General features: G+C 43.7%; 82 protein-coding genes, 6 tRNA genes, 1 other RNA gene and 1 riboswitch (1 of these 90 running past the window's edge). Of the genes, 44 read left to right on the plus strand and 45 right to left on the minus strand.

Going from position 1 to position 88,681, the window contains the following annotated elements:
- Both Aso01_RS11450 and Aso01_RS11455 read right to left on the minus strand, forming a co-directional pair.
- Window positions 1-607: the 5' portion of a patatin-like phospholipase family protein gene (locus Aso01_RS11450; RefSeq protein ID WP_004941135.1), read on the minus strand. Its footprint begins 311 nt before the window's first position; 607 of the gene's 918 nt are visible here — the first part of the coding sequence; the start codon lies at window positions 605-607; its stop codon lies off the left edge, out of view.
- A 65-nt stretch (window positions 608-672) separates the two neighbouring features.
- Window positions 673-1,299, minus strand: coding sequence for a 1-acyl-sn-glycerol-3-phosphate acyltransferase (locus Aso01_RS11455; RefSeq protein WP_025094387.1), 627 nt, complete (start codon window positions 1,297-1,299; stop codon window positions 673-675).
- A gap of 134 nt (window positions 1,300-1,433) precedes the next feature.
- On the opposite strand from Aso01_RS11455, the gene Aso01_RS11460 reads away from it, so the two are divergent.
- The 3 genes from Aso01_RS11460 to Aso01_RS11470 all read left to right on the plus strand — a co-directional run bounded on the left by Aso01_RS11460 (window position 1,434) and on the right by Aso01_RS11470 (window position 5,110).
- Window positions 1,434-2,684, plus strand: coding sequence for an MFS transporter (locus tag Aso01_RS11460; protein ID WP_004941129.1), 1,251 nt, complete (start codon window positions 1,434-1,436; stop codon window positions 2,682-2,684).
- A gap of 409 nt (window positions 2,685-3,093) precedes the next feature.
- A complete protein-coding gene (locus Aso01_RS11465; RefSeq protein WP_004941126.1) occupies window positions 3,094-3,771 on the plus strand; it encodes a DNA-binding response regulator PmrA in 678 nt (225 codons plus the stop codon).
- 13 nt (window positions 3,772-3,784) lie between these two features.
- Window positions 3,785-5,110, plus strand: coding sequence for a sensor histidine kinase (locus Aso01_RS11470; RefSeq protein WP_004941123.1), 1,326 nt, complete (start codon window positions 3,785-3,787; stop codon window positions 5,108-5,110).
- Here Aso01_RS11470 and Aso01_RS11475 read toward each other — a convergent pair.
- From Aso01_RS11475 to Aso01_RS11485, 3 genes are all read right to left on the minus strand, one after another.
- Window positions 5,107-5,787, minus strand: a complete 681-nt coding sequence (locus Aso01_RS11475) for a phosphatase PAP2 family protein (protein WP_004941121.1) — start codon at window positions 5,785-5,787, stop codon at window positions 5,107-5,109. The genes Aso01_RS11470 and Aso01_RS11475 overlap by 4 nt on opposite strands.
- Before the next feature lie 136 nt (window positions 5,788-5,923).
- On the minus strand, window positions 5,924-7,111 hold the full coding sequence (locus tag Aso01_RS11480) for an ammonium transporter (RefSeq protein ID WP_004941118.1): 1,188 nt from the start codon (window positions 7,109-7,111) through the stop codon (window positions 5,924-5,926).
- A 206-nt stretch (window positions 7,112-7,317) separates the two neighbouring features.
- The gene (locus Aso01_RS11485) at window positions 7,318-7,800 is read right to left on the minus strand and encodes a hypothetical protein (protein WP_039910139.1); all 483 of its coding nucleotides are present in this window, start codon (window positions 7,798-7,800) and stop codon (window positions 7,318-7,320) included.
- 116 nt (window positions 7,801-7,916) lie between these two features.
- Here Aso01_RS11485 and Aso01_RS11490 point away from each other — a divergent pair, with 116 nt between their 5' ends.
- Complete coding sequence (locus Aso01_RS11490) at window positions 7,917-8,825, plus strand: AEC family transporter (protein WP_004941111.1); 909 nt, start codon at window positions 7,917-7,919, stop codon at window positions 8,823-8,825.
- Between the two features lie 36 nt (window positions 8,826-8,861).
- Here Aso01_RS11490 and Aso01_RS11495 read toward each other — a convergent pair whose 3' ends face one another.
- Entirely contained in the window at window positions 8,862-9,473 is a 612-nt protein-coding gene (locus tag Aso01_RS11495; RefSeq protein ID WP_004941109.1) for a hypothetical protein, read from the minus strand.
- A gap of 167 nt (window positions 9,474-9,640) precedes the next feature.
- On the opposite strand from Aso01_RS11495, the gene Aso01_RS11500 reads away from it, so the two are divergent.
- Complete coding sequence (locus Aso01_RS11500; protein ID WP_039910138.1) at window positions 9,641-10,666, plus strand: molecular chaperone DnaJ; 1,026 nt, start codon at window positions 9,641-9,643, stop codon at window positions 10,664-10,666.
- A gap of 248 nt (window positions 10,667-10,914) precedes the next feature.
- A complete protein-coding gene (locus Aso01_RS11505) occupies window positions 10,915-11,256 on the plus strand; it encodes a DHCW motif cupin fold protein (protein ID WP_004941104.1) in 342 nt (113 codons plus the stop codon).
- A 70-nt stretch (window positions 11,257-11,326) separates the two neighbouring features.
- Here the strand turns inward: Aso01_RS11505 and Aso01_RS11510 are convergent, their stop codons facing one another.
- Window positions 11,327-14,230, minus strand: coding sequence for a valine--tRNA ligase (locus tag Aso01_RS11510; protein WP_004941102.1), 2,904 nt, complete (start codon window positions 14,228-14,230; stop codon window positions 11,327-11,329).
- Window positions 14,231-14,408: 178 nt separating this feature from the next.
- Here Aso01_RS11510 and Aso01_RS11515 point away from each other — a divergent pair, with 178 nt between their 5' ends.
- Together Aso01_RS11515 and Aso01_RS11520 are read left to right on the plus strand one after the other, a co-directional pair.
- Window positions 14,409-15,089: a hypothetical protein gene (locus tag Aso01_RS11515; RefSeq protein WP_004941100.1), complete on the plus strand. Its 681-nt coding sequence runs from the start codon at window positions 14,409-14,411 to the stop codon at window positions 15,087-15,089.
- 26 nt (window positions 15,090-15,115) lie between these two features.
- The gene (locus tag Aso01_RS11520; protein ID WP_004941097.1) at window positions 15,116-15,922 is read left to right on the plus strand and encodes an SDR family NAD(P)-dependent oxidoreductase; all 807 of its coding nucleotides are present in this window, start codon (window positions 15,116-15,118) and stop codon (window positions 15,920-15,922) included.
- An 82-nt stretch (window positions 15,923-16,004) separates the two neighbouring features.
- Here Aso01_RS11520 and Aso01_RS11525 read toward each other — a convergent pair whose 3' ends face one another.
- The 8 genes from Aso01_RS11525 to sdsA all read right to left on the minus strand — a co-directional run bounded on the left by Aso01_RS11525 (window position 16,005) and on the right by sdsA (window position 26,691).
- Window positions 16,005-16,448, minus strand: a complete 444-nt coding sequence (locus Aso01_RS11525; protein ID WP_004941094.1) for a YbjQ family protein — start codon at window positions 16,446-16,448, stop codon at window positions 16,005-16,007.
- Window positions 16,449-16,462: 14 nt separating this feature from the next.
- Window positions 16,463-16,810: a YbjQ family protein gene (locus tag Aso01_RS11530; protein ID WP_004941091.1), complete on the minus strand. Its 348-nt coding sequence runs from the start codon at window positions 16,808-16,810 to the stop codon at window positions 16,463-16,465.
- A gap of 111 nt (window positions 16,811-16,921) precedes the next feature.
- Window positions 16,922-18,373 carry a multidrug efflux RND transporter AdeIJK outer membrane channel subunit AdeK gene (gene adeK, locus Aso01_RS11535; protein WP_004941090.1) on the minus strand — a complete coding sequence of 484 codons (1,452 nt, stop codon included), beginning with the start codon at window positions 18,371-18,373 and terminating at the stop codon, window positions 16,922-16,924.
- Complete coding sequence (gene adeJ, locus Aso01_RS11540; protein WP_004941086.1) at window positions 18,373-21,552, minus strand: multidrug efflux RND transporter permease subunit AdeJ; 3,180 nt, start codon at window positions 21,550-21,552, stop codon at window positions 18,373-18,375. The genes adeK and adeJ overlap by 1 nt, the downstream gene beginning before the upstream one ends.
- 12 nt (window positions 21,553-21,564) lie before the next feature.
- Window positions 21,565-22,839: an AdeA/AdeI family multidrug efflux RND transporter periplasmic adaptor subunit gene (locus Aso01_RS11545; protein WP_004941084.1), complete on the minus strand. Its 1,275-nt coding sequence runs from the start codon at window positions 22,837-22,839 to the stop codon at window positions 21,565-21,567.
- Window positions 22,836-23,477, minus strand: a complete 642-nt coding sequence (locus Aso01_RS11550) for a phosphatase PAP2 family protein (RefSeq protein WP_004941081.1) — start codon at window positions 23,475-23,477, stop codon at window positions 22,836-22,838. The genes Aso01_RS11545 and Aso01_RS11550 overlap by 4 nt, the downstream gene beginning before the upstream one ends.
- A 152-nt stretch (window positions 23,478-23,629) precedes the next feature.
- Window positions 23,630-25,684 (minus strand): site-specific recombinase, encoded by a 2,055-nt coding sequence (locus Aso01_RS11555; RefSeq protein ID WP_004941078.1) that lies wholly within the window; start codon window positions 25,682-25,684, stop codon window positions 23,630-23,632.
- A 29-nt stretch (window positions 25,685-25,713) separates the two neighbouring features.
- Window positions 25,714-26,691 carry an All-trans-nonaprenyl-diphosphate synthase gene (gene sdsA, locus Aso01_RS11560; protein WP_004941075.1) on the minus strand — a complete coding sequence of 326 codons (978 nt, stop codon included), beginning with the start codon at window positions 26,689-26,691 and terminating at the stop codon, window positions 25,714-25,716.
- A gap of 441 nt (window positions 26,692-27,132) precedes the next feature.
- Between sdsA and rplU the strand changes: the two genes are divergently transcribed.
- The 7 genes from rplU (at window position 27,133) to Aso01_RS11595 (ending at window position 32,943) form a co-directional block, all read left to right on the plus strand.
- Window positions 27,133-27,444 carry a 50S ribosomal protein L21 gene (gene rplU / locus Aso01_RS11565; RefSeq protein ID WP_004941071.1) on the plus strand — a complete coding sequence of 104 codons (312 nt, stop codon included), beginning with the start codon at window positions 27,133-27,135 and terminating at the stop codon, window positions 27,442-27,444.
- Window positions 27,445-27,462: 18 nt separating this feature from the next.
- Window positions 27,463-27,720, plus strand: a complete 258-nt coding sequence (gene rpmA / locus Aso01_RS11570; protein WP_004929519.1) for a 50S ribosomal protein L27 — start codon at window positions 27,463-27,465, stop codon at window positions 27,718-27,720.
- A gap of 202 nt (window positions 27,721-27,922) precedes the next feature.
- On the plus strand, window positions 27,923-28,615 hold the full coding sequence (gene lolA / locus Aso01_RS11575; protein WP_004941067.1) for an outer membrane lipoprotein periplasmic chaperone LolA: 693 nt from the start codon (window positions 27,923-27,925) through the stop codon (window positions 28,613-28,615).
- A 135-nt stretch (window positions 28,616-28,750) separates the two neighbouring features.
- Complete coding sequence (locus tag Aso01_RS11580; RefSeq protein ID WP_004941066.1) at window positions 28,751-29,536, plus strand: RsiV family protein; 786 nt, start codon at window positions 28,751-28,753, stop codon at window positions 29,534-29,536.
- Window positions 29,537-29,671: 135 nt separating this feature from the next.
- Window positions 29,672-30,943: a serine--tRNA ligase gene (gene serS, locus Aso01_RS11585; protein ID WP_004941063.1), complete on the plus strand. Its 1,272-nt coding sequence runs from the start codon at window positions 29,672-29,674 to the stop codon at window positions 30,941-30,943.
- 64 nt (window positions 30,944-31,007) lie between these two features.
- Window positions 31,008-32,402 (plus strand): siroheme synthase CysG, encoded by a 1,395-nt coding sequence (gene cysG, locus Aso01_RS11590; protein WP_004941062.1) that lies wholly within the window; start codon window positions 31,008-31,010, stop codon window positions 32,400-32,402.
- Window positions 32,403-32,463: 61 nt separating this feature from the next.
- Window positions 32,464-32,943, plus strand: coding sequence for a tRNA (cytidine(34)-2'-O)-methyltransferase (locus Aso01_RS11595; protein ID WP_004941059.1), 480 nt, complete (start codon window positions 32,464-32,466; stop codon window positions 32,941-32,943).
- Window positions 32,944-33,028: 85 nt separating this feature from the next.
- Here the strand turns inward: Aso01_RS11595 and Aso01_RS11600 are convergent, their stop codons facing one another.
- The 6 genes from Aso01_RS11600 to rpoD form a co-directional block, all read right to left on the minus strand.
- Window positions 33,029-34,426, minus strand: coding sequence for an APC family permease (locus Aso01_RS11600; RefSeq protein WP_004941057.1), 1,398 nt, complete (start codon window positions 34,424-34,426; stop codon window positions 33,029-33,031).
- Between the two features lie 262 nt (window positions 34,427-34,688).
- Window positions 34,689-35,873: an iron-containing alcohol dehydrogenase gene (locus Aso01_RS11605; protein WP_004941054.1), complete on the minus strand. Its 1,185-nt coding sequence runs from the start codon at window positions 35,871-35,873 to the stop codon at window positions 34,689-34,691.
- A gap of 1 nt (window position 35,874) precedes the next feature.
- Entirely contained in the window at window positions 35,875-36,408 is a 534-nt protein-coding gene (locus Aso01_RS11610; RefSeq protein WP_004941050.1) for a hypothetical protein, read from the minus strand.
- 76 nt (window positions 36,409-36,484) lie between these two features.
- Window positions 36,485-37,144 carry a lipoyl(octanoyl) transferase LipB gene (lipB, locus tag Aso01_RS11615; RefSeq protein ID WP_004941047.1) on the minus strand — a complete coding sequence of 220 codons (660 nt, stop codon included), beginning with the start codon at window positions 37,142-37,144 and terminating at the stop codon, window positions 36,485-36,487.
- 85 nt (window positions 37,145-37,229) lie between these two features.
- Window positions 37,230-37,517 carry a YbeD family protein gene (locus Aso01_RS11620; RefSeq protein ID WP_004941045.1) on the minus strand — a complete coding sequence of 96 codons (288 nt, stop codon included), beginning with the start codon at window positions 37,515-37,517 and terminating at the stop codon, window positions 37,230-37,232.
- Between the two features lie 104 nt (window positions 37,518-37,621).
- Entirely contained in the window at window positions 37,622-39,508 is a 1,887-nt protein-coding gene (gene rpoD / locus Aso01_RS11625; protein ID WP_004941043.1) for an RNA polymerase sigma factor RpoD, read from the minus strand.
- Window positions 39,509-39,872: 364 nt separating this feature from the next.
- On the opposite strand from rpoD, the gene Aso01_RS11630 reads away from it, so the two are divergent.
- Together Aso01_RS11630 and Aso01_RS11635 are read left to right on the plus strand one after the other, a co-directional pair.
- A complete protein-coding gene (locus tag Aso01_RS11630) occupies window positions 39,873-40,085 on the plus strand; it encodes a PA3496 family putative envelope integrity protein (RefSeq protein WP_004941040.1) in 213 nt (70 codons plus the stop codon).
- Between the two features lie 73 nt (window positions 40,086-40,158).
- Window positions 40,159-40,683 carry a YecA/YgfB family protein gene (locus Aso01_RS11635; RefSeq protein ID WP_004941036.1) on the plus strand — a complete coding sequence of 175 codons (525 nt, stop codon included), beginning with the start codon at window positions 40,159-40,161 and terminating at the stop codon, window positions 40,681-40,683.
- A 115-nt stretch (window positions 40,684-40,798) separates the two neighbouring features.
- Here the strand turns inward: Aso01_RS11635 and tmpT are convergent, their stop codons facing one another.
- Window positions 40,799-41,443, minus strand: coding sequence for a thiopurine S-methyltransferase (gene tmpT / locus Aso01_RS11640; protein WP_004941034.1), 645 nt, complete (start codon window positions 41,441-41,443; stop codon window positions 40,799-40,801).
- 37 nt (window positions 41,444-41,480) lie between these two features.
- Window positions 41,481-41,957: a DUF2938 family protein gene (locus Aso01_RS11645; protein WP_004941029.1), complete on the minus strand. Its 477-nt coding sequence runs from the start codon at window positions 41,955-41,957 to the stop codon at window positions 41,481-41,483.
- 64 nt (window positions 41,958-42,021) lie between these two features.
- Here Aso01_RS11645 and Aso01_RS11650 point away from each other — a divergent pair, with 64 nt between their 5' ends.
- Window positions 42,022-42,432 (plus strand): MerR family transcriptional regulator, encoded by a 411-nt coding sequence (locus tag Aso01_RS11650; RefSeq protein ID WP_004941025.1) that lies wholly within the window; start codon window positions 42,022-42,024, stop codon window positions 42,430-42,432.
- Window positions 42,433-42,457: 25 nt separating this feature from the next.
- On the opposite strand, the gene Aso01_RS11655 is transcribed toward Aso01_RS11650, so the two are convergent.
- On the minus strand, window positions 42,458-43,063 hold the full coding sequence (locus Aso01_RS11655; RefSeq protein ID WP_004941021.1) for a DedA family protein: 606 nt from the start codon (window positions 43,061-43,063) through the stop codon (window positions 42,458-42,460).
- A gap of 292 nt (window positions 43,064-43,355) precedes the next feature.
- Between Aso01_RS11655 and Aso01_RS11660 the strand changes: the two genes are divergently transcribed.
- On the plus strand, window positions 43,356-43,907 hold the full coding sequence (locus Aso01_RS11660) for a GNAT family N-acetyltransferase (RefSeq protein WP_004941017.1): 552 nt from the start codon (window positions 43,356-43,358) through the stop codon (window positions 43,905-43,907).
- Window positions 43,908-43,955: 48 nt separating this feature from the next.
- Here Aso01_RS11660 and trhO read toward each other — a convergent pair whose 3' ends face one another.
- The gene (gene trhO / locus Aso01_RS11665; protein ID WP_004941014.1) at window positions 43,956-44,888 is read right to left on the minus strand and encodes an oxygen-dependent tRNA uridine(34) hydroxylase TrhO; all 933 of its coding nucleotides are present in this window, start codon (window positions 44,886-44,888) and stop codon (window positions 43,956-43,958) included.
- 275 nt (window positions 44,889-45,163) lie between these two features.
- Here trhO and Aso01_RS11670 point away from each other — a divergent pair, with 275 nt between their 5' ends.
- Window positions 45,164-45,652 (plus strand): DUF1289 domain-containing protein, encoded by a 489-nt coding sequence (locus Aso01_RS11670; RefSeq protein WP_004941011.1) that lies wholly within the window; start codon window positions 45,164-45,166, stop codon window positions 45,650-45,652.
- 38 nt (window positions 45,653-45,690) lie between these two features.
- On the opposite strand, the gene ribB is transcribed toward Aso01_RS11670, so the two are convergent.
- The 12 genes from ribB to Aso01_RS11730 all read right to left on the minus strand — a co-directional run bounded on the left by ribB (window position 45,691) and on the right by Aso01_RS11730 (window position 52,808).
- Entirely contained in the window at window positions 45,691-46,350 is a 660-nt protein-coding gene (ribB, locus tag Aso01_RS11675; RefSeq protein ID WP_004941007.1) for a 3,4-dihydroxy-2-butanone-4-phosphate synthase, read from the minus strand.
- A 98-nt stretch (window positions 46,351-46,448) separates the two neighbouring features.
- A riboswitch (FMN riboswitch) is annotated at window positions 46,449-46,595 on the minus strand.
- A 143-nt stretch (window positions 46,596-46,738) separates the two neighbouring features.
- On the minus strand, window positions 46,739-47,119 hold the full coding sequence (gene panD, locus Aso01_RS11680; protein ID WP_004941003.1) for an aspartate 1-decarboxylase: 381 nt from the start codon (window positions 47,117-47,119) through the stop codon (window positions 46,739-46,741).
- Window positions 47,120-47,255: 136 nt separating this feature from the next.
- On the minus strand, window positions 47,256-47,837 hold the full coding sequence (gene pth / locus Aso01_RS11685) for an aminoacyl-tRNA hydrolase (protein WP_004941001.1): 582 nt from the start codon (window positions 47,835-47,837) through the stop codon (window positions 47,256-47,258).
- A 19-nt stretch (window positions 47,838-47,856) separates the two neighbouring features.
- Entirely contained in the window at window positions 47,857-48,153 is a 297-nt protein-coding gene (rplY, locus tag Aso01_RS11690; RefSeq protein WP_004941000.1) for a 50S ribosomal protein L25, read from the minus strand.
- A gap of 96 nt (window positions 48,154-48,249) precedes the next feature.
- Window positions 48,250-49,203: a ribose-phosphate pyrophosphokinase gene (locus Aso01_RS11695; protein WP_004929444.1), complete on the minus strand. Its 954-nt coding sequence runs from the start codon at window positions 49,201-49,203 to the stop codon at window positions 48,250-48,252.
- A gap of 37 nt (window positions 49,204-49,240) precedes the next feature.
- A tRNA-Gln gene (locus Aso01_RS11700) sits at window positions 49,241-49,315 on the minus strand.
- 91 nt (window positions 49,316-49,406) lie between these two features.
- Window positions 49,407-49,481 (minus strand) — tRNA-Gln (locus Aso01_RS11705).
- Between the two features lie 17 nt (window positions 49,482-49,498).
- Window positions 49,499-49,573, minus strand: a tRNA-Gln gene (locus Aso01_RS11710).
- A gap of 23 nt (window positions 49,574-49,596) precedes the next feature.
- Window positions 49,597-49,671 (minus strand) — tRNA-Gln (locus Aso01_RS11715).
- Window positions 49,672-49,684: 13 nt separating this feature from the next.
- A complete protein-coding gene (gene ispE / locus Aso01_RS11720) occupies window positions 49,685-50,506 on the minus strand; it encodes a 4-(cytidine 5'-diphospho)-2-C-methyl-D-erythritol kinase (RefSeq protein WP_004940998.1) in 822 nt (273 codons plus the stop codon).
- 13 nt (window positions 50,507-50,519) lie between these two features.
- Entirely contained in the window at window positions 50,520-51,101 is a 582-nt protein-coding gene (lolB, locus tag Aso01_RS11725; protein WP_004940995.1) for a lipoprotein insertase outer membrane protein LolB, read from the minus strand.
- 3 nt (window positions 51,102-51,104) lie between these two features.
- Entirely contained in the window at window positions 51,105-52,808 is a 1,704-nt protein-coding gene (locus Aso01_RS11730; protein WP_004940993.1) for a tetratricopeptide repeat protein, read from the minus strand.
- Between the two features lie 87 nt (window positions 52,809-52,895).
- On the opposite strand from Aso01_RS11730, the gene hemA reads away from it, so the two are divergent.
- The gene (gene hemA, locus Aso01_RS11735) at window positions 52,896-54,188 is read left to right on the plus strand and encodes a glutamyl-tRNA reductase (protein ID WP_004940989.1); all 1,293 of its coding nucleotides are present in this window, start codon (window positions 52,896-52,898) and stop codon (window positions 54,186-54,188) included.
- 6 nt (window positions 54,189-54,194) lie between these two features.
- Here hemA and Aso01_RS11740 read toward each other — a convergent pair whose 3' ends face one another.
- Both Aso01_RS11740 and Aso01_RS11745 read right to left on the minus strand, forming a co-directional pair.
- Complete coding sequence (locus tag Aso01_RS11740) at window positions 54,195-56,081, minus strand: DNA primase (RefSeq protein ID WP_004943191.1); 1,887 nt, start codon at window positions 56,079-56,081, stop codon at window positions 54,195-54,197.
- A gap of 147 nt (window positions 56,082-56,228) precedes the next feature.
- Complete coding sequence (locus Aso01_RS11745) at window positions 56,229-57,278, minus strand: outer membrane protein assembly factor BamD (protein ID WP_004940983.1); 1,050 nt, start codon at window positions 57,276-57,278, stop codon at window positions 56,229-56,231.
- Between the two features lie 72 nt (window positions 57,279-57,350).
- On the opposite strand from Aso01_RS11745, the gene rluD reads away from it, so the two are divergent.
- From rluD to Aso01_RS11760, 3 genes are read left to right on the plus strand one after another with little or no spacing between them, the layout of a single operon-like run.
- Complete coding sequence (gene rluD / locus Aso01_RS11750) at window positions 57,351-58,403, plus strand: 23S rRNA pseudouridine(1911/1915/1917) synthase RluD (RefSeq protein ID WP_004940981.1); 1,053 nt, start codon at window positions 57,351-57,353, stop codon at window positions 58,401-58,403.
- A gap of 22 nt (window positions 58,404-58,425) precedes the next feature.
- The gene (gene pgeF, locus Aso01_RS11755; protein WP_004940977.1) at window positions 58,426-59,166 is read left to right on the plus strand and encodes a peptidoglycan editing factor PgeF; all 741 of its coding nucleotides are present in this window, start codon (window positions 58,426-58,428) and stop codon (window positions 59,164-59,166) included.
- Between the two features lie 40 nt (window positions 59,167-59,206).
- The gene (locus tag Aso01_RS11760; protein ID WP_004940973.1) at window positions 59,207-59,758 is read left to right on the plus strand and encodes a flavodoxin family protein; all 552 of its coding nucleotides are present in this window, start codon (window positions 59,207-59,209) and stop codon (window positions 59,756-59,758) included.
- Window positions 59,759-59,794: 36 nt separating this feature from the next.
- Here Aso01_RS11760 and smpB read toward each other — a convergent pair whose 3' ends face one another.
- Entirely contained in the window at window positions 59,795-60,271 is a 477-nt protein-coding gene (gene smpB, locus Aso01_RS11765; protein ID WP_004940972.1) for an SsrA-binding protein SmpB, read from the minus strand.
- Between the two features lie 141 nt (window positions 60,272-60,412).
- On the opposite strand from smpB, the gene coaD reads away from it, so the two are divergent.
- The 6 genes from coaD (at window position 60,413) to Aso01_RS11795 (ending at window position 63,342) form a co-directional block, all read left to right on the plus strand.
- A complete protein-coding gene (gene coaD, locus Aso01_RS11770; RefSeq protein WP_004940969.1) occupies window positions 60,413-60,904 on the plus strand; it encodes a pantetheine-phosphate adenylyltransferase in 492 nt (163 codons plus the stop codon).
- A 1-nt stretch (window position 60,905) separates the two neighbouring features.
- On the plus strand, window positions 60,906-61,169 hold the full coding sequence (locus tag Aso01_RS11775; protein ID WP_025094358.1) for a YfhL family 4Fe-4S dicluster ferredoxin: 264 nt from the start codon (window positions 60,906-60,908) through the stop codon (window positions 61,167-61,169).
- A gap of 27 nt (window positions 61,170-61,196) precedes the next feature.
- Window positions 61,197-61,552: RNase P RNA component class A (gene rnpB, locus Aso01_RS11780), an RNA gene on the plus strand.
- A 63-nt stretch (window positions 61,553-61,615) separates the two neighbouring features.
- A tRNA-Met gene (locus tag Aso01_RS11785) sits at window positions 61,616-61,692 on the plus strand.
- A 249-nt stretch (window positions 61,693-61,941) separates the two neighbouring features.
- Window positions 61,942-62,018 (plus strand) — tRNA-Met (locus tag Aso01_RS11790).
- Window positions 62,019-62,163: 145 nt separating this feature from the next.
- On the plus strand, window positions 62,164-63,342 hold the full coding sequence (locus Aso01_RS11795; RefSeq protein WP_004940963.1) for a porin: 1,179 nt from the start codon (window positions 62,164-62,166) through the stop codon (window positions 63,340-63,342).
- Between the two features lie 41 nt (window positions 63,343-63,383).
- Here Aso01_RS11795 and Aso01_RS11800 read toward each other — a convergent pair whose 3' ends face one another.
- Both Aso01_RS11800 and Aso01_RS11805 read right to left on the minus strand, forming a co-directional pair.
- Window positions 63,384-64,418: a hypothetical protein gene (locus Aso01_RS11800; protein WP_004940960.1), complete on the minus strand. Its 1,035-nt coding sequence runs from the start codon at window positions 64,416-64,418 to the stop codon at window positions 63,384-63,386.
- Window positions 64,411-66,036 carry an NAD+ synthase gene (locus Aso01_RS11805; RefSeq protein ID WP_004940958.1) on the minus strand — a complete coding sequence of 542 codons (1,626 nt, stop codon included), beginning with the start codon at window positions 66,034-66,036 and terminating at the stop codon, window positions 64,411-64,413. The genes Aso01_RS11800 and Aso01_RS11805 overlap by 8 nt, the downstream gene beginning before the upstream one ends.
- 273 nt (window positions 66,037-66,309) lie before the next feature.
- Here Aso01_RS11805 and Aso01_RS11810 point away from each other — a divergent pair, with 273 nt between their 5' ends.
- On the plus strand, window positions 66,310-66,765 hold the full coding sequence (locus Aso01_RS11810; RefSeq protein ID WP_004940955.1) for a hypothetical protein: 456 nt from the start codon (window positions 66,310-66,312) through the stop codon (window positions 66,763-66,765).
- Between the two features lie 51 nt (window positions 66,766-66,816).
- On the opposite strand, the gene gltA is transcribed toward Aso01_RS11810, so the two are convergent.
- The gene (gltA, locus tag Aso01_RS11815) at window positions 66,817-68,091 is read right to left on the minus strand and encodes a citrate synthase (protein ID WP_004940950.1); all 1,275 of its coding nucleotides are present in this window, start codon (window positions 68,089-68,091) and stop codon (window positions 66,817-66,819) included.
- Between the two features lie 1,041 nt (window positions 68,092-69,132).
- Here gltA and sdhC point away from each other — a divergent pair.
- The 9 genes from sdhC (at window position 69,133) to sucD (ending at window position 80,883) form a co-directional block, all read left to right on the plus strand.
- A complete protein-coding gene (sdhC, locus tag Aso01_RS11820; RefSeq protein ID WP_088459624.1) occupies window positions 69,133-69,534 on the plus strand; it encodes a succinate dehydrogenase, cytochrome b556 subunit in 402 nt (133 codons plus the stop codon).
- Entirely contained in the window at window positions 69,534-69,899 is a 366-nt protein-coding gene (gene sdhD / locus Aso01_RS11825) for a succinate dehydrogenase, hydrophobic membrane anchor protein (protein ID WP_004940945.1), read from the plus strand. Before sdhC ends, sdhD begins: the two co-directional genes overlap by 1 nt.
- A gap of 12 nt (window positions 69,900-69,911) precedes the next feature.
- The gene (sdhA, locus tag Aso01_RS11830) at window positions 69,912-71,807 is read left to right on the plus strand and encodes a succinate dehydrogenase flavoprotein subunit (protein WP_004940941.1); all 1,896 of its coding nucleotides are present in this window, start codon (window positions 69,912-69,914) and stop codon (window positions 71,805-71,807) included.
- 14 nt (window positions 71,808-71,821) lie between these two features.
- On the plus strand, window positions 71,822-72,532 hold the full coding sequence (locus Aso01_RS11835; protein ID WP_004940938.1) for a succinate dehydrogenase iron-sulfur subunit: 711 nt from the start codon (window positions 71,822-71,824) through the stop codon (window positions 72,530-72,532).
- A gap of 558 nt (window positions 72,533-73,090) precedes the next feature.
- Window positions 73,091-75,931 (plus strand): 2-oxoglutarate dehydrogenase E1 component, encoded by a 2,841-nt coding sequence (locus Aso01_RS11840; protein WP_004940936.1) that lies wholly within the window; start codon window positions 73,091-73,093, stop codon window positions 75,929-75,931.
- Entirely contained in the window at window positions 75,931-77,148 is a 1,218-nt protein-coding gene (gene odhB, locus Aso01_RS11845) for a 2-oxoglutarate dehydrogenase complex dihydrolipoyllysine-residue succinyltransferase (protein ID WP_004940933.1), read from the plus strand. The genes Aso01_RS11840 and odhB overlap by 1 nt, the downstream gene beginning before the upstream one ends.
- A 57-nt stretch (window positions 77,149-77,205) precedes the next feature.
- Window positions 77,206-78,639, plus strand: coding sequence for a dihydrolipoyl dehydrogenase (gene lpdA / locus Aso01_RS11850; protein ID WP_004940928.1), 1,434 nt, complete (start codon window positions 77,206-77,208; stop codon window positions 78,637-78,639).
- Between the two features lie 174 nt (window positions 78,640-78,813).
- Window positions 78,814-79,980 carry an ADP-forming succinate--CoA ligase subunit beta gene (sucC, locus tag Aso01_RS11855; RefSeq protein ID WP_004940924.1) on the plus strand — a complete coding sequence of 389 codons (1,167 nt, stop codon included), beginning with the start codon at window positions 78,814-78,816 and terminating at the stop codon, window positions 79,978-79,980.
- A 12-nt stretch (window positions 79,981-79,992) separates the two neighbouring features.
- A complete protein-coding gene (gene sucD, locus Aso01_RS11860; RefSeq protein ID WP_004940921.1) occupies window positions 79,993-80,883 on the plus strand; it encodes a succinate--CoA ligase subunit alpha in 891 nt (296 codons plus the stop codon).
- 563 nt (window positions 80,884-81,446) lie between these two features.
- On the opposite strand, the gene trpS is transcribed toward sucD, so the two are convergent.
- Window positions 81,447-82,460 (minus strand): tryptophan--tRNA ligase, encoded by a 1,014-nt coding sequence (trpS, locus tag Aso01_RS11865; RefSeq protein ID WP_004940919.1) that lies wholly within the window; start codon window positions 82,458-82,460, stop codon window positions 81,447-81,449.
- Window positions 82,461-82,666: 206 nt separating this feature from the next.
- Between trpS and Aso01_RS11870 the strand changes: the two genes are divergently transcribed.
- A complete protein-coding gene (locus Aso01_RS11870) occupies window positions 82,667-83,587 on the plus strand; it encodes a DUF808 domain-containing protein (protein ID WP_004940916.1) in 921 nt (306 codons plus the stop codon).
- Window positions 83,588-83,604: 17 nt separating this feature from the next.
- On the plus strand, window positions 83,605-84,507 hold the full coding sequence (gene ypfJ / locus Aso01_RS11875) for a KPN_02809 family neutral zinc metallopeptidase (protein ID WP_004940913.1): 903 nt from the start codon (window positions 83,605-83,607) through the stop codon (window positions 84,505-84,507).
- Between the two features lie 27 nt (window positions 84,508-84,534).
- Here ypfJ and Aso01_RS11880 read toward each other — a convergent pair whose 3' ends face one another.
- Complete coding sequence (locus tag Aso01_RS11880) at window positions 84,535-85,092, minus strand: hypothetical protein (protein WP_004940909.1); 558 nt, start codon at window positions 85,090-85,092, stop codon at window positions 84,535-84,537.
- 198 nt (window positions 85,093-85,290) lie between these two features.
- Here Aso01_RS11880 and Aso01_RS11885 point away from each other — a divergent pair, with 198 nt between their 5' ends.
- Window positions 85,291-86,790 carry a cation:proton antiporter gene (locus Aso01_RS11885; protein ID WP_004940904.1) on the plus strand — a complete coding sequence of 500 codons (1,500 nt, stop codon included), beginning with the start codon at window positions 85,291-85,293 and terminating at the stop codon, window positions 86,788-86,790.
- Window positions 86,791-87,284: 494 nt separating this feature from the next.
- A partial coding sequence (locus Aso01_RS11890; protein ID WP_042065455.1) for an Ig-like domain-containing protein occupies window positions 87,285-88,681 on the plus strand: 1,397 nt, incomplete at its 3' end.

Below are 88,681 nucleotides of genomic sequence, written 5' to 3' on the forward strand. Positions count from 1 at the left end.
CGCCCATATCACGTGCTGTTTTGACCGGAATTGGGCTTACCAAACCGCCGTCGACATACTGTACCTTGCCAATGGTTGTTGGAACAAAAACATTCGGAATACTACATGAGGCACGAACCGCCTGACCGGCATTGCCTTTAATAAAATCGGCTTTTTTGCCGTTGTCTAAACGTGTTGCAACTGCGGCAAAGCGAATTGGAAATTGCTCAATTGGCTTGTTACTTACCTGAGTATTGACGTAATTTTGCAGTTTCTGACCCAGCACAAAGCCCTGACGATTCAGGGTTAAGTCACGGATATCAGATTCTTGTAACTTGAGCGCAATCGATTGCATCTGGTAGCCAGTTTTTCCGCTGGCATAAATACTCCCCACAAAACTGCCCGCACTGGTGCCCGTGACAATTTTCGGTTTGATACCATGCGATTCGAGTACTTTGATCACACCAATATGGGCAAAGCCTTTGGCACCACCACCGCCCAGTGCAAGCGCAATGACGGGTTCACGAGGCTGAATCGAGCTGGTTTGAGGAGGTGTTTTAGCAATTTTGTCACATCCAAAGAGCGTAAAGCTCAGTGCTGTAACCAAGGCGAAATGTGCAACTTTCATGAACAATTAAACGTGTTGGATGACCATCAGATTGCGCACATCAGACCAGATTCACTGCTTTATTTCTAGTCATTTTTTACAAGATTTTGTAAAGGACGCGACAGGCGATCTGGTCGCTTCGCTGATACCTTGCCCTCAAAACGTTGCATGATGGCGGTTAGGTCTTGCTGATAATCACCTGTTGGGGAAAAAGCACCTAAGCAATAAATGGTTTTATGATCAAAATCGAAAGAGAAAATTACAATAGGGATATGCGCTTTTAACGCAATATGATAAAACCCGCTTTTAAAGGTGCTGGCCTGTTTGCGCGTACCCTCGGGCGCCATGCCAATCCAGATGCGTTCATGCTGTTCGATGGCCTGAACCACCTGCTCGGTTAAACCCGTACGTTTGCTGCGTTGTACCGGAATAAGCCCTAACCAGTTCAGTACGGGCGTACTGACCGGAGTAAAAAGCGAATCTTTGCCGAGTACCGTGATTTTAATGCCCAGACCACCGATGGCCAAAAAGCCGTACCATGCATCTAGGTTAGATGTATGGGGTGCAATAATCGCGACGGCTTTAGGAACATTAGGAAACTCGCCCTCAATTCGCCAGCCTTGAGCCAGAAATAACTGCCTGCACATGCGGCGGCTTAAGGCAGTGCCACGTTGCGGCACACGATCGGGAAGATCAGGAAAAAACTGGGTCATATCCATCTGTGGTCATGTTGGTCATCCTATTGTCATCTTAAGCCTTTGAAAGGTACGCTACATTGGCAAAATAGTTAGATGCATTTTAAAACAGACTGATTTTTGCAATTTTTTTGATTCGAGCCCGATACGCTATGCATGCAAGCCGTCTTTATCTGTTGTTATTTAGCCTGTATTGGGCACAAGGGTTACCCGTAGGCTTTATGACCCATGCCTTACCCGTCATTTTACGGGCACAAGGCGTGTCTTTGGCACAGATTGGCGGCTTTGGCCTGCTGATGCTGCCGTGGTCGATCAAAATTTTATGGGCACCTTGGGTCGATCGGTTTGGCAGTTCACGCATTGGGCATTATCGTAGCTGGATCATTCCCATGCAGGTATGCAGCATTTGCGGGCTTGTTGTGCTGGCGTATTTTCCGATTGAGGCATTGAACCAGCCACAATTTTTGTTGATGTTTTTTGTGCTGATGCTCTGGATTAATTTTTCAGGGGCCACTCAGGATATTGCCACCGATGCATTGGCCGTGAATTTACTCAAAACTGATCAACAGCACTGGGGCAATACCTTTCAGGTGATTGGTTCACGTTTAGGATTTATTGTGGGTGGCGGCGTACTTCTGTGGGCTGTCGATGCTTTGGGTTGGCAGAATACCTTTTTGTGTTTGGCGGCTCTAGTGGCACTTAACACCTTGCCCATTGTGCTACAACCCGCGCGACAGGATCGTCAGGGCGTGCAGGGCAGTGCGGCAAAATTATTCTCAATACGCCATTATTTGCAGCACTTTTTACAGTCTAAGACAACACGAGCATGGCTTACCGTTTTACTTAGCTTTAAGGTGGCAGATGGCTTGGCCGGCCCTTTACTCAAGCCGTTGATGGTCGATATAGGCTTGAGTTTTACCCAAATTGGGCTTTACATTACCGTGCTAGGTGCTGTGGCTGCATTACTGGGTGCATTCATTGCCGGATATCTACTTCAAAGTTTCAGCCGTGCAGGTGTACTGCTGTTCTTTTCAATAGTTAAAATTTTAACTCTTATTGGCTTTGCAGGATTGGGCTGGGCATACGAAAGCGGGATGTCAGTATCTTTTACGCTCATTTATGCGCTCAATGCACTTGAAGATCTATGCTCGGCGATGCTACTGGTGGTAATGCTCACACTGGTCATGCACTATAGCCGAAGTGCGCTTGCAGGCACGGATTTTACCTTTCAGGTTGCTTTGATGGCCACGGTCAGCGGTGGTTTTTACCTGATCAGCGGTGTTATTGCCGACCAGATTGGCTATGCCTGGATGCTGAGTTTGGTCGTGGTCATGGCTATTTTATCTGTGTTCCCCATTTACTTTTGGTCTAAAACATTAGGGCAGTCTCAAGCATCACTCTAGATCATGATTGGGCTAAACTGCTGCGTCATTTTTCGGTGCTGTATGTAAAATTCTACTACTGAGGATACCGAGCAAACTCAAAAATATTGCTTTAATTGTTATTATGTATAAATATGCCTGTATCGGTTTGATATTGTTGCGATAAAATGAAGCAAATACGCAATTGATCAAATGGTATAAAAACGACAAAGCTTTTATTTAAGTGTGTTTTAAGCTTATATTTTTACAGTAGAAAAGTAAGTGTTGCCAAAACAATAGTCAACACGCGATTTCATTTGATATGCAAAACAGTTATGTTGAGCCAAAATGATAATTATTCTGTTGCATCGAGTCAGCGTAAAAACAGATTATTGCTCGTTTTCCTGATGCATCAGATTCATGTTATTCCACAGTTGTGCGAGTCTAACCCATGACCAAAATTTTGATTATTGAAGATGATTTCATGATCGCTGAATCCACGATTACCTTATTGAAATATCATCAATTCGAGGTAGAGTGGGTGAATAATGGATTAGATGGCCTAGCGCATCTGTCAAAGCAGAAGTTTGATCTGGTGTTGCTCGATCTGGGCCTCCCCATGATGGACGGCATGCAAGTGCTGAAGCAGATCCGCCATAAAACCGCGGTGCCAGTGCTGATTATTTCAGCGCGTGACCAGCTCGAAAACCGTGTGGAAGGCTTGAATCAGGGGGCAGATGACTACCTGATCAAACCGTACGAGTTTGATGAGTTGCTGGCACGAATCAATGCATTGCTGCGTAGAACCAACAGTAAAGACAACGCCGCTTTGCAGCAAGATCAGGTGTTAGTGAATGGCGATGTGGTGCTCAATGTTGAAAAACATGTGGCCACGTTTCAGGGTAAAGAAATTGAACTCTCAAACCGTGAGTGGGCGATTTTGATTCCGCTGATGTCACATCCGAACAAGATTTTTTCCAAAGCCAATCTAGAAGATAAGCTCTACGACTTTGATAGTGAAGTCACCAGCAATACCATTGAAGTGTATATTCACCATTTACGCTCTAAGCTGGGTAAAAACTTCATCCGTACCATCCGTGGATTAGGCTATCGAATGGGACAATCATAAGGAAACGCTGAGGATGGCCAAGCATTATTCATTAAGACGTCGATTAATCTGGGTCACCTCTGTTTTTAGTCTTTTACTGGGCTGTATTCTGGTTTTTACAGCCTATAAAGTTGCCTTGCACGAAACCAATCAGATTCTTGATGAGCAAATGCGCTATCTGGCCGATCGCACGGCACGTCAGCCGCTCTACAATCTCGACAGCCACTTTCAGGCCAATCACGAATATCACGAAGAAGATTTACTGGTCGATATCTGGGCCTACGACGATCAGCGCCATTTACAAGACGAAAATCAATTGTTGATGCCTCCGGTAAAAAAAGCCGGGTTTTATTCGCAAGAGACACGACAGGGCACCTTGCGCGCCTATGTCTTGCCTTTAGAAAATTACCAGATTCAGGTCAGTCAGCTCGAAAAAGTACGCAAAGTGGTAGCACTTGAGCTTGCGGCCAGCATGTTTTTACCTTATGGCTTTATTTTACCGTTTGCCTTGCTTGGCCTGATGGGCATTATTCGGCGTAACCTCAAGCCTTTTGATGATTTTAAACGTGAGCTGACGCAGCGCGATTCCAATGATCTGTCGCCTATTCACGATGAAACGTATCCTGAAGAACTGTTACCGACCATTGAAGAGATGAACCGCCTGTTTGAGCGAATTTCAGAATCTCAGCAAGAACAAAAACAGTTCGTGGCCGATGCTGCGCACGAGCTGCGCACGCCAATCACGGCACTGAATTTACAAACCAAAATTTTGTTGAGTCAGTTTCCTGACCACGCCGCACTGCAAAACCTCGGCAAAGGCTTGGCGCGAATCCAGCATTTGGTCACGCAGTTACTGGCACTGGCCAAACAAGATGTTTCCTTGAGTGCTATTGAACGACACAGCAGCTTTGAGCTTAATGATGTGACGCTCAACTGTGTCGAGCAACTCATGAATCTGGCGGTAGAAAAAGATATCGATTTAGGTTTTGTACGTAATGAATCGGTAAAAATGGTTAGTGTTGAACCGACCGTGCATTCCATTGTTTTCAATCTGATTGATAATGCCATCAAATATACGCCAGCCGCAGGCGTGATCAATATTTCTGTCTATGAAGATGGCGAATACGCCTGTGCACAGATTGAAGATAGCGGCCCCGGAATTGACCCCGAGCATTACGACAAGGTGCTGAAGCGTTTTTATCGTGTGCATCATCACCTTGAAGTGGGGAGTGGGCTGGGGTTATCAATTGTCGATAAGGCCACCAGTCGGTTAGGTGGAGAACTTCAACTGCTCAGAAGCGAAGAGTTAGGCGGCTTAAGTGTACTGGTGCGTATTCCCAAACAACCGCCGCATCATTAAGAATGCTGCTGGCGAGCATCCAGATGACGTGCCGCCCACAAGTAGATTAGGCAGTTAATTGACCACGCCCACCATCCTGTCCATAAATTATGACTTAAAAAGTGTGCGCCGCGCATCATCTGTGCCCAGCCCATTGCAAAGCCTAAAATGAGCCCGGCAAACAAATAAAACAGTGCACGTCGATGATGTGTCGTGCGGTACACAAAGTAGCCAGTCATCAAGGCGAATCCGGTGCTGGCATGTCCACCCGGAAAACAGTGCCCATGTGTGGCGCTAAAATCCCAGACAAAACCCTGTGCTGCTGGGTGGGTCATGTTCCAAGGGCAAGCATGAGACGACTGTGACTTAAGAATGCCAACGATACTGGTACACAGCATACTCACCCAAAACATATAGCCATATTGCCAGCGCTGCGCGGCCAGACGCGTAATTTTAAATGATGCCAGCCACAACACAAAAAATACTGCATAAACCACGATGATGATGTTTTTCACAATCACATGATTGAGTTTGGCCAAATACCAGTTATCGCGATGATGAAATTGCCCTGTTGCATCGACCCACGGTGCAATCAAATGCAGATCAATCGCACCGCCTACCGGAAAGAGCATCATCAGTACAACTGCACTGCATGCGATCAGTACAAGCTGTATGCGCATAAAAACAGAAAATTGCATAAGGAATTGAATAAATATAGAAATCTCTGGGCATGATTTAAACGTGCCAAACTTAGCGATCACTTAAGCGACTACATCAAATCGCAGCTAAAAAAAAGCGACTCAGAGAGTCGCAAAAGCACAAACGGGTGCGGGATTAAAACATTCCATCTTCAGAATTTGCAGAGATTTTATGAATAGACAAGTCTGCACCACGGAATTCATCTTCTTGGCTTAAACGAATGCCCATCACGGCCTTGAGTAGGCCATACACCACAAATCCACCCAGCACAGCAATTACAATTGCAAGACCCGTACCAATCAGTTGAGACATCATCGAGACACCGCCCAAGCCTCCAAACGCCTTTTGTCCAAATATCCCTACTGCAAGGCCTCCAAAGGCACCACAGACGCCATGTAAAGGCCACACACCGAGGACATCATCAACCTTGAGCTTGTTTTGTGTATAGGTAAACAGCTTCACAAAGATTACACCTGCCACAACACCGATCACCAATGCACTTACAGGATGCACAATATCTGACCCTGCACAGATGGCGACCAAGCCTGCCAGCGGGCCGTTGTGTAAAAAGCCGGGGTCATTTTTACCCATAAAGTTGGCGCTTAAGGTGCCGCCTACCATCGCCATCAGTGAATTGATGGCCACCAAGCCTGAAATCGCATCGACACGCTGGGCACTCATCACATTAAAACCAAACCAGCCCACAATTAAAATCCAAGACCCTAACGCTAAGAATGGAATGGACGAGGGCGGATGAGCACTGACACGTCCGTCTTTTTTATAACGACCATTTCGTGCGCCCAGTAAAATCACAGCTATGAGGGCAATCCAGCCGCCCATGGCATGAACCACCACTGATCCGGCAAAATCGTGAAAGCTGGCGCCAAATTGGCTTTCGAGCCATTTTTGCAGACCAAAGTTACCGTTCCATGCCATACCTTCAAACAGTGGATACACCAACGCCACCAGTGCAAACGTGGCAATGGCTTGTGGACGCATTTTGGCACGCTCGGCAATACCGCCCGAAATAATGGCCGGAATGGCAGCGGCAAAGGTCAGTAAAAAGAAACAGCGCATCAGGTTATAGCCATGATCCGCGGCGAGTACAGCACCAGTTTGAAAGAAGCTGTGCCCATAGGAGATGTAGTAGCCTACAAAAAAGTAAGCAATTGCAGAAATAGAAAAATCGGTCAGAATCTTACTGAGCGCATTGACCTGATTCTTATGCCGCACGGTGCCGAGCTCTAAAAAGGCAAACCCGGCATGCATGGCCAGCACCAGCACTGCGCCGAGCAATAAGAAAAATAAATCGACATTTTGCATAATTTGCTCAAAAAAAGTGCTTAAATCCAGCTTGGTTGCATATAAAAAATGATTTATGCACCAAAATGGTTAAGAAAATCTAAAGGGTGATTAACCACAACGCACGGTTGGGTTAATTTGCCTATTCAAAGCAAAAAACGCACCAATATTGGATTAAAATTTAAAGCTTCCGATAAGCGTGGTGCAGACTGAGCAAAAAGAGTGCTCTAAGGTGGGCCGATCTGACACGCTTTGCCTTCATATTCGTAACGATGAAAACGATAATTGCTGCCATCCCAGCGCAAAACCGGAAAGCAGAACCCCGGCCCACCTACCGAAACGTCGGGCATACGATTTTTTCCTGTCGATTTTAATAATTCGGGCACACCTGTACCATCATAGCGCACGCGCCACACACCTTGCGCCGTTTTGCTTAATAGCACAAACCCCATACCTGTCAGTCCATAACAGCCAGTATCTGCACTGCTGACAATGGCCTCGGGTAAACGGTCATGGTTGATGTCTTGATACAGCTCAAGCGTTGGCTCACCACATTCGGATTGCCATTTATTGTGATGAAACTGAAAACCGGCAGCTTTAAAAATTGCACGCTTTTCTGCTAATGGGGCGCGTACTGTTTTGGCAAAACTGGTAGTCGAGAACAAACAACTTAGAGTAAAGACGCAGGTGAGAAGTGATCGGATATTCATAGTTGCTTTATTTTTGTTCATTTGCTTAAGTTTAACGCAAATTTTAAGCCTGATCCGATTTTTGCGCATAGAATGAATCAGGATTTAAAAATAACGATAGTAGACACTGATCGAACATGGCTCATATCTTTCTTGCACTTTTTCCCCTGATTGCGCTCATTGCGACAGGGTATCTGTTTAAAACCTATCAATTTTTTAGTGCAGAATTTTGGGCAGGCGCAGAAAAACTCAATTATTACGTGCTCTTTCCAGCGCTACTGTTTCATACCCTTGTTACGGCCAAAATTGATTTTCAAAATCTAAAGTACGTGATTTTTGCCATGTTTGCAGTTATTGCTGTGGTCACTGCTGTGCTGTATGGCATTAAGTATCTTAAAAATATCCGACCGGCACGCTTTGGTGTGCATGTACAAAGTATTGTGCGTTTTAATACCTATATTGGCTTGGCTTTGGTGGCAGCGCTCTATCACAAAGAAGGCATGGCGATCTTGGCCATTTTACTGGCGGTGAGTATTCCGGTAGTCAATGTAATTTCGGTGCTTTCACTCACCTCAAGTGAAAATATGGCCCTTAAACCCGTACTGCTGGCATTACTGAAAAATCCGCTCATTGTCTCTTGTCTATTTGGTGGCGTATTCAATGCACTCCAGATTCCGCTGTGGGACGGTATTTTAAATTTACTCAAGCTGTTTTCATCGTCTAGCTTACCTTTGGGGTTACTTTGTGTAGGCGCGGCGTTACAGTTTATGGAAATGAAAAAAGATGTGCCCGCCTTGCTACTCGATACCGCTGCGCGTTTGCTTGTCATGCCTGCGCTGGCTTATGGGGTGTGTATGTGGATGGGTTTATCGGCGCTTGAAACCCAGATCATGGTGGTCTTTTTTGCATTGCCTACGGCATCTGCGGCTTATATTTTAACCAAAGTGCTGCGTGGTGATAGTCAGCTTATGGCAGCAGTGATTAGCTTTCAAACCCTGTGTGCAGCCGTGACCTTACCGCTGGTGATTTGGTGGGTGGGCCAATAAGTTAACGTCTTTCAATGCTGTATGGCGTATTGTCTGCTAGCATAAATACACCCGTTGAATGGTTTTCTCTTTTAAATAAAACAGAGATGCGGCACAGGTCGCATCTGCCGTACTGGCTTCAACACCTTCATTTTTTAAAATCAGACGAGCTTCTTTGGGCGCTTCTTCAAAAGGCACAATATCGGCACCATCCAGTTTCGACATATCTACAAAATTTTCTCCCCGTTCAGTTGGCTCAAACGTGGTGAATACATTTAAATCATAATCGTGACTGTCATTTTGGTAGTAATACACATCCTTGCTGTTGCCAAGGCGAAACTCAAACAAATATTGCAAGCCTTTGGCATTCGGATTTTTGAGTACCCGAAACGCATCAGGGTGGCCATCACCATTTGCATCGATTATAAGCGGTTGTTTTAAATAGGTGCGATCGACCACATAACCTTCTGGTAAAGGCGTAGGGTTATCTACCAAATAGTTTGGCTTTGAAGCAACTTGCGCCTTCATGTGAGCGGCGGGTTGAGCGGTATTTGTTTCTTGCTTTACTGCTGCGTATTGTGGTGCAGTATTTTGCGTTGTCGATGGGGCTTGCGGACTACAGGCACTGAATATACCCACCATCCACAATATGCCATATTGCTTTTTCATGTTGATCTTCTTGTATTGAAAATAGCCCATGCCGGGTGCTTTATGGTAACGCTTAAACTGAAAATCTTAAAGTTGATGTTATAAGCAGGGAAGCTGAGTATTTATGGTGAGATATCTTCCTGTGAATATTGTTGCTACACTTTTTCATTTTTAGGCGGTAGATGACTATGTCTTTTGATCTTAAGGTTACGATCAAGAAAAAGGGAGACGTATCTGGGCCGCAGAAAAAACTGAATGTGCTGATTGAAAAAATTGAACAACAAAAAAAGATGTTGGCGGCATGGCAAAATGCGCAAACCGAGATTCAGCATTACACCCGACAAAAGCTGTTGCCTTTGTATCACGAATTGCACGAAATCTGGTTTCAGCAGCTCACCCAGCTTTGGAACGTATTGCATGAACATGAATTTTCTAAAACAGAGATCGCCAAGCTTGACGAGAAAATTGCCCAGCTTGCAAAGCGCTTAAAGCACTCTCAGATGCTCAATGCCGAACAGCTTAAACAGGTAATTCAAATAGATACCTTTTATCGCCAGCACGCCGAGCACAATCAGCGCAAAGCTCCAAAAGAATTATCAGCGTATGTCGAACCTATACAAAATACAGCGCATGATTTCGACCCAGAAGGTATAGCCGAAGACGATTTTGAGCGCTATGCAGCCGAGCAACAGCAGGCACGTGAACAGGCCAAGCAGTTACGGCAGCAACAAAAACGCGAACAGGCTGAGCAGATGGCAGCACAATCACTCAAAACGGTGTATTTAAAAATAGCCGCCATAATTCACCCAGATCGTGAGCAGAATGAAACTAGAAAATTAGAAAAAACTGAGTTGTTTCAACAAGCTAGCCAAGCTTATGAACAGCAGGATTTATTTTATTTGCTCAAAATGCAGCTACAGCTTGAGCAAAATAAAGGAACTACCTCAAACGAGCTTAGCCCCGAGCAAGTGAAATTTTATAAATTGGCTTTAGATGCGCAAAGTCAGCAGCTTGAAAGTCAAATCGATGACATTCTAAACTCGTTTCAACTGGTTAAAAAACTTAAATCTGATCAGGTACATATCAGTGATGTGTATAAAGCCATTGATGCAGATGCTACTGAGTTAAAGCAGCATTTGAAGTGGGAAAAAGACTGTTTAAAGTATATGAAAAAGGTGAGTGGGGTGAAGATGTTGTTAGAAAATCTATATTGAAATGATGGTTATCTTTTATAAAAATCTATGAAATTTGGCAGTTATATAATGGCTGAGATAAATATTTTATAGAATTTGTATAAGGCCGTCATATTATGTTTAATCGTTTAGCAGAAAGACTTCTATTTTATAGAAAAACTCAAAATGTGGAGTGAGTGAAACTAAATTTGACTACTATGATAAAGAGTTATTTTTAAAAAATAAATTAAGTATATATTTTTAGATCAATCAATATTGTGGAATGACATATGAATATTTTCCCTTTTCCTTTTCAAGTGACTGATTGGGAAAAAATAGAAACAATAGAATATAGCGGTGAAACAGGAAAAGCGTACTGGAAAACACAGTATTTTGGTGAAGAGAATAATAAAATTAGAGTCAGAGTAGTAGAGTATTCAGCTAATTACTTAGCTGATCATTGGTGTGAAAAAGGTCATATTCTATTTTGTCTTGAGGGTTCGCTTGAAAGTAGATTAAAAGATGGCAGAACTTTTACTCTAAGCAAAGGAATGAGCTATCAAGTCGGCGATCATGCAGAACCACATCAATCATTTAGCCTAAATGGCGCCACATTACTGATTGTTGATTGATTAAATTATTAAAATAAAGGGCTGAATAATCAGCCCTTTATATTACAGATTAAATTATAAACTTTAAAGCTTAAAGCGCAGCAATCTGCTCCATGCTTTGCTTAATTTTCACAAGCTGATCAGCAAACTCAGCCAATTTCACTTTTTCACCTTCAACAACTGCTGCTGGTGCTTTGGCAACAAAACCTTCATTTGCAAGTTTGTTGGCAATCTGGTCATGCTGCTTTTGTACTTTATCCAAATCTTTCTGTAAACGCCCCAATTCTGCTTTCGGGTCGATCAAGCCTTTCATTGGAACAAATACAGAGGCATGGCCCACAACGCTAGAAGACGATAACGGTGGCTCTTCGCCTTGTGCCAAGAACGTAATACTTTCTACTTTGGCCAAAGCTTTAAAGAGCGGCTGAATACGTTCGATCTGCGTGCGTTCGCTGTCAGAGATGTTTTGAAGCAACACTGGCAACAAGCGGGCATTACCCAAGCCCATTTCACCACGGATATTACGTACAGCACCAATCAAGCCTTGAAGCCATTGCATATCGGCTTCGGCTTGTTCATTCATTTTTGCAGCTTCCGGCACTGGGTATTTCGCCGTCATGATGGTATCGCCACCTTTACCAATCATTGGCGCAAGCGTTTGCCAGATTTCTTCGGTCAAGTACGGCATCAGCGGGTGCGCCAAACGAAGTGAGGCTTCCATCACTGCAAGCAATACGCGGCGAACTTCTGCTTTACGTTCTTCCGAAACTTCTGCATCGTTTAAAACTGGCTTGGTCAGTTCGACATACCAGTCGCAGTATTCGTTCCAAATGAAGTCATAAATGGTTTGCGCAGCAAGATCTAGACGATACGTTGCAAATGCCTGATGTACCGCTTGCTCGGCTTTTTGTAGGCGACTCATGATCCATTGCTCTGGCAATTCCCATAGCTCTGGGCGCGCTTCCTGAGCAACGGTTTGACCTTCTACGTTCATGAGTACGAAGCGGGTCGCGTTCCAGATTTTGTTACAGAAATTACGGTAGCCTTCTACACGCTTCAAATCAAACTTAATGTCACGGCCAGTGTTGGCAAGGGCACAGAACGTGAAACGCACGGCATCTGTACCATACGAGTTAATTCCTTCTGGGAATTCTTTACGCGTGGCTTTTTCAATTTTCTCGGCTTGTTTCGGGTTCATCAAACCAAAAGTACGTTTTTGTACCAAGCTTTCAAGGTCAATCCCGTCAATCAAATCGAGCGGATCAAGTACGTTACCTTTCGATTTCGACATCTTCTGGCCTTCGCCATCACGTACCAGACCATGTACATATACGGTCTTAAACGGCACTTGTGGCGTACCATCCTCATTCTTCATGAAGTGCATGGTCATCATGATCATGCGCGCCACCCAGAAGAAGATAATGTCAAAACCAGTTACCAATACATCGGTCGGGTGGAAGGTATTGAGGAAATAGTTTTCCGCATCTTTCTTGGCATCGCCTGTCCAGCCCAAGGTCGAGAATGTCCAGAGGCCCGAAGAGAACCATGTGTCTAACACGTCTTCGTCTTGTTGAAGCGCAAGGTCGGCAGCAAGGTTGTTTTTCGCACGAACTTCTTCTTCGTTACGGCCAACATAAACATTGCCTTCAGCGTCGTACCATGCCGGAATACGGTGGCCCCACCACAACTGACGTGAAATACACCAGTCTTGAATGTTGTTCATCCATGCCATATACATGTTGGTGTATTGCTCTGGTACAAACTTGATGCGTCCGTCTTGAACTGCTTCAATTGCAGGCTGTGCCAATGGCGCAATTTTTACATACCACTGGTCGGTTAAAAGTGGCTCCACAATCACGCCTGAACGGTCACCGCGTGGCGCTTTGAGGTCATACGGCTGAATCTGGTCTAACCAGCCTTCTGCTTCGGCTTGTGCAACCAGTTTCTTACGTGCAGCAAAACGCTCCAAGCCAACATAATCTGCTGGCGCTGCAATTGCGTCAGAAATTTGTTCACCAGCTTTTGCAATATATTCAAACTCAGCCAGAACTTCGGCATTTTTATTGAAGATATTGATAATTGGCAAATCGTGGCGTTTACCCAAGTCGTAGTCATTAAAGTCGTGTGCAGGGGTGATTTTGACACAGCCTGTTCCGAAATCTTTTTCGACGTATTCATCCGCAACAATCGGAACCAAACGGCCCGTAATTGGCAACACAATATTTTTACCAATCAGGTGCGCATAGCGTTCGTCTTCCGGATGTACCGCAACCGCAGTATCGCCTAATAGCGTTTCAGGACGCGTCGTGGCCACCACAAGGAAATCATGGCCGTCTTGAGTTTTGAGTGACTTGTCTTCAAAGAAATATTTGAAATGCCACAACGAGCCTTTTTCTTCAACCGACTCAACTTCAAGGTCAGACAGTGCCGTTTGTAGTTTCGGGTCCCAGTTTACCAAGCGTTTACCGCGGTAGATCAAGCCTTGCTCGTGTAGTTGAACAAACACTTCTTTCACGGCATTAGACAAACCATCGTCCATGGTAAAGCGTTCACGCGACCAGTCGACCGAAGAACCCAAACGACGAATTTGTTTGGTGATGGTGCCGCCAGATTGCTCTTTCCATTCCCAGACTTTATCAATAAATTGCTCACGGCCCAAATCGTGACGGCTAACATTTTGTGCAGCCAACTGACGCTCTACGACCATTTGCGTGGCAATACCCGCATGGTCGGTTCCCGGCTGCCATAGGGTGTTTTTGCCCATCATGCGGTTGTAGCGGGTGAGGGCATCCATAATGGCATTGTTAAAGCCGTGCCCCATGTGCAAGCTACCGGTGACGTTTGGCGGCGGAATCATAATACAAAACGAGTCACCTTGACCGGATGGCTTAAAGTAGCCTTTCTCTTCCCAGATTTGATACCATTTTCTTTCAATATCAGTGGGATCATAGGTGGTTGCGATGTTTTGGGCAGATTGAGCGTTGGCGTCAGTCATAGTAAAAATCAAAAATGAATAAAAAATTGCGACTATTGTAGCAAAAAATACATCGGAATTAATGCTTAACTCATCGACAAAAAATTTACCTGCTCGGCAAAACACGCTAGATTAAACCCAAACGCAGACATTCATGTCTTTACATGGATATCACACAATAAAATGCGAGGGATGCTTCATGGGATATGCTGTATTTCTTAAAATCGATGAGGCCACGCATCATCATTTTGATCAGATTCATGCCCAGCTCAATCAGGGCACTACACAGCCGCAGTCCAAGCAATTGGGAATCGTACTTTCCGACATTTCCTGTCAAATCATTCAGCAAGTCTTTGGCGATATGCTGGCACAGCAAAAGCACAAGCCCGATCAGTCCTTCACCAAACAAATCGATGAGTCTGAAAAAGTCATTCAGCAGGTCATGGCCACCATGAAAAAATATTTGCCGTGGTCAGTTTCATTTTTTAGCAATGAACGTCTGCTGCCACTGGTCAATTATCTGGCAAGTACCTTTCGAACAGAAGCGCAGACCACCTATATGCGCTACAGCCTCGATTCGGTCTTGGTGCAGGATACCTTTTCTGCGGTCGATAAAGTCCGCGCAGGGCAAGCGGTATATGTACCCAAAGCTTTTCAGGCGCTCACACAAATTGTCGATCAGGGCGTTACACAGCTCATTCGGACACCGAAGCAGCTCCTTAAGTTTAATCTGGTGGTCGATAAAACCTTAAACGGCGTGATTCATATGACCACGCATTTGGGCTACAAGCGTCTGGAAAAGCTGGGCACGCAAATTGACCCCGATATGGCAAATGACTATATTGAACACTTTATGGCATTTTTAAAAAAAGAAGCCTAACGCATTTATTTATAGGGTAAATTCTAATGTCAAAACTCAACTCGCTCGAAAATAAAGTGGTCTGGATTACAGGGGCATCTTCAGGTTTGGGTAAAGCCTTGGCACGTGAGTGTGCCTTACAGGGGGCACAGGTAATCTTAACTGCACGTCGTTATGATGAACTCGAAGCGGTGCGAGTGGGGCTGTTTAAACCAGAACAACATCTGTCTGTGGCTGCCGACATTACTGACGAATCTCAAGTGCGTCATGCCTATGCAGAAGTGTTAGCACAAAAAGGACGTATCGATTGGCTCATCAATAATGCGGGCCTGAGTCAACGCGCACTCATTCAAGACACCACCATGCAAACCGAACGTGCGATTATGGAAATTGATTATTTCTCGCAAGTGTTTCTGACCAAAACTGTATTGCCGACTTTTTTACAGCAAAAATCCGGACGCATTGCCTATGTGTCGAGTGTCGCGGGTTTGCTCGGAACACAGTACCGTGCCAGTTATTCGGCAGCCAAAGCCGCTATTCATATGTGGGCCAACAGCTTGCGCGCCGAAGTGGCAGATCAGGGCGTTGGGGTTTCGGTGATCTTTCCCGGTTTTGTGAAAACCAATGTGTCACTCAATGCACTCAATGGAGAGGGAAAACCTCAAGGCCATCAAGATGAAGCCATTGAAAATGGTTTGGAGCCAGATGTATTTGCTCAAACCGTAGTTCGAGCACTGATCAATGATGAAGAATACATTGTAGTTGGTGGTGCCAAAGAAAAGTTAGGCGTACTGGTGTCTCGCTTATCGCCATCACTCTTGTACAAAATGATCCGTAAAACCAAAGTGAAATAATCAAGCAGTTCAATCTCGTTCAAGGACGCAAAATATCGCGTCCTTGTCGAGTGAGTTTTTAATCGATGACTTACTCAGCCACTCAGCGGACTGTTTGGTTAATCGCGGTACCATAGGCGAAGACTTCAACCATTCCACCTTGCATGCCCAGTTCGGTGGTACTTAAACGTAGCCCCATAATATGCGTGCATCCACATTGCTGCGCTTGAAGTTTAAGCCTAACAATCGCTTCGCGCCGTGCCCGCTCTACCACGGTTTCATAGCTGGTGAGTCTGCCACCAAAGAAATTTTGAATATTGGCAATGATGTATTTAAAGTAATCGTGGGAAATTACCACATTACTTGAAACGAATTGTCCCGGCTGAACAGGTTGTACAAAACGATTGGTATCGATTTGAATATGCGCCAGTAGTCGTTCTTTTTGTTCTAATTCTTTGAGGTGTTTACGCTCAAAGTATCTTCCAAATCCCCAGCCCACGACAAAGAGCACCACAAAAACGCCAAGCTGAAAAATAAGATTTTCCATGCAGTTGCCCTTGTTTACTGAAACGGATCGGGAAGCTTGGGCGTATTAGGCTGCACAATCACGGCTGTGCCGTATACAAACAGCTCCGAAGCACCTTGAGTAATATTGGAGGTCGAAAAGCGAATCCCCACAATGGCATTGGCACCGAGTTGTTGGGCTTTGGCAATCATACGTTGCATCGCCTCTTGACGCGATTCTTCTAACAGCTCGGTGTAGGCGGTCAACTCACCACCCACAATATTTTTAAGTCCTGCCAGCAAATCACGACCAACATGCTTGCTTCGAACAGTACTTCCATACACCACGTCGAGTTGCTGCGTAATGTGATGGCCTGGCATATTTTCTAAATTACTTAATAACATACAGTTTTCTTCTTGGCATAATAAATATCAAGATAAGAAAAAAGAAACCACGTTGCAATGAAAAACACATAAAAAAAAGCCCACCGAAGTGAGCTTTTCTAGAGTAATTCATTATTTCTTATGGCGTTCTGCACTCGATGCCGGATAGGTTACCGTCTGGGTTGAGGTTGCTTTTACACCGCCGCCCAAGGTTTTATACAGCTCGACCTGATTGTTTAAATTGGCTTGTTGAAGCAAAAGTAAACCCTGTTCCGCCGAGTACGAGGTACGCTGTGCATCGAGTACCGTCAAGTAACCGTCAATACCCGCACGGAAACGCGCAGTAGAGAGGGTATAGTTACGGTTCGTTGCTTCCACCAAACGACGCTGTGCCTGTAAACGATCGCCAATGTTATTGCGCGTTGCCAAAGCATCATTTACTTCACGAAATGCGGTTTGAATCGACTTTTCGTAGCTTGCTAAAGCCAACTGCTGGTCGGTTTTAGAGATGTTGACATTGGCACGGCGCGTACCCCAGTCAAAAATTGGTAAGTCGAGACTTGGACCAATCGACCAGATACCTGCACCCGATTTAAACAAATCGCTCAATTCAGTTGACGCATAACCCGCCGTTCCGGTGAGTGTAATCGTTGGAAATAATGCGGCTTTTGCTGCACCAATATTGGCACCTGCTGCACTGAGTTGATATTCCGAAGATTTCACATCTGGGCGGTTATTAAGTAAGTCACTTGGTAAACCCGTAGCAAAAATACTTTCACGCGTAATTGAATTGACCGGCTGATTCGGTAGCAAGTTTTGTGGCACTTGCTGACCCACCAATAGATCGAGCAGATTTTTGGCCTGAGCCATCTGAGTCTTGTAGTTGGCAACGTCATCACGTGCTGTTTCAACTGAAATTTGAGCCTGACGCAGCGGTACTTCACTATCAATACCCACATCAAAACGTTTTTTATTCAGGTTGTACGCATCGAGCTGTGATTTCAATGTTTGATCAGCCAGTTTTAAATTGGCAGTTGCAAACGAATAGCTCAACCATGCCTGAGCCACCTGACTCACCAGACTGATCTGGGTGGAGTCACGTGCTGCTTGTGTCGAGAGATAATTGTCGAGTGCTGCATCTTTTAAGCTACGAACACGTCCCCAAAAATCCAGCTCATAGGCAGTCACGCCTAAACCGACCTGATACGTCGAGTAAGGATTGTTTGGATCACGTGTAGACGACACTTGACGAATCGCACTACCACTGGCACCAATGGTAGGTAACTGATCGTTTTTGGTAATCTGATACTGTTGTTGCGCACGCTGAATATTCAGTGCAGCAGTACGTAGATCACGGTTATTGTTGAGCGCCAAATCAATCACTTGCAATAAGCGAGGATCAGAGAAAAAGTCTTTGTAGCCTTGCTCAGCAATAGACGGTCCTGAAGCATTTGAACTGTAGCTTGCAGGGATATCGGCTTTGGCAACTGGTTCTGGGCCACGCATGCTTTGACACGCGGTCAAAGCAAGCGCAAGTGCAGATACCGCAATGCTACGACCTGAAATAGACCATACTTTTTGCATCACGATCTGTGCTCCTGATTGTTGATGGTTTTAGGTTTGTACTTAAAGACACTTCGAATCCACACGAAGAACAATGGAATAAAGAAGATACCTAAAAGTGTTGAGCTGATCACACCGCCAAGAACACCATAGCCGACTGAATGCTGACTACCTGCACCTGCACCAGAGGCAAGCGCGAGAGGAAGTACACCAAAGCCGAAGGCGAGGGTGGTCATGATGATTGGACGTAGACGCATTTTAGCGGCATGTAAGGTCGCTTCAAGTAAGTCTTCACCTTTTTCTTGCAGTTCTTTGGCAAACTCGACAATCAAGATCGCATTTTTTGCCGACAAACCAATCACCGCAATCATGGCAACTTGGAAGTAAATGTTATTGGATAAGTTCGGATCGCCTTTAATCATCGAGCCAAAGAAGGTTAACAAAACGGCACCAAATACACCCAATGGCACCACCAGTAAGACCGAAAACGGAATCGACCAGCTTTCATACAGTGCAGCCAAGCACAAGAATACGATCAGCAACGACAATGCGTACAAGAATGGTGCCTGAGCGCCTGATTCGCGTTCTTCAAGCGATAAGCCAGTCCACTCATAGTCAAAGCCTTGTAATCCCATCGATGGTAGTTTGTTAACAATCTCTTCCATGGCCATCATGGCATCGCCCGAGCTGACACCCGTTGCTGGAGTACCTTGAAGGTTGACCGAAGACACACCGTTATAACGCTCAAGGCGTGGTGAACCATAGGTCCATTCGCCTGTCGCAAAGGCAGAGAACGGAACCATGGTGCCCGCACTATTACGAACATACCATTTGTCTAGATCGCCTGGCATCATGCGGCTGGCCGCATCACCTTGCAAGTAGACTTTTTTCACACGACCACGATCTACGAAGTCGTTAATGTAAGATCCGCCCCATGCAATACTCATGGTGGTGTTGATATCGGAGATACTTACACCCATCGACCCTGCTTTGGCCTGATCGATATTGATTTGATATTGCGGTGTATCTTCTTGTCCGTTAGGACGAACACCTGTTAAGCGCTTGTCTTGTGCGGCCATACCCAAAATGGCATTACGCGCAGCAATCAGCTTGTCATGGCCTTGTCCGCTTGAATCTTTCAACTGCAAGTTAAAGCCTGCTGTGACACCGAGTTCAGGCATCGACGGCAATTGCAACGGAATGATGTACGATGCGTCTTTGACGATCATATTCAGTGCCATACCGCGCTGGATGATATTCCCAATCTGGGTTTCAGGCGTGGTTCGCTCACTCCAGTCTTTTAGACGGATAAAGGCAAGACCTGCGTTTTGACCCACACCAGTAAACGAGAAGCCCGATACAGTAAAGATCGACTGAACCGAATCTTTTTCCTTATCGAGGAAATAGTTGGTCATGGTATCAATGACTTTACCAGTTCGGTCTAAGGTCGCATTTGGTGGTAACTGCACTAAGGTCAGTACGATACCTTGGTCTTCTTCTGGTAAGAAAGATGATGGCAGTTTGACAAAAACAAAGACCAAAATCCCGACCACAGCAGCATACAAAAGTCCAGAGAATAACTTGTGATGCAACATGCGCCCCACACCATTTTGATAGCCATTCGATAGACGATCAAAACTGTGGTTAAACCAGCGGAAAAAGCGGGCAAATACATTGTTACTTGGCTTTTTGTTTGGATCATGCTGTTTAAGCAAGGTCGCACACAGGGCAGGGGTGAAAGTCAGAGCTACGATTAGCGAGAGCACCATCGCGGTGACCAGCGTAATCGAAAACTGACGATAAATGACCCCGGTAGTGCCAGAGAAAAATGCCATCGGTACGAATACCGCAGAAAGTACACTGGTAATCCCGATCAGGGCGCCAGAAATTTGCTGCATCGAGTGTTCGGTCGCAGTGACGGGGTCACTGTGTTCTTCAGCCATTACCCGTTCGACGTTTTCGACCACCACAATTGCATCATCGACCAAGAGACCAATGGCCAGTACCATGGCAAACATGGTCAGGGTGTTGATGGAGAAGCCAAAAATATTGATGACGGCGAAGGTTCCGAGTACAACTACAGGCACTGCAAGCGTTGGAATAATCGTTGCACGCCAGTTTTGTAGGAACAAGAACATCACGATAAACACCAGTACCACAGCTTCAATCAGTGTATGTACAACACTTTCAATCGAGAGGCGGATAAACGGTGTTGTGTCATACGCAAGCTGATCTTTTAAACCGGCAGGGTAGTTCTTACGTAACTGTTCTAAACGGTTTTCAACAGCTTGTGCAGTGTCTAACGCATTGGCACCTGTTGCAAGCTTGATAGCAAGACCACCCGCAGCTTTGCCGTTGTATTTCGACTCAAACTGATAATTGTCTGAACCAAGTTCTACACGCGCAACATCTTGGAGTCGAACTTGAGCACCACCTGCGGTGTTTTTCAAGAAGATATTACGGAATTCTTCTGGCGTTTGAAGCAGACTTTGCGCAGTTACTGTCGCGTTCAGAACTTGCCCATTGACGGCAGGTGCACCACCTAACTGACCCACTGCAACTTGCGCATTTTGAGCTTTAAGTGCAGTTGCTACGTCACTTGGTGTAAGTTGATAGCTGGTAAGTTTGGCTGGATCGAGCCAGATTCGCATAGCATAAGAGCCACCAAATACCTGAATCTCACCTACGCCTTCTACACGGCTAAGGGGTTCAGAAATATTTGAGTTTACGTAATCTTTAATGTCTGCATCAGACAGGCTGCCATCAGGTGAATAAAATGCGATTACCTGTAAGAAGCTGCTGCCCGATTTGGTCACTTTCACGCCTTGGCGCTGTACATCTTCAGGTAAGAGTGCCGTCGCAGACTGCAACTTGTTTTGCACCTGTACCTGTGCGATATCTGGATCAATGCCTTGTTCAAAGTTTAATTGAATTGAGGCCTGACCGTTACCAGCACTGTTTGATGAAATATAACGTAAGCCATCCAGACCATTCATCTGTTGCTCAATAATCTGTGTCACTGTGTTTTCAACAGTTTGAGCAGATGCACCTGGATAAGTTGCAGCAATAGTAATGGTAGGCGGCGCAATCGTAGGATATTGTGCAATTGGCATTTTGGTCAGCGTAAGAATACCCGCCAACATAATGACCAATGCAATCACCCACGCAAAAATGGGGCGATGAATAAAAAACTTAGCCATTCTGTCTACCCCTTATGTATTTGAAGTAGTTTTTTGATCAGAAGGCGCCTTGTTCTGTTCAGTCATTTGTGGCTTGCCTGAGGTTGCTCCTTGAGCAGCTGCACCTTGTGGAGCGGCTGATTGCTCAGGTTTGGCCTGATATGGCTCAACCTTCACCTGCTGGCCTTCTTTAACTTTAGCTACGCCATCGACAATGACTTTATCGCCCTGTTTCAAGCCGCCAGTCACGATCCAGTTTTGACCTTGAACGCCAGAGGTCTGGATTTGACGTGTTTCAACCACACCTTTGGCATTGGCAATCATTGCAGTGGCTTGACCCGTTGGCGTACGGGTAACCGCAGCTTGTGGAATCAAATATGCATTTGGAATAACGGCCTGTGCAATCTGCGCCGTGGCGTACATGCCCGGTAACAACAAGTGATTCGGGTTTGGAAACACCGCGCGTACCGTAATGGTGCCGGTTTCGGTGCTCACAGACGCATCAGAGAACGCCAATCGCCCTTCAATTGGATACATTGAACCATCTTCAAGACGAAGTTTGACTTTGGTGTTATTACTGTTGTCTAGGCTACCTTTGCTCAGTTGCTGACGCAAACGAAGTAATTCGGCACTAGACTGCTGAATATCGACATAAATCGGGTCAAGCTGTTGAATGCTGACCAACGCTGTGGTCTGGTTTGCAGTCACCAAAGCACCCGCTGTAACCGACGATTTACCCGATTGACCCGAAATAGGTGAGCGAATGGTCGAATAGCCCAGATCGACTTCTGCATTTTTCACTTGTGCGCGTGCAGCCGCAACTTGTGCTTCGGCAACGTTGACCTGACCCACTAAATCGTCATAATCCTGTTTGGCCACGGCATTGCTCGAAACCAATTGCTTATAACGGTTGAGTTTGGTTCTTAATGAACTGAGGTTGGCCTGTTGTTGCAACAGCGCAGCTTTTGCATTGTCGAGTGTGGCACGGTTGGTTCGAGAGTCGAGCTCATAAAGCGCTTGACCTTCACGTACGTAGCTGCCTTCTGCAAACAGGCGTTTTAAAATAATACCGCTGGTCTGTGGACGAACCTCAGAAATCTGGTACGCCGATGTGCGTCCAGACAATTCCACAGATTGTTCTACGCTTTGTGGTTGAGCAACAATGACACCTACTTGAGGAGGTGGCATCTGCTGTGCAGCTGCCGCTTGCTCAGCATTCTTGGAATCTTTGCTACAACCAACAAGTGCAATACTTGTTGCCAATGCGCAAGCAGTAAGGGCAGGAACCCAAAGCTTAGCCGACGTCATTCTTTCACCTCATTTAGATTCTTATCTAAAAATAATTTGTTTTTGTCTAACTTGGTTGTTAATAGCCCCAGCCAAAGCAACGAGGTCCAAATTAAACCAATGCCCCAGCCTGCCAGTACATCGGTAGGATAGTGAACCCCGACGTAAACTCTTGAAACCCCCATCATGCCAAACCACAGCAAGGCCACAAATGCAATTGGGAAATACCGGGGATGGTGGCGGTAAATCAACAGCGCGAGGCCTGCAAGTGTGGCTGCATAAACACTGTGAGCACTTGGAAACGATGCACCATAACTGTTGACGATGTGATACATCTCTGGCGGACGCGGTCTATCGAAGCACCATTTAAAGAGCCACCCCAATCCTATACTGCCCAACACACTTAAAACGATAAAGACGACAATTGCTTTTTTACCGTTTAAGAAGTGGATAAGGCACCACAGCACAGTAATAAGAAGCACCGCAGGCATACCACCCAAGAAAGCAAGTCCGGTTGAAAGATGGTCAAATGCTGGATTCCTATGTTCACTCAACAACTGTACGACAGAAATGTCCCAAAACTGAGCGGTAGGAGAAAATAAAGCAGAAACGCCAACAATGAAAAAAATACAACCAATACAAAGCAGTAGGTATGGCATCACAGCAACCTTTACTGTTACCGAGGCCTTTGGCCAAGGATTGTGGAGTTAAAGTGTACTTTCGAGTACACTTTTTTTCAAGTCTAATATGCCTGATAGTAATTTCATTCTGAACAATTTTTAAGTTGCTTTAACATTACACAACAAAATTGTTAATGTTTTGTTTTTTCTGATTGAGTTAAAGGGTCTTCGACTTCAACCGGTTGTTTTGGTGGCCAAAAAAAGTCGCTTGGACGGGTCAAAAAGTGGGTCATCACCAGTTTTGCCAAGGGTTTCCACTGCTCAAAACGTACGCGTCGCGCGCGCAATGCCACGATGACCGTTAAGGTAAAGCTGACAAATAAGTTGGTTAAACCAATCATCAATACGCCCAAAAAAGAAACCACGATCAGACCGATGTCGGGTGAGCCATTGATGTTCATCAAGCCTTGAATAAAGTTGGCCGATGCAAAGGCAATATGACGAATATCGAGAGGTAGTCCCAAAATAAAGCCAATCGTGCCCATACTGCCAAGCATGATTCCGAATAAGAAATTACCTGCCAATGCCCCCAAGTTACGTTCGACATAATCGGCAAAACGGTCTAAACGAGCTTGTCCCATCAGTCTGACTAAACGTATATCCGCTTTTAAGCGTGGACCGACTTTACGATAAACCGCCATATTGTCAAAGTAACCTGCAATCAAACCAGACAAAAATAAGCACACACCTGCAATCGCCGCATGTGGCACTGCCAGTGAGGTAAACGGATTTAAATCGTGCAGGGTTTTGGCGGCCTTGGCGTTGGTCATCAGTGGCTCATCGAGATTAAAATGCCACATAAACGCGATAAACGCCGCCACTGGTATTGCAATTGAGATATTGCCCAAAATTGCAATCAATTGGGTGCGGATAATATTAATAATGAGGGCCGCCAGTTCAGCCAGTTGTGCGTTTTTAGAACCTCTGCGCTGTTGTACGGTAGCTGCCAGTGCGGCAGCGGTCATGGCCGGTTGTTTGGTTGCCACGGTAAAGTGCAAGATATGAATCAGGACAAACCCTAGTGAGTAATTCATACTGTATACAAATGCCTGCATCAGCGGTGCCAATGTGACTCGCGCCGCTAGCGTTTTCAGGGTTGCCATGACCGCAATAATCGCACCGGCACCAGCGGCGGCCTTATACATTCCCAAAAAGCCTTTTTTGTCGGTACTCACATAGTGTTCGCCAGTTTTACTGGCATTTTCGGTGACTTGCAGAGCAATCAGTTCACTGTTGGTGCTGAGCAGCGCACGCACACTTTTTTCACTATAATGCGCGGCAGTTAAATCCTTGAGCAGCTCACCCAAAGCACGGTGTCGGCGCTGTTGATCTGCCACTACAATGGTCAGCAACAACTCAATCCGGTCTAAACACTGCTCAAGCAGCGAGAGCAGGTAGGTCAGGCTTAAACTGACCCCAATGCGTTTGGTGGCACGGCGGATTTTCAGTACCACATCGCGGCATTGATCAAACATCACCAAAGCCTGTGAGGCATCTGGTGGTTCGAGTACTGCCACTTCATGGCCGGTGTATTGCAACTGTTTGTACTGCTCAATAAACTCAATGACTTCGCGATTTTGCACCAGAAATGGTGATTCGTATTCTGAGAGTTCTGGCTGAGCGTTAATAAATTCAGGATATAAACCAATGCCGCTGATTCGATACGACAATACGGTAATGGCGGTGATCATTTCATCATGTACAACGCGTTTGCAGTCGACATTACCGTTACTTTGCCCCAGCACCTGAAACAGCTTATTCCAGCGTGCATCTTCAATGGCATCGAGCCAGTAACGATCACTTTTTTGATGAAATACTTGACCAATCAGGGTGCGTAAATCTTTGTGATCGATCAGGCTGGGCAACACATAAGCGCCCATGCGCTGAGAAAGCTGGTTCCAAAAACCATCCTGCGACAAAATGCCGCTGTCAGAGTACAAGCCACTTTGCTTGTACTGCTGGATCAAATGCAAAATAAACGCCTGTAGGGTATAGGCAGCATTGGGGGTGATCAGTAAGGATTGTACAAATGCATCAAATTTCTTATTGATCTCATCCAGATTGCGTGTGTCGGCAGGTCTCAAGCGATTAATGAGTTCGACTGCCAAAGATTCATCTAGTGCATTCGGGCTCTGTTCAAGCTGCGACTGCATGGTGGCATAAAGATCTAATAAGTGAATATGCATAGGCAACGTATGTGTAAATTTAGTTAGTTTTATTGAATTCGATGTAGCGCCATTTCTGTCAGGTTAAACAGTGCCTGACGTGCCTCACTTTCGGGAAGCTGGCTCAACGCTGCGAGCGCGGCTTGGGTTTCTTCTTCAGCACGTTGGCGACAATAATCAAGTGCACCCGACTGCTGTACAATCTGAATCACCTGATCGAGTTGCTCGACTCCGCCCGTCGCAATACTGCGTCGAACAATAGCATGCTGCTCACCCGTGGTATGTTGTAATGCTGAAATTAACGGCAAAGTGGGTTTACCTTCCATCAAATCATCACCAATATTTTTACCTAATGTTTCGGCATCCGAGGTGTAATCTAAAATATCGTCAATGATTTGAAATGCATTACCAAAGTGCCCGGCAAAAAGACGTAGCGGCTCGCGGTATTGCGGTGTATTGGATAATATCGCTGCGCCTTCGGTGGCCAGTTCAAACAAACGCGACGTTTTGCCGTGAATAATATCTAAATAAGTTTGTTCGGTGGTCTCTGGGTCGTGTTGGGCTTGGAGCTGCAATACTTCACCTTCGGCAATTTCACAGGTACCTGTCGAGAAATCTTTTAAAAGCACCATATCATTTAAATCGACCAGCAAATCAAATGCGCGCGAAATCAGAAAGTCGCCTACCAAGACTGCGGTTTGGTTATTCCAGGTCGCATTGGCGGTTGGACGGCCGCGTCTTAAACCTGATTCGTCGACTACATCGTCGTGTACCAGCGTAGCGGTATGCAGCATCTCAATAATCGCGGCAAGTTTACGGTGTGGCGCCAAGTCTTGTGCACCACAGGCCTTTGCAGCCAATAAACACATAATCGGACGCATACGTTTTCCGCCTGCCTCAACCACATGTTTACTGACCGCCATCACCAATGCGACTTTGGAAGTGATCCCTTCATTGATAAATTTATCCATCGCTGCAAAGTCGGTTGCAACAGGTGCGAGAATATCTTGCTTAAAGTCGATGGCCATTGAAGGGGAACCTCATCAATTTAGGGGAAACGTCACTAAAGGTGATATAGATTTAATTAAATCAGATGCTTAATCAAAAAAAGCGAGCCTAGACTTATACGCCACAAGCATTTTTCTTGCAGAAAAAAACCAAAAGATTGACCTATAAATGAAACGCCAGATTTGAAAATTAAGCCCAATTTACAGTAGCAAGTTGTTTTTAAACTGTATTTGAGATTTTACACATATTCCGTTTAAAAGCTAGGTTGTGCTTTTATTTGCTTTGTGTTTAAGCGTATGCATGATCCATTTCGGCTTTAACATATTATTTTTTGTTCGCTTACTTGTTGTTTGGTCAAATTTCACTTAAAATCTGTCGCCTTATATATCCCAGTGGCGTTCGTTTTAAGTTCAGTATGTCCCTTTACTGACACGACGACACGGGCTGAGTTGGAGTACATTATGTACGCAGTAATCCAAAGCGGTGGTAAACAGCACCGTGTAGTTGAGGGTGAAACCCTTAAAGTTGAATTATTGAAAGCTGAAACCGGTTCAACTATTACGTTTGATGACGTACTTATGCTTGTAAACGGCGAAAGCATTCAAATCGGTGCTCCAGTTGTGGCTGGCGCTACAGTAACTGCAGAAGTGGTTGGTCATGGTCGTCACGACAAAATCCGCATCATCAAAATGCGTCGTCGTAAACACTACCGTAAGCAACAAGGTCACCGTCAATGGTTTACCGAGTTGAAAATTACTGGTATTTCAGGCTAATCACGAGGAGTAATAGACATGGCTTCTAAAAAAGCTGGTGGATCGACTAAAAACGGTCGTGATTCGAATCCTAAAATGTTAGGTGTTAAAATCTACGGTGGCCAATCAGTAACTGCTGGTAACATCATCGTACGTCAACGTGGTACTGAATTCCACGCTGGTGCTAACGTTGGTATGGGTCGTGACCATACATTATTTGCTACTGCTGATGGCGTAGTAAAGTTTGAAGTGAAGGGTCAGTTTGGCCGTCGCTATGTAACAGTTGAATCTGTATAAGATTTAGATTGTTTGAAAAAGCCCACGATGTGGGCTTTTTTTATATCTGAAGATAAAGATGCTCTCCATCATGATGAATAAAACTCACAAAGCAGCCGTATAAAACTACAAAATGTCTTATTTTTTCAATTCTTAGCATATAATTTGTCGGGTAATATAAAAATCAAATTGACTGAAACACAACGAAAGACAAGGTGATATTATGACGATGCTTCGTAAAACCATGTGTGCAATAACGATAAGCGCAGCAACGCTTGCACCTGTCATGAGCACGACAGTGTTTGCCGCGACGCCTGCATCGGAACAACAAGCCACTTCAAACTTGGTGAAGCAACTCACGGGTATTCAAAGCTTGAGTGCCAACTTTGAGCAAACCACTAAAGTAACTAACTCAAAAGCGCCACAAAAGAAAGGGCTGACAGCGCAGCACATGAACCAGACCTTTAAAGGGGTAATGAAAGTTGCGCGTCCAGGAAAGTTTTTCTGGGAAACCTCAACGCCGTCTAAACAGACCATTGTGACCACGGGTAAAACGGTCTGGATTTATGACCCTGATCTACAACAAGCGATTCGTCAGAGTCTAGATGAACAGGTTGCCAACACGCCTGCGCTGCTCCTTTCTGGAAATACCAGTCAGATCATGCAGTCTTATCGGGTGACTCAGCCAGATCGTAGTAAAACTTACTACACACTGTATCCAAAAGACAGTGAGGGTGCCTTTCAAAGCCTGACCATCAGCTTTGGCGCCAATAAAGCACCAAGTTTGATGATTTTGCAAGATTCACTCGGTCAAACCACATATGTTCGATTTAATAACGTGAAGTTAAATGCTGCAATTCCGGCATCGACCTTTAATTTTACACCGCCAAAAGGCACGGATATTATCGATCAATAAGCCGTCAATATAAAAAAGCCGCGTATGCGGCTTTTTTTTGTGCTCAGGCTACATAACTTCAATGTTCAGTTTAAAAGTGGCTTTGCTATAGTGAACTCCATTGAGATGACATGATCATAATAGAGAGGAGTGCATATGGCTTTATTACCTACAAGAAAAACAACTGTTCTGGTTTCAATATTCAGTGCCACTTTACTGATCAGTGCTTGCCAACCCAAATCTGATGCAAAGAATGAGCAAAAATCTACGACAACTCCCGCCGCTCAGCCCAGTATTCCCGCATTAAAGGCCAAAGTGGTCGCAGTCAAATTGCCAAAAAACAAGCTATGTTTAGAAGATGGGTGTACCACCTATAACTTTCAAAGTGTCGAAACCAATCAGCCTTGGATTGATGCATATTTTAGCGAACGTATTAAAAAGGCCGATCCAAATGCCTTTGCCAATTTACCCGATCAGGCTGTGAAGTTGCCTGATGGAATGCCGCAAGATGGCCAAAGTATGATTTACGTGCGTTATTTGGGGCAAAATTACAATCTGGCTTCATTTGAATTATTCACATATACCTATTCGGCAGGTGCAGCACATGGGATGTATCACAAAGAATACGTTATTTTCGATTTAGCTCATAAAAAGCATGTGACGGTGGCAGATTTAATCCAGACCGGAAAAGAGGCAACCCTACTTGATCGACTCTACAGTTATAATCAAAGCTGGCTGGATGAACATAGCATTTCACGAGAAAAGCTAAAACTGAGCGATAACTATTATTATGGCAATGACGGCATCGTGTTTGTCTATCCACTTTATGAACTGGCCTCGTATGCTGAAGGGCTTACAGAGCTGACCTTGCCGTATGATCAAGCCAAAGATGTGATTAAACCTGAGTACTTGCCGAGTCAGCCTGTCATGCAATCGCCTTAATCTGGCTAAATTGAGTCTGAATTCAGGAGTAAAGCTGATTTAAGTCATTTAAAATTGTCGTGAAGTGCTGACTGTATTTTTTGATGTGAAGCGCTTACACTATAAGGCAGTTTTTTCCTTAACTTTTGATTGACTATGATCGACCCAAAATTACTCAGAAATAATATTGAAGCTGTAAATCTGGCCCTTGCTAAACGTGGTGTTCAACTTGATCCGGCTGAATGGTCAGCACTGGAAGCACGCCGCAAGGAGCTTCAATCCAAAACTGAAAGTTTGCAGGCAGAACGTAATGCCGGGGCGAAGCAAGTTGGCCAAATCAAAAAAGCGGGTGGTGATGCATCAGAAATCATGACCCGCATGCAAGCAATTGCAGATGAGATCAAAGCGGCCGAAGTGGCTTTGGCTGATCTACAGGCAGAGATTGAACAAAAAGCGCTCACTATTCCAAACTTGCCGCATGAATCTGTGCCAGAAGGCAAAGATGAAAGTGATAATCTGGAAATATCTAAATGGGGCACGCCGCGTCAATTTGATTTTGAAATCAAAGACCATACCGACTTGGGCGAATGGATGGGGGGGCTGGAGTTTGAAACGGCCACTAAACTCACCGGTTCACGCTTTAGCGTATTAAAAGGGCCTTTGGCACGCTTACAGCGCGCTTTGACTCAATTTATGCTCGATACACATACCTTAAAAAATGGTTACACCGAAGCATACGTGCCGTATTTGGTTAATGCAGATAGTTTGCGTGGCACAGGGCAGTTACCAAAGTTTGAAGAAGACTTATTCAAGTTACAAGGCGAAAAAGAATACTATCTCATTCCTACCGCCGAAGTGCCAATCACCAACTTTGTGCGTGATGAAATTATCGATGCCGATCGTCTTCCGCTGAAGTATGCAGCGCACACACCGTGTTTTCGTAGTGAGGCAGGTTCGTATGGTCGTGACACCCGTGGTCTGATCCGTCAGCATCAGTTTGATAAAGTAGAAATGGTGCAGATCGTTAAACCTGAAGATTCTATGCAGGCACTCGAAGAATTGACTGCACATGCTGAAGGGATCTTGCAGGCACTCGGCTTGCCGTATCGCAAGATTTTGCTGTGTGGTGGTGATATGGGCTTTGGTTCAACCAAAACGTATGACCTTGAAGTGTGGGTACCGAGTCAAAATACCTATCGTGAAATTTCATCATGTTCAAATATGGGCGACTTTCAGGCACGCCGCATGATGGCGCGTTATCGTAGTGAAGCCAAGAAAACCGAATTGGTCCATACCTTAAACGGCTCTGGACTGGCTGTTGGTCGTACACTTTTGGCGGTGATGGAAAACTATCAACGTGCAGATGGTTCAATCGAAATTCCAGAAGTGTTGCGTCCGTACATGGGTGGTGCAACGTTTATCGATTAATTGCATCGATTGTGTGCATGATTTTTGCTTTTACCCACCCAATGTTTTGATTCCGAGGTAGGCAGTGGAAATTTTTCCAATTTCGCTTAAGTTACAGCAACAGCGTTGTTTGATTGTGGGAGGTGGGCATATTGCCTACCGTAAAGCTGTTCTACTGGTTAAAGCGGGCGCAATTTTAGATGTGGTTGCACCCGAGATTAGCAGTGATTTAACTGCATTGATCGATCAAAGTCAGGGTACTGCGTATCACAAGCCTTTTGAAGACACTGATCTGGAGCGTGCTTATCGATTGGTAATTGCAGCCACTGATGTTGCAGCCGTAAATAAGCGAGTATTTGAGCAATGCGAAGCGCGAACGATCTTGGTCAATAGCGTCGATGACATTCCCAATTGCCGCTTTATGGTGCCTGCCATTATTGATCGTTCACCGCTCTTGATTTCTGTGGCTTCAAATGGCGCATCACCCGTGCTCTCGCGTCAGCTTCGCACGCAGATTGAAACATTGGTGCCACACGGCATGGGTAAACTGGCCGAGTTTTCTGGTCGTTGGCGCAAACAAGTGAAGGCCCAGATTGAAAATCCAGATGAACGCCGTATTTTTTGGGAAGATTTATACAATAGTCCTTTAAAAGAGCAGGTGTTCAATGACAATCTGGATGCTGCAAACCAGATGATGACCGATGCATTGCAAAACTGGCGCACGCCTAAAGGTGAAGTGTATTTGGTCGGGGCTGGCCCGGGAGATCCAGAATTACTTACACTCAAAGCGTTACGCTTGATGCAGCAGGCCGATGTCGTTATTTATGACCGGTTGGTCTCTGCGCCAATTATGGAACTATGCCGTCGAGATGCAGACAAAGTCTATGTCGGGAAGGCGCGTTCAAATCATAGTGTGCCGCAAGAAGGCATCAATGAGTTGTTGGTCAAGTATGCGCAGGCTGGTAAACGGGTTTGTCGACTCAAAGGCGGTGATCCGTTTATCTTTGGCCGTGGGGGCGAAGAAATTCAGGAGCTTTTTGCTGCGGGTATTCCGTTTCAGGTGGTGCCCGGCATTACCGCTGCCTCGGGATGCTCGGCATATGCCGGTATTCCACTGACCCATCGTGACTATGCGCAGAGCGTACGGTTTTTAACAGGACACTTAAAAGCCGGATCTCCAGAGCTGCCATGGAAAGAGCTGGTCTATGAAAATCAGACCTTAGTACTGTATATGGGGCTGGTCGGACTTGAACAGATTTGCGAGCAACTGATTGAACATGGTCAGCGGCCTGATATGCCTGTGGCCCTGATTTCAAAGGGTACTACGCCAGAGCAAAAAGTTGTTGTGGGAACATTACAGACCATCGCATCGAAAGTACTTGAGCACCACATTCATGCACCGACGCTGACGATTATTGGTGAAGTGGTGAATTTACGTGATCAGCTTCAATGGCATGATTCAGGGTCGAAAATTGCCTAATCCCATCCGTTCAGGTGTATCACCTGAACTTGTTTAATCTAAGTGACAAGCGAGTAGTTAAGTGATTCACGTTGTTTTGTTTGAGCCTGAAATTCCTGCCAATACCGGTAATATCATACGCTTGTGCGCCAATACAGGTGCGCAGTTGCATTTGGTACGTCCGTTAGGATTTGAGCTGGATGATAAAAAGCTTAAACGTGCTGGGCTGGATTATCACGAATATGCGCGCATGAAAATCTGGGACAATATCCAATTATGCCTAGATGATTTACAGCATCAGGGGGTTAGCGCGGTTTTTCCTCTGACCACCAAAGGCACATCGACCCCGCATACAGTCGATTTAAATCGACCTATTGCACTATTGATGGGGCCTGAAACGCGTGGATTGCCAGAAGCGGTACGCTTAATGTTTCCTCAAGAAAACTGGATTCGTTTGCCGATGGCAGAAAATTCTCGCAGTTTAAATCTGTCTAATGCTACGGCTGTAATTGTATACGAAGCATGGCGTCAGCAAGGTTTTAAAACCTTATCGGCAGTTTAAATGGTCTAGTAAGGTGTTTATTTTGTTCTGTAGCTTAGAGCAACAGAAATAAAAAAGGCGCGATGCGCCTTTTTTATTTCTTGGTTTATAACTTGTCGTCAAACTCATTATGCTGAGGTGCTGAGTATTTAAAACCTTTGGTTTTATAACCTAAGTACAAAATACCAAACATTGCCCACCACAAACCGTATTTCAGCGCAGTGTCTTCAATTTCAAGCCACATGGCAAAAATACTGAAAAAGCCCAACAACGGAATGATCACAAAGTTTAAGATATCTTTAAAGTTTTTGGTGCGTCCATCACGAAGTGCATAGCGTGAAATGACCGACAGATTCACGAAGGTGAATGCTGTTAGGGCACCGAAACTGATCATTGAGATAATGATATCTAAGTCCATAAAGCCTGCAGCCAAGGCAACCATACCTACAATCATAATATTGTAAGACGGGGTATAACTGCTGCTGCTGATATGGCCAAAAATCTTCTTGTTGATAATCCCGTCACGGCCCATTACGTACATCAAACGCGATACGCCTGCATGTGCCGAAATACCCGACGCCATAACGGTCACAATTGCAAAAGCCAATACGTATGACTGAAACAGTGATCCACCTACAAGCATCAAGATATCAGGCTGGGTGGCTGCAATATCAGCAAAGTAGCTTTTTGGATCGCCCGGGAAATAAATCTGGATGAAGTACGTGCTAGCAATAAAAATGACACCCGCCAACAACGCTGTCAGAAAAATTGCTTTAGGTAGCGTTTTTTCCGTATCTTTGGTTTCTTCAGCCAGTGAGCTTAATGAGTCAAATCCGGTAAACGAGAAGCATAGCAAGGTGGCACCCGTTACGATTGCACCCAAGGAGGTCAGTTCGTTCCAAAAAGGTTCGAGGCTCCAGAGCTGATAGCGTGTTTCAGCAGTCATTGGTCCGTCTGCATTTAAGCCCATCTGGAGTTTTTCATAGACCAGATAAGTAAAGACGGCAATCACAATCAATTGAACCAAAACAATCCAGCTATTGAAATGCGCGACGAATTTCGCACCACGAAGGTTCACTCCCGTCATAAATGCGGTCAGTACAATGACCCAGACCCAGTGATTCACTGATGGGAACAACGCCTGTAAATAAATGACAGCCAGAATGATGTTGACCATAGGCGAGAGCAGATAGTCCAGCCATGATGACCAGCCGACCATAAAGCCAACATTGGGATGAATCGATTTTTGCGCATAGGTGTACGCAGATCCGGAAGACGGATAGCGACGAATCATATGGCCATAACTGATCGAGGTCAGCAAGATCGCAATCAGAGCAATGATATACGATGTGGGTACATGATGATGACTTTCTTCTGATACTAGGCCAAAAGTGTCAAATAGGGTCATCGGTTGAATATAAGCCAAACCGATGATAATGATGTGCCAGAGTCCTAGCGTCTTTTGCAGTTTAGCCGCAGGTTGAGTCCCAGTGTGAGTTGTCAACGGCGTATCCTCATAATCGTTGATCAAGGATCAGTCATGTCTGTTAAGGATCGTTTGAGACGAACGATCCCCCCTATACAAAAAGTAAAGTGCGCCAATCTATCCTAAAATGGGGCCTTTTGTCAGTAACTTTGTTGAATTTTTAGCAAATTTTTTGCCAACTTGACCAGTAAAAAAAATGAATAAAAATTCATCTAAAAATAAAAGAGTCTGAACTTAAAGTAAATTCAGACTCTTAGCAAAATGATAAAAAAATGAAGAATTACCAAGCTTTTTTCAAAATCGCTTTTAGATCAGCTAAGCTCGCTTCTTTTGGGTTATAAATAATTGAGCCATCATTGAGTGCTTTTTCAGCCACTTCATCGAGCTGAGCTTCGCTTATTTTGCCTGTTTCACGTAAGGTACGTGGCAGTTTGGTCATGCTGAATAAACGATCACGCATGGCCAAAATGGTGGAAATGGCCTTGTCTGCACGTTGATTGGCTGGTGTTTGTGCATAAATATCAGCGCCAGCCAGTGGCAGCAAGAGGTCGGCAATTTTTGGACCATTCACGTCTTTGTTGTATTCAAGCACGTACGGTAAGAATAGATTCATACATAAACCGTGCGGCAAATGCGCAACTGCACCCAAAGCATGACCGAGTGAATGCACCAGACCGACCATCGAATTTGAAAAAGCAATGCCGGCCATGGTAGAAGCTTGTGCCAGTTCAAGACGGCCTTGGGCATCGTTTGGATTTTCAATGACTTGAAACAGATGCTCGCTGATTTTTTTAATTCCGGCGCTGGCGTAAGCATCGCTAATTGGATTTGCGGCTAGGCAGGTATAGGCTTCGACACAGTGGGTTAAAGCATCCATACCAGTCATTGCAGTGAGATGAGCGGGTAACGTCAGGGTCATGCGCGGATCTAAAATGGCGGCATGTGGCATCAAATAGTTCGAAGCAAAGGCCATTTTGACATTTTTTTCCGTATCTGACACAACGGCCACCATAGTGGCCTCAGAGCCTGTACCTGAGGTGGTCGGAATAACAAAAAACGGCTTTAACGGTTTAGGCAGATTGTGGGCACCTGAATATTTTAAGAGATCATCACCGCCCTCAGAAACCAGAATATTGGTGGCTTTCGAGGTATCAATCACGGAGCCACCACCAATGGCAATAATGGCATCACAGCCATGTTCACGATACAACTCTGCTGCACGTCGAACCGTTTGCAGGCTAGAGTCGGGTGGAACATCATCAAAAATATAACCAATTACCGTATCGGTTGAGCCAAATGCTGCTTCGATGGGTTCGAGTAACTTGTTGGCACGCACGCCTTTGTCGGTAATGATAAAGGCTTTTTTTGCGCCCAAGGTAGCCAGTTCAAACGGAATATGTTCAAGCGCGGCATGGCCAGCAATCACTTTGACAGGACAGAAAAACTCATAGTAAGGCTTGGCCATGTTAAATACTCCGTTTTAAGTATGATTGTGCGACTTTAAGATAAATATGGGCAGCGCCGGTCAATTTGTCCTTCAATGCCAACTCGCTTGGGTACTCTTTTACTGCAAGTGAAGCCACGACTTTAGGTAAAATCAAGGCTTCCATTTTATTTAGACACCGTACCAGACGAATTGCATACGACAGATCACCATCAGCAATCATACGGTCATTGGCAAATGCCTGTGCGGTACTTTCCTGAAAAGAAAACACTAAAAAAGCATGACTCAAATGCTTAAAGGTAATGGTGAGATCGGGTTTGATGTCGGTATTGGAAAGTAACTGAAGACGTTTATCTGGTGTTACCCGTGCCACGAAAGCTGGACCATGTGGAAAAACGTTCATTGATAAAACAAAATTGGCTGGAAACTTGGCAACTTCCTGTTGAATCTCTTGATCGACTTCACTTGCCATGGCAAGCCCGCGCCCAATCACATCCATCATGAGTTTGACGTAGCTCAGCTGCAATGCAGGTTTAACGGCTTTTATTGGAATCACTCTACTTTCCCTTTGCAGTTTCTAATTTTATTTAGAGTATTTACTCTAATTGATTTTTTGATGATCGAAAAGTGATTTATCGTGTGATGACTTGTACGTCACTAAAATCTTCGCGGGATTTAAAATAGTTCACTACCTGATCGCATAACTGTTCAAAGCTAGGATAGGCAACCAGTAAGTCACATAACCGCACCATTTCGAGCCCAGCATAACCACAAGGATTAATACTTTGAAAGCCACTCAGGTCGCAATCGATATTTAAAGCCAGCCCATGATAACTGCGTCCGCGACGAATTTTAAACCCCAGTGAACCAATTTTACGCCCTGCAACATAGACACCCGGGGCATCAGCTTTGGCATAAGCTTCAATGCCATAAGCTTCAAGCAGATCAATCATGAGTTGTTCAGCAAAAGAAACCAGCGTTCGAACATTCCATTTCAAACGGTTCAGATCAAATAAAAAGTAGATCACCATTTGTCCCGGGCCATGCCACGTAACCTGACCGCCTCGATCAGATTGAACTACAGGAATGTCGGTTTGCAGCAAGATATGTTCTGGCTTTCCAGCCTGACCTTGAGTTAAAACAGGCTGATGTTGCAAAATCCACAATTGATCGGGAGTATCGGCATCCCGCTCATTGGTGAGGGTTTTCATTTCATCAAACAGATCGGCATAGGGATGCAACTGGGTGTATTGTCGAATGACGAGTGTGGGTTTTAAAACAGTATCATTCACAGATCGTATCTCTTCGTGTTTGAAGTGAAAGCAGAAATTAGATAGGCAAATAAAGAAAAACACGCCACAGGGCGTGTTTTAAAGCTTAAAGTGCAGTACGAATCAGTGGGCAAGCCGCCAAATCTGCATACAGTGCGTGCACTTGTTCAAGTTCTTCAAAGCGCAATTGCGCTGTTAAAGAATGATATTTTCCTGTACGTGATGGTTGCACCTTGATTGATGCAGCATCAAATTCAGGAAAGTGCTTCTGCAAAATATCAACAACAGCTACGCGAAGCTCATCTCCTGCATTACCAATCAATTTGATTGGATAATCCATTGGAAAAACCCAAAGATGTTCTTGTAATTCACGAGAAGGAGTGCGGTCTAACATATCAGTCTCCATAGTTAATGCCTGCGAAGATGCAGGCATTAAAGTATTTGGATCTTAAATGGGGGCAGTCACCTGAGTATCAAGTGACTACGGATCAGCAGTGCTTAGTCATTTTCAAGGAATGAACGTAAATGTTCAGAACGTGAAGGATGACGCAATTTGCGCAGTGCTTTCGCCTCAATCTGACGGATACGTTCACGTGTCACATCAAACTGCTTACCCACTTCTTCTAGCGTATGATCCGTTGGCATATCGATACCAAAGCGCATTTTCAAGACTTTTGCTTCACGTTCAGTCAAGTTTTCAAGCACTTCACGTGTTGCTTCTTTTAAGCCTTCCGAGGTTGCCGCATCAACTGGTGAAGTGATGTTTGAATCCTCGATAAAATCACCCAAATGCGAATCTTCGTCATCACCGATTGGTGTCTCCATCGAAATCGGCTCTTTGGCGATTTTAAGCACTTTACGGACTTTTACTTCGTCCATTTCCAAACGTTCACCCAGTTCTTCAGGTGTCGGTTCACGGCCCATTTCTTGCAGAAGCTGGCGAGATACACGGTTGATCTTGTTAATGGTTTCAATCATGTGTACCGGAATACGGATGGTACGTGCTTGGTCGGCAATCGAACGGGTAATGGCCTGACGAATCCACCATGTTGCATAGGTCGAAAATTTATAACCACGACGGTATTCAAATTTATCAACCGCTTTCATCAAGCCGATGTTCCCTTCTTGAATGAGATCAAGGAATTGCAAACCACGGTTGGTGTACTTTTTCGCAATTGAAATGACCAGACGCAAGTTGGCTTCAACCATTTCTTTCTTGGCACGACGTGCTTTGGCTTCACCAACAGCCATACGTTTAGCAATTTCTTTGATCTCGCGAACGTTTAGATCCAGATCTTTCTCGATTTCAGCAATTTTTTGCTGGAAAGCCAAGATGTCTGGGCGCACCTTTTCAAGATGGCCTTTGGTTTCGGCTGGTGCTTTTGCAATCTGTTCTTCAAGCCAGCTTGGGTTTGACTCTTGTCCCGGGAATGTAGTACGGAACTGGGTACGATCCATGCGACCACGACGGACAGCATAACGCATCACTTCACGTTCGTTAGAACGAATCTGCTCGTGTGTACCCCGAATCATCTCAGAGATAATATCAAACAGGCGAGGCGTGAACTTAAACATCATGAACACAGTGGCCAAAGACTCAAGTGCAGCTTTGGCTTCGTCGCTGTTACGGCCATGTTTGGCAATCACAGATTTAGTGTTGTTCCACGCAGCTTCGAGTTCTTCAAAGCGAACTTTTGCAATTTCTGGATCTGGGCCTGAATCGCCTTCAGAGTCATCATCGCTTTCAGACTCTTCCTCTTCTTCATCCTCGTCATCGAGCTTGACCTCTTTGGTCGATTTAGTCGATGCATCATCGTCTTGATCAATCTCGGCTTCTTCTTCCAGAACTTCTGGAATCTCTTCGTCTGATTCAGGATCAAGATAACCAGACAAAATGTCGGCTAGACGGCGTTCGCCAGTCACATAATCATTATATTCTTGTAATACAACTTCAACAGCATTTGGCCAGTAAGCAATCGAATGAAGAACGTCACGAATACCTTCTTCAATACGTTTTGCAATGCTGATTTCGCCTTCGCGCGTTAAGAGTTCAACCGTTCCCATTTCACGCATGTACATACGTACAGGGTCTGTTGTACGGCCCGGTTCATTTTCCACAGACGCAAGTACAGCTGCAGCTTCTTCTTCTGCAACTTCATCGGCTTCTGTCGAATCACCGAACATCGTATCATCAGATTCAGGTGCACGTTCATGCACAGGAATACCAACGTCTTGAAGCATCTGGATAATGTCTTCAATCTGTTCGCTTTCTGTGATTGAGTCTGGGAGATGATCGTTAACCTCAGCGTAGGTTAAGTAACCTTGTTCTTTGCCTCGGCTAATCAGAGCCGCTACTTGAGAAGTAGGGGAATGCATATCGCTCATCTTTGCTTACTCTTCGTTGAATCTGTGGCAGTAAAAAACCGTGCATGATAGCACAATTCGCTATAAATGTTTTCAATTTGATCGATCAGATATAAATGAAAAAAATCTTTGATTTCACAGCTATTTTTTGAATATTGGGACAAAACGAATGTTTTTCAAGTGCAATGCCTGTTTATTTTTTCTTCCTGCTTCGCACATGATTCTCAACACTATCAAGACTTTTCTGAATATACAATTTTTTTGACGAAAAAAAATTCAAAAACCCTGAATTTATGAAAAAAAATAAATAAAACTTGACAAGAATTTTAAAGGGAGATAAATAGCGCCTAGAACATTCACATTTTTTCATTATGAGGTAGTTTTAGTGTCTTCTACAGATTTTGAATTAGATGATAACTACGGTGATGATGATGATGTTAGTTTTGATGAAGCATCAGGCAAAATCAGTGCCAAAGAATCATTAGAAAAGCGTCGTTTGATTGACGATCTACTCGCGCAGCGTCGATTGGAGCGTGAGCTGAAAGATTTTGATTATGATCTTGATGATGATGATCTTGATGACGACGACGAAGACTAACATAAATCAGATGTAGTCCATCTACGGCTGAAAATGATATGCTACAGCCTATTTTTATGAAATTGGATACACAATGAGTACTTTGAATTTAGACCTGTTGAGCGATTATCTTGACGGTGACCAAAACGAATACGGTCTGGATTTTGCAGCTACTCATGGTTTTTTGTGTGCCATTGCGGTTGGACCACAGTTTGACCGCTGGTTAAATGAATTGTTTGAAGGCAATCAGAAAAGTGTGCCAACAGCAATCATTGAACAGATCAACATTTGGCTTGATCAGATTCGCCAAAATCTGGCTAATGAAGAAGGAATCGAGTTTCCTTTTGAAATTGAAGAAGCCGACACCGAGTCAAGTTTGGGCGACTGGAGCGTTGGTTTTGTCGATGCGATGTTTCTCAACGAAGATGCATGGTTTACACCAGAGCATGAAGAGCAATTGGTCGATTTGACTTTGCCGATTATGGTGTTCAGTGGCATTGATGAAGAAGATCCACAAATGGAATCTTTCCGTCGTAATGGTCAGTTGATGGATGAGCTGGCGGAAGAAATTCCAGAGAACCTAAACGAATTGTATTTGATGTACCATACACCCAACTAAAACGTTTTCGTGCTGCTTTTCGTCAAGTAGTTAAACGCAATGTTTGGCTTATTGGTTTAAAGCTGCGACTTGAACACACAAAAAACACCTCTAAAGAGGTGTTTTTTATTTTCATTTAGCGCGATAAATGCCAGATTTTTTCTTGTGCTTGTCGTCCTTTGTGTTGTTCTGATAATTCCACATGCGCCAGTTGTCGAATTGAATATTGCGATGCATAAAGCTGTTTAATTTCTTCTGTCTCGACCGAGAAAGGCGGGCCTTGAAAACTGTCTTGATCATACTGGTAACTCACCAGAAGCTGCACTGCGCCTTGAGTTATATCGATCAGATGCTGTGCGTAGCGGGCACGCATTTCAGGCGGTAATGCAATTAAGGCTGCGCGGTCATAAATTGCATCGATCTGCCCAATCTCTACATTGGATACATCGAAAAAATCACCAACAAAAAGATCGATTTCTGGATGATGATAGTGAACACATGCTTCAAGCTGTTTTTGTTCAAATACAATGCCCAGATCATCTTTCAACTGTTGCATCAAAGCATGAACTGCAACAGGACTCAGTTCAATCGCCACCACGCGAAAACCTTGTATGAGCAACCAGCCAATATCCAAAGTTTTCCCACTTAAAGGCACCAAAATACGAGCATGTGGCTGGAGTGATAAAGTAGATAAATACTGAATTAAGTAATCATTGGGCTGTGGCTGATGAAAACCAATTCGATTTTCTTGCCAGCGTTGATGCCAAAAATCTTGTTGCATGCCACTATCCTTTGTTTAAAGTATAAGTTGTAACGAGTTAAACCACGTTATTGAATAGATGAATTGCTAAATATAGTCCTATACCAAATACACCATGAGCAAAAACACTTTTAAGTCGCGCTTGCCACGCAGAGGGCACTCGTCGCGCAGCAATTCCAAATCCGAAACAAGGCTGCATTATAAAAAAGGGTATAAGCACGGTGAATAAACCAAATCCCACAGCACAAAAGAACAGAGGTTGCTGTTCGCTAGGGATTGCTAAATAATAAAGACCAGCAAAGCCTACACCAATCATATAATGTGCGAGCCAGCCCACCCATTTTTCATGGGTAAGTCGAGCTGAGTTAATGATATTACGATGACAAAAAAATCCTTTTGGCATAGATAAAAGCCACCGACCCACCAATGAATAGTCCAGTGATTGCACTCCAAACCAAAATTTTAACGCTGCGCTAGAAAGATCCATACAGATTGTTGCAGCCACACCGATCCAGAAAATATATACCACTTCCATTATTGCTTTAGCCTGATAAAGTAAGATACTACAGTCTACAAATTGAAGTGAACTTCAAGTCAAGATGAATGAGATCACGATTTCAACGCTTGTCCGTCAGACCGGATTAACAAGCTCAGCGCTGCGATATTATGAACGCATGGGCTTAATTCGTTCTATTGGGCGTAAAGGTTTGCAACGCGTCTTTTCTGAGCAGGTGTTAGAACAACTCGCTTTGATTGAATTAGGTAAAAAGGCAGGATTTAGTATTGCTGAAATTAAAGCCATGTTGGGGCGGCCAGATTCACAGGTAGATAAATTAAAACTTGAGGAAAAAGCACAGGAACTGGAGCAGAAAATAAGAGAACTTGAATCGCTCAGAAAAATGCTAAACCATGCCACGCAGTGTAGTTTTATCAATCCGTTGGAGTGCCCAAAGTTCAAGCGCATCATGGCATTGTCCAAAGCTGGATCAGTTTTAATCACTAAAGATTAAGATATCGAAGTGAAATGAACTATATTTAAGCTTTGCGTTTGAAGAATTTTCTATACAACCACATCAAACCTAACACTGCAACAATTGCCAAAATGACATATCCCACACGATGCATGATTGCAAACATGAGTGCTTGATTTTCACCAAAGTAAAAGCCCACACAAGCTAAAAATGTGGTCCAGATCAGTGTACCCAAGCTACTGTAGAGCATAAATTTCCAAAAGGGCATATGACTCATGCCAGCCGGAATACTAATGAGGGAGCGAACAGCCGGAATCATGCGTCCGAAAAAGACAATTCTGTGACCATAATGCTCAAACCATTCAAGTGCCTTGTGTACGTCTTTGCACTTAATGAATAGATATTTGCCATAACGGTCTACAAGTTTAAATAAAGATTCTTGAGAAATCTTACGACCCAAAGCATACAAAACGGCTGCGGCAACAATCGAACCAAAGCTGCCAGCAACAATCACACCGACAATCTGTAACTGACCACGTGAGGCGGTGTAGCCTGCACTGGGCATAATAATTTCAGAGGGAATAGGAGGGAAGACATTGTCTAGAAACATTAAGAAGGCGATGCCCAAATAGCCTAAACGTTCAATAATCTGTATGACCCAATTTTCCATAGAATTGAATTGGTAAATAAAAAGATAGTAATGACAGTGCTTTAAATTTCAAAGATTTGTTATGTAAATTTATACATTGGCCTACTGTGATGCTCAAAAATGCTGAGGCGTAATTTACGATCGAGTGTCGTATCAAGCGTACTGTCAGCAGTAAATCCTGCTGTCAAATTGTAAATATTGCGCTATTTGTTGGGTGAATCGTATAAGGTAAAACGGTAAAACCACCATATAAACTTTTATTAATCCAAATGAAATAACGAATTAAAAAGTCAAATGATCTAAAGGCATCAGCATGCAAAAAATAGAAATAACGCAAGCAACTCCGCAAGATTTAGATTGGATCGTCGCGCTTTACCAAGCCAATACCAAACAACAGCTTCAGCAGCCAGTGCAGGGCTTTGTGCAGGATAATCCGCATTTTGAGCAGTTGGCACAAAAATGGATTGAGTCTTCATCGATTTATAAAGCTGAAATTGGGCAGCAGCCTGCAGGTTTTCTGGTACTTCAGCAGATGCTTTCAATGAATGGCCCTGAAATTATTCAGTATATTCATCAACATGCCGATATCTTGGTGTTGAATGAAAGCCATCTGGCCGATATGCGTTATGCCACGTATGGACCTATTTTAGTTCATCATGATTATCGGGGCATGGGTGTTGCTAAGCGCTTATATGATCAGGCGATCCAAGATTTAAAACAGCAATCTTTTGATGCCTTGATTGCTTTTATTGATCTTGAAAATTCTACCTCGCTAAAAGTACATATCGATGGATTGAGCATGCGTATTATCGATAAAGTTGTACTTGCTTCAGGTCAGTTTTATATCATTGGTCAGGTCGTATAGAAACAAAAAAGCCGAAACAGTGTTTCGGCTTTATGATGTATTGATGAATTAAAGACGTTTACGTTTCGCGGCTGCAATTTGTGATTGACGCATACGGAAACCTTCTTTTTGTTTTTCTGTGGTTTTGTCTATGCAGTATACACACGATACGCCGTGTTCATAACTTGGAAGCGCCACCTCTTCAGGTGTGAGCGGCCAGCCACATGCATGGCATTTCACATTTTGGCCTTCTTCGACACCGTGAGTGACTGCTGTACGGCCATCAAATACGAAACATTCACCTTCCCACATGCTTTCTTCGGCAGGTGTTTCCTCTAAGTACTTTAAAATACCGCCTTTAAGGTGATACACCTCTTCAAAACCTTCTTGGAGCAATAAGGAGGTTGATTTTTCACAGCGAATCCCGCCCGTACAAAACATCGCAATCTTTTTATCTTTATGCTGTTCCAGATTCTTTTTCACATAATCTGGAAACTCACGGAAAGTTTCTGTTTTAGGATCGATCGCGCCTTTAAATGTCCCGGCCTTGTACTCATAATCATTTCGGGTATCAATCAGAATAACATCGTCACGACGGATCAAATCATTCCACTCTTTTGGATCTAAATAATGTCCAACCAGATCACGTGGCTTCACTTCCACACCCAAAGTCACAATTTCTTGTTTGAGTTTGATTTTCATTTTTCGAAATGGCTTGTCTGAGCTATGCGATTCTTTGTATTCCATCGCATTGAAGCCTTCATTCAATAAAAATTGACGAATAGTATCAATTGCGTGGCGATCACCTGCAACGGTACCGTTAATGCCTTCACTCGCTACGATTAGAGTTCCACACAGATTGATGGTTTTGACCAGATCAAGAAGACGTTTTTGCAAATCTGCAGCATCGGCTACTTCTTTAAATTGGTACAACGCGGCAACCACCCAATCATTGGTCGCTTGCTGTTCTACAGGTGCAAGCTGTTCTACAGTAGCGTTCATGGAAAACTCCAAACATAGATAACAAAAATTTAGGCGCATATTCTAGCTCGAATTTTTCCAATTGGCGAGAATTCAATACATTTTATAGGGATTTATTTGTCTAAGATGGAATGTGTAAAAATGTCTAAGTTTTATTCAAAATCACAGGATGGATTTTAAAGTTTAAAGACTAAATATTGTGTTTTTTTAGATAAAGCATACAATATATAGTAGTTTTTGGCGTTTATGAGTCATCTTATAAACGCGTATTGTAATTAATCGATAGGGAGATAAGTGTGACGCAAGATCGACGCATTACCACTTTGACGCCTTGCGCAGGGCGCTGTTCGACGACGTTTGGAGATAACGTCTGCCGTGGTTGTCGTCGTTTTAGCCATGAAATTATTCATTGGAACAGTTACACCCCAGAGCAGCAATTAAGCATCTGGACACGTTTAGACATTCAGTTAGATCAGATTCTAATTCCGATGCTCCCTCATGCCAATCTGGCGCAAGCTTTCGCGTTTCTCAAATTAAAGCGCGTACGTCTGTTTGAGCATGCATCTACTGGCCGCACTTTATATCATGCCTTGAAAGTGTGCGAAAAAAATATCTATCTGGCTGATGAAAGTGGTCTAGGTATTCAAAGTCACCAAGTCAAACCGCTCTGGCAAGAGTTCGAACGTCGCATTTTATCCTTGGCTCAGGCCAGCTATGATTTTGCATGGTTACGCGCCGATGGCATGAAACAACACTTACTCGAAACGGTAGAAGATGACTTTTAAAAAAAGCCCGATGTCGGGCTTTTTTTGATCTGATAATCTTAAATTTGATGCTTTAGGCGATACTGCACTAATTCTTCAATGGTAATTACGGTCAAATGATGAGTTTGTGCATACGCCAATACCTGAATACCTGCTGCCATTGTGCCATCTGGATTGGTCAATTCACATAACACGCCCGAAGGTTTTAAGCCTGCCAAACGTGCCAGATCAATTGTGGCTTCGGTATGACCACGGCGAGCCAATACGCCACCATCACGTGCGCGTAAAGGGAAGACATGGCCTGGACGATTTAGATCACTGGCGACCGCACCATCTTTAATGGCAGCTTGAATGGTGGTAACACGGTCTTTGGCTGAAACGCCTGTGGTGACGCCATGTGCAGCCTCAATGGTGACGGTAAAGGCGGTATGAAACTGGCTGGAATTGTTTTGTACCATAGGAGGTAGCTCAAGATGATCGGCCAGTTGTTCTGAGAGGCAAAAACACACAATGCCTGAACCGTCTCGAATCATACGCGCCATGGTCTCTACATTGAGAGTTTCGGCTGCCACAATCAGATCGGCTTCATTTTCACGATCAAAATCGTCCATCACCAATATTGGTTTTCCGGCACGCATATCTTCAAGTGCTTGCTGAATACGTTGTTCGGCTGGAGAGAGGGCAGAGAAGAAAATTTCGGGTTGAATCAAACTAGACATATGAAATGCTCACGTAATGGACTGTACGGTTAAACATTTCAGGACTGATGAGAAATGGGGGCGCAGCAATACCACCCCAAAATGGTGGTATCGTAAAACGTCGTCTTCTTTCATCCGGACTATACCGTCGGCTCTGGAATTACACCAGATCTGCGCTGAAAGCATGACTCACTTTGCTGCGCTCGCGGGCTTGCTCGTGCTGAGCTTACCGCCGGTGGGGAATTGCACCCCGCCCTGAAGCGATGTGTGAATAGTATAGCGTTTTTTGCATGATTTCCGAGAGCCTTTTTTAGAACAATCAGTTCTATGCATAGTGTAAATTTTGCTTTGCCAAGCGGTACAAACACAAAAAAGCCCGCAGATTGCGGGCCTTTGGGCGTACAGTCATTTAAGCGACTTGTACCGGAATACAGTTTGCCGTGTGGTTGACGGTATTATCTGGATTTGCATACACTAAACGCGGTTTGTGCGCATTTGCTTCGACTTCGGTAAAGTCACCAAAGGTTGCAATAATAACTAGATCACCTACATCTGCCTGATGTGCAGCGCCACCATTCACCGAAATAATGCCTGAACGTTCTTCACCACGAATGGCATAAGTGGTAAAGCGTTTGCCATTGGTGACATTCCAGACATGAATTTCTTCATATTCACGTATCCCTGCCAAATCCATCAAGACACCATCAATCGCACAAGAGCCTTCATAATGAAGTTCGGCATGTGTGACTACGGCACGGTGAATTTTGCATTTTAATAATCGAGATAGCATGGCCAGCGTCTCCTGAGTTGACATAAGCGTCTGATCTTGTCCTTGAATCGGCACACGTTCACATCATTGTGAGCGAGTATGCGCATTTTGCTCTGATTCAAATCGCATGGCAAGCCTGATTGTTCAACAATTTATGCTAATTTGGCTTATATGCATTAATTTGGTTCATGGCTTGAGAGATTTGGCCGTCGACCAACAGTCTTAACTTTGACAAGGCATGATGAATGGCATCGTCCATAAGGCTCTGTTCGCTTTGTGGTGCTTTACCCAAAACGTGCCCAGAAACGCGATCTTTCGATCCAGGATGACCGATTCCAATTCTTAAGCGGTGAAAGTTTGGCCCAATATGCGGCACAATATCACGTAAACCATTATGACCGCCGTGTCCGCCGCCTGTTTTTAAGCGAATCACACCTGGGTCCATATCTAGTTCGTCATGCGCAATCAGAATAGATTCAGGGGGAATTTGATAAAACTTTGAAAAAGGAACAACACTTTGTCCCGAACGATTCATGAAGGTCGTTGGAATTAAAAGACGGACATCGTGTCCTTCAATTTGGCCCCGTCCTGTATATCCATGAAACTTTGGATCTTTTTTTAATGTAATGTGATACTGATCTGCAAGTTGCTCAACAAACCAGAATCCTGCATTATGACGGGTCTGGGCGTATTCCGTTCCCGGATTACCCAGACCAACAATTAGCGAAATCTTAGACACTAATTTACGCCTTGAACACTTATGCGCGTTTGAAGTCAGCGTGCATAGGCGTGTTTTTAGCAGGGTGACGTTGTAACGCTTGGATTTTCACGTTTTCAACTTTGTCACCAAGTTTGATTTCAACAACTTCTTCAAAGAAAGCGTTGTTATCAAGCGCTTTAACAAGTTCACGAAGTTCGATTGTTACTGCTACAGGCTCAGCTTCACCACCATAGATGATTGCTGGAACAAGCGCTTCGCGACGAAGGCGGCGGCTCGCACCTTTCCCTTGCTTGTCTTCGTTACGCGCAGTAGCGTTAAGTACAAAATTTGCCATGAGATAAATCCTCATTAAAGTAAAATAAACTAAACTTGCGACCAGTTTAGTGATAGAAAACCCCAGCCAAGGCCAGGGTTTGAAAAATTCGGGCTATTATAGATAACTATCAAACATCGCGCTAATAGATTCTTCGTTATTAATACGACGAATTGTTTCAGCGACCATGCTTGCTACAGATACTTGGCGGATTTTGCCTAAATTCAATGCTTCAGGAGAAAGCGGAATGGTGTCAGTGACTACCAATTCGTCAAGCACAGAATTTTGCAAGTTTTCTAATGCCTTACCTGATAAAACAGGGTGAGTGGCATAAGCAACAACACGACGAGCACCAAATTGTTTCAGTGCATCGGCAGCTTTGCAAAGTGTACCGGCAGTATCAACCATATCGTCAACAATGACACAGTCACGATCTTTCACATCACCAATCAAATGCATCACTTGTGATTCATTTGCTTTTTGACGACGTTTGTCGATGATTGCAAGGTCGATATCACCCATTTGTTTTGCAACAGCGCGTGCACGTACCACACCACCAACGTCAGGTGAAACCACCATCAAGTTGTCATGCGATTGCTGACGCAAATCTGCAAGCAGGGCAGGCGTACCGTAGATGTTGTCGACAGGGATATCGAAGAAGCCTTGGATCTGGTCAGCATGAAGGTCGATCATGACAACACGGTCTACACCCACAGTGGTTAGCATATCTGCAACAACTTTTGCGGTAATAGGAACACGTGCTGAACGCGGACGACGATCTTGACGAGCATAGCCAAAATACGGAATAACAGCGGTAATACGACCAGCGCTAGCGCGACGTAATGCATCTGCCATCACCAAGATTTCCATCAGGTTATCATTGGTTGGAGCACATGTAGGCTGTACGATGAAAACGTCTTTACCACGAACATTTTCAGTAATTTCTACTGAAATTTCCCCATCAGAAAAGTGACCGACTGAAGCAGCACCGAGAGGAATATGTAAATGGCTTACGACTTTCTGGGCGAACTGTGGATGAGCATTTCCACTAAAAACGACAAGATTGGGCATGAAGCACCCTTGGCGGTTGGCATGTAATGAATTTGGATGGCAGGGGCGGCTGGATTCGAACCAACGGATGGCGAGATCAAAACCCGCTGCCTTACCACTTGGCGACGCCCCTAATGCGGCAGAACTTTAATATTTTTGCCCGCTAATGTCAAGGAAATTGAGTATTAACGTGACAGTAAATTCAGTCTGACTTTATAAAGATATGGCAGGGGCGGCTGGATTCGAACCAACGGATGGCGAGATCAAAACCCGCTGCCTTACCACTTGGCGACGCCCCTAAAGTTGAAATCTGTAATGGCAGGGGCGGCTGGATTCGAACCAACGGATGGCGAGATCAAAACCCGCTGCCTTACCACTTGGCGACGCCCCTATTACAGAATTCTCAGGTGAAGATGGCAGGGGCGGCTGGATTCGAACCAACGGATGGCGAGATCAAAACCCGCTGCCTTACCACTTGGCGACGCCCCTAAATATCATTCTTTTACAAACATAAAGGAGATTGTTTTAACCCGTGAACCACATAAGCTTTACATGGGGCATGAGTTACAATTTCGTTCACATTCATATCGGAAGTGACCTCAGTAAAAACACAGGCACCTGTTCCTGTAAGCTGTGCAGAACCGAACTGATCGAGATACTGCATTGCTTCTTCTACTTCTGGATATAGGCTTCTAGCAAGTGCTTCAAAGTTATTTCCAAAATCAGAAGGCTTTATCTGATAGGCGCAAAATGTAGTGCGCTTAGAATCTCTTGTCAATGTTTTTTGCGAAAAAAGCAGTTGAGTGCTGATAAAACAGTCAGGTTTTAAAACAATGTATTGTTTTTGATCTAAATCTACAAAAGTAAGCTTTTCTCCGACTCCTTCGGCCCATGCATTTTTTCCATAAACAAAAATCGGGACATCTGCACCCAGACTTAAACCTAAATCTGCCAATTGATCAATTGTTAGGCTGCATTCCCAAAGGCTATTAAGTACCCGTAAGGTGGTGGCTGCATTGGATGATCCGCCACCTAGCCCTGCACCCATGGGAATATTTTTTTCTATCAAGATGTGTAAGCCACAGTACTTTGTTGCATATGGTTTGAGCAGTTGTGCGGCCCGGTAGATTAAATTTTGTGTCAGATCGACCTGCGCAATTCCCTCAATTTCAATTTCATGCTTGTCGTTTAATGGCGTAAAGGTGAGCCAATCATACAAATCAATCAGTTGAAAAATGCTTTGCAATTCATGATAGCCGTCGCTGCGACGGCCTGTGATATGTAAAAACAGATTCAGTTTTGCAGGTGAAGGAACGCGCATCATAAGGGGATTTGACTTAACGATTTTGAATAAGCATTGTAATACGATTTTCCTGATTATCGGCAAGCGCTTGCTTTAAAATCAGTTTGTTGGGAAGTTTTTGTTGATCGTTATAACTCAATGACACATCCCAATCATCTTCAACAATATTGGTTACACGGCCATTTTGATCTTGTGTCGTTTTTGCAGACATTGTGGCAGGTCTAGCTTGTACCCAGTTCACCAAATGCGTAATCGGAGCTTGCCAGCCAGTTGCACGCTGTAACAGCTCTTCAGGCGTTTGTGCAGTAATCAAGCCAGTTTTGGCGCTGTTTAAGCTCACTTGTCCGGGTTTGCCTGTAATTTGAGTTTTACCAACCCCTAAAATACCGCTGAGCTCAATATCAAATTGATCTTGATGCTGAGACCAAGTAAAAAAGGCGCTGCCAGACTGTTTTGGTGTGCGAACGCCAATTTTACCTTGTAAATCAAATTCATTAAGCTGTTCAGTTTGATTCTGAGTCGCCGGTGATTGCGTTTTGACGATATGCTGACAACCGGTAAAAAATAACGCACTCGAGCAGCATAGGGCAAGGGAAAGACGAGATGTGGTAAGCATAAATTAACTCTTTTTAGTTGCTGTCGGTAAAATTAGCGCATCGAGTTGCTTTAATTGTGGATCATTTGCATTTTTTTCTTTGAGCTGTTGTAACACTTGGCTAAATTCGGTCAGATTGCCTTGCATGTATAGGGCTTTGGCCAGCCGTACACCAATATTCACATTCTGGCTTATTGCATACGCCTTGCCTAGAGAGTCAATCGCTGCATTGAAATCATTTTGCAAAAAGGCGATATATCCCAAGGTATCTAAAATTGAGGCTTGTTCGGGGGCATATTCAAGGGCGAGTTGAGCATACTGACGAGCTTCATCTAAGCGTCGGTTCTGTAACGCCAGTGTATAAGCATAAGCATTCAGATAGGTCGGGCTATTTGGCTCGATGAGCAGCAACTGTTTTAATGTGCGGTCCAGCTTGTCGCGATCTGAGAAAGGATCCAGCATCAGCACTTCGGCATAGATCAGTTCAGGATCATCCGAAATATTTTTAATGGCTTCATCGAGCAAGCGCAATGCGGCTTTCTTGTTGCCCATTTTCTTTAAAATTTCGGCCTGTGCCTGATATAAAAAACTGGCATGCTGCGGATAATTGACCCGCTCTTGGGTTAAAAAACGTAAGGCATCGTTTAGATTACCCTGTTTTTCAAAAATCGACACCAGATTACGCCTAGACACCACATACAAGCTGCCATCGACCAAACGATAATACGCTTTTGCTGTTTCAAAGTGCTGCTTGCGCTCGGCATTGACGGCCAAATAATAATAGGCGTCATTCTGATATTTTGCAGAGTAACGTAAATCGACCAGATATTGCTCGGCTTTCTCGTAATATTTTAAATCGATACTGGTAAGGCCGGCAATAAACTTGGCATCTTCATTGTCAGGCCACATTTTGATAATGTCTTCGAGCTTTTTTAGCGCCAGTTGTGGCTCACTATGACGAATAAGAAAGCGCGCTTCAGCCAGTCGAACATCTAGGTTGTCTCGATGACGACGACTGGATTTTGCCAGCCATTTCTGTGTTTCTTCAATTTCGCCTAGGCTGGTCAGCAAATTGGCTTTCATTAAAATAAAGCCCGTGACCTTCGGACGCTTTTTTAGGGCCTTGTTGGTGTTGTTAAGCGCATCCTCTAAATGCCCATTTTGTGCCTCAAAGCCTGCAATCATGACCAAAATCGAAGGGTTTTCTTTCTCTTTACTGGTTTTGAGTGTAGCCAATAAGTTTTCCCGATCTTCTTTGGATTCGGGTGCAATACCGGCAAGAATTTGCTCTAGATCGGCATTGGGGTCGATGGTTAAAATTTTATCCAGTGTATTGGCAGCCAGTTTGTATTCATGCGCACGCAGCGCAATATGTGCCAGATAAAAGAGTGCAGGCACATCTTCAGGCTCTTGAACCACCCAATGTGTTGCAATATCCAGAGCGGCTTTTAAATCGTTGTATTCGAGTGCAATATCGAGTGCACGCTGTTTAATGGTGGTTGAATTACTTTTTATTGCGAGTACAGTGTAGTTATGAATGGCGGTTGGAATATCATCATAAGCCAAGGCAAATTCGGCAATCATGCTTTGTTTAAGCGCATCGGTATTTAATGCGGCTGGATGAAATTCATCCACAGCTTGTCCGTGTGCTGTCGAAGCCATGCTACCGAGCAACAAGAATGTGGTAGAATATTGTCTAATGGATGTACCGTTTAACCGGTTATTCATTTGTCGCAATTTTTAGTAATCCAAGTAATGCTTTTTATGACACCGATATTGCACAATAGCATAAATTTAGCGAAATGATGATCTGATATGTCTTTCTTTGCATTGGGTGTCAACCATCAAACAGCTTCAGTCGAGTTGAGAGAACAAGTCGCGTTTAACGCAGAACGTTTACGCGATTTGTTGACTCAACAGCATCGTCATGCCGATTTAAACGATATGGTTGTGGTGTCTACCTGCAATCGTACCGAAGTCTATGCCATGACTGAGCATGCCGATCTGATTTTGAACTGGTTGGCCGAAACCAATGGTATTGAGATAAAACAGTTACTTCATCATGTTTATCGTTACCAAGATGCGCAGGCGGTCACACATTTAATGCGTGTAGCCAGTGGACTCGATTCGCTTATGTTGGGCGAGCCTCAAATTTTGGGGCAAGTCAAAAGTGCACTGGCTTTGTCTAAAGACGCACAAACCGTTTCTTCCGACTTAAACCGCATTTTTGAATACGCATTTTATGCAGCCAAGCGTGTTCGCTCCGAAACAGCGGTCGGTAGCCATGCTGTATCGATGGGTTATGCGGTTGCGCAATTGGCCTTACAGGTATTTAGTCAACCAGAAAAGCTTACCGTCATGATGGTTGCTGCTGGTGAAATGAACACTTTGGTGGCCAAACATCTGGCTGAAATGGGTGTGGCAAAGGTTATCATCTGTAACCGTAGTCAAGCGCGGGCAGAGCAGTTATCGCAAGAAATTGCCCATCAGGTAGAAGTCGAGATCATTGCATTTGATCAACTGGCCGACAATTTACACCGTGCTGATGTGGTGTCGAGTTGTACCGGAAGTTTACATCAGGTCATTTTTTATCAAGATATCAAGGCTGCACTCAAAAAACGTCGCTATAACCAGATGCTACTGGTCGATTTGGCTGTTCCGCGCGATATCGATCCGAAAGTCGAAACGCTAGACGGCGTATATCTGTATGGTGTAGATGACTTACAAAGCGTAATTGATGAAAATTTGGCGCAGCGGCGTCAGGCGGCAGTTGAAGCCGAAGTCATGGTGAGTCAACTTGCCAGTCAATTGCTCACCCAGCAAAAAATTCTGCAAGCAGGCAGTACAATTCATGCTTATCGTGCGCACAGTGAGCAGCAACAGCAGCTTGAGTTAGGCAAAGCCTTAGCTGCCTTGCAAAAAGGCCAAGCGCCTGAAGAAGTGATGACACAACTGGCGCATCGTTTGACCAAAAAGCTCATGCACCCCACATCGATATTGCTGCGCGAAGCGGCGCAACATGAACATCCAGACTATTTTGAGTGGATGAAAAATCAGCTCAATGATGTGTTTGAGCATGAGCGCAAGCCAAAAAATACAGCAGACTAAGTATTGTTAAGACAATAAACGTAAACTGATTTGCTTGGTCAATTCGTTCAGTTGCTGACGCAAATTACGCGATTCGATGAGCGAAATAGGCGTTTTGAGTTTCATTCTTAAATATTTTTCTTGTAAACCCAGTGCATATTCTTTGGCCAGTTTGTCGGCAGTTTCTGGTGCATGCATCAGATTTTGAAGGTTCGTTCGCTCCAAAATATCTGCAATTTCATGTCGATATAAATTACATGCGCCCAAAATATAATAGGTCGCGAGCTCTTGGTCGTCTGGCAACTCTTCAAAAACACGATCCAGTACCGATAAAATCTTGGCCAGAAGTTGATCTGGCGCGATCACGGCGCGTAAGGCCTCAAAATGAATATACAGATATGGATGTTGAATCAGCAGTGCAATCGCCAAGTCTTCATCTTTGGTCTGAATATTAAAGGACAACGATGCATCATGACTGACTTGCGGAGTAACCTTGCGCCCCAGTCCTAACTTTTCTCGAAACGACTGCGTTAACAAATAACGATATGACCCTTGTTTAGGCAATAAATCGGTCAGCTCGCGGAGTTCTCCCATGACCTGACTTTTTCCTTCAGGCGTTGAAATATCGTGCTGCTGAGTGAGGTGTGCAAAAATGAAATCAGACAGTAATGGCGCCTGCTCAAGCAAGCGTTGAAAATGCTCGAGTCCTTCACGCCGAATGAGTGAGTCTGGGTCATGTTCTTTGGGCAATACAAAAAACTTGAGTTCCCGCCCATCATTTAAAGAGGGCAATGCAATTTCCAAAGTTCGACGTGCGGCTTTTTGACCGGCCGCATCGCCATCGAAAGCCACGGTAATGCGCGAGTTTTGCTTGAATAGCGTATTCAGGTGATCGACATTACTGGCCGTGCCTAACGTTGCTACGGCTCCATATACACCATACTGCTGCAACGCAATGACGTCCATATAGCCTTCAACCATCAGCCAGTCTCTGGCTTTAAGCTTGCGCCCTTCATACAGTCCGTAAAGCAGCTGATTTTTATGAAAGACATCCGAATCGGGGGAATTGATGTATTTGGGTTTGATTTCGTCGTTGAGTGCGCGGCCACCAAAGCCCACCACACGACCTTTATGATCACGAATCGGAAAAATAACTCGTTCACGCAGGAGATCAAAGTCACGCCCACTGTCGCTAGAACGAATCAGCCCGACTTGCTTTAAGCCTTCTACGTCGTAAGGAAAGGCTTTTTCCAAATGTTGCCAGTCTTCGGGAGCATAGCCCAAACGCCAAAACTGAATCGTTTCTGCAGTGAGTCCACGCTGTTTAAAATATTGCTGGGCTTTAATGCTATTTGGAAGTTGTCGTTCATAAAATTGCGCCACGTTTTCCAGCAAATCATATAAATTGCCTTCTTGTGGAATATCATCATCAAAAGATTGATAATTTTGTTCAAACTGCGCAAATGGATCATCCATAAACACTGGCGCTTCGAGTGCCTGTGATGCATCGGATGTTTCATTTGAGTTCGTCTCTGGTATCGACGTTTGAGCTGGTACTGGTGCGATTGGCTGCGGTTTTTGTGTAGCGCGTTTATAAGAGAGTTTCTTGCTTTCAAAATTGTCTTTAGGGAGTTCTACGCCCGATTTGCTCGATAACTCTTGCATGACATCGATAAAGTTGCGCCCGTCGATGTCCATTAAAAAACGAATTGCATTACCGTTGGCCTGACAACCAAAGCAATGGTAATAGCCCTTGTCACGATAAACATGAAAAGAAGGAGTTTTTTCTTGGTGGAATGGACAGCAACCAGAGTAGGAGCGCCCTGATTTTTTGAGTTTTACGCGTTGGCCAATCAATTCTACCAGATCGGTTCGGTCTAGAATTTGATCAATGGTATGTTGAGGAATGGCCATAACAGAAAGAATCCCGAGCACATGCAAAAAAGCTTCAATTAAATAGTGTAGCTGAAGCATGCAAAAAAAAGAATTTTGATCGTAACTAAAAATGAAAGGGCAAGTCCATGCTTGCCCTTTTCAATATGCTTTTAAACAACCGATGCGTTATTTTGCAGCACCTGCTTCAGTTGTACTTGGTGCGGCTTGTGTCGCTTGTGCTGGTGGTTTTGGCATCTCGGTAGTACTGGTATCGACGGTTTTTTGTTTATCGAGTAAACCAAAGCTTAAACGGTTGGTCCAGCTCCGTTTATCTGTGCTTTCTACATTGCTTGAAGTGGTTTCTGCGTTTGCATTGGCTTTGGCTTCACGACCAAAAATACCCAATGTTGCGCGGTTAACCCAGCTCGCATCATGACGAGATGCCGCAAGATCTACTGTTCCGTTCGCACGAACCAAGTTCGGGTAGTTCAGTTTTAACAGATTAACGTACTGTTCTGAGGTGGCTTTATCGCCAATTTCATTGTAGGCATAAGCCAGAGTAGCCAAAGCTTCAGGCGTTTGAGGCGTTTGAGGATAATGCTCTACCACCCACTGCGCACGATCAATGGCTGCAATCCAGGCTTTACGTTTAATATTAAAACGAGCCACATTCATTTCGCTTTCAGCCAGCTCTTGCCCGATAAACTTCATGCGCTGTGCTGCATCGACCGAATATTGACTACTTGGGAAACGGCGAATTAAATCGACAAAGTTTTGATAAGCCAACTTCATGTAGCTGGTGTCACGGTGTGACTGCTGTAAAGAAGTATAGCGCATCAAGCTGTCGTAGTTTAATTCCATGTTGGCAACGCCACGAATATAGTACGCATAATCCACGTTTGGATGCTGTGGATTCAGGCGAATAAATCGATCGGCTTGCGTGACCACGGTTTCAAATTCTTTTTGCTGGAATTTTACATACAGAAGATCGAGTTGTGCTTGTGCCGAAGATTGACCTGTTGGATAGTAGGTATCAATTGCTTCTAATGATTTTGCCGCTTCAGAATATTGACCGCGATCAAGCGCTTGCTGCGCTTTTTGCATGTAAATTTGTTCACTTGACTGAGGGCCTGTATCGACTACTTCTTTTTTGGGATTACTGCTACAGCCCACCATTGCAGCCGCTACGCCAAGAGAAAGGGCAAGCATGGTAATCTTATAATTTGGTAGCGACATAAAAACTCCTCTGTTTAATACGGGCAATGAGCTACAATTGCGCTATTAAATCACTTTTATCTGAAAGAGCAAATGACTTCAGCACAATCTTCGAATCCTAATCTCTCCGAAACAGACTTCAACTTACTCGAAGATTCTGAGGATGCAGATAACCATACTTCTGGGCCAACTGCAACACGTTTATCGTTGCAAGTTCAACTTGATCTTGAATACTTGGGTCAACGTATTGATCAAGTGGCGGCATCGGTGTGGAGTGACTTTTCACGTGAGAAATTAAAACAGTGGATGAAAGACGGTCACTTGTTGGTAAATGGTGAAATTGTAAAGCCCAAATATCGCTGTGAAGGCAATGAGCTACTGACTTTGAATGTAGAGCTTGAGGCACAGACCACCAGTAAGCCTGAAGACATTCCGCTGGAAATTGTTTATGAAGACAATGATATTCTGGTCATCAACAAGCCTGCAGGAATGGTGGTGCATCCGGGTGCGGGCAATCATACGGGAACTTTGGTAAACGCGCTCTTGTATCATTATCCAAAATCAGCCGAGCTCACCCGTGCCGGATTGGTACATCGAATCGATAAAGACACCAGTGGCCTTTTGGTGGTGGCTAAAAATCTTGAATCACAATTTTCTTTGAGCAAACAATTGGCAGATAAATCGGTATATCGAATTTATGACCTGATTGTATACGGCAATATTGTGGCGGGTGGCACTATTGATGAGCCGATTAAACGCCATCCGGTGGATCGTATCAAAATGACCATCTTGCCTGGTGGTCGCGATGCCGTAACACACTATAATGTTAAAGAACGTTTTCAGCATTTCACGCGTATTCAGGCGCAGCTTGAAACAGGCCGAACGCATCAAATTCGCGTGCACTTTAGCTACATTGGGCATGGTTTAGTTGGCGATCCGGTGTATATGAGTCGTGTACGCGTACCGGCAGGAGCCAGCGAGCGCTTAAATATCACTTTGCGTACGTTTAAACGCCAAGCGCTACATGCAGCCAAATTGGGGCTGGTACATCCAAAAACTCAACAGGAAATGATGTTTGAAGCGCCATGGCCAGAGGATTTCACCCATCTGGTTGAGGTATTACGTCAAGACAACGCTGCTTATTAATCCAAAATTACAGGATCGTCGCATGGACTTTGTAAAAGGTTTACCCGCTGGAGTATATGTGGGGCAGACCACCCTCATGCATCCTCAAGCGAAGCCGAGTTTGACTCCCGAGCTTGAGGGCTTTAATTTGGCCTTGCATGTTCACGATGATCCGTATCGTGTGCAGCAGCACCGAATGAGCCTACTGAATGAGTTAAGCGCTTATGGCGTGAAGCAACTGACGTGGATGACCCAAACCCACAGTACGATTTGTCATACTGTCAATCAAGCACTTAGTTTTGATGCATTAACTGGCGATGCACTGATTACCCAAAGTAAGGCACAGGCGCTCATGATCATGACCGCAGACTGTCTGCCTGTGGTGTTGGTGAATCGTGCAGGGACTGAGGTGGCTAATTTGCATGCCGGCTGGCGTGGTCTTGCAGATGGCATTATTGAAAATACCATCGAGTCGATGCAAAGTGGTCCTGCCTATGCATGGTTAGGTGCAGCGATCAGTCAGCCGTGCTTTGAGGTTGGTTCAGAAGTACAGCAGATCTTTTGTGCCAAATACCCCGACCTCGTCACCGCGTTTGAAGAAGGTAAACAGCCCGGTAAATTTCAAGCCGATTTGTATGCAATTGCACGCTATATTTTGCAGCAATCTGGTGTAGAAACGATTTTGGGTGGCAATCAATGTTCGTATCGTCAAGCGCAGCATTACTTTTCGCATCGGCGAGATCCGAAAACTGGGCGTATGGCGACATTCGTGTTCATGCAGTAAAACTGCTAAACTTTCATTAACTTGGTGATTAAAGCATCCTATGTCGCAGATCAGAAAATCTCTCTCAATCGTTTATCATAGTCCTTATGGTCATACAGCTAAGGTCGCGGCATATATTGCACAAGGTGCCAAAAAAATGGGCATTGAAGTACATCTGATGCCGATTGAGCATATCGACTGGGATTTACTTGATGCCTCGCAAGGAATTATCTTTGGATCACCCACTTATATGGGAAGTGTTTCGGCAGATTTTAAAAGGTTTATGGACAGTAGCTCCAAACGTTGGAGAGACCGGATCTGGCAAGGTAAACTTGCCGCAGGTTTTGCCAATTCTGGCGGCTTAAGCGGTGATAAGCTCTCGGTGCTACAACAGATTCATCTGTTTGCCATGCAGCACGGCATGTTGTGGTCGGGTTTACCCTTGATGAGCACCGGGCACAACCAAGATGATTTAAACCGTCTGGCCAGCAGTTTAGGGCTTATGACCCAGTCCGATAATGCGCCTGTAGACATTACGCCGCCACAAGGTGATTTAGACACTGCCATCTGGTTTGGTGAGTATATTGGTGGATTATTGTATCGTTTGCACTGAGTCCAGAGCTAAAAAAAGCCTCAATTGAGGCTTTTTTTATTTGTGCATTAAACGTGCTTTGTCACGTTGCCAGTCACGATCTTTCTCTGTGGCACGCTTGTCATGTAATTGCTTACCTTTCACCAGCGCAATTTCAAGTTTGACCAAGTGGCCTTTCCAGTAACAGGCGAGGGGAACACACGAATAACCTTTTTGATTGACAGCACCCATGAGTTGATCAATTTGACGCCGTGACAGTAACAGTTTACGCGTACGTGTCGCTTCAGGAACAACATGGCTGGATGCGGTTAAAAGAGGCTGAATTTGGGCACCAAACAGATAGGCTTCACCATTTTTAAAGATGATATAGCTTTCCGTCAGGCTCATACGACCTGCGCGCAAGGATTTCACTTCCCAGCCTTGCAAAGACATACCCGCTTCAAATTTTTCTTCAATAAAATAATCGTGACGCGCGCGTTTATTTTGCGCGATGGTCCCGCCATTATTTTTTTTAACTACTACTGCTTTCGCCATAATCTTAAAATTCCAAAGTTATGCCTATTGTGCCCTAAACCGCGACTGAGGTGAAGTTTTTTCATTTTAATGGAGTGACTTCGCTATGAAATCAAGATTTGCTAGAATTAAGACTTACAAAATAAACTAGAGTAAAAACGGATGTCTAAAACACGTGTAATCTATCCAGGCACATTTGATCCTATCACCAATGGTCATGTAGATTTAGTCACCCGTGCATCCAGAATGTTTGATGAAGTCGTAGTCGCAATTGCGATTGGACACCATAAAAAACCACTTTTTAGTCTTGATGAGCGTGTACGTTTAGCCAAATCCTCTCTGAGTCATCTACATAATGTAGAATTTGTTGGCTTTGATGGGTTACTGGTCAACTTTTTTCGTGAGCAAAACGCTACTGCGGTATTACGAGGTTTGCGTGCCGTTTCAGATTTTGAGTACGAATTTCAGTTGGCCAACATGAACCGACAGCTTGATCATCATTTTGAAGCGGTATTTTTAACGCCTTCAGAACAATACTCGTTTATTTCATCGACTCTGGTGCGTGAAATTGCTCGCCTACGAGGCGATGTCGCCAAGTTTGTGCCTCAGGCTGTGGTTGAGGCATTTGAACAAAAACATCAGCAAGGTTGGTAACGTGTCACTTTTTATCACCGAAGAATGCATCAATTGTGATGTCTGTGAGCCAGTTTGCCCCAACGAGGCAATCTATATGGGTGAATTGATTTATGAGATTCATCCTGACTTATGTACCGAATGCGTTGGACATTTTGATCAGCCGCAGTGTCAGCTTTTTTGTCCTGTCGATTGTATTCCAAAAGATCCGAACCATGTCGAGACACAAGATCAGCTCATGCAGAAGTATCAAAAACTAATTGATCAAAAAAGCACAAGCAATTAAATCAAATCTTTGATACTATGCGCACACGAAGTGGACTGGACGGTCGCTGCTGTGGAGGTCTTCGTGACTGAAACAGGGGAGGAAAGTCCGGGCTTCATAGGGCAGGGTGCCAGGTAACGCCTGGGCGGCGCAAGCCGACGGAAAGTGCAGCAGAGAGTAGACCGCCTCATTCGTGAGGTAAGGGTGAAAGGGTGCGGTAAGAGCGCACCGCGTGTCTGGTAACAGTTCACGGCATGGTAAACCCCACCAGAAGCAAGACCAAATAGGAATCCTGAGGTACGGCCCGTACTGGATTCGGGTAGGTCGCTTGAGCGTATGAGTGATTGTACGCCTAGAGGAATGATCGTCCTCGACAGAACCCGGCTTACAGGTCCACTTCACCAAATTTTATGTAAATTATGCTTGACGTATCTTGAATTAATGAAGATAATGCGCGCACAGTTTTCGGCTATGTAGCTCAGTTGGTTAGAGCACCGCACTCATAATGCGGGGGTCACAGGTTCAAGTCCCGTCATAGCCACCATTTTATAGACCATGCTCCTGCATGGTCTTTTTTTTGCTTATTGTTTTTGAATCGTAGCATTATTCTTTTTTGATATTCAGATCTGATGTACCATCGTGCGGTTGTTGATGAACGCATAAAATGTTAGGGTATCTACAAAATTGTCATAAATTTGTACGATTTAGCATGATTTGAGTGTTTGGTGAACAGCTGAAAACAAAATCTATTGACGGCCAAGAAGGTTCTATAGATAATGCGCTCACAGTTTACGGCTATGTAGCTCAGTTGGTTAGAGCACCGCACTCATAATGCGGGGGTCACAGGTTCAAGTCCCGTCATAGCCACCATTTTCAAAGATCATGTACATTACGTGATCTTTTTTTTTATCTATCTTTTTTAGATTTTTATTTCACACTCAAGTTCACTGTTTTAGTTTTCTAATTCCAACCGAACTTATGCATTTTCATCACCCAATCAAAAGGATGTTATGGCATGAATAAGTCATTATTACTACTCACAACAACAATTGCATTTACTCCAGTGGTATATGCACAAGACCTGAGCTGGGGCGATCCAAAGGCCGAAGCGGGGCAAGTAAAAGTGTCTGGTGCTATCCGTACGCGCTATCTGAGCAAAGATTTTCAAGATGAAGCCAATGAGGGTTCAAATAACAACTGGCGTCTTGCAGATATCAAGCTCAATTTAAACTATGAAAATCCAAAATGGCTGGCAGCACTCGATGCGCGTTGCTATGAATACGATGAACTTTGTGATGCTGTTTTTTTGAGTGATGCGTGGGTCGGATATAAGATTTCAGATCAGCAACGGGTGAGCGTTGGATTGCAACCTGTTGAGTTTGGCTTCGGACGCTTCTGGGGCAGCAGTTATTACGAAACCCTCATGAATACAGTCGGTTTTGAGGATATTTCGGCGCTTGGGCTACGTTATCAAATCAACCAGAATGATTACAGTTTAAGTTTGGGTTTTTATCCAACAGATGGCGGAAATTATAAGGGGACGTCAAAAGATTCTAGCCGCTACAGTCCGGCATTTGTCGAGGCAGATGACTTAACAACGGGGACGTATTTAAAAGAAAGAAATATCTGGATTGGTCGGTTATCTAAAAAATTTGAGGTAACGCCGATTGATGGACTGAGTACTGAGATTGGTACTTCATTCTGGCATTCTGAACTGAAAAACAAAAAAAACGGTCAAGACGGCTCACGTAACAGTTGGAATGTCTTTACACAGACGCAGTACAATGCTTGGCAGTGGATGTTGCTTGCCGGATCACAATCCATTCAGAACCGCGACACTGAGTTTCCTGACTTTTCAACCTTAGGTGCTTTTGATTTTCCTTATCAGGTGGCCAACAAGACCGATTATGTGGTCAATGAAATCAATTATAGTGTGGCAAAGCCCTTTTATGAGCTTAAGAATATCAAGCCATATTTCTCGTATAGTCGTTTATTTAAAGATCAGGCGGGCTATGAAGACTCAGAACGTATCATTGCAGGTGTTGCATTTAACTACAAAAAGATTGGGATTCAAGGTGAATACATCTGGAGTAAAAATGATCCGATGGTCGGTGCCAGCAGTAATGGATTGGCACAGGGCGATGGCAATGGATGGGACCGCATGCTGTATTTAGCACTGGGTTATTATTTCTAAATGAAAAAGCCCAAATCGTTAGCTACGGTTTGGGCTTTGTTTTATGACTGATGTTGTTCAATCAGGCTTAAGGTTTCGCTACGCGCATAAAATGGTGATAAAACATTCACCAAAAGCGGTTCAAGTAATCCTTCCTGATCTAGAACTCGAATAAGTTTGGGGTAAAACCGCTGTACTTCAGTATAAATATCCTGTTCGTCTAACCCAATGCCGTAAAATAAATCCTGCAACGTATCATCACGATAAAATTCATAAAATACTTCGACACCCCGCAACACGAGATTTTGAATAAAAGGCTGCTGGCGCAGTTCTTTCCAGTATTCATAAACCAGTACAAAAAACTCTTCAATATCTAGAGGATTAATTTTAGAGATGTACTCGTAAACAGTTTTGTCTTTTACATCGTCCCAGAGTGTACGCAGTAAATCTTCAAGATCATCATTGGATAAGACACTCAGTTCTGCCAGTTGCTGCTGAATCAAGCGAGCCAAGTAGTCTTCAATTTTTTGCTCAATTCGTTGCTGATGTTTGTGTGAAAAGGACTTTAGATTTTGCTGCCAACGTGCTTGTAAAGTAGTGCTAGATTCGTTGCCCGATGCTGGCTGCAAAAACCTAGGCAATTTATGATGTATTGCGCTGGTGGCGATGAAGTGACACAGTTGCTCAATGGCTGGGCTGTGACGCAAGAAGGTGTTGAAGTAAAGCCGAATATTGTCTAATTCTAAAAACTTGGCTAACCAGATATCAAACTGTTGATCCGAGACCAAATCATTCAAAGTCGATGGTGATTTAAGTGCGCTAAGATAAATCTGCTTAGAAATTTCACCAATGAATTCGAGTAAATCTGCACCCAACTGCATTTCAAATGCATAGCGCCGAACCACCATTTCAAGTTGTTGCATATCGATGACTTGATGGAGTTTGAGCTGTTGGAGAGACTGAAAAATCAAATGCGAGAGATGTTGTAGATACTCTGAAGAGTGCTCAGCACAGAGCTGAGACTTGAAATAACGCACCTGCTCAAGCAAAAGTGCTTGAGCAAGCTGCGCGCTAGACGATGTCTGATCCTTAGTCATCTGGTCTCCAGCCATTTACGATAGGGTAGCGGCGCTCACGGCTAAAGGCGCGTGAACTGATTCGAGGGCCAATTGCACCTTGGCGACGCTTGTATTCATTACGATCGACGAGACGAATTACTTTTTCAACTACGTCTTTCTCAAAGCCTTTGGCAATAATATCGGCCTGACTTTGATCTTCTTCGATGTAAGCGTAAAGAATCGCATCCAGAATATCATAAGGCGGCAATGAATCTTGATCTTTCTGATCTGGGCGTAATTCTGCCGATGGCGGGCGAGTAATGACACGTTCAGGAATTACAGGCGTATCACCAAGGGTGTTGCGATATTTTGCCAGCTCAAACACGATGGTTTTATACACGTCTTTAAGTACAGAAAAACCACCCACCATATCGCCGTAAAGTGTGCAGTAACCCACTGAAATTTCAGACTTGTTACCGGTTGAAAGCACCAGATTACCAAACTTGTTAGACAGCCCCATCAACAGCGTGCCACGTGCACGTGCCTGTAGGTTTTCTTCCGTCGCATCTGCCGGTGTGTTGCCAAAAAATGGATATAGCGTTTGCATGAAGCTATTTACAATCGGATGGATTTCAGCGATCCCGAAGGTAACGCCCATACGTCGCGCTTGCTCGGTCGCATCTTCCACACTGATTTGAGCCGTATAGGTATAAGGCATCATGACTGCTTGAACCTTATCGGCACCAATTGCATCGGCTGCAATCGCTAGGGTGAGTGCTGAGTCAATACCGCCAGACAAACCTAATATCACACCCGGGAAACCAGAACGTTGTACATAGTCACGCGTGGCCATCACCAAACTTTGATAAATTTCCGCCATGGTATCGAGTGCAGGCGTCACTTCAGTGGTTTTGTACTGCTTATTTTCGATATCATATTCAGCATAGTACAGCGCTTCCTTAAAGCTCGGTGCCTGTACAGCCACAGTTCCGGTGTGATTGATGACAAAGCTGGTGCCATCAAAAATAAGATCATCTTGCCCGCCTACCTGATTGAGATAAACCAGATTGACATTGAGCTGCTTAGAGAGTTCAGTCAAAGTCTGAACACGATGCTGAGGCTTACCCACCTCATATGGTGATGCATTAAGCACCAAAACTGTTTCTACATTGAGCTGCGTGAGCTGTTGAACCGTATTGAGCGACCAAATATCTTCACAAATCAAGACACCAAATCTGTGTCCTAAATACTCAAACACAAGGTGTTGATGCCCAGGATTGAAATAGCGCTTTTCATCAAAAACGCCATAGTTGGGTAAATTATGCTTGTTATAGATTCCGAGCACGACACCATCTTTCATGACAGCGGCAGAATTATAACGATGTCCTTCTTCGGTTTGATGTACAAATCCAAACACCATTACAATGTCTTTTACTTGTTTAAGTTGCTGAAATGCCTGATGCATTCGTTTACCAAGATTTGGACGTAGCAGCAAGTCTTCGGCTGGATAGCCGATGATGGAGAGTTCTGGAAAAATAATTAAATCAGCATGTTGTTTTTTAGCTTCATTTGCTTGCTCAATCATTTTTTGAGCATTTGAATCAATATTGCCAATATGCGGTGAAAATTGAGCAAGGGCAATTTTAAAACTTTTCATTCAAACCTAATCCTAGATCGATAGCACAGATATACGCCATTCGTTGCTTTTGTCATTTTCTTTTTACAACGGGGTGACGCATGGGATAACACAAAAAAAGTCAATCGAATTGAAAAACAGTGCAAGACAGATAATATATACTAATCAAAGCTTTTTCTGCGCAAAAATAACAAGAATTATCTATTTTAATCGATTTTTTATTTGTTGTAATTTGGCTGTATCTATAGCCGACATCGATTACACTCAAATTAATCTTCAATCAATAAAAAGATCATGCTACAAAATTTTCTCATCCTCAGAAGACGAAAGCTGACCTCGGGTGAAATATCACTTACACGCGAAATTTTTAGCTCGCATCTCAATTATGATTCGATCTTTATTTGTGCGCATCGTTTGGTATTGAAGCATTATGCAATCAGTCCTAATGGACATATTTATTTTAATTTGATCGACTGGTGCGAAGATTTTTCGACGCAGTCGATTGAAAAGCAATCTTGGCTCATTCATGAATTGGTACATGTATGGCAAGTACAGCAGGGCATTAAGCTGATTCGAAAGGCCATTTTTGAGCGCCAATATCATTATGTGCTTAAGCGCGGTAAAACTTTTTTAGAGTTTGGTGTTGAGCAGCAGGCACAAATGGTTCAAGACTACTTTCTCAAAAAACATCGTCAACAATCTTGTGATGATCTGGCTGCCTGTATTCCGTTTATTGCTTCCCAGCAATAAAAAAGACCGCTAAATGCGGTCTTTTTTATTGGTATAACGCTTAGGCAGCGATTAACGCTGGATGTCGCGTTTGGTTTCGCCAGTATAAAGCTGACGAGGACGACCAATTTTGTACGGAGCACTGTGCATTTCTAACCAGTGGCTGATCCAGCCAACAGTACGTGCAAGTGCAAAGATCACGGTAAACATTTCTGTTGGGATACCAATCGCTTTGAGAATGATACCTGAGTAGAAGTCTACGTTTGGATACAAGTTACGCTTGATGAAGTATTCATCAGACAACGCAATACGCTCAAGTTCCATCGCAAGTTCAAGTTGTGGATCGTTGATGCCAAGCGCAGCAAGAACTTCATCACACGTTTCTTTCATTACTTTCGCGCGTGGATCGAAGTTTTTATACACACGGTGACCAAAGCCCATGAGTTTCACTTCTTTGGTCTTCACTTTTTCCATGAAGCCAGCAACGTTTTCAACTGTACCGATCTCGTCGAGCATCTTCAGAACAGCTTCGTTTGCACCGCCGTGAGCAGGGCCCCAAAGCGCTGAAATACCCGCTGCGATACATGCATATGGATTCGCGCCAGTTGAGCCTGCCAAACGTACAGTTGACGTTGATGCATTTTGCTCATGATCCGCATGAAGCGTGAAAATACGATCCATTGCTTTAGCTAGAATCGGATCTACTTTGTAATCACGATCTGCAGGTGTCGCAAACATCATATGCAGGAAGTTTTCTGCATAGCCCAAGTCATTGCGAGGGTAGATGAAAGGTTGACCCACCGTGTACTTGTAGCTCCACGCTGCAAGCGTCGGAATTTTTGCGATCAAACGGATAGCAGTAATTTCACGATGATTCACATCTTCGATGTTTAACTGGTTGTGATAGAACGCAGATAAAGCACCAACCACACCAACCATGATTGCCATTGGGTGCGCATCACGACGGAAACCATTAAAGAAACGGCTTACTTGGTCGTGAACCATAGTGTGGTTACGCACCTTCGCATCAAATTCTTCTTTTTGCTCTTTGGTTGGGAGTTCACCATTTAAGAGCAAATAACATGTTTCGAGATAATCCGCCTGAGTTGCAAGCTGATCGATTGGGTAGCCGCGGTGTAATAACACACCTTCGTTCCCGTCGATGAAGGTAATCTTCGATTCACAAGAAGCGGTCGCCATGAAACCTGGATCAAACGTAAAATGACCTGCGGCCAATACATCCTTAACGTCGATTACATCTGGGCCTAATGTGCCGCTGTAAATTGGTAATTCAATTTCTTTGCCATCAAGCTTTAGTACGGCTTTCTTGCCAGTTGCTTCAGACATTCAATAGATCTCCTGTCCTGGTGAATGTTGATCTGAATCGAAGTATTAATCTTTTAATGCACGAATCAGACGGGTCAAAAATTGTTACTAAGATTAGTGTGAACTGAAATTTTGTCAATTATACTAATGGATAAAAAAGTAGCGTCACCACAAGTATTTAGTTTAACTGTTAAGGGTTAAAAAAATGAATAAAATCACAGTATCGACGCGCTATGATAAGTCAAATTTATGACGCCGTGCAGAAAAAAATTAGGTCTAAAATCTAAATTGTAAACAAATTTTTAGAGCAATTAATCCATCTGGCTATTGGTAGATTATGCCAACGCATTATGAAAATGGCTTAAAACCCATAACTTACCGAGTATTTACCTCGAATGAGTTAATCGGTTTCATGCTTTAAAACAGATAGACCAGTATTTCCAAAATTGATTCAACTGGTTAAAAAATAGCTAATTGAACTCATCATTCACCTCAAAATTTGTACTTTTCTGAACGTATAGAGCGGTTAATAAGATTATTTTTGTGTGAATTTAAATCAAATTTGATTGTGTAGCTGAAGTTATTCACAAAGTAAGTAGTTCTTTATAATAGCGATATAAGGCTGCAAAGAATATAAAAGCAGCACGACATTTTATAAAAAAATATAAGCTTTATGATTTAAAGCGGATTCAGAATAAGCTTAAACCTTCAATTGCAATCTGTGTAAGTAAAGAGTTCAGTTGTATTTAATATCTTTGGTCTAATTCTCATATGATGAAGATCATAAAGCCAATTAAAGCTGGTTTTTTTAAAATAGTATATAAAAATAGAGACATACGAGTTTTTAATCTAATTAACGATGATTATGTGACCAATCCGTATGGGTAAATGATTCTTATTTGCTTAATTTTATATGAAAAAGAGGTTTTTCATTGTTTGTAATTTGATTTTTGACGTTTTATAATTCAAGAGTCGTTTATTAAGTAGGCATTTGCTTGCCTTCAATGCCAGCTTTCCTTCGAATTAATTCAAACAAACTCCAGCTGGAGTTTTTACTACAGGATGCCCGCTGTGAAAAGCAACAGACCTGTCAATTTGTCCATGGGTCAGGTGTTAGCGGTAAACTTACGCTCACCCGTGGCTATTGCATCAATCTTACACCGTCTCTCTGGTGTCATCGTATTTCTATTAATTCCCGTTCTATTATGGATTTTGGATAAATCCTTAGCATCACCAGAAGGATTTGAATACGTAAAAACAGTTATCTTCGGAAATATTTTAGTACGATTCATCGTATGGGTATTTGTAGCAGGTTTAATTTATCACTTCATTGCTGGTGTTAAACACTTGCTTGCTGATCTTGGCTTTGCAGAAGAGCTTCAAAGTGGGCGAACTGCCGCTACAGTTGCATTGATCTTATCTGTGATTGGTATCATCGCAGCCTTCGTATGGATTATGTTCTAATGAAAAGTGCTACAGGATTAACAGGTTCAGGTTCTCGCGATTGGTTTGTCCAGCGTATTAGTGCTGTTGTTTTAGCCGTATATACAGTCGTGATCATGGGTTGGATTTTGTTTCATGGTGGCTTTAACTATGAGCAATGGTCTGGCTTCATGATGACTTTACCAATGAAGATTTTGTCTTTGTTGGCTGTATTGTCATTGGCAGCACACGCTTGGATTGGTATGTGGCAAGTATTTACTGACTATGTAACGACTCGTCAAATGGGTCCTTCAGCTTCAGGTTTACGTCTGGTTCTAACAACGGCTGTCATTATTGCCGTGTTTGTATTTGTAATCTGGGGTATCCAGATTTTCTGGGCGAATTGATAGGAAGACATCATGGGCGCGATAAACCCTAAAGAAGATTATTCAAATATCCAAAACCTCACCTTTGATGCTGTCATCGTTGGTGGTGGTGGTTCTGGTATGCGTGCAGCGTATCAACTTGCACAAGCGGGTTTAAAAGTTGCTGTTTTAACTAAAGTATTCCCAACACGTTCGCACACGGTTGCCGCACAAGGTGGTATCGGTGCATCGTTAGGCAACATGCAAGAAGATAACTGGCACTATCACTTTTACGACACCGTAAAAGGCTCTGACTGGTTAGGTGATCAAGACGCGATCGAATATATGACGCGTGAAGCACCTAAAGTGGTGTACGAGCTTGAACACATGGGTATGCCGTTTGACCGTAACGAAGATGGAACGATTTATCAGCGTCCATTTGGTGGTCACTCTGCAAACTATGGTGCAAAAGCAGTACCACGTGCCTGTGCAGCCGCTGACCGTACAGGTCATGCGCTTTTACATACGTTGTATCAAAGCAACGTAAAAATGGGCACACAGTTCTTTGTTGAATGGATTGCGCTTGACCTGATCCGTAACAATGAAGGTGATGTACTTGGTGTAACCGCTTACGACCAAGAAACAGGTAATATTGCCGTATTCCAAGCCAAAGCAACTTTGTTTGCTACGGGTGGTGCAGGCCGAGTTTACCGTGCATCAACCAATGCTTACATTAATACAGGCGATGGTCTGGGTATGGCAGCGCGTGCAGGCATTCCATTACAAGATATGGAATTCTGGCAATTTCACCCAACGGGTGTTGCCGGAGCTGGCGTACTGTTGACAGAAGGTTGTCGTGGTGAAGGTGGTATTTTGCGTAACAAGGACGGCGAACCGTTCATGGAGCGCTATGCACCAACATTGAAAGACTTGGCACCGCGTGACTTCGTATCACGTTCAATGGACCAAGAGATCAAAGAAGGGCGTGGCTGTGGCCCTAAAGGCGACTACATTCTTCTTGATATGACGCACTTGGGTGCAGAAACCATCATGAAGCGTTTACCGTCTGTTTTTGAGATTGGTAAAAAGTTTGCAAACGTTGACTGTACCAAAGAGCCAATTCCTGTTGTACCTACAATTCACTACCAAATGGGTGGTATCCCGACCAATATCCATGGTCAGGTTGTGGTGCCGCATGGTGTAGAAGAAGGCGAGTTTACTGCACACTACGACAAAGACACTAAACAATATACCTACCAAGGTACGCGCGATTATGTAAAACCGGTTAAAGGTTTTTATGCAATCGGTGAGTGTTCGTGTGTGTCAGTTCACGGTGCGAACCGTTTGGGAACCAACTCATTGCTTGATTTGGTGGTATTTGGTAAAGCGGCTGGTGAACATATCATTGATTATGTGACCAAGCACCATGGTGATGATTATGCACCATTACCAAATGACGTACTTGAAAACACATTGGCACGTATTCGCAAACTAGATGATTCAACTTCTGGTGAGAATGCACAAGAAATTGCCGATACAATCCGTGACATCGTACAGGACCATGCTGGTGTATTCCGTACTCAAGCTTTGCTTGACAAGGGGGTACAAGAAATCCTTGCGATGGAATCTCGTGTACGTAACATTCATTTGAAAGACAAATCAAGAGTATTTAACACCGCGCGCGTTGAAGCGCTTGAAGTTGAAAACTTGTATGAAGTTGCGAAAGCTACATTAATTTCTGCTGCTGCACGTAAAGAATGTCGTGGTGCGCATACAGTGGTTGACTATGAGTTGGCTCCTGATCACCCAACGTATTCATATGGCCGCCGTGACGATGAATGGATGAAACACACATTGTGGTATTCATCGGATAACCGTCTTGAGTACAAGCCAGTTCGTTTCAATCCGTTAACGGTTGAAGCAATTGAACCTAAACCACGTACATTCTAATCGGGAGACTAAAGATGAGTAGAGGTACTCGTACATTCGAAATCTACCGCTATGATCCTGATAAGGATAAAGCGCCGTACATGCAAACTTTCACGCTCGAGTTAACCGACAAGCACCGTATGTTGCTTGATGCGTTACTTGCACTGAAAGTACAGGATGAAACCTTGACATTCCGCCGTTCATGCCGAGAAGGTATTTGTGGTTCTGATGGTGTGAATATCAATGGTAAAAATGGTCTGGCGTGTTTGTGGAACCTTAACGATTTGCCTGAAAAAATCGTGATTCGTCCTCTACCAGGCTTACCAGTGATTAAGGATTTGGTTGTAGACATGAACCAGTTCTACGATCAATACAACAAGATCCAGCCATTCCTGATTAACAATCAGCCAGCGCCACCAAAAGAGCGTTTACAGTCTCAAGCGGACCGTGAGCATCTTGACGGCCTGTATGAATGTATCTTGTGTGCGTGTTGTTCTACATCATGCCCATCGTTCTGGTGGAACCCAGACAAATTCTTGGGTCCATCTGCGCTACTAAACGCTTATCGCTTTATTATCGATTCGCGTGATACCGCTACTCAAGAACGTTTGGCACGTTTGGATGACCCATTCTCATTGTTCCGTTGTAAAGGAATCATGAACTGTGTATCTGTTTGCCCGAAAGGTTTGAACCCAACAAAAGCAATTGGTCACATTCGTAACATGCTTCTCGATCAAGCAGGTTAATTCCGTTAAAAAAAGCGCACATATTTATGTGCGCTTTTTTTATTAAAAATAAATGGGACTAATGTCTAAATTGCATCTAAAATGTATATCAAGCACCATAGGTTATCAGCTAAAATAGCCAATGTATTTTGTCAATTTATAAGAGGTATATGTCAAAAAAATCAATTCGTGTAAGCAGAACATGATACGATTTGAAACGAAATTTTATGCCCACAAAGTGCATAATAGGCCATATACACGAAGCACGATTTTTGATTGTGCTTAATTTTTATGTAGAAGAGTTATTTTAGAAAAGCCAAATAGCGGTAAGATTTTGTTTTTCTAAGATGATTTGCAAAAATTGCTCGGCGTCGCCGAGTATACAGATGATAAATGATGCCAATGACGGCGTTGTTTTTCATTGATTATGTCAAGGAAACTTGATGTGGTCATAACGCCCCCTTTGGTCTCAGCGCCAGAATGGGTTTGTAATGCCATTTTACAATTTGGCGTTATCAATCATGGGTCTGTTTAAAAAAGCAACCCGTAATGTTTTTGCAATAGGAAATGGGTCCACAAATGCAAGATGTTGCTGACGCTTTGCGTCTTGACACTGAACTTTCCGCTGATAGCGCAGCGTATATTGAACAGCTTTACGAGCAATACCTGACCTCCCCAACCTCTGTGACAGAGGACTGGCGCCAATACTTCGATAAATTCCCAAAAGGTGATCAACCACACAGCAATGTGCGTGAGCAGTTCTTATTACTTGGACGTAATTCGAGCCGTGTACAAGCAGTTGTACAGAGTTCGGTAAGCAGTGATCATGAGCGTCGTCAGATTGGTGTCTTACAACTCATCGCAGCATATCGTAACCGTGGTCATCAAAAAGCAAAACTCGATCCACTAGGTCTTGCAAAACGCGAAGACGTTCCAGATCTTGATTTATCTGCTCATGGTTTAACGAAGTCTGATCTTGATACGATATTCAATACCAGTAATCTTGCTATTGGTAAAACTGAAGCTACTCTCGGTGAAATGATCGATGCAATGGAAGCCATTTATTGTGGTTCTATTGGTGCAGAATACATGCATATTGTCGACACCAAAGAAAAACGCTGGATTCAACAACGTTTAGAGAGTGCGCGTGGTCAGTTCAATTTTACCAATGACCAGAAAAAAGGACTACTGGAGCGCTTAACTGCTGCGGAAGGCCTTGAAAAGTTTTTGGGTAACAAATACGTCGGCGCTAAGCGCTTTGGTGTAGAAGGTGGTGAAGCCTTCATCCCAATGATGAACGAAATTATTCAGCGTGCAGGCTCTGTGGGCTGTAAAGAAGTTGTGATTGGTATGCCACACCGTGGTCGTCTCAACCTTCTTGTAAATATTATGGGTAAAAACCCAGCTGATCTTTTTGGTGAGTTTGAAGGTAAATCAATTCATAAAAAAGGTTCGGGTGACGTAAAATACCACCAAGGCTTCTCATCAAATGTCATGACGTCAGGTGGCGAAGTACATTTGGCATTGGCATTTAACCCGTCGCATCTTGAAATTGTTGGACCAGTGGTTGAAGGTTCGGTTCGTGCACGCCAAGTTCGTCGTAAAGACATCGGTGGTGATGACGTTCTTCCGGTGATCGTTCACGGTGACGCTGCATTTGCAGGTCAGGGTGTTAACCAAGAAACCTTCCAAATGTCGCAAACTCGCGGTTATACGGTTGGTGGTACGGTTCATATCGTCATCAATAACCAAGTGGGTTTCACCACTTCAGATCCACGCGATGCTCGCTCAACTGAATACTGTACCGATATCGCGAAAATGGTTCAGTCACCAATTTTCCATGTAAATGGTGATGATCCTGAAGCGGTCGCGTTTATTGCACAGCTGGCCCACGATTTCCGTCATACTTTCCGTAAAGACGTTGTAATTGATTTGTTCTGTTATCGTCGTCGCGGCCACAATGAAGCAGATGAGCCATCTGCAACTCAGCCGTTGATGTATCAGGTGATCAATAAAAAGCCAACTACTCGTACGCTTTATGCCGACAAATTGGTACAAGAAAAAGTACTCGATCGTGCAGAAGCGGACAAACTGATTGAAGACTACCGCGCTGATTTAGAAGCGGGTAATCACGTTGCAAATGCGCTGGTACTTGAGCCAAACACCAAGATGTTTGTCGATTGGAAACCGTATTTGGGCCATGACTATACAGACGTTTGGGATACCACAACCGATATCAATCGCTTAAAAGCGCTTGGTGAGGGAATGCGTAAGCTACCTGAAGGTTTTGTGATGCAACGCCAAGTACAAAAAGTCATTGACGACCGTTTGAAAATGCAAACGGGTGAAATGCCATTGAACTGGGGTGCTGCTGAAACACTGGCCTACGCAACACTTATTGATGAAGGTTACTTGGTTCGTATTACTGGTGAAGATGTTGGCCGTGGTACGTTCTCGCATCGTCATGCGAAATTGCATAACCAAGTCGACGGTTCAACTTATATTCCGCTTTGTCATGTAAAGGAAAATCAGCCACGCTTTGCGTTGTATGATTCTTTGTTGTCTGAAGAGGCCGTTCTGGCATTTGAATATGGCTATGCGACAACTATTCCAAACAGCTTGATCATCTGGGAAGCTCAGTTTGGTGACTTCGCCAACTGTGCGCAAGTTGTGATCGACCAGTTCATCGCATCTGGTGAAACCAAGTGGGAGCGTGTGTGTGGTTTGACCATGTTGCTACCTCATGGCTTTGAAGGTCAGGGGCCAGAGCATTCATCTGCACGTCTTGAGCGCTTCTTGCAGCTTTGTGCAGAAGACAACATGCAAGTGATCACACCGACCACACCAGCACAGATTTTCCATGCGTTGCGTCGTCAGGCAGTTCGTCCAATTCGTAAGCCAATGATTGTAATGTCACCTAAGTCGTTGCTTCGTCATAAACTTGCAACATCAACACTCGATGAGCTTGCGAACGGCACATTCCAAACCGTGATTGATGAAGTTGATCAAATCAATAAAGCAGATGTTACCCGTCTAGTTTTGTGTGGCGGCAAGGTCTACTACGATTTGCTTGAAAAACGTCGTGAGCTTGAGTTAAACAACGTTGCGTTGGTTCGTATCGAACAGCTCTATCCGTACCCAGAAAAACGCTTGGAAGAAGTGCTTGCAGCTTATCCAAATGTTAAAGATGTGGTGTGGTGTCAAGAAGAGCCGAAGAACCAAGGCGCTTGGTTGTTTATCGCGCCGCGTCTATATGACGACATCTTGAAATCTGGAAAACAAATCCGCATCAGCTATGCAGGTCGTGAAGCATCGGCTGCACCAGCATGTGGTTCACCATACTTGCACGCAAAACAACAAGCTCAGCTCATTCATGATGCATTAGCAATCGAAGCTGAACAATCAGGAGAGACAAAATAATGGCAACCGAAATTAAAGCACCGGTATTCCCAGAGTCAGTTGCAGACGGAACCATTGCAACTTGGCATAAAAAAGTTGGGGAAGCAGTATCACGTGATGAAGTCATTTGTGATATTGAAACTGATAAAGTTGTTTTAGAAGTGGTTGCTCCAGCTGATGGTCAACTTGTTTCTATCGTGAAAGATGAAGGCGAAACAGTTTTATCTGACGAAGTAATTGCACAGTTTCAAGAAGGTGCAGTTTCTGGCGCCAATGAAACTCAATCAGTTCAAAGTGATTCAAAAGTAGAACAAGCAGCATCTAAAACTGAAGCGGGTGCGGCGCCAGTTGTAGAACGTGCACAACCTGTATCTGATCAAGCACCAGCTGTGCGTAAAGCATTGACTGAAACAGGCATCAGTGCAGCAGATGTTCAAGGTACAGGCCGTGGTGGTCGTATCACTAAAGAAGACGTGACCAATCACCAAGCAAAACCAGCAGCACCTGCTGCTGCACCGCTTAGCGTTGCGGTCGGTGAGCGTATCGAAAAGCGTGTTCCAATGACACGTCTGCGTAAGCGCGTAGCCGAGCGTCTTCTTGCTGCAACTCAAGAAACCGCAATGTTAACTACGTTTAACGAAGTGAACATGAAACCAATCATGGAAATGCGTGCACAGTACAAAGATGCGTTTGAAAAACGTCATGGTGCGCGTCTTGGGTTTATGTCTTTCTTCGTGAAAGCTGCAACTGAAGCATTGAAACGTTATCCAGCTGTAAATGCGTCTATCGATGGCGATGATATTGTTTATCATGGCTATTACGATATCGGCGTTGCTGTTTCTTCTGACCGTGGTCTTGTGGTTCCAGTACTTCGTGATACTGACCGTATGAACTATGCTGAAGTTGAAAACGGTATCCGTGACTATGCTTACAAGGCACGTGATGGCAAATTGGGTATTGAAGACATGACAGGCGGTACATTCACCATTACTAATGGTGGTACGTTCGGTTCATTGCTTTCTACACCAATCTTGAATACACCACAAACTGCAATTTTGGGCATGCATAAGATCCAAGAGCGTCCAATGGCAGTGAATGGTCAGGTTGAAATTTTACCAATGATGTATCTTGCACTTTCTTATGACCACCGTTTAATCGATGGTAAAGAAGCTGTTGGTTTCTTGGTAACCATCAAAGAGCTTCTTGAAGAGCCTGCAAAACTTATCCTTGATCTTTAATTTAGTCCGTATAAACACCCAAGTTGAGTCATTTCGCTTGGGTTCATGGAGATAAAAATGTCTCAACAGTTTGATCTTGTTGTAATTGGCGGTGGACCTGGTGGCTATGAAGCGGCAATTCGCGCTGCTCAGCTTGGCTTTAAAGTTGCGTGTATTGAAAAGCGTATCCATAAAGGCAAGCCATCTTTAGGTGGTACTTGCTTAAACGTGGGCTGTATCCCGTCTAAAGCACTTTTAGACTCAGCGCATCGCTTTGAAGATACCGCACATCACCTAGATGACCACGGTATTACAACAGGTGAAGTCAAAATTGACATCGCAAAAATGTTGGCACGTAAAGATAAAGTTGTCGAAAACTTAACGGGCGGTGTGGCTCAGTTATTAAAAGGCAATGGTATCGAGTGGTTACAAGGGACAGGTAAACTCCTTGCAGGTAAAAAAGTTGAGTTTGTGCCATTTGAAGGCGAAACTCAGGTTTTAGAGCCGAAATACGTGATTCTTGCTTCTGGTTCAGTACCAGTAAACATCCCGGTAGCACCAGTCGATCAAGACTTGATTGTTGACTCAACTGGCGCACTCGAGTTTGCTGAAGTGCCTAAGCGTTTAGGTGTGATTGGCGCGGGTGTAATTGGTCTCGAGCTTGGTTCTGTATGGCGTCGTTTGGGAGCTGAAGTTGTTGTGTTTGAAGCATTGGATACATTCCTTCCAATGGCAGACAAGGCACTTGCTAAAGACTTCCAAAAAATCTTGACCAAACAAGGTCTTGATATTCGCATTGGTGCAAAAGTTGCTGCGACTGAAGTAAATGGTCGTGAAGTGACTGTGAAATACAACCAAGGCGGCGAAGACAAAGAACAAGTATTCGACAAGCTTATCGTTTGTGTTGGCCGTAAGCCATATGCAGAAGGTTTGTTGGCTGAAGATGCGGGTATCAAGTTGACTGAACGTGGTTTCATTGAAGTCAACGACCACTGCGCAACATCTCTTGAAGGTGTTTATGCAATTGGTGACCTTGTACGTGGTCCTATGCTTGCGCATAAAGCCATGGAAGAAGGTGTAATGGCGGTTGAACGTATTCACGGTCATGCAGCACAAGTGAACTACGATACAATTATCAGCGTTATTTATACGCATCCTGAAGCAGCTTGGGTTGGCTTAACTGAAGAAGCAGCGAAAGAAAAAGGTCATGACGTTAAAACGGGTCAATTCCCATTTGCAGTCAATGGCCGTGCCTTAGCAGCAGGTGAAGCAGCAGGTTTTGTGAAGTTTGTGGCTGATGCAAAAACCGACCGTTTGTTGGGTATGCACGTGATTGGACCAGGTGCATCTGACATTGTTCACCAAGGTATGATTGCACTTGAGTTTGTTTCTTCTGTAGAAGATTTACAATTAATGACATTTGGTCATCCAACCTATTCTGAAGTAGTGCATGAAGCCGCTTTAGCGGTTGATGGTCGTGCCATTCACGCAATTCAACGCAAACGTAAGTAAGATTGAAAAGAGCGGTTTAGACCGCTCTTTTTTGTTTAAGATGGTTGTTTATATTTGAATAATCATCTAAAAATAAGTACAAATGAAATTGAAAAAATGATCTGTATTTACTGAGACGGATGTTTAAGTACAGGTTAGTTATAACAAGGGCAAAAGTCGTAAAAAGGTAACTAAATGAATTTACATGAGTATCAAGCCAAAACATTGTTGAAAAAATATGGCGTGTCAGTCCAAGAAGGAATTTTGGCACGAAATGCAGAAGAAGCAGTTGCTGCATTTGAACAATTAGGTGGCAAGTTTGCCGTGATGAAAGCCCAAGTACATGCGGGTGGCCGCGGTAAAGCTGGTGGTGTAAAGGTAGTTAAATCGAAAGAAGAAGCTGCAGACTACGCCAACCAGTTGATTGGTACGAATCTTGTCACGTATCAAACCGATGCCAACGGCCAGCCGGTCAACAGTGTCTTGATCTGCGAAGATGTGTATCCCGTTGAACGTGAGCTATACCTAGGTGCTGTGGTGGATCGTTCAAGCCGTCGTGTAACTTTTATGGCTTCAACCGAAGGTGGCGTTGAAATCGAGAAAGTAGCTGAAGAAACGCCAGAAAAAATTATTAAAGTCGAAGTAGATCCACTTGTAGGTTTACAACCGTTCCAAGCACGTGAAGTTGCATTTGCATTACAACTTAAAGACAAACAGGTCAGCCAGTTTGTGAAGCTAATGACAGGTGCTTATCAAGCATTTGTAGAAAATGATTTTGCCCTATTTGAAATTAATCCACTCTCAGTTCGTGAAAACGGCGATATCCTTGCGGTCGATGCTAAAATTGGCATCGATTCAAATGCCTTGTATCGTTTGCCAGAGCTTGCAGCAGCACGTGACAAATCACAAGAAAATGAGCGCGAATTAAAAGCGTCTGAGTTTGAACTGAACTATGTCGCACTTGAAGGTAATATTGGCTGTATGGTCAATGGTGCAGGGCTTGCAATGGCCACAATGGACATTATCAAACTGTACGGCGGTCAACCTGCAAACTTCCTTGATGTAGGCGGTGGTGCAACCAAAGAGCGCGTGATTGAAGCCTTTAAGCTCATTTTGGCTGATACCTCTGTTCAAGGTGTCTTAATCAATATCTTTGGTGGAATTGTACGTTGCGACATGATTGCCGAAGCCATTATTGCAGCCGTTCAAGAGGTGAATGTAACCGTTCCTGTCGTGGTTCGTCTAGAAGGCAACAACGCAGAATTGGGTGCAAAAATTCTCGACGAATCGGGTTTAAAACTGACATCTGCCAACGGATTATCGGATGCGGCAGAGAAAATTGTTGCTGCGGTAAAAGGTTAAGGGAGTATAAAAATGAGCGTATTAATTAATAAAGACACAAAAGTATTGGTTCAAGGTTTTACGGGTAAAAACGGCACATTTCATTCAGCCCAAGCGCTAGATTACGGCACGAAAGTCGTGGGTGGGGTAACGCCAGGCAAAGGTGGGACTACTCATCTGGACTTGCCAGTATTTAATACCATGAAAGATGCAGTTCGTGAAACTCATGCTGATGCATCGGTTATTTATGTTCCGGCACCTTTTGTTTTAGACTCCATTGTTGAAGCGGTCGATTCAGGTGTGAGTCTGATTGTTGTGATCACTGAAGGTGTGCCAACCCTAGATATGCTCAAAGCCAAGCGTTACCTTGAAACCTACGGTAATGGTGTGCGTTTAGTTGGACCAAACTGCCCAGGTGTGATTACTCCAGGCGAATGTAAAATCGGAATTATGCCGGGTCATATTCATCAACCGGGTCGTATTGGAATTATTTCTCGTTCGGGTACTTTGACTTATGAGGCTGTGGCGCAAACCACAAAACTCGGTTTAGGTCAGTCTACTTGTATCGGAATTGGGGGTGATCCAATTCCAGGAATGAACCAAATCGATGCGTTGAAACTTTTCCAAGATGACCCAGATACCGATGCGATCATTATGATTGGTGAAATTGGTGGCTCTGCGGAAGAAGAAGCAGCTGAATATATCCAATCGAATGTGAGTAAGCCAGTTGTTGGATATATTGCTGGTGTGACTGCACCAAAAGGCAAACGTATGGGGCATGCAGGCGCAATTATTTCGGGCGGTAAAGGGACAGCAGAAGAAAAATTTGCTGCATTTGAACGTGCAGGCATGGCGTATACGCGTAGCCCGGCCGAACTCGGCTCGACCATGCATAAGGTCCTTAAGGAAAAAGGCTTGGTATAAGTTTTAAGCTTTATCCAATAAAAACCCTTCAGAACATCTGAAGGGTTTTTTTATGAACAAATCATTCGATATATCGAATTTAAAGTTCGTATCTAAAAAGAAAAATTCAATATCTTTCATCAAGTACTAGCTTAGATGAAAAGTCTGATGATGTATGTCCTTGAGTGAAGACTACTGTTGCAAATTTTTAATAAGATCGTTTAATTTGATTTGTTTAGTTATTCTTAAACTCGTTATAAGCTCACGCTGTAATGATAATAATAAAATTAAAAAAACAGCACCATAAAATGAGACGCAAAAAAAAGCGTAATGATTGGGGTGATCATTACGCAGAACAACGAATCTGTAATAACAGTTTCGGTTAAGGAGAAGAGTTATGAACTTGGGGGAGTGCATAACCTATGAATCTAATATACTCAAGGTCTACTCAGAGTTCATTGGTATTCACGTTAACATGTGTTAAATCACGTTAAATAATCGATCAAAATGTAGGCTTGCTTTCGACCAAAGTCGTACTGCCTCTGAATAAGACAGTACTTCAATGGTGTTTCGATCATGATCGATTAGAACTTGAATAAGCCAAGCCCATCTTTTACTTCATCCAGTGTGGCTTGGGTTATGTTCTGACATTTGATTGTACCTTCGCGCAAGATATCCATGATGTAATCTGGATCTTTAGCCAACGCTTCACGACGTTCACGGATAGGTGAAATCAATTCTTTTAAAATACCTTCAAGGCGTTTTTTTACAGTTCCATCACCGAGACCACCACGGCGATAGTGAGCCTTTAAAGCCTCAACTTCTTCTTTGTCTGGATCAAATGCATCTAGATATGCAAATACAATGTTGCCCTCGACCTGACCTGGATCTTCAATGCGTAAGTGATTTGGATCGGTATACATTGCATTGACGGCTTTTTTAATATCTTTATCACTTGCATTTAATACAATGGTATTGCCAAGAGATTTCGACATTTTTGCCTTACCATCAAATCCAGGTAAACGTCCTGTATTTGAAAGTAGGGCTTTACATTCAGGAAGCAAATCTTGACCAATCTGACGATTCACACGGCGTACCAATTCATTGGTCTGTTCAATCATTGGAATTTGGTCTTCACCCACCGGAACGACGGTCGCTTTAAAGGCAGTAATATCGGCTGCCTGTGCCACTGGATAGCATAAAAAACCTGCTGGGATATCACGCTCAAACCCACGCATCTGAATTTCAGATTTAATAGTCGGGTTACGCTCAAGACGTGCAACAGTCACAAAGTTAAGGTACAACATGGTCAGTTCATTCAGTGCTGGCAAGCATGATTGAACACAGATCGTGGTTTTAGTTGGATCGATGCCCACAGCCAAATAATCCAGTGCCACTTCAAGAATATTACGGCGTACTTTGTCTGGATTGTCTGCATTGTCTGTTAGGGCTTGAGCGTCTGCTAACAAGATATGCTGATGATGACTATCTTGTAAACCGACACGAGAACGTAAAGAACCGACAAAATGTCCGAGATGCAATTGTCCAGTCGGACGGTCACCTGTCAAAATAATAGGTCGTTGATCAACACTGCTCATTATATAGTCCACTACTAAATGGGTTTATTCAGAGGCTAAGCCGCTGCAATATAAAAGAATGGGGTTATTGTACGGGAAATAAAAATAAATCGTCAGCAATCCACGGTACTTTTCATAAAATAATCCTGTCAATCTATCGGTTAAAATTACAGAAATTCAAAAAAATCGTCTTACAATAGAGAGATAAAAATCAATTCGGATAAAAAATGGCAACTGGCTTACTTGTACTTCTCGATGATATTGCAACGATTTTGGATGATGTTGCCCTCATGAGTAAAATGGCAGCGAAAAAAACCGCTGGCGTATTGGGAGATGATCTGGCGTTAAATGCCCAGCAAGTAACAGGTGTTCGCGCCGAGCGTGAAATACCGGTGGTATGGGGCGTAGCAAAAGGCTCTTTTATTAATAAACTGATTTTGGTGCCACTGGCATTATTAATTTCGGTGGTCGCACCTTGGCTCATTAATCCGTTACTCATGATTGGTGGTTTATTTTTATGTTATGAAGGGATTGAAAAAGTCATTCATAGTTTGTTTTCAAAAAAAGCACACGCTGAAAAACACACAGATCCACAACAACAAAACGATGAAACTGATTTAGCTGCTTTTGAAAAACAAAAAATAAAAGGTGCCATTCGCACCGATTTTATTCTTTCTGCCGAAATTGTGGTGATTTCATTAGGTACTGTTGCCGCAGCAGCATTTATGACCAAAGTTATGGTACTCAGTATTATCGCAATTGTAATGACTGTGGGTGTTTATGGTTTTGTTGCCATGATTGTAAAAATTGATGATTTGGGCTTGTACTGGACCAAGCAAAGTTCGTCTTTTAAACAAAAACTTGGGAATGCGTTGTTGGTATTTGCACCTTGGTTAATGAAAGCCCTGTCTGTGGTCGGAACGATTGCGATGTTTTTAGTTGGAGGTGGCATTATTGCGCATACGATTCCACTGATTCATCACTTTAGCGAAGAAACCAGTGATCATTTAGAAATGATTCCCACAGTTGGGAATATTATTGGTGCGATTACCCCAACGTTGATTAATTTTGGAATAGGTATGCTGGCAGGTTTGATCGTGTTCATGATCGTAACCGTATTTCAAAAAATGAAAGCGAAAGCCGCGTAAACGATTGGAGATGATCTATGCGTTGGAAAGGTCGACGAGTCAGTAGTAATGTGGAAGATCGCCGTGGGAGTAGTGGTGCTAAAGTGGGTGGCATCAGTATTGTCGGTTTGGTGGTGGCATTTGTGGCATGGAAATTTTTTGGTGTCGATCCGCAACAAGCCTATCAGGCAACTCAGCAGATAACAGCCGCACAAAGTCAGACGGGTACAGCACCAAAGCAATTATCTGCTGAACAAAAAGAAGCCTCAGATTTTGTAGGAACAATTTTGGCAGACACAGAAGACACTTGGACGCCCATCTTCCAACAGCTGGGGCAAAGCTATGTTGCGCCAAAATTAGTGTTGTTTAATGGCCGTGATCAATCTGCCTGTGGTACTGCGGAGTCGGCAATGGGGCCTTTTTATTGTCCAAGTGATCAAAAAGTTTATATCGATACACAGTTCTTTAAGGAGATGCGCCAACAAATGGGGATATCAGGCGATAAAAATCAGACTGAACTGAGCAGACAAGATCAGGCAGGCGATTTTGCTCAGGCCTATGTCGTGGCACATGAGGTAGGACATCATATTCAAAATTTATTGGGTATATCCTCTCAGGTACAACGTGCGCAAGCACAGGCCAATCGTACTCAAGCCAATCAACTTTCTGTACGTCTTGAACTACAGGCCGACTGCTTTGCCGGAATATGGGCCAATCGAAATCAAGAACGCACGCAATTTTTAGAGGCTGGAGATGTTGAAGAAGCCATGGATGCAGCACAAAAAATTGGAGATGATTATCTTCAGAAGCGTGCAACAGGGCAGGTGGTCCCCGATAGTTTTACCCATGGTACCAGTCAACAGCGCATGCATTGGTTCGAAACTGGATTAAAAAGTGGTGACTTGAATCAGTGTGATACATTCAATAGTCGTTCAATTTAAAAAAGAAGGTGACACCTTCTTTTTTTTTTATTTTTTAAGAAACTGCTTGAAGTTGCGAAGAATTCGGTAACTACAATATAGAGCGATCAAGGCAAAAATACCGACGCCAAAAAGTACATATTTTAAATTGCTAATGTCTTGAGCATACAATGACTTGATGTCCTGTTCAGACCAAGTGTAAGAGCCAGGCATATTGGTCTGGGTATCCATATAACGTATTTTCTCAAGATAACTATGTGTACCAAAGGTTTGAAACGTTGCATCCTGAATTACACGTGTCCCAATTTCGTTATAGCGATCTGTACATAAGGTTGCAAGATAATGTTCGCAATTCAATTTCGCGATATATCCGCGATCTTGTAGCACAATATAAAAAGCTTGGTTGGGCTTTTTATTGTTACTCAATAGACGATAAGTATGTGTCGCATCACTTTGAATCTGTGAAATCTGTTTGTGGGTATATTCATCCTCGGCATTCCAGATTTCCTTTGCCTTACTATAAAAGGTTATGATGAGTGCCGCCGTAATTAAAAAAATACAGGTAGCTGAGACAAGCCGAACAACAGTTTTAATCGATTGATGCATGTGCGAGGACTTCCTTTTGAACGCCATTAAAATAACTGATTTGATTCAATTCACAAAGAAGTTTTCTACTTAAGCTTAAGTGTTTGATAAAATTAAACATTATGGTTTTTTGTTAATAAAGTTAATTTTTGGCAATATCCAAAGTAAATTTAAGTAAAATTACAGATCTGTTTATTTATATGATCCATAAGGATATTTATGGGTAGTTTTTTTCTCCTTCAAGTTCTCACGGTTATTTTTGCGCTGTCGATTGCAACCACAATTTTTAATAAGCGTATTTTAAATTTCCCTCAGGCGATTGGTGTGCCGATTGTTTCGGCCGTTTTAGTTTTTATTTTGCAATGGGGAGCCAGCCTGTTAAATGGCAACCAGTTTATTACCATTAATATTCATAATATTGAAAATGCAGTAAAAAGCATTGATTTTTATGATTTCCTAATCAATGGTGTGATTTGTTTTATTTTAACGTCCTCAGCACTTAAATTTAAAATCTCAGATTTGCGCAATCATTGGAAGCCAATCGGCATCTTGGCCACTATTGCGTTGGTGCTCTGTGCTGTCTTGTTCGCAGGTTTATTGTTTGGTTTTCAATACTTGATTGGAAATCCTGTTCCAATTCTGGTTTTACTGTTACTTGGTTCTGCATTGGGAGCAACAGATCCAATTGGTATCAAAGGGGTATTAAGTTCAGTTCGCGCCCCGCATCACCTGATTGTTAAACTTGAAGGTGAGTCACTCTTTAATGACGCCATGTGTATCGCCGTATTTATGACCCTTTTAAATGTACTTAAAGGGGAGCACTTTAGCTTGGTAGGCACAATCGAAAACTTTCTTTACGAAATCGTGGTCGCTGCGATTATTGGTTGGGCTTTTGGTGTCGGAATTTTACGTCTGTTGCGTGGTAAGCACGAGATGGAATCTTTAATTCTGACGACAGCGTTATTGGCAAGTGGTGCCTATTTGGTGTCGTTGTTTGCGCATGCATCGGCACCGATTGCTTGTGTGATAGGCGGCTTGATTGTTGGAAATAAGTGGAAAGAAATTTTACAAGAACGTGAAATTCGAGAAGTGAACCATTTCTGGCACACCGTAGAAGGCATTATCAATTCATTTTTATTTACCTTGATTGGTCTTGAGCTTTTTATTCTAGATTTAAGTACAAGCATGATCTTAGGTGGAATCTTCGCCTTTATTGCGTTACATATTTCGCGCTTTGTCGCAAACTTTCTCTCGTTTTCTTTTTTCCCGTCATTTAAGCATAAGAGTTACAACGGCAGTCTGGCAATTTTATCGTGGGGTGGTGTTCGAGGTGGAATTTCATTGGCCTTGATTCTTGCGGTCGCTAACGTACCTGAGCTACGAGATTACAGCAGTATTTTAATTGGGTATACCTTTATTAGTGTGCTGATGTCGGGAGTGGTTTGTGGACTTGGTTTACCAGCTGTGATGAATGCATTTTATTATAATCCCAATGAAGAAACTCAAGGATTTAAAGGCTGGTATCAACGTATGTGCCACAAAATGAACCGCAAAGGGTATAAGTATATTGTAGGAGAAGATGCATATGGCAACGAAACAATCACCATTTACGACATGGATAAACTAACCGATCAGAAAGCCGAAGATGGTATTGCGACAGTGCATAACCCCACAAAAGTACAAGAAGCGAAAAGACTGGAGAATCCGAATAATTTTTAAATATATCGAGTATTCATAATTTGATCATTCGATTGTTTAATAGAATTTATGAATAAGTATAGTTTAAATAAAAATATACATCATGTTATTCAATGATCTAAAAATCGTGATTGAGCTGATTGAACTCGGTTCTTTCACACTTTTTAAATCAATTACTAAGTTTAAAGTGGTTGCCCAAGTTTTCTATAAGATTCTTGTATCAGAGATTTGTATCAAAATTGTTCGATAGTGAAATTTTTTTTATAAAAAATATATATAAATCAATTAATTAAAATAAAAAATTTACTATAAGGTAAATATAAGCATAATTTATGTGAACCAGTTATCACTTTTTTTTGTTTTTTGAGCTGTTTTTGTATTTATTTTTTTCTTTTTTGAATGTTTAATGGTATGGATTACGTGCAAAAATCATAAAAGATGGTTGTTTTGAGTAAGCCATCACGGTGTGGGGAAGCACATTAAAAAATATAAAGCATACGAGAGAGATGAAAGTCATGCCAAACATACAAATTATCGCTAAAGAATCGCATGCCGTATTGGCAGATATCACAGGAAACTCCGCTAAACTCACAGAAGCATCTGTCGTATTGGTTAAGGTTTCAGCAGATGATGTTCAAGAAGTAACCCGTGATGGTACCAGTGCTATCATTAAGCTCAAGAATGGCGAAGTCATCGTTATTGACGACTTTTTCAGTACGGAAGGTCCTACAGACAATAGCCTAGTTTTTCAAGATGATTCTAATAAACTGATCTGGGTACAATTCACAGATGCACAAGGCGCCCTGCTTGAAAATGTGGCGTATCAACCAATCGATTCAATCGAGCCTTTATTATATGGTCACAGTGAAACAAGTCCATGGGCATGGGCAGCCGTTCCAGTAACTGCAGGTGGTATCTTGTGGTGGGCGCACAATCGAGATAGTGATAACGATAACAATAACCCGCCTGTGGTTAACCCGCCTGCAACACCTACCACTCCAGCAACTGTCTTTGACGATAAACAACCAATCACTGGCAATGTAAGCAACGGCAGCTCCACGAATGATGCATCTCCTTTAATTAGTGGTACAGGCACAGCTGGCACGACAATTACGGTATATGACGGCAATACTGTTTTGGGTACCACCACCGTAGGTTCAGACGGTAAATGGTCATTTACACCAACCACACCATTAACCGATGGCACGCATAGCATTACTTATACAGTTAAAGATGCGGCGGGAAATGAAAGCGGTAAGAGCCCAGCAATTGACTTTACCGTGGATACCATCGCACCAGATACGCCAACAACTGCTCCAAATGCTACAGATGATGTTGCACCTGTCATTGGCCCAATTACTGCTGGCAGTTCGACCAATGACAATACCCCAACATTAACGGGTACAGGCACTGCGGGCGACATCATTACCGTCTATGATGGCGCTACTAAACTAGGTACAGCCACAGTGGGTTCAGATGGGAAATGGTCATTTACACCATCACCTGCGCTAGCAGATGGCTCACACAGTATTTCTTACACAGCAACAGATAAAGCGGGAAATGAAAGCGGCAAGAGTCCAGCAATTGACTTTACCGTAGATACCATCGCACCAGATACGCCAACAACTGCTCCAAATGCTACAGATGATGTTGCACCTGTCATTGGTCCAATTACTGCTGGCAGTTCGACCAATGACAATACCCCAACATTAACGGGTACAGGCACTGCGGGCGACATCATTACCGTTTATGATGGCGCTACCAAACTGGGTACAGCCACAGTGGGTTCAGATGGGAAATGGTCATTTACACCATCACCTGCGCTAGCAGATGGCTCACACAGTATTTCTTACACAGCAACAGATAAAGCAGGAAATGAAAGCGGTAAGAGTCCAGCAATTGACTTTACCGT

The organism is Acinetobacter soli (assembly GCF_000760595.1).
GTDB lineage: Bacteria > Pseudomonadota > Gammaproteobacteria > Pseudomonadales > Moraxellaceae > Acinetobacter > Acinetobacter soli.

Bases quoted from the DNA above. Each gene is read 5' to 3' on its own strand.
- Aso01_RS11885 (WP_004940904.1), top strand. From the start codon at position 85,291: ATGGGTAGTTTTTTTCTCCTTCAAGTTCTCACGGTTATTTTTGCGCTG.
- Aso01_RS11580 (WP_004941066.1), top strand. From the start codon at position 28,751: ATGGCTTTATTACCTACAAGAAAAACAACTGTTCTGGTTTCAATATTC.
- adeJ (WP_004941086.1), bottom strand. From the start codon at position 21,552: ATGGCTAAGTTTTTTATTCATCGCCCCATTTTTGCGTGGGTGATTGCA.
- Aso01_RS11520 (WP_004941097.1), top strand. From the start codon at position 15,116: ATGTCAAAACTCAACTCGCTCGAAAATAAAGTGGTCTGGATTACAGGG.
- smpB (WP_004940972.1), bottom strand. From the start codon at position 60,271: ATGGCGAAAGCAGTAGTAGTTAAAAAAAATAATGGCGGGACCATCGCG.
- Aso01_RS11515 (WP_004941100.1), top strand. From the start codon at position 14,409: ATGGGATATGCTGTATTTCTTAAAATCGATGAGGCCACGCATCATCAT.
- pgeF (WP_004940977.1), top strand. From the start codon at position 58,426: ATGGACTTTGTAAAAGGTTTACCCGCTGGAGTATATGTGGGGCAGACC.
- Aso01_RS11530 (WP_004941091.1), bottom strand. From the start codon at position 16,810: ATGTTATTAAGTAATTTAGAAAATATGCCAGGCCATCACATTACGCAG.
- gltA (WP_004940950.1), bottom strand. From the start codon at position 68,091: ATGTCTGAAGCAACTGGCAAGAAAGCCGTACTAAAGCTTGATGGCAAA.
- trhO (WP_004941014.1), bottom strand. From the start codon at position 44,888: ATGAACGCTACTGTAGAACAGCTTGCACCTGTAGAACAGCAAGCGACC.
- ispE (WP_004940998.1), bottom strand. From the start codon at position 50,506: ATGATGCGCGTTCCTTCACCTGCAAAACTGAATCTGTTTTTACATATC.
- serS (WP_004941063.1), top strand. From the start codon at position 29,672: ATGATCGACCCAAAATTACTCAGAAATAATATTGAAGCTGTAAATCTG.
- Aso01_RS11555 (WP_004941078.1), bottom strand. From the start codon at position 25,684: ATGCATATTCACTTATTAGATCTTTATGCCACCATGCAGTCGCAGCTT.
- Aso01_RS11495 (WP_004941109.1), bottom strand. From the start codon at position 9,473: ATGAAAAAGCAATATGGCATATTGTGGATGGTGGGTATATTCAGTGCC.
- Aso01_RS11500 (WP_039910138.1), top strand. From the start codon at position 9,641: ATGTCTTTTGATCTTAAGGTTACGATCAAGAAAAAGGGAGACGTATCT.
- rpmA (WP_004929519.1), top strand. From the start codon at position 27,463: ATGGCTTCTAAAAAAGCTGGTGGATCGACTAAAAACGGTCGTGATTCG.
- Aso01_RS11805 (WP_004940958.1), bottom strand. From the start codon at position 66,036: ATGAAAAGTTTTAAAATTGCCCTTGCTCAATTTTCACCGCATATTGGC.
- panD (WP_004941003.1), bottom strand. From the start codon at position 47,119: ATGCTATCTCGATTATTAAAATGCAAAATTCACCGTGCCGTAGTCACA.
- adeK (WP_004941090.1), bottom strand. From the start codon at position 18,373: ATGCAAAAAGTATGGTCTATTTCAGGTCGTAGCATTGCGGTATCTGCA.
- Aso01_RS11730 (WP_004940993.1), bottom strand. From the start codon at position 52,808: ATGAATAACCGGTTAAACGGTACATCCATTAGACAATATTCTACCACA.
- tmpT (WP_004941034.1), bottom strand. From the start codon at position 41,443: ATGCAACAAGATTTTTGGCATCAACGCTGGCAAGAAAATCGAATTGGT.
- Aso01_RS11455 (WP_025094387.1), bottom strand. From the start codon at position 1,299: ATGACCCAGTTTTTTCCTGATCTTCCCGATCGTGTGCCGCAACGTGGC.
- trpS (WP_004940919.1), bottom strand. From the start codon at position 82,460: ATGAGCAGTGTTGATCAACGACCTATTATTTTGACAGGTGACCGTCCG.
- Aso01_RS11550 (WP_004941081.1), bottom strand. From the start codon at position 23,477: ATGCCATACCTACTGCTTTGTATTGGTTGTATTTTTTTCATTGTTGGC.
- Aso01_RS11605 (WP_004941054.1), bottom strand. From the start codon at position 35,873: ATGGCCAAGCCTTACTATGAGTTTTTCTGTCCTGTCAAAGTGATTGCT.
- Aso01_RS11880 (WP_004940909.1), bottom strand. From the start codon at position 85,092: ATGCATCAATCGATTAAAACTGTTGTTCGGCTTGTCTCAGCTACCTGT.
- Aso01_RS11490 (WP_004941111.1), top strand. From the start codon at position 7,917: ATGGCTCATATCTTTCTTGCACTTTTTCCCCTGATTGCGCTCATTGCG.
- Aso01_RS11800 (WP_004940960.1), bottom strand. From the start codon at position 64,418: ATGACTAAGGATCAGACATCGTCTAGCGCGCAGCTTGCTCAAGCACTT.
- ribB (WP_004941007.1), bottom strand. From the start codon at position 46,350: ATGTCTAGTTTGATTCAACCCGAAATTTTCTTCTCTGCCCTCTCTCCA.
- Aso01_RS11620 (WP_004941045.1), bottom strand. From the start codon at position 37,517: ATGTTAGACCGCACTCCTTCTCGTGAATTACAAGAACATCTTTGGGTT.
- rplU (WP_004941071.1), top strand. From the start codon at position 27,133: ATGTACGCAGTAATCCAAAGCGGTGGTAAACAGCACCGTGTAGTTGAG.
- Aso01_RS11460 (WP_004941129.1), top strand. From the start codon at position 1,434: ATGCATGCAAGCCGTCTTTATCTGTTGTTATTTAGCCTGTATTGGGCA.
- sdsA (WP_004941075.1), bottom strand. From the start codon at position 26,691: ATGGCCATCGACTTTAAGCAAGATATTCTCGCACCTGTTGCAACCGAC.
- Aso01_RS11660 (WP_004941017.1), top strand. From the start codon at position 43,356: ATGCAAAAAATAGAAATAACGCAAGCAACTCCGCAAGATTTAGATTGG.
- Aso01_RS11810 (WP_004940955.1), top strand. From the start codon at position 66,310: ATGCTACAAAATTTTCTCATCCTCAGAAGACGAAAGCTGACCTCGGGT.
- Aso01_RS11650 (WP_004941025.1), top strand. From the start codon at position 42,022: ATGAATGAGATCACGATTTCAACGCTTGTCCGTCAGACCGGATTAACA.
- Aso01_RS11870 (WP_004940916.1), top strand. From the start codon at position 82,667: ATGGCAACTGGCTTACTTGTACTTCTCGATGATATTGCAACGATTTTG.
- Aso01_RS11470 (WP_004941123.1), top strand. From the start codon at position 3,785: ATGGCCAAGCATTATTCATTAAGACGTCGATTAATCTGGGTCACCTCT.
- Aso01_RS11505 (WP_004941104.1), top strand. From the start codon at position 10,915: ATGAATATTTTCCCTTTTCCTTTTCAAGTGACTGATTGGGAAAAAATA.
- Aso01_RS11475 (WP_004941121.1), bottom strand. From the start codon at position 5,787: ATGCAATTTTCTGTTTTTATGCGCATACAGCTTGTACTGATCGCATGC.
- sdhD (WP_004940945.1), top strand. From the start codon at position 69,534: ATGAAAAGTGCTACAGGATTAACAGGTTCAGGTTCTCGCGATTGGTTT.
- Aso01_RS11745 (WP_004940983.1), bottom strand. From the start codon at position 57,278: ATGTCGCTACCAAATTATAAGATTACCATGCTTGCCCTTTCTCTTGGC.
- Aso01_RS11545 (WP_004941084.1), bottom strand. From the start codon at position 22,839: ATGACGTCGGCTAAGCTTTGGGTTCCTGCCCTTACTGCTTGCGCATTG.
- Aso01_RS11795 (WP_004940963.1), top strand. From the start codon at position 62,164: ATGAATAAGTCATTATTACTACTCACAACAACAATTGCATTTACTCCA.
- sdhA (WP_004940941.1), top strand. From the start codon at position 69,912: ATGGGCGCGATAAACCCTAAAGAAGATTATTCAAATATCCAAAACCTC.
- sucC (WP_004940924.1), top strand. From the start codon at position 78,814: ATGAATTTACATGAGTATCAAGCCAAAACATTGTTGAAAAAATATGGC.
- hemA (WP_004940989.1), top strand. From the start codon at position 52,896: ATGTCTTTCTTTGCATTGGGTGTCAACCATCAAACAGCTTCAGTCGAG.
- Aso01_RS11695 (WP_004929444.1), bottom strand. From the start codon at position 49,203: ATGCCCAATCTTGTCGTTTTTAGTGGAAATGCTCATCCACAGTTCGCC.
- rplY (WP_004941000.1), bottom strand. From the start codon at position 48,153: ATGGCAAATTTTGTACTTAACGCTACTGCGCGTAACGAAGACAAGCAA.
- rpoD (WP_004941043.1), bottom strand. From the start codon at position 39,508: ATGAGCGATATGCATTCCCCTACTTCTCAAGTAGCGGCTCTGATTAGC.
- Aso01_RS11645 (WP_004941029.1), bottom strand. From the start codon at position 41,957: ATGGAAGTGGTATATATTTTCTGGATCGGTGTGGCTGCAACAATCTGT.
- Aso01_RS11635 (WP_004941036.1), top strand. From the start codon at position 40,159: ATGAGTACTTTGAATTTAGACCTGTTGAGCGATTATCTTGACGGTGAC.
- Aso01_RS11510 (WP_004941102.1), bottom strand. From the start codon at position 14,230: ATGACTGACGCCAACGCTCAATCTGCCCAAAACATCGCAACCACCTAT.
- ypfJ (WP_004940913.1), top strand. From the start codon at position 83,605: ATGCGTTGGAAAGGTCGACGAGTCAGTAGTAATGTGGAAGATCGCCGT.
- Aso01_RS11525 (WP_004941094.1), bottom strand. From the start codon at position 16,448: ATGGAAAATCTTATTTTTCAGCTTGGCGTTTTTGTGGTGCTCTTTGTC.
- Aso01_RS11760 (WP_004940973.1), top strand. From the start codon at position 59,207: ATGTCGCAGATCAGAAAATCTCTCTCAATCGTTTATCATAGTCCTTAT.
- Aso01_RS11655 (WP_004941021.1), bottom strand. From the start codon at position 43,063: ATGGAAAATTGGGTCATACAGATTATTGAACGTTTAGGCTATTTGGGC.
- sucD (WP_004940921.1), top strand. From the start codon at position 79,993: ATGAGCGTATTAATTAATAAAGACACAAAAGTATTGGTTCAAGGTTTT.
- Aso01_RS11485 (WP_039910139.1), bottom strand. From the start codon at position 7,800: ATGAATATCCGATCACTTCTCACCTGCGTCTTTACTCTAAGTTGTTTG.
- coaD (WP_004940969.1), top strand. From the start codon at position 60,413: ATGTCTAAAACACGTGTAATCTATCCAGGCACATTTGATCCTATCACC.
- lolB (WP_004940995.1), bottom strand. From the start codon at position 51,101: ATGCTTACCACATCTCGTCTTTCCCTTGCCCTATGCTGCTCGAGTGCG.
- lolA (WP_004941067.1), top strand. From the start codon at position 27,923: ATGACGATGCTTCGTAAAACCATGTGTGCAATAACGATAAGCGCAGCA.
- sdhC (WP_088459624.1), top strand. From the start codon at position 69,133: ATGCCCGCTGTGAAAAGCAACAGACCTGTCAATTTGTCCATGGGTCAG.
- Aso01_RS11740 (WP_004943191.1), bottom strand. From the start codon at position 56,081: ATGGCCATTCCTCAACATACCATTGATCAAATTCTAGACCGAACCGAT.
- Aso01_RS11480 (WP_004941118.1), bottom strand. From the start codon at position 7,111: ATGCAAAATGTCGATTTATTTTTCTTATTGCTCGGCGCAGTGCTGGTG.
- lpdA (WP_004940928.1), top strand. From the start codon at position 77,206: ATGTCTCAACAGTTTGATCTTGTTGTAATTGGCGGTGGACCTGGTGGC.
- Aso01_RS11465 (WP_004941126.1), top strand. From the start codon at position 3,094: ATGACCAAAATTTTGATTATTGAAGATGATTTCATGATCGCTGAATCC.
- odhB (WP_004940933.1), top strand. From the start codon at position 75,931: ATGGCAACCGAAATTAAAGCACCGGTATTCCCAGAGTCAGTTGCAGAC.
- Aso01_RS11835 (WP_004940938.1), top strand. From the start codon at position 71,822: ATGAGTAGAGGTACTCGTACATTCGAAATCTACCGCTATGATCCTGAT.
- rluD (WP_004940981.1), top strand. From the start codon at position 57,351: ATGACTTCAGCACAATCTTCGAATCCTAATCTCTCCGAAACAGACTTC.
- Aso01_RS11840 (WP_004940936.1), top strand. From the start codon at position 73,091: ATGCAAGATGTTGCTGACGCTTTGCGTCTTGACACTGAACTTTCCGCT.